Origin of the sequence: Cytobacillus stercorigallinarum (assembly GCF_014836495.1) — a bacterium.
In the GTDB taxonomy this organism is placed as follows: domain Bacteria; phylum Bacillota; class Bacilli; order Bacillales; family Cytobacillaceae; genus Cytobacillus; species Cytobacillus stercorigallinarum.
In genome coordinates this window covers 68214-183556 of sequence record NZ_JACSQT010000009.1, presented here as the reverse complement: position 1 = coordinate 183556, position 115343 = coordinate 68214, and the positions used below count along the sequence as shown (strand labels likewise).

Annotated in this window: 111 protein-coding genes; 94 read left to right on the top strand and 17 right to left on the bottom strand. The window is 38.6% G+C overall.

Annotated elements, in window-relative coordinates:
• Positions 1-159 precede the first annotated feature (159 nt).
• From H9655_RS17280 to H9655_RS17245, 8 genes are all read left to right on the top strand, one after another.
• On the top strand, positions 160-555 hold the full coding sequence (locus H9655_RS17280; protein WP_191816345.1) for a DUF3969 family protein: 396 nt from the start codon (positions 160-162) through the stop codon (positions 553-555).
• Between the two features lie 547 nt (positions 556-1102).
• Positions 1103-2071: a TAXI family TRAP transporter solute-binding subunit gene (locus H9655_RS17275; RefSeq protein ID WP_191816343.1), complete on the top strand. Its 969-nt coding sequence runs from the start codon at positions 1103-1105 to the stop codon at positions 2069-2071.
• A 1-nt stretch (position 2072) separates the two neighbouring features.
• Positions 2073-3173 (top strand): ABC transporter substrate-binding protein, encoded by a 1101-nt coding sequence (locus tag H9655_RS17270; protein ID WP_191816340.1) that lies wholly within the window; start codon positions 2073-2075, stop codon positions 3171-3173.
• A gap of 21 nt (positions 3174-3194) precedes the next feature.
• Complete coding sequence (locus tag H9655_RS17265) at positions 3195-4295, top strand: ABC transporter ATP-binding protein (RefSeq protein WP_191816339.1); 1101 nt, start codon at positions 3195-3197, stop codon at positions 4293-4295.
• Positions 4256-5197 carry an ABC transporter permease gene (locus H9655_RS17260; protein ID WP_191816336.1) on the top strand — a complete coding sequence of 314 codons (942 nt, stop codon included), beginning with the start codon at positions 4256-4258 and terminating at the stop codon, positions 5195-5197. The genes H9655_RS17265 and H9655_RS17260 overlap by 40 nt, the downstream gene beginning before the upstream one ends.
• Entirely contained in the window at positions 5197-5994 is a 798-nt protein-coding gene (locus tag H9655_RS17255) for an ABC transporter permease (RefSeq protein ID WP_095371498.1), read from the top strand. Before H9655_RS17260 ends, H9655_RS17255 begins: the two co-directional genes overlap by 1 nt.
• 131 nt (positions 5995-6125) lie before the next feature.
• Entirely contained in the window at positions 6126-6446 is a 321-nt protein-coding gene (locus H9655_RS17250; protein WP_191816334.1) for a hypothetical protein, read from the top strand.
• Positions 6447-6744: 298 nt separating this feature from the next.
• Complete coding sequence (locus H9655_RS17245) at positions 6745-8604, top strand: peptidase G2 autoproteolytic cleavage domain-containing protein (RefSeq protein WP_191816331.1); 1860 nt, start codon at positions 6745-6747, stop codon at positions 8602-8604.
• Between the two features lie 403 nt (positions 8605-9007).
• Here the strand turns inward: H9655_RS17245 and H9655_RS17240 are convergent, their stop codons facing one another.
• Entirely contained in the window at positions 9008-9448 is a 441-nt protein-coding gene (locus tag H9655_RS17240) for a DUF2798 domain-containing protein (protein ID WP_225230720.1), read from the bottom strand.
• Between the two features lie 1321 nt (positions 9449-10769).
• Positions 10770-11405: an aspartate/glutamate racemase family protein gene (locus tag H9655_RS17235; protein WP_191816327.1), complete on the bottom strand. Its 636-nt coding sequence runs from the start codon at positions 11403-11405 to the stop codon at positions 10770-10772.
• 121 nt (positions 11406-11526) lie between these two features.
• Between H9655_RS17235 and H9655_RS17230 the strand changes: the two genes are divergently transcribed.
• From H9655_RS17230 to H9655_RS17215, 4 genes are all read left to right on the top strand, one after another.
• Positions 11527-12192, top strand: coding sequence for a uracil-DNA glycosylase (locus tag H9655_RS17230; RefSeq protein WP_191816325.1), 666 nt, complete (start codon positions 11527-11529; stop codon positions 12190-12192).
• 45 nt (positions 12193-12237) lie between these two features.
• Entirely contained in the window at positions 12238-12408 is a 171-nt protein-coding gene (locus H9655_RS17225) for a uracil-DNA glycosylase (protein ID WP_191816323.1), read from the top strand.
• 44 nt (positions 12409-12452) lie between these two features.
• The gene (locus H9655_RS17220; protein WP_191816321.1) at positions 12453-12734 is read left to right on the top strand and encodes a YwdI family protein; all 282 of its coding nucleotides are present in this window, start codon (positions 12453-12455) and stop codon (positions 12732-12734) included.
• A gap of 63 nt (positions 12735-12797) precedes the next feature.
• Positions 12798-13169 (top strand): DUF423 domain-containing protein, encoded by a 372-nt coding sequence (locus tag H9655_RS17215; protein ID WP_191816319.1) that lies wholly within the window; start codon positions 12798-12800, stop codon positions 13167-13169.
• 46 nt (positions 13170-13215) lie between these two features.
• Here the strand turns inward: H9655_RS17215 and gerQ are convergent, their stop codons facing one another.
• The 3 genes from gerQ to hemQ form a co-directional block, all read right to left on the bottom strand.
• Positions 13216-13656, bottom strand: a complete 441-nt coding sequence (gene gerQ / locus H9655_RS17210) for a spore coat protein GerQ (RefSeq protein WP_191816316.1) — start codon at positions 13654-13656, stop codon at positions 13216-13218.
• A gap of 20 nt (positions 13657-13676) precedes the next feature.
• Positions 13677-14099: a cell wall hydrolase gene (locus tag H9655_RS17205; RefSeq protein WP_191816315.1), complete on the bottom strand. Its 423-nt coding sequence runs from the start codon at positions 14097-14099 to the stop codon at positions 13677-13679.
• 135 nt (positions 14100-14234) lie between these two features.
• On the bottom strand, positions 14235-14987 hold the full coding sequence (gene hemQ / locus H9655_RS17200; RefSeq protein ID WP_191816314.1) for a hydrogen peroxide-dependent heme synthase: 753 nt from the start codon (positions 14985-14987) through the stop codon (positions 14235-14237).
• 288 nt (positions 14988-15275) lie between these two features.
• Between hemQ and pta the strand changes: the two genes are divergently transcribed.
• Together pta and H9655_RS17190 are read left to right on the top strand one after the other, a co-directional pair.
• A complete protein-coding gene (gene pta, locus H9655_RS17195) occupies positions 15276-16253 on the top strand; it encodes a phosphate acetyltransferase (protein WP_191816313.1) in 978 nt (325 codons plus the stop codon).
• A gap of 16 nt (positions 16254-16269) precedes the next feature.
• Positions 16270-17112: a lipoate--protein ligase family protein gene (locus tag H9655_RS17190; RefSeq protein WP_191816311.1), complete on the top strand. Its 843-nt coding sequence runs from the start codon at positions 16270-16272 to the stop codon at positions 17110-17112.
• A gap of 133 nt (positions 17113-17245) precedes the next feature.
• Here H9655_RS17190 and H9655_RS17185 read toward each other — a convergent pair whose 3' ends face one another.
• Positions 17246-17977 carry an RsfA family transcriptional regulator gene (locus H9655_RS17185; protein WP_225230713.1) on the bottom strand — a complete coding sequence of 244 codons (732 nt, stop codon included), beginning with the start codon at positions 17975-17977 and terminating at the stop codon, positions 17246-17248.
• Between the two features lie 352 nt (positions 17978-18329).
• Here H9655_RS17185 and H9655_RS17180 point away from each other — a divergent pair, with 352 nt between their 5' ends.
• The 3 genes from H9655_RS17180 (at position 18330) to H9655_RS17170 (ending at position 20643) form a co-directional block, all read left to right on the top strand.
• Complete coding sequence (locus H9655_RS17180) at positions 18330-19631, top strand: HD domain-containing protein (protein WP_191816309.1); 1302 nt, start codon at positions 18330-18332, stop codon at positions 19629-19631.
• A 45-nt stretch (positions 19632-19676) separates the two neighbouring features.
• The gene (locus H9655_RS17175; RefSeq protein ID WP_191816307.1) at positions 19677-20189 is read left to right on the top strand and encodes a YwgA family protein; all 513 of its coding nucleotides are present in this window, start codon (positions 19677-19679) and stop codon (positions 20187-20189) included.
• A gap of 199 nt (positions 20190-20388) precedes the next feature.
• Positions 20389-20643, top strand: a complete 255-nt coding sequence (locus H9655_RS17170) for a hypothetical protein (protein ID WP_225230712.1) — start codon at positions 20389-20391, stop codon at positions 20641-20643.
• Between the two features lie 97 nt (positions 20644-20740).
• Here H9655_RS17170 and H9655_RS17165 read toward each other — a convergent pair whose 3' ends face one another.
• Positions 20741-20926, bottom strand: a complete 186-nt coding sequence (locus H9655_RS17165; RefSeq protein ID WP_191816303.1) for a 2-hydroxymuconate tautomerase — start codon at positions 20924-20926, stop codon at positions 20741-20743.
• A gap of 223 nt (positions 20927-21149) precedes the next feature.
• On the opposite strand from H9655_RS17165, the gene H9655_RS17160 reads away from it, so the two are divergent.
• Together H9655_RS17160 and H9655_RS17155 are read left to right on the top strand one after the other, a co-directional pair.
• The gene (locus H9655_RS17160) at positions 21150-21806 is read left to right on the top strand and encodes a site-2 protease family protein (protein ID WP_191816301.1); all 657 of its coding nucleotides are present in this window, start codon (positions 21150-21152) and stop codon (positions 21804-21806) included.
• Between the two features lie 18 nt (positions 21807-21824).
• A complete protein-coding gene (locus H9655_RS17155) occupies positions 21825-22331 on the top strand; it encodes a YwhD family protein (protein ID WP_191816299.1) in 507 nt (168 codons plus the stop codon).
• 195 nt (positions 22332-22526) lie between these two features.
• On the opposite strand, the gene H9655_RS17150 is transcribed toward H9655_RS17155, so the two are convergent.
• A complete protein-coding gene (locus H9655_RS17150; protein WP_191816297.1) occupies positions 22527-24605 on the bottom strand; it encodes a transglycosylase domain-containing protein in 2079 nt (692 codons plus the stop codon).
• A gap of 419 nt (positions 24606-25024) precedes the next feature.
• On the opposite strand from H9655_RS17150, the gene speE reads away from it, so the two are divergent.
• From speE to argS, 4 genes are all read left to right on the top strand, one after another.
• The gene (gene speE, locus H9655_RS17145; RefSeq protein ID WP_191816295.1) at positions 25025-25852 is read left to right on the top strand and encodes a spermidine synthase; all 828 of its coding nucleotides are present in this window, start codon (positions 25025-25027) and stop codon (positions 25850-25852) included.
• Positions 25853-25864: 12 nt separating this feature from the next.
• A complete protein-coding gene (speB, locus tag H9655_RS17140; protein WP_191816292.1) occupies positions 25865-26737 on the top strand; it encodes an agmatinase in 873 nt (290 codons plus the stop codon).
• A 249-nt stretch (positions 26738-26986) separates the two neighbouring features.
• Positions 26987-27427, top strand: coding sequence for a DUF1934 domain-containing protein (locus H9655_RS17135; protein WP_225230711.1), 441 nt, complete (start codon positions 26987-26989; stop codon positions 27425-27427).
• Positions 27428-29098 (top strand): arginine--tRNA ligase, encoded by a 1671-nt coding sequence (gene argS / locus H9655_RS17130; RefSeq protein ID WP_191816290.1) that lies wholly within the window; start codon positions 27428-27430, stop codon positions 29096-29098.
• Positions 29099-29327: 229 nt separating this feature from the next.
• Here the strand turns inward: argS and uvsE are convergent, their stop codons facing one another.
• Positions 29328-30284: a UV DNA damage repair endonuclease UvsE gene (gene uvsE / locus H9655_RS17125; RefSeq protein ID WP_191816417.1), complete on the bottom strand. Its 957-nt coding sequence runs from the start codon at positions 30282-30284 to the stop codon at positions 29328-29330.
• A gap of 17 nt (positions 30285-30301) precedes the next feature.
• Complete coding sequence (cls, locus tag H9655_RS17120; RefSeq protein ID WP_225230709.1) at positions 30302-31519, bottom strand: cardiolipin synthase; 1218 nt, start codon at positions 31517-31519, stop codon at positions 30302-30304.
• 241 nt (positions 31520-31760) lie between these two features.
• Between cls and H9655_RS17115 the strand changes: the two genes are divergently transcribed.
• From H9655_RS17115 to H9655_RS17075, 9 genes are all read left to right on the top strand, one after another.
• Positions 31761-33869 (top strand): heterodisulfide reductase-related iron-sulfur binding cluster, encoded by a 2109-nt coding sequence (locus tag H9655_RS17115; RefSeq protein WP_191816286.1) that lies wholly within the window; start codon positions 31761-31763, stop codon positions 33867-33869.
• Positions 33870-34112: 243 nt separating this feature from the next.
• Entirely contained in the window at positions 34113-35300 is a 1188-nt protein-coding gene (locus tag H9655_RS17110; RefSeq protein WP_191816284.1) for an acetyl-CoA C-acetyltransferase, read from the top strand.
• Positions 35301-35321: 21 nt separating this feature from the next.
• Positions 35322-36173, top strand: coding sequence for a 3-hydroxybutyryl-CoA dehydrogenase (locus H9655_RS17105; RefSeq protein WP_191816282.1), 852 nt, complete (start codon positions 35322-35324; stop codon positions 36171-36173).
• A gap of 97 nt (positions 36174-36270) precedes the next feature.
• Positions 36271-37401, top strand: a complete 1131-nt coding sequence (locus H9655_RS17100) for an acyl-CoA dehydrogenase (protein WP_191816280.1) — start codon at positions 36271-36273, stop codon at positions 37399-37401.
• 23 nt (positions 37402-37424) lie between these two features.
• Positions 37425-38564: an acyl-CoA dehydrogenase gene (locus tag H9655_RS17095; RefSeq protein ID WP_191816278.1), complete on the top strand. Its 1140-nt coding sequence runs from the start codon at positions 37425-37427 to the stop codon at positions 38562-38564.
• Positions 38565-38715: 151 nt separating this feature from the next.
• The gene (locus H9655_RS17090) at positions 38716-39345 is read left to right on the top strand and encodes a TetR/AcrR family transcriptional regulator (RefSeq protein WP_191816276.1); all 630 of its coding nucleotides are present in this window, start codon (positions 38716-38718) and stop codon (positions 39343-39345) included.
• 110 nt (positions 39346-39455) lie between these two features.
• Complete coding sequence (icmF, locus tag H9655_RS17085) at positions 39456-42719, top strand: fused isobutyryl-CoA mutase/GTPase IcmF (RefSeq protein WP_191816274.1); 3264 nt, start codon at positions 39456-39458, stop codon at positions 42717-42719.
• A 636-nt stretch (positions 42720-43355) separates the two neighbouring features.
• On the top strand, positions 43356-43892 hold the full coding sequence (rpoE, locus tag H9655_RS17080) for a DNA-directed RNA polymerase subunit delta (RefSeq protein ID WP_191816272.1): 537 nt from the start codon (positions 43356-43358) through the stop codon (positions 43890-43892).
• A gap of 284 nt (positions 43893-44176) precedes the next feature.
• On the top strand, positions 44177-45778 hold the full coding sequence (locus tag H9655_RS17075) for a CTP synthase (protein ID WP_191816270.1): 1602 nt from the start codon (positions 44177-44179) through the stop codon (positions 45776-45778).
• A gap of 445 nt (positions 45779-46223) precedes the next feature.
• On the opposite strand, the gene H9655_RS17070 is transcribed toward H9655_RS17075, so the two are convergent.
• On the bottom strand, positions 46224-46751 hold the full coding sequence (locus H9655_RS17070; protein ID WP_191816268.1) for a DUF2529 domain-containing protein: 528 nt from the start codon (positions 46749-46751) through the stop codon (positions 46224-46226).
• Positions 46752-47008: 257 nt separating this feature from the next.
• Here H9655_RS17070 and H9655_RS17065 point away from each other — a divergent pair, with 257 nt between their 5' ends.
• The 8 genes from H9655_RS17065 to H9655_RS17030 all read left to right on the top strand — a co-directional run bounded on the left by H9655_RS17065 (position 47009) and on the right by H9655_RS17030 (position 54604).
• Positions 47009-47377, top strand: coding sequence for a response regulator (locus H9655_RS17065; protein WP_095371562.1), 369 nt, complete (start codon positions 47009-47011; stop codon positions 47375-47377).
• 228 nt (positions 47378-47605) lie between these two features.
• Complete coding sequence (locus H9655_RS17060) at positions 47606-48463, top strand: class II fructose-bisphosphate aldolase (protein WP_191816266.1); 858 nt, start codon at positions 47606-47608, stop codon at positions 48461-48463.
• Between the two features lie 462 nt (positions 48464-48925).
• Positions 48926-50212 carry a UDP-N-acetylglucosamine 1-carboxyvinyltransferase gene (locus tag H9655_RS17055; RefSeq protein WP_095371564.1) on the top strand — a complete coding sequence of 429 codons (1287 nt, stop codon included), beginning with the start codon at positions 48926-48928 and terminating at the stop codon, positions 50210-50212.
• A gap of 92 nt (positions 50213-50304) precedes the next feature.
• Positions 50305-51267 carry a class II fructose-bisphosphatase gene (glpX, locus tag H9655_RS17050; protein WP_191816264.1) on the top strand — a complete coding sequence of 321 codons (963 nt, stop codon included), beginning with the start codon at positions 50305-50307 and terminating at the stop codon, positions 51265-51267.
• 310 nt (positions 51268-51577) lie between these two features.
• Complete coding sequence (gene rho / locus H9655_RS17045; RefSeq protein ID WP_095371566.1) at positions 51578-52846, top strand: transcription termination factor Rho; 1269 nt, start codon at positions 51578-51580, stop codon at positions 52844-52846.
• Between the two features lie 155 nt (positions 52847-53001).
• A complete protein-coding gene (rpmE, locus tag H9655_RS17040; protein WP_095371567.1) occupies positions 53002-53208 on the top strand; it encodes a 50S ribosomal protein L31 in 207 nt (68 codons plus the stop codon).
• A gap of 189 nt (positions 53209-53397) precedes the next feature.
• Positions 53398-54012 (top strand): thymidine kinase, encoded by a 615-nt coding sequence (locus tag H9655_RS17035; RefSeq protein ID WP_191816262.1) that lies wholly within the window; start codon positions 53398-53400, stop codon positions 54010-54012.
• Positions 54013-54157: 145 nt separating this feature from the next.
• Entirely contained in the window at positions 54158-54604 is a 447-nt protein-coding gene (locus H9655_RS17030; protein ID WP_191816260.1) for a hypothetical protein, read from the top strand.
• An 11-nt stretch (positions 54605-54615) separates the two neighbouring features.
• Here the strand turns inward: H9655_RS17030 and H9655_RS17025 are convergent, their stop codons facing one another.
• Entirely contained in the window at positions 54616-55593 is a 978-nt protein-coding gene (locus H9655_RS17025) for a DMT family transporter (RefSeq protein WP_191816258.1), read from the bottom strand.
• 215 nt (positions 55594-55808) lie between these two features.
• On the opposite strand from H9655_RS17025, the gene prfA reads away from it, so the two are divergent.
• The 40 genes from prfA to H9655_RS16825 all read left to right on the top strand — a co-directional run bounded on the left by prfA (position 55809) and on the right by H9655_RS16825 (position 94718).
• Positions 55809-56882: a peptide chain release factor 1 gene (gene prfA / locus H9655_RS17020; protein WP_191816256.1), complete on the top strand. Its 1074-nt coding sequence runs from the start codon at positions 55809-55811 to the stop codon at positions 56880-56882.
• Complete coding sequence (gene prmC, locus H9655_RS17015; RefSeq protein ID WP_191816253.1) at positions 56875-57741, top strand: peptide chain release factor N(5)-glutamine methyltransferase; 867 nt, start codon at positions 56875-56877, stop codon at positions 57739-57741. The genes prfA and prmC overlap by 8 nt, the downstream gene beginning before the upstream one ends.
• 304 nt (positions 57742-58045) lie before the next feature.
• Positions 58046-58729, top strand: a complete 684-nt coding sequence (spoIIR, locus tag H9655_RS17010; protein WP_191816252.1) for a stage II sporulation protein R — start codon at positions 58046-58048, stop codon at positions 58727-58729.
• An 86-nt stretch (positions 58730-58815) separates the two neighbouring features.
• Positions 58816-59268, top strand: coding sequence for a GNAT family N-acetyltransferase (locus tag H9655_RS17005; RefSeq protein ID WP_191816250.1), 453 nt, complete (start codon positions 58816-58818; stop codon positions 59266-59268).
• Between the two features lie 165 nt (positions 59269-59433).
• Entirely contained in the window at positions 59434-60477 is a 1044-nt protein-coding gene (locus tag H9655_RS17000; RefSeq protein WP_191816248.1) for an L-threonylcarbamoyladenylate synthase, read from the top strand.
• Between the two features lie 1132 nt (positions 60478-61609).
• Complete coding sequence (locus tag H9655_RS16995) at positions 61610-62161, top strand: manganese efflux pump MntP (RefSeq protein ID WP_191816246.1); 552 nt, start codon at positions 61610-61612, stop codon at positions 62159-62161.
• A 163-nt stretch (positions 62162-62324) separates the two neighbouring features.
• Positions 62325-62777: a low molecular weight protein arginine phosphatase gene (locus H9655_RS16990; RefSeq protein WP_191816244.1), complete on the top strand. Its 453-nt coding sequence runs from the start codon at positions 62325-62327 to the stop codon at positions 62775-62777.
• Positions 62778-62800: 23 nt separating this feature from the next.
• Positions 62801-64090: a methyl-accepting chemotaxis protein gene (locus H9655_RS16985; protein WP_191816242.1), complete on the top strand. Its 1290-nt coding sequence runs from the start codon at positions 62801-62803 to the stop codon at positions 64088-64090.
• A gap of 99 nt (positions 64091-64189) precedes the next feature.
• Complete coding sequence (rpiB, locus tag H9655_RS16980) at positions 64190-64636, top strand: ribose 5-phosphate isomerase B (protein WP_191816240.1); 447 nt, start codon at positions 64190-64192, stop codon at positions 64634-64636.
• Between the two features lie 109 nt (positions 64637-64745).
• On the top strand, positions 64746-65282 hold the full coding sequence (locus H9655_RS16975) for a TIGR01440 family protein (RefSeq protein WP_191816238.1): 537 nt from the start codon (positions 64746-64748) through the stop codon (positions 65280-65282).
• 286 nt (positions 65283-65568) lie between these two features.
• On the top strand, positions 65569-66810 hold the full coding sequence (glyA, locus tag H9655_RS16970; protein ID WP_191816236.1) for a serine hydroxymethyltransferase: 1242 nt from the start codon (positions 65569-65571) through the stop codon (positions 66808-66810).
• Between the two features lie 211 nt (positions 66811-67021).
• Positions 67022-67651: a uracil phosphoribosyltransferase gene (gene upp / locus H9655_RS16965; RefSeq protein ID WP_191816234.1), complete on the top strand. Its 630-nt coding sequence runs from the start codon at positions 67022-67024 to the stop codon at positions 67649-67651.
• A gap of 144 nt (positions 67652-67795) precedes the next feature.
• Positions 67796-68941: a non-hydrolyzing UDP-N-acetylglucosamine 2-epimerase gene (wecB, locus tag H9655_RS16960; RefSeq protein WP_191816232.1), complete on the top strand. Its 1146-nt coding sequence runs from the start codon at positions 67796-67798 to the stop codon at positions 68939-68941.
• A 212-nt stretch (positions 68942-69153) separates the two neighbouring features.
• Positions 69154-71400 (top strand): S8 family serine peptidase, encoded by a 2247-nt coding sequence (locus H9655_RS16955; protein WP_191816230.1) that lies wholly within the window; start codon positions 69154-69156, stop codon positions 71398-71400.
• A gap of 311 nt (positions 71401-71711) precedes the next feature.
• Complete coding sequence (locus H9655_RS16950; RefSeq protein ID WP_191816228.1) at positions 71712-71933, top strand: AtpZ/AtpI family protein; 222 nt, start codon at positions 71712-71714, stop codon at positions 71931-71933.
• A 6-nt stretch (positions 71934-71939) separates the two neighbouring features.
• Positions 71940-72329 (top strand): ATP synthase subunit I, encoded by a 390-nt coding sequence (locus tag H9655_RS16945; protein WP_191816226.1) that lies wholly within the window; start codon positions 71940-71942, stop codon positions 72327-72329.
• 7 nt (positions 72330-72336) lie between these two features.
• On the top strand, positions 72337-73047 hold the full coding sequence (gene atpB, locus H9655_RS16940) for a F0F1 ATP synthase subunit A (RefSeq protein WP_191816224.1): 711 nt from the start codon (positions 72337-72339) through the stop codon (positions 73045-73047).
• A gap of 79 nt (positions 73048-73126) precedes the next feature.
• Complete coding sequence (atpE, locus tag H9655_RS16935) at positions 73127-73339, top strand: F0F1 ATP synthase subunit C (RefSeq protein WP_095371589.1); 213 nt, start codon at positions 73127-73129, stop codon at positions 73337-73339.
• Positions 73340-73470: 131 nt separating this feature from the next.
• Positions 73471-73989: a F0F1 ATP synthase subunit B gene (locus H9655_RS16930; protein ID WP_191816222.1), complete on the top strand. Its 519-nt coding sequence runs from the start codon at positions 73471-73473 to the stop codon at positions 73987-73989.
• The gene (locus tag H9655_RS16925; protein WP_191816220.1) at positions 73986-74522 is read left to right on the top strand and encodes a F0F1 ATP synthase subunit delta; all 537 of its coding nucleotides are present in this window, start codon (positions 73986-73988) and stop codon (positions 74520-74522) included. The genes H9655_RS16930 and H9655_RS16925 overlap by 4 nt, the downstream gene beginning before the upstream one ends.
• 24 nt (positions 74523-74546) lie before the next feature.
• On the top strand, positions 74547-76055 hold the full coding sequence (gene atpA / locus H9655_RS16920; protein ID WP_191816218.1) for a F0F1 ATP synthase subunit alpha: 1509 nt from the start codon (positions 74547-74549) through the stop codon (positions 76053-76055).
• A 146-nt stretch (positions 76056-76201) separates the two neighbouring features.
• On the top strand, positions 76202-77062 hold the full coding sequence (locus tag H9655_RS16915; RefSeq protein ID WP_191816216.1) for a F0F1 ATP synthase subunit gamma: 861 nt from the start codon (positions 76202-76204) through the stop codon (positions 77060-77062).
• 33 nt (positions 77063-77095) lie between these two features.
• Positions 77096-78517, top strand: coding sequence for a F0F1 ATP synthase subunit beta (gene atpD / locus H9655_RS16910; RefSeq protein WP_191816214.1), 1422 nt, complete (start codon positions 77096-77098; stop codon positions 78515-78517).
• A 22-nt stretch (positions 78518-78539) separates the two neighbouring features.
• Complete coding sequence (locus tag H9655_RS16905; protein ID WP_191816212.1) at positions 78540-78947, top strand: F0F1 ATP synthase subunit epsilon; 408 nt, start codon at positions 78540-78542, stop codon at positions 78945-78947.
• 478 nt (positions 78948-79425) lie between these two features.
• The gene (locus tag H9655_RS16900) at positions 79426-79800 is read left to right on the top strand and encodes an NADH-quinone oxidoreductase subunit A (RefSeq protein WP_318245510.1); all 375 of its coding nucleotides are present in this window, start codon (positions 79426-79428) and stop codon (positions 79798-79800) included.
• Positions 79791-80303, top strand: coding sequence for a NuoB/complex I 20 kDa subunit family protein (locus tag H9655_RS16895; RefSeq protein WP_191816208.1), 513 nt, complete (start codon positions 79791-79793; stop codon positions 80301-80303). The genes H9655_RS16900 and H9655_RS16895 overlap by 10 nt, the downstream gene beginning before the upstream one ends.
• Position 80304: 1 nt before the next feature.
• Positions 80305-81261, top strand: coding sequence for an NADH-quinone oxidoreductase subunit C (locus H9655_RS16890; RefSeq protein ID WP_191816206.1), 957 nt, complete (start codon positions 80305-80307; stop codon positions 81259-81261).
• Positions 81262-81267: 6 nt separating this feature from the next.
• A complete protein-coding gene (locus H9655_RS16885; RefSeq protein ID WP_191816204.1) occupies positions 81268-82368 on the top strand; it encodes an NADH-quinone oxidoreductase subunit D in 1101 nt (366 codons plus the stop codon).
• Positions 82368-83375, top strand: a complete 1008-nt coding sequence (gene nuoH, locus H9655_RS16880) for an NADH-quinone oxidoreductase subunit NuoH (RefSeq protein WP_191816202.1) — start codon at positions 82368-82370, stop codon at positions 83373-83375. The genes H9655_RS16885 and nuoH overlap by 1 nt, the downstream gene beginning before the upstream one ends.
• A gap of 15 nt (positions 83376-83390) precedes the next feature.
• Positions 83391-83810 carry an NADH-quinone oxidoreductase subunit NuoI gene (gene nuoI / locus H9655_RS16875; protein WP_191816200.1) on the top strand — a complete coding sequence of 140 codons (420 nt, stop codon included), beginning with the start codon at positions 83391-83393 and terminating at the stop codon, positions 83808-83810.
• Positions 83807-84322 carry an NADH-quinone oxidoreductase subunit J gene (locus H9655_RS16870; protein ID WP_191816198.1) on the top strand — a complete coding sequence of 172 codons (516 nt, stop codon included), beginning with the start codon at positions 83807-83809 and terminating at the stop codon, positions 84320-84322. The genes nuoI and H9655_RS16870 overlap by 4 nt, the downstream gene beginning before the upstream one ends.
• On the top strand, positions 84315-84629 hold the full coding sequence (nuoK, locus tag H9655_RS16865) for an NADH-quinone oxidoreductase subunit NuoK (protein ID WP_095371603.1): 315 nt from the start codon (positions 84315-84317) through the stop codon (positions 84627-84629). Before H9655_RS16870 ends, nuoK begins: the two co-directional genes overlap by 8 nt.
• Positions 84630-84677: 48 nt before the next feature.
• Positions 84678-86543: an NADH-quinone oxidoreductase subunit L gene (nuoL, locus tag H9655_RS16860; protein ID WP_191816196.1), complete on the top strand. Its 1866-nt coding sequence runs from the start codon at positions 84678-84680 to the stop codon at positions 86541-86543.
• Positions 86543-88036 carry a complex I subunit 4 family protein gene (locus tag H9655_RS16855; protein WP_191816194.1) on the top strand — a complete coding sequence of 498 codons (1494 nt, stop codon included), beginning with the start codon at positions 86543-86545 and terminating at the stop codon, positions 88034-88036. The genes nuoL and H9655_RS16855 overlap by 1 nt, the downstream gene beginning before the upstream one ends.
• Positions 88037-88043: 7 nt before the next feature.
• The gene (nuoN, locus tag H9655_RS16850) at positions 88044-89543 is read left to right on the top strand and encodes an NADH-quinone oxidoreductase subunit NuoN (protein ID WP_191816192.1); all 1500 of its coding nucleotides are present in this window, start codon (positions 88044-88046) and stop codon (positions 89541-89543) included.
• A gap of 207 nt (positions 89544-89750) precedes the next feature.
• On the top strand, positions 89751-89987 hold the full coding sequence (locus H9655_RS16845) for a DUF1146 family protein (RefSeq protein ID WP_191816415.1): 237 nt from the start codon (positions 89751-89753) through the stop codon (positions 89985-89987).
• Between the two features lie 220 nt (positions 89988-90207).
• A complete protein-coding gene (locus tag H9655_RS16840; RefSeq protein ID WP_191816190.1) occupies positions 90208-90957 on the top strand; it encodes a YwmB family TATA-box binding protein in 750 nt (249 codons plus the stop codon).
• 33 nt (positions 90958-90990) lie between these two features.
• The gene (murA, locus tag H9655_RS16835; protein ID WP_191816188.1) at positions 90991-92307 is read left to right on the top strand and encodes a UDP-N-acetylglucosamine 1-carboxyvinyltransferase; all 1317 of its coding nucleotides are present in this window, start codon (positions 90991-90993) and stop codon (positions 92305-92307) included.
• 282 nt (positions 92308-92589) lie between these two features.
• Complete coding sequence (gene spoIID, locus H9655_RS16830; protein ID WP_191816186.1) at positions 92590-93621, top strand: stage II sporulation protein D; 1032 nt, start codon at positions 92590-92592, stop codon at positions 93619-93621.
• A gap of 197 nt (positions 93622-93818) precedes the next feature.
• Positions 93819-94718, top strand: coding sequence for a M23 family metallopeptidase (locus tag H9655_RS16825; RefSeq protein ID WP_191816184.1), 900 nt, complete (start codon positions 93819-93821; stop codon positions 94716-94718).
• 78 nt (positions 94719-94796) lie between these two features.
• Here H9655_RS16825 and H9655_RS16820 read toward each other — a convergent pair whose 3' ends face one another.
• Positions 94797-95453 carry a LysM peptidoglycan-binding domain-containing protein gene (locus H9655_RS16820; protein ID WP_191816181.1) on the bottom strand — a complete coding sequence of 219 codons (657 nt, stop codon included), beginning with the start codon at positions 95451-95453 and terminating at the stop codon, positions 94797-94799.
• Positions 95454-95825: 372 nt separating this feature from the next.
• Complete coding sequence (locus H9655_RS22535; RefSeq protein ID WP_225230707.1) at positions 95826-96023, bottom strand: hypothetical protein; 198 nt, start codon at positions 96021-96023, stop codon at positions 95826-95828.
• A gap of 68 nt (positions 96024-96091) precedes the next feature.
• Between H9655_RS22535 and spoIIID the strand changes: the two genes are divergently transcribed.
• The 7 genes from spoIIID (at position 96092) to H9655_RS16785 (ending at position 100916) form a co-directional block, all read left to right on the top strand.
• Entirely contained in the window at positions 96092-96364 is a 273-nt protein-coding gene (gene spoIIID, locus H9655_RS16815; protein ID WP_095371613.1) for a sporulation transcriptional regulator SpoIIID, read from the top strand.
• A gap of 436 nt (positions 96365-96800) precedes the next feature.
• A complete protein-coding gene (mreB, locus tag H9655_RS16810) occupies positions 96801-97802 on the top strand; it encodes a rod shape-determining protein (protein WP_191816179.1) in 1002 nt (333 codons plus the stop codon).
• A 147-nt stretch (positions 97803-97949) separates the two neighbouring features.
• A complete protein-coding gene (locus H9655_RS16805) occupies positions 97950-98765 on the top strand; it encodes a flagellar hook-basal body protein (protein ID WP_191816177.1) in 816 nt (271 codons plus the stop codon).
• 29 nt (positions 98766-98794) lie between these two features.
• Positions 98795-99631 carry a flagellar hook-basal body protein gene (locus H9655_RS16800; RefSeq protein ID WP_191816175.1) on the top strand — a complete coding sequence of 279 codons (837 nt, stop codon included), beginning with the start codon at positions 98795-98797 and terminating at the stop codon, positions 99629-99631.
• Between the two features lie 14 nt (positions 99632-99645).
• Entirely contained in the window at positions 99646-99927 is a 282-nt protein-coding gene (locus H9655_RS16795) for a DNA-directed RNA polymerase subunit beta (protein WP_191816173.1), read from the top strand.
• A gap of 112 nt (positions 99928-100039) precedes the next feature.
• Complete coding sequence (gene fabZ / locus H9655_RS16790; protein ID WP_095371618.1) at positions 100040-100462, top strand: 3-hydroxyacyl-ACP dehydratase FabZ; 423 nt, start codon at positions 100040-100042, stop codon at positions 100460-100462.
• Between the two features lie 181 nt (positions 100463-100643).
• Entirely contained in the window at positions 100644-100916 is a 273-nt protein-coding gene (locus tag H9655_RS16785; protein WP_191816171.1) for a hypothetical protein, read from the top strand.
• A 90-nt stretch (positions 100917-101006) separates the two neighbouring features.
• On the opposite strand, the gene H9655_RS16780 is transcribed toward H9655_RS16785, so the two are convergent.
• Positions 101007-101438 carry a YwpF-like family protein gene (locus tag H9655_RS16780; protein ID WP_191816169.1) on the bottom strand — a complete coding sequence of 144 codons (432 nt, stop codon included), beginning with the start codon at positions 101436-101438 and terminating at the stop codon, positions 101007-101009.
• Between the two features lie 181 nt (positions 101439-101619).
• On the opposite strand from H9655_RS16780, the gene H9655_RS16775 reads away from it, so the two are divergent.
• The 4 genes from H9655_RS16775 (at position 101620) to H9655_RS16760 (ending at position 108048) form a co-directional block, all read left to right on the top strand.
• Entirely contained in the window at positions 101620-102090 is a 471-nt protein-coding gene (locus H9655_RS16775; RefSeq protein WP_191816167.1) for a DUF7878 domain-containing protein, read from the top strand.
• Between the two features lie 184 nt (positions 102091-102274).
• A complete protein-coding gene (locus H9655_RS16770; RefSeq protein WP_318245509.1) occupies positions 102275-102685 on the top strand; it encodes a single-stranded DNA-binding protein in 411 nt (136 codons plus the stop codon).
• A gap of 633 nt (positions 102686-103318) precedes the next feature.
• Entirely contained in the window at positions 103319-107245 is a 3927-nt protein-coding gene (locus H9655_RS16765) for a S8 family serine peptidase (protein WP_191816165.1), read from the top strand.
• A 557-nt stretch (positions 107246-107802) separates the two neighbouring features.
• Positions 107803-108048, top strand: coding sequence for a hypothetical protein (locus tag H9655_RS16760; protein ID WP_191816163.1), 246 nt, complete (start codon positions 107803-107805; stop codon positions 108046-108048).
• A 40-nt stretch (positions 108049-108088) separates the two neighbouring features.
• On the opposite strand, the gene H9655_RS16755 is transcribed toward H9655_RS16760, so the two are convergent.
• Positions 108089-110917: a DEAD/DEAH box helicase gene (locus H9655_RS16755; protein ID WP_191816161.1), complete on the bottom strand. Its 2829-nt coding sequence runs from the start codon at positions 110915-110917 to the stop codon at positions 108089-108091.
• Positions 110910-112541 (bottom strand): SWIM zinc finger family protein, encoded by a 1632-nt coding sequence (locus tag H9655_RS16750; protein WP_191816158.1) that lies wholly within the window; start codon positions 112539-112541, stop codon positions 110910-110912. Before H9655_RS16750 ends, H9655_RS16755 begins: the two co-directional genes overlap by 8 nt.
• Positions 112542-112859: 318 nt before the next feature.
• Here H9655_RS16750 and H9655_RS16745 point away from each other — a divergent pair, with 318 nt between their 5' ends.
• From H9655_RS16745 to H9655_RS22530, 3 genes are all read left to right on the top strand, one after another.
• Entirely contained in the window at positions 112860-113522 is a 663-nt protein-coding gene (locus H9655_RS16745; RefSeq protein WP_191816156.1) for a hypothetical protein, read from the top strand.
• A 14-nt stretch (positions 113523-113536) separates the two neighbouring features.
• The gene (locus H9655_RS16740; RefSeq protein WP_191816154.1) at positions 113537-114811 is read left to right on the top strand and encodes an efflux RND transporter periplasmic adaptor subunit; all 1275 of its coding nucleotides are present in this window, start codon (positions 113537-113539) and stop codon (positions 114809-114811) included.
• 163 nt (positions 114812-114974) lie between these two features.
• A partial coding sequence (locus H9655_RS22530) for a hypothetical protein (protein ID WP_225230706.1) occupies positions 114975-115343 on the top strand: 369 nt, incomplete at its 3' end.

Sequence of the window (115343 nt, the reverse complement as noted above, 5' to 3'; positions counted from 1 at the left end):
TAGTTCCATTTGGAAAAGCACATTATATGACCACGATAGACAGTCTCTTTTATATGAGACAATTAATAAATTCTTATTAGATGTTAAGATAAATTGAAAGTGGAACATGGAAAAAGGTTTCTATTCATTATTTTCAAAGTAAATCAGGTTTAGTATATGATGTTAAAGTCAAAAGTGGTTGGAGTGTTAAATAGTAATATGAATCAATTGTTATTAAATACTACAAGTAAAGAAGAATTAGAAAAAATAATACTTTTAAATGTTATAGGGTTGATTGAAGGTATAAATGAAAATTTGATAACAATAGAAGAGTCAGAAAACATTTTATTTAGTCCGTATATAATGGAATTAGTAGACTCTATAGGAATTTCAAAAGAAGTATTAGAAGTTATACATTTAGGAACAGAATTAGAAGATGTAGAGAGTTTAATACCAGAAAATTTATCTCAAAGTTTAATAGAAATTAAAGAAAAAAGTATGACTTTATTACAAAAAAGAAAAGAACATAAATTTCAAGATAAAGTAATAAAAAAAAATATTAAAATAACCTCATAAAATAAGGGGTTTTTTGTAAAGAATAACAGTTATTTAACTGTGTAATTTCGGACTAAATAAGTAGCCAAGATCTTTTAAATATACTAGTAAATTATGTGAATGATTTAAGAGAAAAAAATTGTCTTTAAAGAAGCAACATTTTGGATTGAGTGTTGTTTCTTTAGATTTTGGGCATTAATTTTAAAGGAAACTACTTTAACATTGCTTAGAAGGAAGTTTTCGGTTTCTGTCAACGGTAAGCGGACCGAAGGGAGCATTAAGGAGTCGATAGACTAACTTCACCAAAGCCCTCTTAGTGTGTCAAAAGGCATTACTGAAAATGAAGAAAAAATTTAGAAATTTATTTTTTATGTGTTAATGGATAACTCTTATAAAATTTATTTTATTTAGCAATAACTAAAAGTTAAAACCGGCAATTTTTTCCGCAACATACGGCAAAAGTTGCCGGTTTTCTTTTTCTGAACTTTGTAAGCGCATACATAAATCAATATTATGAATTTTGGCACAACAATTGCATTAATAAAAATAAGGGAGGATGTTAGTAGGGATGAAGTCATTATTATGGGTAGCCATTATTTTTCTTTTAAGCGGTTGTACGAATGCACATTCCGAAATCCGATCTTCTTATGATCTAAGTAGGGCCCCATCAGAAGAGTTAGCGGTTGGGAAAAAGTCAATCGTGCTGGCAACAGGTGATGTATCAGGTGTGTACTATCCGCTAGGTGCGGGGTTAATGACGATTTTAGAGGAGTATAATGAGGCTGCTTTTGGTACGAGAGTGACAAATGCCTCGATTCAAAATGCGAAGCTCGTAAGTAGTAACGAGGTTGAACTTGGGATATCGATGGCGGATGTTTTGTATTCTGATGAATTATCACAAAAACATTTAAAGGTATTAACCAATCTTTATCGCAACTATATGCAAATCGTAACGTCAGATCCATCCATTGAATCCTTATCTGACTTAAAAGGGAAGCGAGTCAGTTTAGGTGCAGAAGGAAGTGGCACAAGATTTACGGCAGAAAGGCTGTTAGATACAGCAGGACTTAGTCAAGAGAAAATGGATATTTCGTATTTATCCTTTACCCAATCAGCTGCGGGTATTAACAATGGCACCATTGACGTTGCCTTTCTCTCATCCGGATTACCTAATCCAGTGATTGAACGATTGCTAGAGGAGGAGAACCTTACGTTAGTTAAGGTAGATGAGGAAGCAAGTAAGCGCTTAAATCAGCAGTACGAGGGCTATGATTGGCAAGAAATCCCGAGTCATACATATGAGGGGATAACGGAGCCTACACCGACAGTTACAGTGCAAAACGTGCTGTATGCGAATGAAGAATTATCTAATGAGCTGGCCTATCACATTGTAGAAGGTATTTATGAGCACTTAGATGAATGGGCCGCCTATCATCCGGCTGTTGCAAATATGACGGTTGATGAAGCAGCAACTGATATAGCGATACCACTTCATCCAGGTGCCAAACAATATATAAACGAAGTAGGGGGAAAGTAAAATGAAAAAAGTCATTACGGCATTATCTATTTTTATGTTGCTATGTCTAGCTGCTTGTGGGGCACCAACACCACAAAAATCCGGAGAACAAGCAAGTTCGGAAGGTGGAAACTCAGATAATAAGTCAATTACGGTAGCAGGTAATGGTGGCGTGATTGAACAAACGATAAGAGATGTGATCGCACCGAAATTTGAAGAAGAAACCGGTATTAAAGTGAATTATATCCCAGGATTATCTGGAGAGATCCTTTCTAAAGTAGAGCTACAAAAGAATGCGCCCCATATTGATATCGCTTTTTTTGTACCAACTGATGTTTATCGGGCGAATGAAAAAGATTTAACTGAGATATTAAGTGAAGAGAATGTACCAAACTTCACCAATGTTATTGATGATTTCGTATCTGTTGAGGGTGCGGGGGCGCCTGTTTTTGGCTTAGCCATTGCCCCAGCGTATAATACAGAATCATTCGAAAAGAATGGTTGGGGACCAATTGAATCTTGGAATGACCTTGTATCCGGAGATTATGAAGGGAAAACTGCATTTGTTGATATCACAAATGACTGGGGATTTAATACATTAAACGCTTTAGCAATGGCAAATGGAGGCAGTACAGATAACATTGATCCAGGTATAGAAAAAGCGAAGGAATTGGCAGGTTATTCAACTACTTTCTATAAAAACTCCACACAAGTGATGCCAGCGATTCAACAAGGTGCTGCTGACCTATCTGTCTTAGGTTCTTATGTTATTAGTGATTTAGCTGAATCAGGCATACCGATTAAAATGGCCATTCCAAAAGAAGGAGTTCCACTACAAGCCTTTAGTGCAACTTTAGTGAAGAACACACCGAAAGAAGAGCAAGCTCTCCAATTTATTGATTATCTTGTGAGTGAAGAAGCCCAATCGTTAATTGCAGAGGAAGGATTCTATCCAGTTGTTGAAGGAGTAGATCTACCAGAAAAATATCAAGAATCTATTGGGATAGCAGAGGATGACCCGACATTTAAGCCAGATGTACCTAAATTCGCAGAAATTAGAGCGGAATGGTCAGATCGTTGGAATAAAGAAGTCGTTCCTGAAATTGGCAAACTACTAGAATAATAGAAGAGGAGGCATAATGAGATGACGACAGCGATAAGCGACGTAGAAATTAAGGGAGCTATAAAGAAATTCGGATCAAATATTGTTCTTAATTCCATCGATTTAGAAGTAAAGCAGGGTGAGCTTCTCACCTTGCTTGGCCCTTCTGGGTGCGGGAAATCGACCACTTTAAATTTAATTGCGGGTTTTCTTGAGGCTGACCAAGGAGATGTGTTTATTAAAGGAAAAAAGGTGACAAAGGTGCCTCCATATAAAAGAGATTTGGGCATGGTTTTTCAAACGTATTCTCTTTTTCCACATATGACGGTTTATGACAACTTAAACTTTGGCTTAAAATTAAGAAAAATTGCCAAATCAGAACAAAAAAAGAAAATCGATCGCGTCCTTGAACTTGTGAAGTTATCAGGGTTAGAACAACGCTATCCGCGGGAACTCTCAGGTGGACAAAGACAGCGAGTAGCCATCGCTAGAGCGTTGGTTGTCGAACCGGAATTATTATTATTAGATGAGCCATTATCGAACCTTGATGCGAAATTAAGGCATGAGCTTCGCTTAGAAATCAAAAGGTTACAAAAAGAAATCGGTGTAACGACTATCTTTGTTACCCATGATCAGGAAGAAGCCCTATCGCTTTCCGATCGTGTCGTAGTCATGAATGCAGGTAAGATTGAACAAATTAGTACGCCGACATCCATCTATAAACATCCAAAAACCGAATTTGTTTTTCAATTTATCGGTAAATCTAACTCTTTTGAAGGTATGGTTACATCAACAGATCAAGAGCGGATTATGGTTCAAGCCGGTCAAGAAGTCACATCAGTAAGTTGGGATAATGTGATCGGAGAGAATCGCACCTTCCAAAATGGGGATGAAGTGAAGTTATACATTCGCCCAGAGAACATTCATATTTCTGAGTCACAAGAGGCTGTCGATGGGTATGAACTACATCCGGCGAAAATCACACAACTGAATTACTTAGGGACTTCATGGGAAATAGATGTCGCATTTATGGGGAAATCACTGCAAATATTAACAAATGAGTACCGTTCATCATGGAAAGAGGGAAGCGAGGTGTTTGTTGGATGGAAGCCGCAAGAGCTCAAAATCATCAGAAAAGAGTAGCACCTAAGGAACAACCACCGCAACAAGAGAAGCGCGCGAAAAAACGGAAGCCATGGGCACCTGGCTTATTATTGTTAACATCAATCCTCTTGTTCTTATTTGGATTTTTTGTTGTACCGATGCTATATATTTTGTACTTAAGCTTTATTTCAACTGATAACTTAAGTGGTGAAGGAGCTAGTTACAGTTTATCAAACTATATCACGCTTTTTACCGATAGCTATTATTTAAACTCTTTATGGGTTACGGTTAAGATTAGCTTATTATCTAGTCTAGTTGCGCTCGTATTGGGTTATCCAATCGCCTTGACGATGGCAAAGGCTTCAGCAAAAATACGAGCACTTATTACACTACTCATTGCTTCACCGCTTTTGGTTAGTATTGTTGTTCGTAATTTTGGCTGGTATTTATTACTTCTACCGAATGGGACCGTTAATACACTATTAATGGATCTGGGTCTAATTAGCAAGCCTATGAATTTATTGTTTTCAGAGGTTGGAGTCATTATAGGTCTTTCAAACGCCTATTTACCATTTATGGTACTAGCTATAGTCACAAGCTTATACAATATTGACCCATCATTAGAGAAGGCATCAGCCATATTAGGTGCAAGTCCATTAAGGAACTTCCTATCGATTACATTACCACTGAGCTTACCAGGTATTGTCTCTGGTTGCGTTTTAGTCTTTAGCTTATCGATGAGTGCCTACGTAACACCGGCGCTTATGGGCGGAGCGAATGTGCCTGTGATGCCAGTTGTTGTATACGACCAAATTAATAACCTCTTGCAATGGACATTTGGATCGGCATTATCATACGTTTTGCTTGGGACAACGCTTCTATCAGTCTTTTTATTTACTCGAGGGTTTGAGAAGAGTAAATTCAAGGAGGTGTTCCGTTAATGAATGCAATCGGGAAATTACGCGGAGCATTAGCTGTTATTGGGATTATCTATATCTTAATCCCACTAATCGCTGTCATCCCTGCATCATTTACAAAAGCAAGCTATCCAAGCTTTCCGCCAGAAGGATTTTCGTTTCAATGGTATACGAAAATCTTAGAAAGACCTGAATTCATTGACGCCTTCATGAATAGTTTGCAATTTGCCGTGCTTGCTGCCCTATTTGCTGTTATATTCGGCACACTAGGTGCACTAGCAATTGCCAAGTATGATATTCCCGGAAAGTCAGCGATTACATCCTTTTTAACGGCGCCACTTAGTGTACCTCAGCTTGTATTAGGGATAGCATTATTAATTTACTTTACACCATTAATGCTCGCGGGTACGTCAATAGGATTCCTGATTTCACATATTATCATTTGCATTCCATACGTCATTCGTTTAGTGTTAACCGGCTTAAGTGGTTTTGATTATAATTTAGAAAAAGCCGGAGCAATCTTAGGCGCCAACCCATGGACGGTCTTCTGGAAAATCACGCTTCCATTAATCCGACCAGCAATTATCTCAGGTGGCCTTTTCGCTTTCTTAACATCCTTTGATAATGTAACGGTTTCACTCTTTATGATCTCACCTGAAACACGTACTTTACCAATTGAAATATTCTCTACCATGCAAGATGCTTACAATCCAATTGTTGCCTCTGTATCCAGTGTTGTTATATTCATCTCCGTGATTCTCATCGTCATATTAGAGAAAATCCACGGTGTCGGAAAAGTTTTTGGTGGAGGTCATCATTAATCATTTCTTTTATTTGGCTAAACGCGCACATTTTTTTTGTGCGTGTTTTTCCTCGTTAATGACAACAATAGCAGGGAAAAACAAAGAAGGTCTTGAAAGTTAGACTAATAAATGTATAAGGGTGGACGTAAATGAGAAAATTGAAAGAAATTTATCGGTATCTGTTATTCCGGATGTTTGGAAGAAAGTCTAGAAATACAGGATGGACATTATTTGCTCCATTAAAGATCGTTCCTGAATATATAATTGATATAGAAAATGGCCAAGTGACTGGGCTAGTAAAGTATGATGAGAAAGTTTACTTGACCGTTGTTGTAGATGTTCTGAACGAAAAAACTTTAGTAAAAGGAAGTCTAAGAAGGATTCATAAACATACTAAACCTTTTAAACAACACAACTATATAGAAATGATTGAAGCAGAAGCTAAATATTTGATTGAACCAAATGAGTAATTTTTTCATACAAACCTGAATGTAACAAAAAATTGAATTCTGAACCTATCAGGTCTCACAAAAGTTACTACTTTTAGGAAAAAAATCAAAATTCCTTATCATTTATTGAAGAAGTACAGGTTGGAAACATCAAGTGACCTTAACAGCTATAAAAAGAACAGGGATTTCCTACAATTGGTCACAAAATAGGAATATTGTATCAGAAAAAATTTGAAAAATAGTAAGTTTGTCCAAGCGCAACTGTGATTATTACATATAATGACCTATGAATTATATTAATTTAGGGGGTAATAACATCATGGTTGAATGTAACAGAAATGCCTCAGGCAACTGTTCGGAGGCAGAAGGGGCGAATACAATTGCAAGTGGTGCTACTTCTCATGCGGAAGGTATTGATACTGTAGCAAGCGGCGTTTCTTCTCATGCAGAGGGAAGTACTACAACGGCAGCAGGTGAGGCTTCTCATGCGCAAGGATATGGTAGTCAATCCTTTGGTGGATCTTCCCATGCAGAAGGCTCCTCTACTCAATCAATTGGCGTAGCCTCTCACAGTGAAGGATTTAACACGTTTGCTATCGGTGAGGCTTCGCATGCGGAGGGAAACAATACAGTATCTGAAGGAGATGCGTCGCATGCAGAAGGAGTAAATACCGTTGTTTCTGGAAATTCTGCTCATGCAGAAGGAAGCGGCTCGCGGGCGCTTGGCACAGCCTCTCATGCAGAAGGATTTCAAACTGAAGCAAGCGGTACTGTCTCACATGCAGAGGGATCTGCGTCACTGGCTTTCGGTGAAGCTTCCCATGCAGAAGGGATTCAGTCTACCACAATCGGAGTAGCCGCTCATGCAGAAGGCATTAATACGCAAGCGACGGGGGCATATTCCCATGCCGAAGGAAGTAACACGCAAGCAACGGCTGAAGCTTCCCATGCCGAAGGAAGGGCGAGTATTGCAATCGGGCCCGGTGCCCATGCAGAAGGAATCCTGACGACTGCAGAAGGTTTAGCTGCTCATGCAGAGGGTGAAGAGACGTTGGCAAGTGGGGAGAACTCTCATGCAGAAGGATTTTCAACCGAGGCAAGTGGAGCATTTTCCCATGCAGAAGGTTTTTTTTCTAATGCGACAGGGCCAAACTCTCATGCAGAAGGAAGTCGAACAATAGCCAGTGGCCCTAATTCCCATGCCGAAGGAAGTCTGACAATAGCGACAGGAGATCATTCCCACGCTGAAGGACAAGAAACAACAGCGAGTGGAGCTATGTCTCATGCAGAAGGGATATTCACCATTGCAAGTGGCCAAATGTCCCACGCAGAAGGAATAAATACTAATGCAGCAGGTTTTACAGCTACACATATTATGGGTCGTTATGGAGATGTAGAGGAAGATTATTCATGGTTTATTGGTAATGGAACGAGTAGTATTAGTAGAGGTTTAGGTGCAAAATGGCTAGCCAGTAACGGAGAAATGTACATTGATGGGGCTTCGTATAATACTGGTGGAGCTGACTTCGCAGAAATGTTTGAAACTGTAGATGGTAAAGAAATAGAAGTGGGGTACTTTGTGACACTTGTAGGAAATAAAATCAAAAAAGCAACCTCAGATGATTATATATTAGGAATTACGAGCGCGACTCCTAGTATTATAGGTAATAGTGCAGGATTAAGCTGGCAGGGGCGTTATCAATTAGACGAATGGGGGAGAAGACAATATCAGGAAGTAGAAATCCCAGAAATTAAGGATAAAGAAGGAAATATCCTTATTCCAGCGAGCAAAGAAACCCAACCTGTCATAAATCCATTGTGGGATGCACAAAAAAAATATATTCCACGTGAGAAACGTGCAGAGTGGGTACCGGTTGGTCTAGTGGGGCAAATTCTTTTGAGAGATGATGGCAGTTGTGAAGTGAATAGTTATTGTCGCCCTAATGATGAAGGGATAGCAACACAATCAGAGGAAGGTTTCCGTGTGATTAAAAGGACAGGTCCCAATCAGATACTTGTTTTGTTGAAGCCTAATGATGGTGAAAGTAGACAGTTCATTAATAAGATACAGGACTTGGAGCAACAAAATAAATCAAATCAAACTGAAATTTTACAACTCAAAGAACAACTATCAAAGCAAAATCAGATGTTACAACAGTTATTGGATAATAAATCATGACCATCCTTTAACACATGGTTTGCCCCAACCTATTAATCTTGGTAAATATGTTTCGTATCTGCATCTTCTTTATACCATTTAGCAACGTTTCTCATTTGTTAATTCTTCTGTCTCCGTGCTAAGCAACGGTTAATAGGCGGGGCTTATGCTGTTTTTGCTTCGCCTAAATACCGCCTATGTCTTGAAGGGTATCCGTGTGAAGAATTGAATAAGATGGAAACGATCCAGCACATGAATGGCAGAAGGACCTCATTTATAAGTTATGTAGCTTACTACTTCTTTTATAATAAATCTATTTTAACTTTTTGATAGAGTATACTTTGTAGTAAAGAAAGCCAAGAAGAAAGTATTTAACATGCTACTAATGAAACAAGCAAGCGGCCCTTAGGCGGCTTGCTTGTTATTATCCGTTAAGTTCTGTGTTTTGTATCGCTGGTTTAATATATTTACATAATAATTTCCTCGAGATAGGACCGACGATTAATAACTGTGATGGAAGGGCTACAATGATATTTAAGGCTACTGTTTTTAAATAAGCGGTTAAAATAGAACCTTCAATCCCGACCGTTATCATTGTCAAGATTGTTCCGTATGCTGACATGATGACAACCATCATAGGAACCATACAAAAAGCAAAAACAATAATAAAGTTTAATTCTTTTGTTTGGTCATAAGGTAGAGATCTTGCCAGTTTGTGTGCGATTGGCTCAACGAAAGACTCTGCAATAAAAGCAACAATAAATGTTATAACAAATTGAATCAATGCTTTTTCTACGCTATACGATGAAAACCCGTGTAAAGCAGAGTTGTAAACAGACATGATTAAAACCATCCCAAAACACATGAACAGGCCAAAAATAATGCCTTCTTTTTTATTACTAGGCAAATGAAAAACAACCTTTCTTTTTAGAGAATAAATGTAATTATATCCGTTCCACTTTTTCTTCATAAGTGACATTTCTGTGAATTTTACTAAGAGATTTAATTTCCTTAATATAGCTTTTTGAGTTTTTAACTTAATAAAATCTAGTTTTTTGCTCGTTTAAAATTTATAAAGGTAGAAGTTTAATCAATAGGTACCATTTTCTAGAATCTCCAATGGTGTGCGGAATTTGGAGGGGGTAAGTAGAATATAAATTTGACAAAGATTTAAAGGAAGCAGAGCAGAAGATTGAAGAAACATTAAACTAAAAGAAGATGCCTAGACATCAAAGGTTGCGTGACTTATTTTTAATAATTTGCCGATTTTAGGGTATTCGTTTTAACTCAGGGTAGTAACATTTCAGAAGTAAGTGACCAAGTGAAAATGAGATAAAGCTAGCTTTTGAAGAATTCAAGGAATCTTTAGCTTAGGTACATTTATTCACAATCTGTACAGGAAGCTACCCCTCTTATGGAATAAGAAAAGCCGCCTGGTTTTGGCAGCTCAACCTGAACAAGAGCCCACCATTAATAAAAGGGCGATGTATAATTATTTGTATAGAAAAACTCTTATTCATGTAGAATCAAATGCTATGTAAAATGTAATAAAATATAATTGATAAACATAATAAAATTATAAGGATAAATTGAATGCAAACTCCGATTATACTCAGGATTCTACCTCTTGCTGCCCATTTAGTTTCTCCAATGTATTCCCTGTCTTTAATTACCTTAGAAGAAGTCAAAACCCCGAATACTCCAAATATAATCCCGATATATGGTAATAATATAGACGTTACTCCTAATATCATGGGAAAACGACTTTGTTTAAATGTAGAATCCAAAAATAGTTCCTCCTATATAGAATAATATTATTCATTTTATTCCACTCTAATTGGATTAATACGAGTTTATTATAAAAAAACCATCCAATTAAGATTACTAGAGGAGAACAAATCATATGATTTGGATTTTAGAAACCGTAGCAACAATATTGGATGGTCTTTTATCAATAAGGGATTTTTTGAAAAATAAAAAAAGTAGAAACTTAATCAAGCTAGAAATGTTTAACGTGCAAATGTCTACTAAGTTTTACAACTATTATATGAATGTATCATTACCTTGTTTAAAGTTGAAGCAAAGGGGAGATAGGCTTAGATGGTATGAGAAATTGGTCAAAATGGAAATCATAACCCATTTCGTGCAATAAAAGAAACAAGCAATGATGATGCTTGTTTCTTAAATCATTTTTGCAGTATATATTGAAAACACCGTTTCGCAGTTGCTTCCGGTGCAACGAGAATAGGGGTGTTTGTTGTTACTTGGTTAGCTACATGTGCCATGCTGTATTGCGAGAGGACGATGACGTCTACTTTCCCATCCATTTCCGCCACCATTCCCCGGACTCTTTCGTCATGTTCTTCTTTTTTCCCTTGGAAGAGTAAATGAATGATGCCAGGATCAACAACAGATTCAATGGCACAGTTTGGTTGGCGTGCTTGTAAGTAATTAATTAGCGCTTCAGGTGTTTCCCTGACGGTAGAGATTAATCCGATTCGATTATACTCTAAAGCCTCATCTAGCATCGCTTCGTCTGAACGGAACATTTTCACCCGACAAAGTGGTTGAAGGATTGTGGTTAAAGGGTTGAATGCCGAACATGTTAGCTGAATGCAATCAGGGCGAGCTTCCGCCGCTAAGGAGACAGATTTTGAGAAGCGGCGAGCAATTTCCGGTGTCAATGAGCCGCTTTCTTCAATCATCGTCAGTAAGTGAGTATCCATAAAATGTAATAATTCAACTTCAGGCGCCACTTTTCTGAACGCTTCTTCTATAGGCTTTAAGGCAGTCGTTGTTGCGTGTATTAAGGCAACCTTCATTTTATCTATCACCTCATCCTTTCCGCTTCGTGCTTTCCTTTCCGAGCAGTTAATTGTATTCTCTATAGTATATCTAATAAACAATGAAAATAGTATAAAAACTAATGAAGGAGAGAAAGAGATGAATTGGGATTGGCAGAAAAGACTTTCTCCGGAGAAAGGAAAACCTTACTTTCAACAGTTGATGAGCTTTTTAGAACAGGAATATCGGCATCATACGATTTATCCTGTAAAGAAAAATATCTTTAATGCGTTGGAATACACGAGCTTTGAAGAGACGAAGGTAGTGATACTTGGTCAAGACCCCTATCATGGTGCCAATCAGGCGCATGGCTTAAGCTTTTCGGTCCAACCTGGTGTAAAAATTCCTCCGTCTCTACGAAATATATATAAAGAATTAGCAACAGATATTGGTTGTCCCATACCTAACCATGGTTGCCTCATTTCTTGGGCGAAGCAGGGGGTATTATTATTAAATACGGTATTAACAGTAAGAGAAGGAGAGGCCAATGCTCATCGCGGGAAAGGATGGGAAGAGTTTACGAATCATATTATTACTTCTTTCAATCATAGAGAGAAGCCTGTTATTTTTGTGTTGTGGGGAAAACCAGCGCAAGCGAAGTTAAAGTTAATTAATACAGAAAAACATGCCACTATCCTCGCTCCCCATCCGAGTCCGTTATCAGCCCATAGAGGCTTCTTTGGTAGCAAGCCATTCTCAAAAATCAATCAAAAATTGCTAGAATGGGGAGAAACACCGATAGATTGGAAAATAGACAATATATAAGACTTTTCGTCATGTTTCACGTGAAACGGAAGGGAGGTTGTCGAATTGCCAGAGCAAAAGCTAAGCTGTGTGAAATGTAAATATTTTTATGTTACATGGGATCAAAGATTTCCAAGAGGTTGCAAGGCATTTGGTTTTAAAACAAAAAAGTGGCCATCGGTGGAGGTTCTTGCTGCATCAGGGCAATCGTGTTTGCGTTTTGAAAAGAAGAACTGATACACTGTAGGAAGAAAAAGATGGTAGATGAAGTAGGTGAATACATGAGTATTTCAATCGAGAAAATGCTAAGTAAAATGGAAGCTGAGATTAATGAGGCGAAAGGTTTAAACGAGTCGGCAGTAAGAGAAAGAGTCCATGCTATTAAAACGCTGTGTGAAGTGATTCTTGATCAATCAACGGGAGCAGTAAGGGCGGCGCAAACGCAGCAACAACCGATGATAACTCCCCAGACGAATAATCCCGCGCCTCAACAGGTGAGCCTGAATGAAAAGCCAATGAAAATGGGTGATGAGGCAAACGGTGAGTCGATTTTTGATTTTTAAGGAGTTGTGCTTGTTTTACCTGTTATACTAAATACATACTTAAAAGAAAGAGGCTGAAAATAAATGAAGCTATTCATTATTATTGGAGCGATTTTTGCCTTTCTAGCCGTTGCATTTGGTGCGTTTGGAGCCCATGCATTAGAAGGTAAAGTAGTAGGCAAGTATATGGATAATTGGCAAACAGCTGTACAATATCAAATGTTCCATGCTATTGGGATTTTTATTGTTGCTTTATTATTATCAAAAATGCCGGACTCTTCCTTATTAACTTGGTCTGGCTGGTTAATGGCATTTGGTATCTTATTTTTCTCTGGAAGTTTATATATTTTAGCATTAACGAAAATCTCCATATTAGGCGCCATTACACCTATTGGTGGTGTAGCATTCCTTATAGGTTGGGTACTTATTCTCGTGTTTGCTGTAAAACACCTATAATCATAAGGAAGGGCTGAACATTTATGATGTTCAGCCCTTTTTTTCATTATCTTGGGTTGTATTGAGTTAATTGCGCCGGATAATAGTATTCAATCTCCTCAGGAAAAACAACATAATCTAAATAAATCATTGGGATTAAGTAGCGCTCACCTGTTTCGGGATCACTAATAATGACATGATCACGTCCAGCTGCTTCAATGATGCCTTTAAACACTTTGGCATTCCACTGTGAGTTGTTTTCAAATGTTGTATAGATAGATGCAAGCTTGCCGCGGTTTAATCTGAGAATATTTTCAATATAGGATTGTTCCATTGGCAGTTGACCTGTTGATTGACCTTGAACGTTCGTTGGCATCCCTTGTGTTGGTATGTTTACTTGAGGTGGTTGAGTGTTGTAATTATTCTGTTGAGGCTGCTGCTGATATTGGTTAAGTTGCTGTTGTTGTTGGGGATACCCTCCATAATAAGGATAACCTTGTTGAGTCATTGCACTTCCCTCCAAATAAATTAATAAACAGATGGGCAATCTGATTCGGTAGGGATGTAAAAACAGTGTGATTTAAACCTACCTGAATTCCATTGGTTATACCATTGTGCTGGACAATCGCCACCTGGTCTAAAAAACCATAAAGCATTACTAGCAGGGTGTTGCCTTTCGCCTTTTAAAGCTCTTCTTGCTAAGTTCAATTCATTCGATCGTGCCGCTTGATAAAAATAGCCTTTCTGGGTTGCTTCAAACCCGCCAGGATTTTGAAAAACCATCTGTCTAATGGATGTAATGTCTTTAAAATCCAAGCAATTACCAAGGACGCGATTGACGCCGACATTGCCAACCATTAGCATACCAAGATTACCATCACCTTCTGCTTCTGCACGCAAAAGTCTTGCAAGTAACTTTACATCTGCTTCTGTGTAGGCTATCACACCCATACAATCACCTCTTAACAAGTTTGCCATGTTGCTAGATAGAGGCTTATTCATAAACTCACTATTTATAACTATGTATAAGCCTTTTCTTTTATGACAAAAAAACTCCCGCCAATAAATTGACGGGAACCATTTCGTTTAATTAACATGTAAAAACTTATTTACACCATTTTCTGGTAAAAGATTACCAACATAGAAGGCACCGAACTCTCCGTAACGAGCACTTACTTCATCAAAACGCATTTCGTATACGAGCTTTTTGAACTGTAGTACATCATCGGAAAATAAAGTGACGCCCCACTCATAATCATCAAATCCGACTGAACCAGTGATGATTTGTTTGACTTTACCAGCGTAAGAGCGTCCGATGAGGCCGTGGCTACGCATTAATTCACGACGTTGATCCATCGGAAGCATATACCAGTTGTCTTCACCTTGTCTGCGCTTATCCATTGGGTAGAAACAAACATATTTCGCTTGCGGAAGAGTTGGATATAATCGACTTCTCACATGAGGATTCTGATAAGGATCTTCATTAGAATCTCCTGCCATATAGTTACTTAATTCAACGACAGATACATAAGAGAAAGTCGGAACCGTATATTCTGCTAATTTTGTTTTATTAAATTCATTTTCTAGCTCATTTAGTTCTTCCATTGTTGGGCGTAAAAGCATCATCATAAAGTCTGCTTTTTGACCGACAATCGTATATAGTGCATGGCTACCTTGCTCGGCAGCTTGCGTTGTGTTCCATTTATCAACCAGTGATAGAAATTCGTGAATAGCGGCTTCACGTTCATCGCTAGAAATCATTTTCCATGTAGTCCAATCGATGGCACGGAAGTCATGGAGACAATACCAGCCGTCAAGAGTTTTTGCTGCTTCGTTCATTGTCATCGCTCCTCATATATGTACTATTTACTTCATGTTTACTATAACATAGTTTAGCCAGCAAACCACACGATTAAAACTAGCTCGTGTTGATTAGTTATTTTGCTTAATGGATAGGTTATAAGTATGATATGAAAGAAGCGTATCATTGCACTGTTTGATTTAAAGGATTTCATTTTTTAGAATTAACCGACATTTGTCTTTTCTATTGCTATTTAACGAGCGGTCTATTGTAATGGAGGAAGAGAAAAATAATTCATTTAAATGATTAATTGGAGGGGCTTATAGATGAGCAACTTATTTGAAATAATGAAAGCAAAAATAACTGGGAAGAGCTTGAAAATCGTTTTTCCTGAAGGTACAGATGCTAGAATTCTTGTTGCTGCCAGTCGCTTAGCTGAGGAAGGCATTCTTGCACCTATTTTACTTGGAGATCAAGAGACAATTACTAATCAGGCCGCTAAACTAGGGGCTTCTTTAGTGAATTGTACAATCATTGACCCGAAAAAAAGTGAGTTTATGGATGAATTGATTCCTGCATTCGTTGACAGGAGAAAAGGGAAAGTAACAGAGGAAGAAGCAAAGGGAATTCTTTTGGATGAAAATTATTTTGGGACGATGCTTGTTTATGTAAACAAAGCAGACGGCTTGGTAAGTGGGGCGGCACACTCAACAGCTGACACTGTCAGACCGGCATTACAAATCATTAAAACAAAAGCAGGGGTGAAACGGACCTCTGGCGTATTTATTATGGTTCGCGGGGAAGAACAATACGTATTTGCTGACTGTGCGATCAATATTTCCCCTGATGCAGAAGGATTAGCAGAAATCGCTGTAGAGAGTGCAAAAACAGCAAAAATGGTAGATATTGATCCTCGTGTGGCCATGTTGAGCTTTTCGACAAAAGGATCTGCCATTTCTCCAGAAACGGATAAGGTCATTGAGGCAGTAACTATGGCAAAAGAAAAAAATCCAGAGCTTGTCATTGATGGAGAGCTTCAGTTTGACGCAGCGTTCGTTCCGTCTGTCGCAGAAAAGAAAGCGCCGGGTTCACCCATCGAGGGACAAGCAAATGTCTTTGTATTCCCAAGCCTGGAAGCAGGGAATATTGGCTATAAGCTAGCGCAAAGATTAGGTGGATTTGAAGCGGTAGGACCAATTTTACAAGGTTTGAATCAACCGGTTAATGATCTTTCTCGCGGTTGTAATGAGGAAGATGTCTATAAGCTTGCGATTATTACGGCTAGCCAAGCTTTAGCTGAATAGTAAAGGAGCAGAGGGAATGGAAGAGGCTTTAAATTTATTGGAACAGAAAGAATGGCGTATCATTGATCAGTCCCAATCAGGGCGATTTGTCAGTGCCCTTCACTCTTTCGGTATGGATGATACTTTATGCGCTTCGGTTGGGTCGGGACTCTCTCCTGCTACTGCAAGAAGCTGGGTGCATGACCGCACAATCGTACTTGGTATTCAAGATACAAAACTGCCTTTTATTAACGAAGGGGTTCAATTTTTACAACAACAAGGCTATGACTGTATTGTGCGAAATTCAGGTGGGCTTGCAGTTGTCCTCGACGAAGGTGTCTTGAATATTACGTTAGTATTGCAGGAAACGGAAAAAGGCATTGATATTAACCGTGGATATGACGCGATGTGGTTTTTGGTGAAAGAAATGTTCGCTGATTTTCCCGTAGAGATTGAAGCGAAGGAAATCACCAAGTCCTACTGCCCGGGGAGTTATGATCTGAGCATAGGCGACCAGAAATTTGCAGGTATTTCACAACGTAGGTTGCGAAAAGGTGTCGCTGTGCAAATCTACCTTTGTGTAAATGGTAGTGGTAGTGAACGAGCGCAACTCATTCAAGAATTTTATCGTATTAGTAAAAAGGATGAAAAGACTAAGTTTGTTTATCCTGATATTGATCCAACAGTAATGGCTTCGCTAGCAGAATTGCTACAAACGGAATTCACCATAGAAGATGTGATGCTCCGCTTTCTACAGACATTAAAAAAACATAGTGGCACGCTTCACTCAGGTCAGTTAACCGTCACTGAAGCGCCAATGTTTGAAAACTATTTCGACCGTGTAGTCGATAGAAACGAAAAAATCATGAACAAGAAATAATATGGGGCTGGGCAACTTCGATATAAATCTTAATCTAGTAAGTAACGCTCAATTAAAAAATAACTGAGTAGCTGGTTCAGCCTTTTACTCAGTTATTTTTATAAGTGTTTGTGACAAAGCACATTCATATCATTTATTCTGCTAGTTTTTCTAAATTGCCATTACGATCCATTTTGAATTTAGTAGCAGTTCTTTCTTCATCATCTAAAATCGCTAATTTTCGAGCACGGTTCATAATATTCATTAATGTCTCGTAATCTTCTTGGATAGTGACACTATTCTGCTCTAGCTTACTTACTCTTGCTTCTAATTCTTGGTTTCTAGCCTTTAAGGAAGCATTCTCGCGCTTAAGTCTTTCATTCTCATTTTTTAAGATCTCCAGTTTCATACTTGAGTGACTTAATGATTCAAGGTATTGAATGACACTGGCCATCGTCATATTAGATGATGAAGTTTCCTCCGTTTTGAATATAGGTGTTTGCACTTCTTCAGTAGGAGTCACATTAGGTGTTGTCACTTCAGGTTCTTCAAATAGTAAATCATTCATTGGCTCCATCGCTGCTTCTACGTCATCTAATGTAGGCACGGGTGGTGAATATAATAGTTTCTTCTTTCCACCTTGATCTTTGCCGAGCATTCTTTGTCGTTGTTTTCTTTGTTTCTTTGCTAGTTGAAGGGCTTTTTCATATTGATGCCTTACAACTGCATTCCAGCGAAAACCACAAGCTGCTGATGTGCGATTCAACTTATCGCCAACCTCTTCAAATGCATTTAATTGCGTACTACCTTCACGTACATGCCTTAAAACCGTTTCTGCTAATAATAAATCATTTTCCTCTGACCATGCATCTTGACGTACTTTCATGATCTCAACTCCCTAAATTTTTATAATAGTTAAGCTTTAGCAATAGGATTGTCAAGAATACAAGGTTTTATACATTCTATGTTTGAAAGGATAGTAGAAGATGATTTCTAATAGATACGTATGGTAAATGATGTTAAAAATGTCGAAAAAAATTCTCATTTCGCCAAAAAACAACTAGGACAGGGGTTCGATTGCGCAAGAGAGGTTGGTCTATTACATTCGGGGGGTGAAACAAAAGAAAGAGAAAGATATAATAGGGGAAGAAAAAACTGATGAAGAGCAGTCAAATGTTTAAATATAAAAAAAGAAGTTAATATATTGTTTAGGTCTATGTGAAAAGGGAGGTGTCATTATGTCATATGCGACAGAAAAATTAACTGAGGAAAAGGTATTCAAAGATCCTGTTCATCGTTATATTCACGTGAAAGATCGTCTTATCTGGGATTTGATCGGTACAAAAGAATTCCAACGTCTACGCAGGATTAAACAGTTAGGAACAACCTTTCTTACCTTTCACGGAGCGGAACATAGCCGGTTTAATCATTCGCTTGGTGTCTATGAAATTGTTAGGCGAATTGTCGATGATGTCTTCAAAGGGCGTCCAGAGTGGAATGACGACGATCGTTTATTAACCCTTTGTGCAGCATTGTTACATGATTTAGGTCATGGGCCATTCTCTCATTCCTTTGAAAAGGTATTTGGCTTAGATCATGAAAATTTCACAAAGAAAATTATCCTCAGTAATACAGAAGTTAACCAAGTGTTAAGGCGAGTGAGTGATAATTTCCCTAAAAGAGTAGAAGAAGTAATTGCGAAAACGTCTAAAAATAAATTAGTTGTCAGTTTAATCTCTAGTCAAATTGATGCTGACCGGATGGATTACTTACAAAGAGATGCCTATTTTACAGGCGTGAGTTATGGTCATTTTGATATGGAGCGTATTTTACGTGTGATGAGGCCAAGGGAAGACCAGGTTGTGATTAAACAAAGTGGCATGCATGCTGTTGAGGATTACATAATGAGTCGATACCAAATGTATTGGCAAGTGTATTTTCATCCTGTAACGAGAAGTGCAGAAGTGATATTAACAAAAATTCTCCATAGGGCAAAGGCTTTGTATGAAGAAGCTTATCAGTTTAAACAAGCCCCTGCGCATTTTTATTCTTTATTTAAAGGGGAAATAACAGTGGATGATTACATTCATCTCGATGAATCAATTGTTCTATACTATTTCCAAATGTGGCAGTGGGAAGAAGACGAGATTTTAAGTGATTTAGCGCAACGTTTCTTAGATCGCCATCTCTTTAAGTATGTTGAATTTGACCCGGCCAAGGAATATAAGAAGCTGTCAGAGCTGTCTATATTATTTTTAAAAGCGGGAATTGACCCTGAATATTACTTAGTTGTCGATTCTTCCTCTGATCTACCCTATGATTTTTATCGACCGGGTGAAGAAGAAGAGCGTTTACCAATTCATTTATTATCGAAAAATGGAGAGGTAAGGGAATTATCGCGGGAATCATCGATTGTGGATGCCATCTCAGGTAAAAGGCGGACAGACCATAAATTATACTATCCTGCCAATCTTCTCCACGATGAAGGGCAACATAAAGAGATTAAGAAACAAATACGAAAATTACTAGATATAGAGTAAAAAAGTTCGAATGAAACGTAAAAAATAATTAGGAGATGAATCAATGTGCTGAAAGACCATGCAAAAATCATTCATGCCATTGCTGCCTCGGATGAAATTGTTGGCCGTAAAAAGCTACAAAAAATGATTTACATTGCAAAAAAAATCAATTATCCATTTCATGAGAAATTTGCCTTTCACTTTTATGGACCCTATTCAGAAGAACTCACTCTTCGGATTGAAGAACTGTGCAATATGGGATTTTTGAATGAAATCAAAGAAAAAAAAGGTGGATACTATCAATATCGTTATACATTAACTGAATCGGGAACAGAATTTCTAGAATTAAATAAAGTAAATATGCCTCATTTAAAAGACTGTCTCGTAGATATGAATGGACAATCAGCAAGATTTCTAGAGCTAGTATCCACTGTCTTATATTTCGAGGACCTACCTAAAGAAGAAGTAAAGGAAAAGATTTTCACACTCAAAAGCAAACAACGCTATACAGAAGAAGAGATTAACCAAGCTTATTATTATATCGATACCTTAAATACAAAAGCCGCTATCCTTTCATAGGAGCGGTCTTTTTAATATTGTGATGCTCGTGTGAAAAGGAGCGACTTCTATGTAATAAAAATCGGGTGTTTCCGTTATTTAAATGAGGAAATAGAGATGCAAGATAGTTTGCGCGTCACTCAGAAGGAAAAACGAGGATGACACATAGCTTATGTTTGTACGCTTTTTTAAGTAATCGAAATGTAATCGCTCTTTATATTTGCAGATTGTGGTACAACATTTAACTAATTTCGGTTTCTCTTCAAGACTAGTGCAACGTCTGATAGAAATCGGAGCTTTTCTCTCTATGGCTGATTGGATTCATGCGGAAATGCGTCAAAAAAGGCAATGGAAGAAAAAATTGATTGGATATAGACAGAGAAAAGGGTATCCACAATCATACGCAAAGATAGCTGCAGAACAAAAATGTCAAAGCTTTCCTAACCTGAGGGAAGGGCGATTAAAATATGTGTAAATCCAACAATACATTATTGTAGTAAACAGATACAAAAAAATAACCGGCACCAACGTATAACTAAGATCATCGGTACCGATAGATTTCAATCTTGTATTTATTGGTCGCTCAAACGCTTGCCACCAACAGCGTAATGGTTCTTGCTCATTTCTTCGATAAATACAGTGATGTTTTCATTTGGAGCACCTGTTGTTTCGCTCACGGCTACTGTGACTTTTTCTACGAGTGCTTTCTTTTGATCTTCTGTGCGTCCTTCAAGCATTTTAACAGTTACGTATGGCATAAGTTCTTCCTCCTAAATGAAATTCGCGCTGTTTCTGAACAACGATTATTTTAAGTTTTCCATATTTTCTTCATTTAGACAAGCAAATTTATAGTAGCGCATGATTTCCTTATTGCAGGAATAATGCGTTATACTTTAATATGTATGACAAAGATAGGGTCTACATATGGTTAAAGAAAAGGTATAAAACACTCATTTTTGAGTTGAAAAAGGGGATTAAAGTGTGGAACAATTTTTAGCCTATCCACTTAGGGATATTCCCTATGTAGCTATCACGTTAATTATTGCCTTCACTCTTCATGAGCTTGCCCATGCGTGGGTCGCCTATAAATTTGGTGATCCAACGGCAAAAAATCAAGGCAGATTGACGTTGAATCCCATTAGTCATTTAGACCCGATTGGGACACTCTTAATTTTTATAGCGGGTTTTGGGTGGGCGAGACCAGTCCCTGTAAACCGCTTCTTTTTTAAAAGGCCAAGGCTTGCTGGTGTGTGCGTTTCCTTAGCTGGTCCATTGAGTAATTTTGTTTTGGCTACATTTGCTTTAGGGTTATGGTATTGGTTAATTGGAAATGGTTATACAGTGCCTGAGTCGTTGCTCGCGTTTCTCAATATTTTTATTGGTCTAAATATGCTTCTTTTCATATTTAATTTAATCCCTTTGCCACCTTTAGATGGCTATCGGGTGATAGCGGATTTAGTACCAAATGATTGGCGAGCGAAGATGACGTCAATTGAGAATTATGGAGGTCTTATTTTTCTCATCCTTGTGATTACACCGCTCAGTCAATATACGATTAGCCCTATCCTGAATACATTACTTCCAGCGATTATGGAAAACCTAAGCGCATTCTTTTATACATTATTTGTGAGATCATAGATGAAGGAGGAGTTTCAAATGGCAGAAAATAAGAAAAAAATGGAGTTTAATATTATTAAAAGTGACCCAACCGAAGGGCATGGTGGATTCGGGGCCGGTGCGTTTAGTTTAGATAATGTTTCGCCGGTTATTATTGATGTTAATGAAAAAGAGGCTTCAATCGAGGTTGGGGCAATGCATGCCCGCAGCCCACAAGAAAGAGGAATTAAGTTTTTAAAAACAAAAGAGGAAGTCCCTAATGGAAAGCCGTATTGGTTAATTTGGGTAACGGTAGAACGCGGAGAAAAAGGTACGTATTATGCAGGAGTTACCGCTTGTGAATTTACAGTTGATCGTTCAATTAGAAGAGGGTATAAGTCCCTTCCTGAACATGTGAATCGAATGGATAAATCAATCAAAGGTCAAGTCATTGTTGATCATATGGATGATTCTTCTAAAGAAGTATTAACAAAATTCTTACAAGATTATGATGCAGGTATGTGGGAAAGATCTTCAGAACAGCTAAAAACAGATTTGCAAGTATAAGAGACAAATTCAGCCATAATTGTGGCGTATTTGTGACAGTTTATTGAAGGGATTTACAAAGTATTGCTTCATGTGGATAAAAAAAGTAAACTTAATACTAGTGCAAAGCACTGTATAGAACTAGGACACGAAAAACCTCGGCAGCTACTGTCGAGGTTTTTCATTATTTCTACTATTGCCATGTTTGTGAGCGAATTATGAAGTCCATGGTAATATCTTCTTGTACCAAGGCTTTTTTTCCTTAGGAGTTGGCTCTTTCTCTATTTGTTTTTCCTCTGCACCATATTCAGGAAGGTGAAGCGAACAGTATTCTGTTGGTTCGGTTCCCTTTATAAAGTAGGTAAGGCGTTTGTCAGGGCAATTTTCCGTTGCTAGTTTGCCAGTGGAAGGTTCAACATAAACGCCCACCGTGTTTTTTGTTGGTGTAAACTGGCGGACGGGTAAGCCCTGGTGCGCATCTTCCATATAATTCCCCCAAATTGTCTTTGCAAACGCCTTTTCCTTCACAAGGTCGATCGTTTGATTATCATCGTAACCTGTCCATACAGCGGTAACGAGCTGGGGAGAGAATCCAGCCATCCAGCTATCAGTCTCTGTCGAACCAGACTTTGCTGCGTAAGGTCTTGTGAGTTGATCGCTAATAGTGGATCCAGTCACACTAGCATAACCATTCAATGTCTGATCAAAAATGCCTGTCATCATCTCTGTTACGACAAAAGCGGTATCCTTATCTAATATTTGCTCATTTGATCCCTTAGCCTCGTAAAGGACGTCTCCTTTATAATCCTCAACTCTTGTTATAAATACAGGATCAGTACGCTTACCACCATTCGCTAACATGCTGTATGCATTGGCGAGCTCTGTTACTCTTAATCCGGATGTACCGAGTGCAAGTGAAGGAACTTTGGCCATTTTAGACTGAATACCAAAATCTTTAGCGGTCTTAACGAGTGTTTCTTCACCTAAAAATAAGTGGGTTTTCACAGCATAGATATTATCCGAAAGCGCTAGTGCCTGCGCCATTGTAATCTCTCCATCTGCATACTTATTATTAAAATTGTGAGGTGCATAGGTTGATTGTCCATCGTCAAACCGAAAAGTTGTAGGTTTGCTCATTACTGTTGATGCTGGTGTAAACCCTTGTTTAATGGCCGCATAATATAAAAGGGGCTTCATTGTAGATCCAGGCTGTCTGATCGCTTGTAAAGCTCTATTAAATGAGCTCTCTTCGTAATCCGTTCCGCCAACCATTGCTTCCACATGTCCATTTTTAGGATTCATTGATACGAACCCAACTTGCATGGAAGTATCTTCTGTCATCACTTCTTCAATTGTTTTCTCTGCTATCTCTTGTTTTTGGCGATCTAGGGTTGTGTAAACGCGTAAACCACCAAGTTCAATCATTCTTTCATCAAGATCCAATTGAGATTTTAGAACAGCTTTGACTGCATCTTGAAAGTAGGGGGCAACAGTGTTCACATAATATTGATGCTCACCAACGAAAGTAAGCTCTTCATTGAAAGCATTGGCCATTTCCTCTTTCGTAATATATTGATTTTCTACCATAGAAGTTAAGATTAACTTCTGCCGTTGTTTTGCTTTCTCAAATGAGGCAAGAGGTGAATAGACACTTGGTCCTTTTGGAATACCTGCGAGCATAGCGGATTCAGCCAAAGTTAAATCAGCTGCATCTTTTCCAAAATAAAACTGACTAGCTGCTTGTGCACCGTAAGCCCTGTTACCGTAATAGATTGTATTTAAATAGCCTTCTAGTATTTGCTCTTTTGTGTAACTCATTTCTATTCTTAGGGTATAGAACGCTTCTTTTATTTTCCTAGTCCACGTTTTATCTTGATCGAGAAAGAGGTTTTTAGCGTATTGCTGACTAATTGTACTCGCACCTTGTACCTTTGCCATTGCTTTTAAGTCTGCTAGCAAGGCGCCAGCAATTCTTTTATAATCAAAGCCATGATGTTCATAAAAACTCTGGTCTTCAATCGCGATCGTTGCATGGATTAAGTCTGGAGAAATATCAGTAATATCCGCCCAATACCTTTTCTCACCTGTGTGACTTTCACCAATAATAGACTCGTCACTTGCCATATACAAAGTGGATTGTGGTACGGCAAGTGGAGGAGGACCTAAAATTTTGGCATAAATGAAAATACCGATGAGCAGGCAGACTACTAACCCTAAACCTACTAAGCTACAAATGACGAGTGCTCGCAAATATTTACCTGCATTTCTAAAGCGTTGATTTGTCATGATTTCCACATATACCACCCCCATTTTAATGTGTCTCGTATACATATAGTATTGAAAATTATAGGGTATTTTAAACATGCATATTTTTGATCACACGAATATCAAAACTTTGTATTGAAAACCCCCGAATGGGTCAAATAGGGAGAGAAAAGTCAAAGACAGGAAAAGAAAAGAGAAGTCAGGATAGCAAACATCGAAATCGGTTCAAACCTAGAGCCAAAAAGCCAAAGACTGGTTCAATTTCATAATAATCAGTGTGAAGATTCTATTTAGCCTATTCCACTCTTTAACTGGTATCTGCTTTTTAACAAAATTTTCACTTGCAATTTTGCTAGAATCCTCTATACTTTTCTCATGTTTGTCATTTTGCTTTTCGGGAACGATAAGGTTAAATGAGGCACTTTTTATTTAGAAAGGATTGAAGAATAATGAGCATTTGGTTTACTGAAAAACAAACAGAAAACTTCGGTATCACGATGAAGGTGAATCGAACTTTACATACGGAACAGACAGATTTTCAAAAGCTAGACATGGTAGAAACAGAAGAGTGGGGCAATATGCTTCTTCTAGATGATATGGTTATGACTTCTGTGAAGGATGAGTTTGTTTATCATGAAATGGTCGCTCATGTGCCTTTATTTACTCACCCAAACCCTGAGAATATCCTTGTTGTCGGTGGTGGAGACGGAGGCGTTATTCGTGAAGTGTTAAAGCACCCTAGCGTGAAAAAAGCGACACTTGTAGATATTGATGGGAAGGTTATTGAATTCTCGAAAAAATACTTACCAGAAATTGCAGGAAAGCTTGAAGACCCGCGTGTAGAAGTAAAAGTGGGCGACGGTTTCATGCATATTGCTGAAAGTGAAAACGAATATGACGTCATTATGGTCGATTCAACAGAACCAGTAGGTCCAGCTGTTAACTTATTTACAAAAGGTTTTTATGCAGGAATTGCTAAAGCATTGAAGGAAGATGGATTATTCGTAGCGCAGTCAGATAATCCGTGGTTTAAAGCAGACTTAATCCGCAATGTTCAAAAGGATGTCAAAGAAATTTTCCCAATTACACGTCTATATGTGGCGAATATCCCTACTTATCCTAGTGGATTATGGGCATTCACTATCGGTTCGAAAAAGCACGATCCTCTAAAAGTGGAAGAAGAGCGTTTCCATGAAATAGAGACGAAATATTATACAAAAGAACTACATCAGGCTTCATTTGTACTACCAAAATTTGTTCAAGATTTAGTGGAATAAGGAGGTCTCTCTATGCGCTTTGATGAAGCTTATTCAGGAAATGTGTTTATTAAAAGTCATCCGCATTATGAAGACAGCCGTGCTGTTATTTATGGGATGCCAATGGACTGGACAGTCAGCTATCGTCCTGGTTCAAGATTCGGCCCAACAAGAATAAGAGAAGTGTCCATCGGTCTTGAAGAGTATAGTCCTTATTTAGATCGCGAACTAGAAGAAGTGAAATTTTTTGATGCGGGAGATATTCCATTACCATTTGGAAATCCGCAAAAAAGTATCGATATGATAGAGGAATACATTGATGGCCTACTGGCAGATAACAAATTCCCTATTGGTATGGGTGGGGAGCATTTAGTTAGTTGGCCTGTCATAAAGGCGATGTATAAGAAATACCCTGACTTAGCAATTATCCATATGGATGCACATACAGATTTACGAGATGATTACGAAGGAGAACCGCTTTCTCATAGTACACCAATCAAGAAGGCGGCTAACCTCATTGGTCCAACAAACGTCTATTCATTTGGCATTCGTTCTGGTATGAAAGAAGAGTTTCAATGGGCTAAAGAAGTCGGCATGCATATTTCTAAATTTGAAGTGTTAGCACCTTTGAAGGAAGTACTACCAAAATTGGCGGGACGTCCTGTTTATGTGACGATTGATATCGATGTCCTTGACCCTGCACATGCGCCGGGTACAGGTACGGTTGATGCTGGGGGTATCACATCTAAGGAGCTTTTAGCCTCTATTCATGAGATTGCTCATGCTGATGTGAATGTTGTTGGTTGTGACCTAGTCGAAGTAGCCCCTATTTATGACCCGTCAGAACAAACTGCGAATACAGCTAGTAAGCTTATTCGGGAAATGATTTTAGGTTGGGTGAAATAAATTTTATAATGCGAACAAATTCCCGGATTAAGAGAATTTGTTCGTTTTTTATTTGATTTTGTGTTTATGCATGATGTAAAAAGTTCCATAATGTCTTTTTCATCAGAAAAGACTCTGGTCGTTGGGGGTATACTAGTGGTCAAAGTTGTTCTTGTATAATTATTCACGACTGGCAGATAACTTTAATTTGTTTTATACTAATAAGGTTATAGAATTTTCGTTTGAAACGGTATAAAGGATGTGGAGGGATTGTCGAAAGTTTTAGATGATCAAATTCCTGTAAAAATAAATGTGAAAACGACCATCCATGATGGGAATAGTAAGGATACTTTTGAATTAACGGCGGTTGGTCGATACTATAAAAAAGGGAATGCTAGATATCTTCAATATGAGGAAGAGATGGATGTAGGCATGGTGAAAACCATTGTAAAAATGACTGAGGATGACGGTTTAATCTTACGAAGTGGTTCAATAAAAATGCGCTTGCCATTTAAAATGCATCAATCTTTAAGAGGCAATTATACGACCCCATATGGTGTGTTTAATTTGAAAACTTTAACGAAAAGAATGGTGCATGAGTTTAAAGAAGAGACAAGCAATGGCTCCATTGATTTGATGTATGATTTACACATGCAAGGAGCTAAAGCAGGGACCTATCATCTAACCATTGCATTTGAGGAGGAAAACTGAGTGAATATCGTTGAACAAGTGCAACACAATTTGAAACAGGAAATTAAACAAGCGGTCATTAAAGCTGGCTTGGCAGAAGAAGGACAAATTCCTGATGTGATTCTAGAAATACCAAAAGACAAAACGCATGGTGATTATTCAACAAATATGGCGATGCAACTTGCGAGAGTTGCAAAAAAAGCGCCAAAAATGATTGCTGAAGATATTATTACTCACTTTGATCAATCAAAAGCTTCAATTGAAAAGATGGAAATCGCTGGGCCGGGATTTCTGAATTTTTATATGGATAATCGTTATTTAACGAACTTAATTCCTACCGTGTTAGAAGCAGGTGAAGCGTACGGTCAAACAAATGTAGGTAATGGCACAAAAGTTCAAGTAGAGTTCGTTTCTGCTAATCCAACAGGTGATTTACACCTCGGCCATGCGCGCGGGGCAGCGGTTGGTGATTCATTATCCAACATTCTTGCGAAGGCAGGCTATGATGTTACACGTGAATACTATATTAACGATGCCGGCAACCAAATTAATAATCTCGCTTACTCTGTAGAAGCCCGTTATTTCCAAGCGTTAGGTATGGAAAAAGAGATGCCTCAAGACGGTTATCATGGGGAGGATATTATTAATATCGGTAAAACACTTGCTAAAGAACATGGTACTGAGTATGTCGATTACGATGCCCAAGAGCGTTTTGACACTTTCCGTGAGTATGGCCTGAAATATGAAATGGAAAAATTAAAAAATGACTTGGAAGATTTTCGTGTTCCTTATGATGTATGGTATTCAGAGACTTCACTTTATCATAATGGTAAAATCGATCGTGCATTGGAAGCGTTAAAAGAGAATGGTCATATATACGAAGAAGATGGTGCGACATGGTTCCGCTCTACTACTTTTGGTGATGACAAAGACCGTGTTTTGATTAAAAATGACGGATCTTATACGTACTTAACACCAGATATTGCTTATCACAAAGATAAATTAGAGCGTGGATTTGAAAAAGTTATTAACGTTTGGGGTGCAGACCACCACGGTTATATCCCGCGTATGAAAGCAGCCATCCAAGCGCTTGGTTATAGTAAAGAAGCCCTTGAAGTTGAAATTATTCAGCTCGTTCATTTATATAAAAATGGCGAGAAAATGAAAATGAGTAAACGTACAGGTAAAGCAGTAACAATGCGTGATCTCGTAGAAGAAGTCGGTTTAGATGCGACTCGTTATTTCTTCGCGATGAGAAGTGCGGACACTCATTTAGATTTTGATTTAGATTTAGCTGTATCTCAGTCTAACGAGAACCCTGTATATTATGCACAGTATGCACATGCACGTATTTCAAGCATCTTAAGACAAGGGGAAGAACAAGGATTAGTACTCGACGATCAAGCTGACTTTTCATTAATCGGAGCAGAGAAAGAGCTAGATGTATTGAAGAAAATTGGCGAATTCCCACAAGCAGTAGGTGAAGCAGCTGAGAAGCGTATGCCTCACCGAATTACCAATTATATCTTTGACTTAGCATCTACTTTCCATAGCTTCTATAATGCTGAAAAAGTCTTAGATAGCGAGCAGCTTGAAAAATCAAAAGCAAGACTAGCACTAATTAAAGCGGTGCAAACAACATTGAAAAATGCATTAGCATTAATCGGTGTATCTGCACCTGAAAAAATGTAAGAGACAAAAAGCGTCCACTCAATGTAGTGGCGCTTTTTTCTTGATTTGGACAATAAGAAAGGGGAGTGAATTTGCTGCAATCAGGAATTGCTAGGCATTTCCATGGAGATTCTTTCACTAGGATAGAACCTAAAACAGACTAATGGATCATTAGTCTGCTTCAGGTTTATTTTATTTCTATAACATATTTATTCATAGACTTGGATAACAGCAAACAGTTTCTCGTCCACTATTTCCATTCAACCGTTCCACCACTTACACGCTTCACGCCGCGGATAGAAGCTACATCTTTAACAAGTTGTAAACATGCTAAGTTTTTTGCCTTCGCTTCAATCATTAAATCAACATCTTGACCTACTTCGCGAATGATCGTTAGCAATGGTTTTACAAACTGGAAATCCACATAGTCAGCATGGGATCGATAGGCTTTATCTGATTTAGGAGAAGATAGATGGATTTTAGGTCGCATACCCATAGGGCTCCATGTTTGAAACACGCGTGGTAATAATTCTATTAAAGGACTGTCCACGAGATTTGCCATATGGTGATGATAATCAAAAATCATTGGCACCTTTTCTTCTTCACATACAGCTAGTGTTTCCTCGGCATTATAGGTTTTATCATCGTTTTCTAACGTCATTCTCGCTTTAATATGTGCAGGCAAAGTTTTAAGATTTTTCTCGAAACGTTTTAATGAGGTTATCTTATCACCATAAGCACCGCCTATATGTATATTGATAATAGCAGTTTCACTTAAACCCATCGCTTCAAGCATGTCATAATGATATTGCATGTCAATAACGGCATTTTCGGTGACTTCCTGCCTAGGAGAAGTGAATAAAGTAAACTGATTAGGGTGGAAGCTTACGCGTAAATGATGGTCTTTCATCAGTTTACCTAATGCATACCATTCATCCTTAAAGGGCGATTGGAAGTCCCATTTCACGTCAGGATGAGTAGCAAGTGGCACGATGGAACTTGATAAGCGATATAATGGGATTTCATGAGCAATATTATAATGAACCATTCGTTTTGTGTGAGCAAGATTAAGGGCAGTAATTTCTTTAAGCTTATCTAATCTTTCATTTGCCTTTAATTGTTGATAGCGAGCGTAAGTAAGTGTTTTTGCAGGGGAGGCATCCCAAAGTGTAATCGCATGAGATACATACCCGAAACGTATTGAAATCAATAGTTATTGGCTCCTTATAAAAAGAGATCTACACAGCGTGCTAATAATTCTTTTCCTTGCCTCATCAGGTTGAAACCGGAAATATCTTGATATTGCAGCTTTTTTGCATTCCCTAAGTCCTTATGAAATACCTCACGTACTTCTTTATGAAAATGAGGCTCCTCGCTATAAAAATTTATTTCATCATTAAGAAAGAAGCTTCTTTTATCAAAATTAGCTGTTCCGACGACAGCAACTTCATCGACGATCATTGCTTTTGCATGATAAAAACCTTTTTTATACTCATACACTTCTGCTCCAGCCTTAAGTAATGGACGTAAGTAACGATGGGACGCTTCTTTGACAAGAAAGTGGTCACTCGTAGACGGGACCATAATTGTTACTTTTACTCCTCTTGTTAAGGCAGATAATAAATGCTGCATCACTTCTACATCGGGGATAAAATAGGGTGTACCAATTTCAATGTATTGTTCAGCATTTTCAATCAGTGTGACATATTCCTCTTTTAAAAATGCGCCATCAGTCACTTTAAACTGATGTTGTACATTGCCTTTTGCCATATCTTCTGGGAAATACTTTGCAGTTTTACTTACTAATTGATTGCTAGCATCTGCCCAGTCTTGTAGGAAAACATTTTGTAAAGTATGTGTACCTTCTCCAGTTATTTTTAAATGATAATCGCGCCATGGTGTCAGTTTACGGTCAAGGTTTATATACTCAGGGCCTACATTAAATCCACCTAAATATCCTACTTTTCCATCAATTACAGAAATTTTCCTATGATTTCTTGCTTGTACGTTGTAAAATAGAAAGGGAAACGTAGGTGTATGGGCAAAGGATAGTTGAATGCCATGAGAACGTAACTCTTTTTTGAGTTTAAAATTCAGAATAATCGGTAAACTACCAACCCAATCTAATAGGAGGCGCACCTCGACACCTTCATTCGCTTTTTGTTTTAAGATAGTTAAAAAGTCCTGTCCTATTCCTTCGTCTTTAACAATATAAAAGAGAATATGGATATGATGTTTTGCTTTTTTTAATTCCGTAAAATAATCATCAAATAATGAAGGTCCGTCCGCAAAAAGGACAAAGTCAGCGTAAGCGGGGGAGGGATTCATTCGGTTGACTGTTTTTAAATGTTTTTTACGACCAAGGGCATAATCGACCCAAAGAAGAAAAATAAATACGATAGCAATCAGCACGATGACCGCAACAGAAAGAAGGATTGTCAAGTTGATCATCTCCCAAAACAGTATGTTTAAATAGTATCTCCATAGAGACCTATTCTATTATCGCTTTTATTGCCTGAAGAAAAAAGGATAAAATAAATAAAAAATAGTTGACTGAATGCTCATTCATTATATAATGGAACTATGATTTAAATTCAGAAAATTTTAATACGATAAAATTTTCTCTTTACATTGAATAATCTTCCTATACACATGGATTAGATGAGAAAGGAGTAGAGCAAACGTGAATGCATTATTATGGGTTAATCTTATTGCGACCATTCTTGTAATCGCTTACGCACTTAGTTTGTTTGCTTATTTACTCAAGACCAGATATGAGTACATTAAGCTTGGAAAGAAGACAGCATTTGACAACAATGTCAAAGAGCGTATGAACAAAATTTGGGTCAATGTATTTGGACAAAAGAAGCTTTTAAAGGATAAAAAAAGTGGCGCCATCCACGTCATGTTCTTCTATGGCTTTATTTTAGTCCAGTTTGGTGCAATCGATTTTATTATCAAAGGCATTTCGCCTGGATCACATCTTCCATTAGGTCCGTTGTATCCAGGATTCACTTTTTTCCAAGAAATCGTTACTTTAATGATTTTGGTTGCCGTCATCTGGGCATTTCACAGAAGATATGTTGAAAAGCTCGTACGTCTAAAAAGAGGCTTTAAATCAGGGATTGTCTTAATTTTTATTGGCGGCTTGATGTTATCTGTTTTATTAGGAAATGGCATGTCGATGATTTGGCATGGGCATGATCCTGTATGGACCGAGCCGGTCGCTTCGCTTTTCGCCATCGCCTTATCATGGATTGGTGAAACAGCTTCTATAGTCGTCTTTTATGTTTCTTGGTGGATTCACTTATTATTCCTACTCGCTTTCCTAGTCTATATTCCACAATCGAAGCATGCTCATTTGATTGCTGGACCAGTAAACGTATATTTCAATAGATTAGATAACCCAGGAAAGTTAAAGCCAATCGATTTTGAAGATGAATCACAAGAGACATTTGGTGTTGGACATATTGAGGAGTTTTCGCAATTACAAATGATCGACTTTTATGCTTGTGTGGAGTGTGGTCGTTGTACAAATATGTGTCCGGCAACAGGAACAGGTAAAATGTTGTCTCCGATGGATCTCATCATTAAGTTGCGTGATCATTTAACATTCCATGGGGCTGCTGTGACTAGAAAACAACCATGGGTACCGACATTTGCCTTTTCTAATACGAAGGGGAATCAAATTGCTTTAGCGGCTGGGGCAGAAGGTGCTGAAGAGGCGGCAGCGAGCCTCGCTTATAGTCCGAGTTTGATTGGAGAAGTCATTACAGAAGAAGAAATTTGGGCATGTACAACTTGCCGTAATTGTGAAGACCAATGCCCAGTTATGAACGAACATGTAGATAAAATCATTGACTTACGCCGATATCTTGTTCTAACAGAAGGTAAAATGGATGCCGATGCACAACGTGCGATGACGAATATTGAACGTCAAGGAAATCCATGGGGGCTAAACAGGAAAGAGCGCGAAGATTGGAGAAGCCTTCGTGAAGATGTACATGTGCCTACAGTGAAAGAAATGAAAAAAGCAGATGAATCTTATGAGTATCTGTTCTGGGTAGGAGCAATGGGTTCTTATGATAACCGTAGTCAGAAAATTGCCCTTTCCTTTGCTCGTCTTTTGAATGAGGCAGGAGTTAAATTCGCCATCCTTGGCAATAAAGAAAAGAACTCTGGTGATACACCAAGACGTCTAGGGAATGAGTTTTTATTCCAAGAGTTAGCAACAAAGAATATCGAAGAGTTTGAGAAAAATGAAGTGAAGAAAATCGTAACAATCGATCCACATGCTTATAATATCTTTAAAAATGAATATCCAGACTTTGGGCTTAAGGCCGAGGTTTACCACCATACGGAAGTATTAGCGAAATTGGTGAAGGACGGTGTGTTAAAACCACAATATGCCGTAGAAGAAACGATTACTTTCCATGATTCCTGCTATCTAGGACGCTATAACGAAGTATATGATCCGCCTCGTGAAATTTTAAAATCGATTTCAGGTGTGAAACTGATTGAGATGGAAAGAAACCGAGAAAAGGGAATGTGCTGTGGCGCTGGCGGTGGATTAATGTGGATGGAAGAAGAAACAGGCAACCGTGTGAATGTTTCACGTACAGAACAAGCATTAGCAGTCAATCCAACAGTAATTAGTTCAGGGTGCCCATATTGCTTAACAATGTTATCAGATGGAACAAAAGCAAAAGAAGTAGAAGAAAATGTACAAACATATGATGTAGCTGAGCTGTTAGAAAAAGCCGTTATCGGTGAACAAACACTCGCTTCATAAAATAAGGAGAGAGGAATTAGAACGTATAAAAATTCAGTAAAAATAAATTTTATGAATTTTTAGGATATTGTTTTAATTCTTCTCTCTTTTCGTGTAAAATAAAGTAAATAAAGCGCTTTCATGATATTCTTAGAAATTCTTCTTTTTTCTATGGACAGTCTTTGAGCGAGCGTTCAGTCAATATCGTTTGAGTTGAAAGAAAATTACGTGAATAAGAGATAAATAGGAATGGAGTGAAAAATTTTGAGTAAAACAGTCATTATTGCAGGGGCAAGAACCCCTTTTGGTAAGTTTGCTGGTGGACTTAGTTCTCTCACTGCTTCAGATCTAGGTGGCATCGTTGTAAAAGAAGCGCTAAAACGAGCGAATGTTGCAGGGGAAGATGTGGGCGAAGTGATCTTAGGCTCAGTTTTACAAGGAGGGCAAGGACAACTCCCGTCAAGACAAGCAGCGCGAAAAGCTGATTTACCTTGGGAAGTGAAAACGGAGACAATCAATAAGGTTTGTGCATCAGGAATGAGAAGTGTGACCTTAGCAGATCAAATTTTGCGACTAGGTGAAGAAGAAATCATTGTTGCCGGTGGGATGGAGTCGATGAGTAATGCTCCTTATCTTCTGCCAAAAGCTAGATGGGGATTAAGAATGGGCGATGGCAAAGTACAGGATTTAATGACATATGACGGTTTAACTTGTAGCTTCTCTGGTGTGCATATGGGCACTTACGGGAATGAAACAGCTGAAGCCTTCGATATTAGTAGAGAAGAACAGGATAGATGGGCATTGAGGAGTCACCAACGTGCAACAGAAGCGATTAAATCAGGCAAATTGGCTGAAGAAATTGTACCTGTAGAAATCCCGCAAAGAAAAGGTGATAGCATTGTCGTTTCTGAAGATGAAGCGCCTAGAAAAGATACTTCTTTAGAAAAATTAGCTAAACTTGGATCTGCGTTTGGTCCAGGTGGAAGTATTACTGCAGGAAATGCCCCTGGTGTAAATGACGGTGCAGCTGCCCTTGTACTAATGAGCGCAGAAAAGGCAGAGCGTGAAGGAAAAGAGATAGGGGCTGTTATTCTCGGCCATACAGCCATTGCAGTAGAAGCAAAGGACTTCCCGCAAACGCCTGGCTTAGTCATTAATGAGTTATTAAAAAAGACAGGTAAAAACTTGGATGATATTGATTTATTTGAAATAAATGAAGCCTTTGCCGCAGTTGCCTTAACGAGTGGCAGAATTGCCAAATTAGATGAAGAGAAGGTAAATGTGAATGGCGGTGCGGTTGCCCTCGGTCACCCGATTGGTGCAAGTGGTGCAAGGATTATTTTAACACTCATGCATGAATTACAGCGTAGAGGTGGCGGTATTGGTATAGCTGCGATTTGTTCAGGTGGGGGTCAAGGTGACGCAGTAATGATAGAAGTGGCAAAACAATAATTTCCTGGAGGGAGTAAATAAATGAGTATCAATACAGTAATGGTGATCGGTGCAGGACAAATGGGTTCCGGAATCGCGCAAGTTTGTGCGCAAGCGGGATTCACTGTTTATTTAAATGATTTAAAGCAGGAATTTTTAGACCGTGGGCTAAGTGTGATTAAAAAGAATTTAACTAGACAAGTTGATAAAGGGAGAATGCAAGCAGAAGAAATGGAGAATGTCCTTGCTAATCTCACCCCTTCAACGTCATTAGAAGATGCGAAACAGGTTGATTTAGTGATAGAAGCAGCTGTTGAAAACATGGAAGTGAAGACAAAGATATTTAACCAACTAGATGAAATCACGCCAGCACATACGATATTAGCATCCAATACATCCTCTTTACCAATTACGGAAATTGCCGCAGCGACTAAACGTCCCGAGAAAGTGATTGGTATGCATTTTATGAACCCTGTACCTGTCATGAAACTAGTCGAAATTATCCGTGGTTTAGCCACAACAGACGAAGTGTATCAAGCAATTGAGGACATGACGAAACAATTAAATAAGGTGCCAGTGGAAGTAGAAGACTTTCCAGGGTTTGTTTCTAACCGCATTCTCATGCCGATGATTAACGAGGCAGTCTATACGTTATATGAAGGGGTTGCAACGAAAGAAGCAATTGATGATGTCATGAAGCTCGGTATGAACCATCCAATGGGACCGTTGACCTTAGCAGATTTTATCGGTTTAGATACTTGTCTCTATATTATGGAAATTTTACACGAAGGCTTCGGTGATGATAAATATCGCCCATGTCCTTTACTTAGAAAGTATGTAAAGGCTGGATGGCTAGGTAAGAAAACGGGTAAAGGGTTTTACGAATACGCTTAATGGTTTAGTAAGTTAAATAATTAGTGGAAGTGTATGGAAAATTCGTTTTGAACCTTGCTTAGACACTTACAATTGACGACATCGGGGGTTAATTATTATGCATTTAAAGTTTACTGAAGAGCAAGAAATGATGAGAAAAATGGTGAGGGATTTTGCTCAAGCCAAGATAGCTCCATTTGTGGAAAGGATGGAAGCTGGCGAGTTTCCGCGGGAAGTCTTGAGGAAAATGGGGGAACTTGGATTAATGGGGATTCCCATTCCAGAAAAATACGGCGGCTCTGGGATGGATTTTATGTCCTATATTATTGCGATTAATGAAATCTCTAAAGTAAGTGCAACAGTTGGCGTGATTTTATCTGTCCATACATCTGTAGGTACGAATCCAATTGTTTATTTCGGTACAGAAACACAAAAACAAAAGTATGTTCCTAAGTTAGCTAGTGGAGAATATTTGGGTGCGTTTTGTTTAACTGAACCAAGCGCGGGTTCTGATGCAGGAAGCTTAAAGTCAAAAGCGGTGAAAAAAGGTGATCAATACATCATCAACGGCTCTAAAGTATTTATTACAAACGGAGGAGAAGCGGATGTCTATATTGTCTTTGCTTCCACAGATCCAGCTTTAGGGACAAAAGGAATATCGGCTTTTATTGTTGACAAAGATACACCTGGTCTCGTCATCGGGAAAGATGAACATAAAATGGGACTTCATGGTTCGAGAACTTTACAGCTTAGCTTTGAAGATATGGCGGTACCTGCGGAAAACCTTTTAGGTGAAGAAGGTGAAGGCTTTAAGATTGCCATGTCAAATTTAGATGTGGGGAGAATTGGCATTGCCGCCCAAGCCCTGGGAATTTCAGAAGCGGCCCTTGAGGCAGCCACTCGTTATGCTAAGGAAAGAGTCCAATTCGGTAAGCCGATTGCAACTCAGCAAGGTATTGGCTTTAAGTTAGCAGATATGGCAACGGCAGTTGAAGGTGCAAGACTACTAATCTATCGTGCTGCTTATATGAGGCAAAACGGTCAAAAATGTGGAAAAGAAGCTTCAATGGCTAAATTATTCGCTTCTAAAACAGCGGTTGAAGTCACAACGGATGCGATTCAAGTATTTGGTGGATATGGTTATACAGAAGATTATCCTGTAGAAAGGTATTTCCGTGATGCAAAGATAACGGAAATCTACGAAGGAACAAGTGAAATTCAAAAGCTAGTAATCAGTAAACAACTTTAACAACTTATCTTGGAGGAATAATCATGAATTTTCAATTAAGTGAAGAACATGAAATGATTAGAAAAATGGTAAGAGATTTTGCTGAAAACGAAGTGGCGCCGACTGCTGCTAGTCGTGATGAAGAGGAACGCTTTGACCGCAATATTTTTAATAAAATGGCTGAACTTGGATTAACAGGCATTCCTTGGCCAGAGGAATACGGTGGTATTGGGAGTGACTACTTAGCATACTGTATAGCGGTGGAAGAACTGTCACGCGTCTGTGCATCTACTGGAGTGACTATCTCAGCACATACTTCTCTAGCAGGGTGGCCTATTTATAAATTTGGTTCAGAGGAACAAAAACAAAAATATTTAAAGCCGATGGCACAAGGTGAAAAAATAGGTGCTTATGGTCTAACGGAACCAGGTAGTGGATCTGATGCTGGTGGTATGAAAACAACGGCGAGATTAGAGGGCAACCATTACATTCTTAATGGCTCAAAAATTTTCATCACAAATGGTGGAGAAGCAGAAATCTATGTTGTATTTGCTTTAACTGACCCTTCAAATAAACATAAAGGAACAACGGCCTTTATTGTCGAGTCTAATTATGAAGGATTCTCTGTCGGCAAAAAAGAGAAAAAGTTAGGTATTCGTTCTTCTCCTACAACTGAAATCATTTTCGAAGAGTGCAAAGTACCAGTTGAAAATGTGCTCGGTGAAGTCGGTGAGGGCTTTAAGATTGCTATGATGACATTAGATGGGGGTCGTAATGGTATTGCTGCCCAAGCTGTCGGAATTGCTCAAGGTGCGTTAGATGCGGCAACTGCTTATGCGAAAGAGCGTGTCCAATTCGGCAAACCGATTGCGACACAGCAAGGAATTGGTTTTAAGTTAGCAGATATGGCAACAAGTGTAGAAGCAGCTAGACTATTAACCTATCAAGCAGCATGGTTGGAATCTGCTGGATTACCTTATGGAAAAGAATCAGCTATGTCTAAACTATTTGCTGGCGATGCAGCGATGAGGGTGACAACGGAAGCTGTGCAGGTATTTGGGGGTTATGGTTATACAAAGGATTATCCTGTCGAGCGTTATATGAGAGACGCAAAGATCACTCAAATTTATGAGGGTACTCAAGAAATTCAAAGATTAGTCATTTCAAGAATGATTACGAAATAACAGATCAAGCAATGGGGCTGTGATGATGTTTTTGACACGTATTCAGATCGCTGCCCCGCTTTAAATGATTCTTCTCTTAGATCCATTAAGTAAAGAGAGGTGTATACAGTCATCAACATGGATGGAGGGTATAAAAGGACGGTAGATAATAATGTCAAAAAGAGAAGTGCAGGCCTCTGTCAAAGATGAAAAGCTTGTAAAAAAAAGAAGAGATCAAATGATCAAAGGCGCGGTGAACCTATTCATTGAAAAAGGGTTCCACCGAACGACAACAAGAGAGATTGCGAAAGCTTCTGGATTTAGTATTGGTACATTATATGAATATATCGGTACAAAAGAAGACGTACTATACCTTGTCTGTGACAGTATTTATGATAAGGTTCGAGAGCATCTACAAAAGGGACTAGACACAAAAAAAGGAACGATTGATAGCCTGAGACAAGGGATAGCAGACTATTTCCGAGTCGTTGATGGCATGCAGGATGAAGTGCTAGTGATGTATCAGGAAGTAAAGTCTTTATCGAAAGACGCGCTACCTTATGTCTTAGAAAAGGAAATTGAAATGGTGGCAATGTTTGAGAAAGTAATAGATCTTTGCATAGAAAATGGAGAGCTTTCATTACCTGCGACAAAGGTTAAAATGATCGCTCATAATATTTTTGTCCAAGGACAAATGTGGGCGTTTAGACGTTGGTCATTACAAAGAATGTTTACGATAGAGGAATATATTGAGCTACAAACAGATTTGCTTTTTCAAGCAATACATGCAGAGAAACGATGATAGGTCACGCATAAAGATAACTGAAAATAAAATATTTTCTCAACTAAGATCACCTTCATCTAAAGAAAGAACAGCGAAGGTTAATGCTGTATGAAGAGGAGGATTTATCCATGAGTACGATAGAGGTTTATAAACCAAAGAATCATGTCCGATTTGTAACCGCTTCAAGTTTGTTTGATGGTCATGATGCATCTATTAATATCATGAGGCGTATTATTCAAGCGAGCGGGGCAGAGGTCATTCATCTTGGCCATAATCGGTCAGTTGAAGAGGTTGTGAATGCTGCCATACAAGAGGATGTCCAAGGGATTGCGATGTCATCCTATCAAGGAGGCCATGTTGAATATTTCAAGTATATGTATGACCTCTTACAAGAAAAGGGAGCCCCTCATATTCGGATCTATGGTGGTGGCGGAGGCGTTATTATCCCACGTGAAATCAGAGAGTTGCACGAATATGGCATAGCGAGAATTTTTTCACCGGAAGACGGCAGAAAGAATGGCTTGCAAGGGATGATCAATCAGATGCTAGAAGAGTGTGATTTTTCTACGTTTACCCAACAAGATGATCACTTAGTTAAGAAGCTTCCAGAAGGAAATGTGAATGCGATAGCAAGATTAATTACAATCGCTGAACATCACATTAGTTTAGAGAAAGAACTTGCAGTAACACTGGACCCTGTAATGGATAAAGTAAAGAAACTAGAGAAACAAGTTCCGGTCGTTGGTATCACTGGAACAGGGGGAGCGGGCAAAAGTTCATTAACGGATGAACTAATTAGAAGGTTTATCCATGATATCCCGGATAAGAAAGTGGCTATTCTTTCTGTTGATCCGACCAAACAAAAAACAGGTGGGGCATTACTCGGTGATCGGATAAGAATGAATGCGATTTTCCATCCGAGAGTCTATATGAGAAGCCTCGCAACAAGAAAAGCGAGAAGTGAATTATCACTGGCTATTAAGGATGCGATTTCAGTAGTAAAAGCTGCTGGTTTTGATTTAGTCATTGTCGAAACAAGTGGTATCGGTCAAGGGGATGCAGGTATCACGGATATTTGTGATGTCTCTATGTATGTGATGACTAGTGAATTTGGCGCTCCTTCACAGTTAGAAAAGATTGATATGATTGATTATGCGAATCTAATTGTGATCAATAAATTTGAACGTAAAGGGTCGGAGGATGCGAAAAGACAAGTACAAAAGCAATATCAGCGCAGTCACATGTTATTTGAAAAAGAACTTGATGACATGCCTGTATACGGTACGATTGCTAGTCAATTTAATGACCCGGGCACGAATGCTGTTTTTGCTAATCTAATTGAAATCATCAATAAGCAAGCGGGTCTAGATTGGATCACCACTTACGAGAAAACGGCTGATGTAGAAAAACAAAATGTCATCATTCCAAACGATCAACGTTACTATTTAAGGGAAGTTTCTGATACGGTACGCACCTATCATAAAAAAGCCGAAGAGCAAGCGGATTTAGCGAGAAAGCTTTTTCAATTAGAGGGTGCAATGACCATGTTATCTCAAGAAAAAGATTCAAGTGCGCTTGATGCCCTGCAAATGTTAAAAGATAAGACATATGAACAATTAACGAAGGAATCTAAGAAAATATTAGATGGTTGGGAACAGTTAAAAGAGCAATACAAAGGCGATAAGTTTGTCACAAAAATAAGGGATAAAGAAATCGTTACAATCTTGCGAACGAAAAGCTTATCTGGCTTAGATATCCCGAAAGTGGCTCTACCGAGTTATAAAGATTACGGAGAAATTATTAAGTGGGTTTATAAAGAAAATGTACCAGGTTCCTTCCCTTATACAGCTGGTGTCTTCCCTTTTAAACGAGAAGGAGAAGATCCGAAGAGACAATTTGCAGGTGAAGGTACACCGGAAAGAACGAACCGTCGTTTTCATTACTTATCAAAAGATGACGATGCGAAACGATTAAGTACGGCTTTTGATTCCGTTACTTTATACGGAGAAGATCCTGATTATCGCCCAGATATATATGGAAAAGTAGGAGAGAGTGGCGTAAGTATTTGCACGCTTGATGATATGAAGAAGCTTTATGCAGGCTTTGATCTTTGTCATCCAACCACTTCTGTTTCTATGACAATAAATGGTCCGGCACCTATCATCCTAGCGATGTTTATGAACACAGCCATTTCTCAGCAAGTTGAAAAGAAAGAAAAAGAACTAGGTAGAGGGCTCACAGTTGAAGAGTTTGAAGAAGTAAAAGCTTTCACTTTACAAACCGTACGTGGAACTGTTCAGGCTGATATTTTAAAAGAAGACCAAGGCCAGAATACTTGTATATTCTCCACTGAGTTTGCCTTAAGAATGATGGGAGATATTCAACAATATTTTATAGATCAAAAAGTCCGAAATTATTATTCTGTTTCCATCTCTGGCTATCATATTGCCGAGGCGGGAGCAAACCCTATCTCTCAATTGGCGTTTACTTTAGCCAATGGCTTTACTTATGTAGAATATTATTTAAGTAGAGGAATGAATATCAATGACTTTGCCCCAAACCTGTCATTTTTCTTTTCGAACGGTTTAGACCCAGAATATACGGTTCTCGGTCGTGTTGCACGACGTATATGGGCGACAGTAATGCGGGATAAATATGGTGCAAATGAAAGAAGTCAAAAATTAAAATACCATATTCAAACATCTGGTCGTTCTTTACATGCACAAGAAATAGATTTTAATGATATTCGTACAACGCTGCAAGCATTAATGGCACTCCAAGATAATTGTAATTCTCTTCATACCAATGCATATGATGAAGCGATCACAACACCGACAGAAGAATCAGTTAGACGAGCGATGGCGATTCAAATGATTATTACAAAAGAACATGGTTTGTCTAAAAATGAAAATCCTTTACAAGGTGCTTTCATTATTGATGAATTAACGGATTTAGTCGAAGAGCAAGTATTGGTTGAATTTGAGCGAATGAATGATCGCGGTGGCGTACTAGGTGCGATGGAGACTCAATATCAGCGCGGTAAAATTCAAGATGAATCAATGTATTATGAAATGAGAAAACATACCGGAGAGCTACCGATTATTGGTGTCAATACGTATATCAATCCGAATCCACCAGCAGATGATGCAGTTGACAGTATGGAAATTGCCAGGGCATCTAAAGAAGAAAAAGAAACACAAATACGTAATCTGCAACAGTTCCAAGAAAGAAATCAAGCAGTTGCTACAGAAGCACTGCAACGGTTAAAAAAGGTTGCAGTAAGCGGTGGCAATATTTTTGCCGAACTAATGGAAACAGTTAACGTAGCAAGTTTAGGACAGATAACAAATGCATTATATGAAGTGGGCGGACAATACAGGCGGAATATGTAGAGTAGCCATAACTGAATAATAACCCGGACCATCTACAATTTTACAAGGTGCGTTCGGGTTTTTAACCGTCTTTAGAAAGGCTTTTTTATTCGTTGACTTTTCCGGATTGATAAAATTGGGTACAATGGAGTAAAGTGGTCGTGCAATCAAACAAAATTTCTTGAGTAAATAAGATATACAATTGCTAACCATCATCATATAATAGTATCGGTATGGATTTTGTTTTTTAAGGTGGGTGCGAGTGTGAAGCAAATTATGATTGTTTTTGCATTCATAGTGTTTATCATATGTGCACGATATCTTTATTCAATACAACTAGGGGCCATCCCCTTCTTTTTGTTGTCTGTCTTTTTTACTTTTTTAGCGATAAGATTGTATCAAAAGGAGAGACAACTCGAAGGTCAATGTAAAAAGTAGGAAAACTTATCGTTAAAGGTAGCATAAACACTAGTAATTTGTTTATAATGAAGAATATGCGTTTTTTTCTTTTAAGAAGGCACCGCTGCTTGTAACCTAGAGATTGGACGAGTATGTTTAGGTTGTCTTTTTTATTTTTAGCGTTATACTATTAGGCACGAAATATTTGATTACATGATGCTAATACATAGCTTGATATAGGGAAAGGAAGTGCTGGTCTTGAGTTTAAAAGGATACTCAAAAGAGCAATTAAAAGAAATGGCATTAATCGAAGTGGCTCAAGAATTACTAAATGAAAGAAAAGAGCCGATGGCGTTTGCTGACATTGTGAGTGAATTAAAAAACCTTTTGGATCTTAGTGAAAAAGAATTCCAAGAGAAGATTGCCCAGTTCTATACAGATTTAAATATCGAAGGACATTTTATTGGTCTTGGTGACAATCGTTGGGGACTGCGTGCATGGTACCCTGTAGAACAGTATGAAGAGGAAGTTGTTACAGTTATTAAGCCGAAGAAGAAAAAGGCGAAAAAAGCTGTAATAGATGATGAAGAGGAAGATTTTGAAGAAGAAGACATCGATTACGATGACTTAGAGGATTATGATGATCTAGATGAAGACGATGATGTGGATGATCTTCTTGATGATGATGATGACGATGAAGATATCGAAGAAGATTTTGATGAAGACGATGATCTAATTGATGATTTAGAAGATGATGATTTAGATGAAGAGGAAGAAGATGACGACAGAAAATAATAGCCTTGACTTTTTTCCTGTAGCCTTGTAGAATCATTTTTGGGCTCCTTTAAAAAGGAACGATCATAAATTGATACGCTAAAAGCGCTCCCTTACTTAATTAAAGTAAGCGGGGCGCTTTTTATTTTTTTGAGTAAGGCTTGATAGTTGAGCATGTACTTTCTTCTACCAAGTTTTTCAAATAAAAGGTCGTGCATGGGACAATTTTTTTACGAAAGATAAGATTCATCTTTTTAAACAAAGGATAAATGCACAAGCTATGAATAGTTAAGGGGGAATCATTCATGACAAAATATATTTTTGTTACAGGCGGCGTTGTTTCGTCATTAGGTAAAGGAATCGTTGCAGCATCTTTAGGACGATTGTTAAAAAATAGAGGACTTAGCGTAACGATACAAAAGTTTGACCCGTATATCAATGTGGACCCAGGTACAATGAGTCCTTATCAACACGGTGAAGTTTATGTAACGGGAGATGGCGCAGAAACGGATTTAGACTTAGGTCACTATGAGCGTTTCGTAGACATAAACTTAACTAAATACAGCAGTGTAACAACTGGGAAAATTTACTCAACTGTTCTACGTAAAGAGCGTCGTGGAGATTATAATGGAGGTACAGTTCAAGTAATCCCTCATGTTACAAATGAAATTAAAGATAAAGTTTTCCGCGCGGGACATGAAACGAATGCAGATGTCGTTATTACTGAAATCGGCGGGACTGTTGGTGATATCGAATCATTACCATTCCTAGAAGCGATTCGCCAAATTAAGAGTGATATCGGCCGAGACAATGTTATGTATATTCATTGTACATTGGTACCATATATTAAAGCGGCTGGAGAAATGAAAACAAAGCCGACACAACATAGTGTAAAAGAATTAAGAAGCTTAGGTATTCAACCAAATGTTGTCGTTGTCCGTACAGAAATGCCTATCTCTCAAGAAATGAAAGACAAGCTGGCACTATTCTGTGATATTGATAAAGAAGCAGTTATTGAATGTAGAGACGCTGATACACTTTACACGATTCCATTAGCTTTACAAGAACAAGGCTTAGACAAACGTGTATGCAAAGAAATGAAATTAGATTGTGCAGAAGCAGATATGACTGAGTGGAAACAACTTGTAGATAAAGTGCTTCACTTAACGAAGAAAACAAAAATTGCTCTAGTAGGTAAATACGTTGCTCTTCAAGATGCTTATATTTCTGTTGTTGAAGCATTAAAACATGCAGGTTATGCACATGATGCGGATATCGATGTAAAATGGATTAATGCAGAGCATGTCACGAAAGAAAATGTTGCTGAACTCTTAGCAGATGTTGACGGTGTTCTTGTACCAGGTGGCTTTGGGGATCGTGGGATTGAAGGAAAAATTTTAGCAACCCAATATGCTCGTGAAAACAATAAGCCATTTTTAGGTATTTGCCTAGGTATGCAACTGGCTACTGTTGAATTTGCTCGTAACGTTCTAGGATTAGATGGTGCGCACTCAGCAGAGATCAACCCTGAAACGAACCACCCAATCATTGACCTTTTACCTGAACAAAAAGATGTTGAAGATTTAGGTGGTACACTACGTTTAGGCTTACAAGCATGTAAACTAGAAGAAGGAACAACTGCTTATGAAGCATACCAAGATGAAGTCGTTTACGAACGTCATCGTCACCGTTATGAATTTAATAATCACTACCGTCAAGAAATGGAAGAAAAGGGTCTTGTTTTCTCTGGTACAAGCCCAGATGGTCGACTAGTAGAAATCATTGAATTGAAAGATCACCCATGGTTCGTGGCATCTCAATTCCATCCAGAATTCACATCTAGACCAACACGTCCACAACCACTTTTCCGTGACTTTGTTGGTGCTACAATCAATATTAATGAATAAACCATTGTTAGGAGGAGATTTCCGGATCTCTTCCTTTTTTTGTGGGTCAGTAGGCGCGTCATTTAAACGAAAAACTGGAAATGAAAGCTGTAAAAGGGATTTGCGCGTGCATTAGGAGAAAAATCGTGAGAGATGAATGAGCAAAGAGAGTTTGCGCATGCATCATGAATAAACCAGTCAAAATTGACCAAGCAAAAACAATTTGCACGTCCATTCAAAAGAGAACCGAAATGAAAACACAGCATGAGCGTTGGTAAGTTATTTGGACAAAGAGAAGAAACACATACACTCCATGAATCATTCATACAAACTAATACCACCAGCTTGTCAAAATCCCTTTGCAAACCTTATCCCGCACTAAAATCCCACGACTACTTCATTTACATATAAAAAAAGCAAGGAACCCCGTCAAAACGGAACTCCTTACCTCAGATAAATACACATATTAATAATCTGCTAATATTTCATCTAACGTAAACTTAATTCCCTGATAGATAAATAATGCCCCTATTGCAGATGGATAACCCACTCGTTCTCCAGTTTCATTTGGAACTAACCCTTGCTTGAGTTGTAAGTCGAAATGTACATCGGAATAGGATGCTAGTTGTTCCGTTTGATCAGATGGAAGGGCGCTTATTGTGGCAAATGGAATGAATTGATTACTCAAATGTTGTGCTAATAAGAGTGCTTCCTTGTCATCACTCTCTCTAGTGATAATGAGAAAACGGTCACTAGCTGAGATATCGTCAAATGGTGTAGAAGAATCCCAAACCTTTGCATTTGCCAATTTGTCTACTCCTTCAGTCGCTTCGATACCGACAGCTTGCATCTCCTGTTTTCCGTATATATATATGTGGCCATCACCTACACTCGCTTGAGCCAAAATACGAGCGGCATCTTCTATTGATTCTTCATGACTGTCTTGCCACTTTTTAAATAAACCGAATAATTGTGTAGAAAAAATCTTTAACATTAATAATTCCTCCTGTACTTCTCCCAATATTATCATTATATTGAAATAAGACGAAATCACAAAATAATCAGGCCTCTTACTTCTGTGTTTTAGGTTCTATAGTATTTGAAGAGAGAGCGATCAACTTGTCGAAATATAGCAATAAACACACGAAGACTCATCATTAGTTATTTTCCTAGTAAATGCAGGAAAAAAACACTTAGGGTCGAATTTAGAAACATTAAGTATTCCTGATTAAACGGAAATGAGGTGTATGTATGAAAGGAAAAATATTGATTGTTGATGATCAGTTTGGTATAAGAATTCTATTAAATGAAGTTTTACAGAAAGAGGGCTATGAAACATACCAAGCTGCAAACGGTATTCAAGCCCTTGATATTGTAGCGAAGCATGACCCAGACTTAGTTTTATTAGATATGAAAATTCCAGGTATGGATGGGATTGAAATTCTAAAGAGAATGAGAGAAGGGCATCATGATATAAGAGTCATTATTATGACTGCTTATGGAGAATTAGATATGATTCAAGAAGCAAAAGATTTAGGTGCTTTAACGCATTTTGCTAAACCATTCGACATAGATGACATTCGGGCGGCTGTTAAGAAATATTTACCTGTACCTAAATAAGGTTATACCATTATGCCTTTTTTAATTAATAGTACATCTTATTTGCGAAAAGTTGTAACCTAATCATAGATTTTCTCTGCACATTTTGGTATGATACAATTGGAATTTATATGTTCATTTCATTTTTTCCGTTTGATGGAGAGCTATTAGGGTACATAAACATGTAGCGGGAAGGAAATCCTTTAAAAGGAATGACTGAAGTGAATAAGACAAGGAGGATTTTTACATATGCCTTTAGTTTCTATGACTGAAATGTTGAAAAAAGCAAATGCAGAGGGCTATGCAGTTGGTCAATTCAACTTAAATAATTTAGAGTTTACACAAGCTATTTTACAAGCAGCTGAGGAAGAAAAATCACCAGTAATTCTTGGTGTTTCTGAAGGTGCAGGTCGTTATATGGGTGGATTTAAAACAGTTGTTAAAATGGTAGAAGGTCTGATGGAAGACTATAATATCACTGTTCCAGTAGCCATTCACCTTGATCATGGTTCAAGTTATGATAAATGTAAAGAAGCAATCGATGCAGGATTTACTTCTGTTATGATTGACGCTTCTCACGATCCATTTGAACAAAATATCGAAATCACTTCTAAAGTAGTAGAGTATGCGCACGCAAAAGGCGTATCTGTTGAGGCTGAGCTTGGCACTGTTGGTGGTCAAGAAGATGATGTCGTTGCAGATGGCGTTATTTATGCAGATGCAAAAGAATGTGAAGAATTAGTTCAGAGAACAGGAATTGATTGCTTAGCACCTGCTCTGGGGTCTGTTCATGGACCATACAAAGGCGAACCTAACTTAGGTTTTACAGAAATGGAAGAAATCCGTGGCTTAACAGGTGTACCACTTGTTCTGCATGGTGGAACAGGTATCCCAACGAAAGATATCCAAAGAGCGATTTCTTTAGGAACAGCAAAAATTAACGTAAATACAGAAAACCAAATTGCATCTGCAAAAAAGGTACGTGAAGTTCTTGCTGCAGATGAAAAAATGTACGATCCACGTAAATATTTAGGACCTGCTCGTGAAGCAATTAAAGCAACAGTAGTTGGCAAAATTCGCGAATTTGGTTCTGCTCACAAGGCATAAAATAGAAAAGAAGCCGTTGTTCATTCAACGGTTTCTTAAACTTATATAAAGCTACTTCTCAATTCGATTCCTCTTGACTCTCGGAAAACTCATTAGTCAACAATTTCCATCGGTGTATGATTCAATGATGCGAATGTTTCCTTAAAAGTTTACATATTCATAACAATTCGAAACAACAACTACTTTTCCAATTGTTTTGGTGTAAAATAGGAGAAGAAGATGCATCTAAATGCCTATCATATGTGAGCTTTTTAAAAATTGTTAGACATGTTAACATAAAGATGCTTATTTTTTCAATAGATAGACAACAATGGTAATGTAGATAACACCTGTGTTTTTTTAAAAAATGCGGGTTTGTTTTATGACTGATAGAGCAAAAATGATTCCACATAGGACAAGCTTATTCTTATAGAGCAACCTCTAAAAAGGGGTTTGCGTTAACGGCTTAGAAGGGAGTTCAAAATGGAAAAGCTTATGATTGCAGGCGGATACCCATTAAAAGGAACAGTGAGAATTAGCGGCGCGAAGAATAGTGCTGTTGCCTTAATTCCAGCAACAATACTAGCAGATTCGCCTGTAACAATAGAAGGTTTACCAGATATTTCGGATGTGCAAATTTTAAAAGGGTTACTAGAGGAAATCGGTGGTGAAGTGACATTTGCTGATGGAGATATGCAGGTCGATCCTTCGGCAATGATCTCGATGCCTATGCCTAACGGAAAGGTCAAAAAGCTTCGTGCTTCTTATTATTTAATGGGGGCAATGCTTGGACGTTTTAATAAAGCAGTTATTGGACTTCCGGGTGGTTGTCATTTAGGGCCGAGGCCGATTGATCAGCATATTAAGGGGTTTGAGGCACTCGGCGCAAGTGTAACAAATGAACAAGGCGCGATTTATTTACGTGCAGACGAACTAAGAGGTGCACGTATTTATCTAGATGTCGTCAGCGTTGGTGCAACCATTAATATTATGCTCGCTGCTGTGAAGGCAAAGGGTCGTACGGTTATTGAAAATGCCGCTAAAGAACCTGAAATTATTGATGTTGCTACATTGCTTAATAATATGGGCGCAAAAATAAAAGGTGCGGGTACTGATGTCATCCGTATTGATGGTGTAGACCAGCTCCATGGATGCCAGCATACAATTATTCCTGATCGTATTGAAGCGGGGACTTATATGGTGCTTGCTGCTGCTTCTGGAGAGGGCGTTTTAATTGATAATGTGATTCCCCATCATCTTGAATCATTAACGGCTAAGCTAAGAGAGATGGGCGTACAAATTGAAGCGGGTGATGATCAAATATTTGTCGGTCCCGCTGAAAAAATGAAGGCAGTAGATATTAAGACACTTGTATATCCTGGCTTCCCAACTGATCTCCAGCAACCATTAACGGCATTGTTAACGAATGCAGAAGGAACAAGCATGGTAACGGATACGATATATGGTGCTAGATTTAAGCATATTGATGAATTGAGAAGAATGAATGCCAATATTAAAGTAGAAGGTCGTTCGGCTATTATTAACGGTCCTATGAAGCTGCAAGGTGCCAAAGTAAAGGCAAGTGATTTACGTGCAGGAGCGGCGTTAGTCATCGCAGGTCTTATGGCTGAAGGTGTAACAGAGGTTACTGGCGTTGATCATATTGATAGAGGTTATAGCCATTTAGTTGAAAAACTTAATGGTTTAGGAGCAACGATTTGGAGAGAAAAGCTAACTGATCAAGAAATTGAACAAATGAATAATGCTTAATGATGAATGAACAATGGTATAAATGTACATCTAGATTCCGCATCGATTTCAGTACATACTGAGACGAAGTGAATATTGGGGAGGAAGTAAAAATGGAAAGAAGTTTATCAATGGAGTTGGTTCGTGTTACTGAAGGTGCAGCACTAGCATCTGCTCGTTGGATGGGCCGTGGATTAAAAGATGAAGCAGATGGTGCAGCAACTGAAGCAATGAGAGATATCTTTAATACAGTTCCTATGCAGGGCAGAGTAGTGATTGGTGAAGGTGAAATGGATGAAGCACCAATGCTATATATTGGCGAAGAGCTTGGCACAGGTTCTGGCCCTCAAGTTGATATTGCAGTCGATCCTGTAGAAGGTACAAGTATTGTTGCCTCTGGTGGTTGGAATGCGCTTGCGGTTCTAGCAGTGGCAGATAGAGGGAACTTACTAAATGCACCAGATATGTATATGGATAAAATTGCTGTTGGACCTGAAGCGGTTGGAAAAATCGACATCAATGCCCCAGTGATTGATAACTTGAGAGCTGTTGCGAAAGCAAAAAACAAGGATATTGAAGACGTTGTTGCAACTGTACTTAATCGTGAACGCCATCAACATATTATTGAGCAATTGCGTGATGCTGGTGCTAGAATTAAGCTAATCAATGAAGGTGATGTAGCAGGAGCCATTAATACGGCATTCGATCATACTGGTGTTGATATTTTATTCGGAGCAGGTGGTGCTCCTGAAGGTGTTGTAGCAGCTGTAGCATTGAAATGCCTTGGTGGTGAATTGCAAGGAAAACTACTTCCTCAAAACGATGCGGAACTAGAAAGATGTATTAAAATGGGGTTAGATGTTAACAAAGTATTATTGATGGAAGACCTTGTAAAAGGTGATGACGCAATCTTTGCTGCGACAGGTATTACCGATGGAGAACTTTTAAAAGGTGTTCAATTTAAAGGATCTTACGGTTCGACTTCTTCTGTCGTTATGCGTGCTAAATCAGGTACAGTAAGGTTTATTGATGGTCGTCATAGCTTGAAGAAAAAACCTAATCTTGTAATTAAATAATTGATGATAGACCTAAGAAGTGCATACTTGCACTTCTTAGGTTAAATAAAAAATAGAAAGAATCCTTCCAAATAACCTACTATAAAATATAGTTGCCTAACATAGAGGTTAGGGGTAAAATAAAAGATATTTTCAAAGGAAGACCAATCATTCCTCTATTACGAAAGTTGAGTTGCCTAATTCAAACTCTTCGTTTACTTCAGGAAGCCTCAAACATACTTTCCTTTCCAACCATATTCGAATATATAATGAATCTTTTTTTAAAAGCATATGGGGGAAATAATCGAAAAATCTAAAGAGTGGTGTAGAAATGGGACTAAATATTTCAAGTCTAGAGAATATGAAATTGAAAGAACTTTATGAACATGCAAGAGAGTATAAAGTTTCTTATTATAGTAAATTATCAAAGAAAGAACTTATTTTTGCGATATTAAAAGCGAGAGCGGAACAAGAAGGATACTTCTTTATGGAAGGTGTTCTAGAAATCATTCAATCAGAAGGTTTCGGTTTCTTAAGACCGATTAACTATTCGCCGAGTTCAGAGGATATTTATATTTCTGCATCGCAAATTCGTCGCTTTGATTTAAGAAATGGTGACAAAGTTTCTGGTAAAGTTCGTCCGCCGAAAGAAAATGAACGTTATTTTGGTTTGCTTCAAGTGGAAGCGGTTAACGGAGATGATCCAGAGACATCAAAGGAACGTGTTCATTTTCCAGGTTTAACGCCGCTATATCCTGATCGTCATATGAATTTAGAGACAAAAACAAGACATATTTCCACCAGAATTATGGACTTAATTTCCCCAGTTGGTTTTGGACAACGTGGCTTAATTGTCGCTCCCCCAAAAGCAGGGAAAACCATGTTGTTAAAAGAGATTGCCAACAGTATTACAACGAATCATCCTGAAGCAGAGCTTATCGTGTTACTTATTGATGAAAGACCGGAAGAAGTAACGGATATTGAACGTTCTGTTGCTGGTGATGTTGTTAGTTCAACATTTGACGAAGTACCGGAAAATCATATTAAAGTGGCAGAGCTTGTGTTAGAACGAGCGATGCGCCTAGTTGAGCATAAGCGCGATGTTGTCATCTTAATGGATAGTATTACACGATTAGCGAGAGCTTATAACTTGGTCATTCCTCCAAGTGGACGTACGTTATCAGGTGGTATTGATCCAGCTGCATTCCACCGTCCGAAAAGATTTTTCGGTGCCGCAAGAAATATCGAGGAAGGTGGAAGCTTAACCATCTTAGCTACTGCCCTTGTTGATACGGGATCACGTATGGATGATGTGATTTATGAAGAGTTTAAAGGTACAGGGAATATGGAATTACATCTTGACCGTTCGCTTGCAGAAAGACGAATTTTCCCTGCGATTGATATTAGAAGATCGGGTACTCGTAAGGAAGAATTGTTGATTCCTAAGGATCATCTTGATAAACTATGGGCAATCCGTAAATCAATGACTGATTCTCCTGATTTTGCGGAAAAACTAATGAGGAAATTAAAGCAAACGAAATCAAATGAGGATTTCTTTGCCTTATTGAGTGAAGAGATGAAAGCGAAGCGCTCTCATTAGGATTGGAATCAAATGGTAAAGTTCATTTGTAATCGATCATTGCAAATTAAGCTCGACCTTGTTATAATGATTCCAGTGCGTTTTTAAGATTACGGTGAATCCGTAACTATATAACTCTGTTTCAGAATGATTCAGGGCGGAAGGAGATGAAAAGAATGAAAGCAGGTATTCATCCTAACTATAAAACAGCAATGGTGAAATGTGCATGCGGTAACGAATTCGAAACGGGTTCTGTACAAGAAGAAATCCGTGTAGAAACTTGCTCAGAGTGCCACCCATTCTATACTGGACGTCAAAAATTCGCTGAAGCTGGCGGACGTGTTGACCGTTTCAATAAAAAATATGGCATCAAACAGAAGTAATTTAAATAACAATCAAAGCAGGCAAGTCATGATACTTGCCTGTTTTTTCATGAATGTCGAAAAATAGTGGTGCACTCCACCACTATTTTTCGGCATTTAACATAAGAATGTTTCTTTTGAGAGACCTTAACAGTAATGACTGTAATAGGTGTATATAGATAGATTAGATTGCGGAAGGAGAGACCTTTCATGTATGTTATCAATCATCATGGATGGGTTGAGGTGATTTGCGGGAGCATGTTCTCTGGAAAATCAGAGGAACTTATTCGCAGAGTAAGGAGAGCGCAATTTGCAAAACAGCAAATTGCTGTATTCAAGCCTCAAATCGATAAACGATATAGTGAAGAATCAGTTGTTTCTCATAATGGGGCATCGTTTATCGCTCAACCTGTAGCCTGTTCTGAGGATATTTTGTCATTTGTTACGCCAGATACAGAAGTCGTAGCTATTGATGAAGTGCAGTTTTTTGATAATCAAATCATTGAAGTTGTGGAGACACTTGCGGGGAACGGTCATCGTGTTATTGTTGCTGGATTAGACGTTGATTTTCGTGGTGAGCCTTTTGGTCCGATGCCAGATTTAATGGCTACTGCTGAGTTAGTGACGAAACTACAAGCTGTTTGTGCTGTTTGTGGCTCACCTGCTAGTCGTACGCAACGTTTAATTGATGGTAAACCGGCATCATATACAGATCCCACAATTCTTGTTGGGGCATCTGAATCGTATGAACCACGATGCCGCGAACATCATAAAGTGATTGGGAAACCAAAAAGTATTAAAAATCACACCGAAATGATGAAATAACACATTTTTAATGGGAGACGCTAACTTTAGCGTCTTTTTTGGAACAAAAAAATCCCTGACATACAATTTTTTTACATAGGAAAAATTGCTTGCAGAAATTCTCGAATGAATGGGCATTTTATTTATTAGGGGGTGCCATTTATTCATGAAAAAAACCATTATAGGTGTTTTGTTAATCAGTCTACTAACTGGTTGTTCTTATCAAAACGGTGCAAATGCTGATAAAACTTATGATATTAACAAACATACCGATACAGTAAGAATAAGCAGCCCTTCTGGTCATCGTTCAGAAGATGTTCAGGAATGGTCGATGTATGAACAAAATCCCAACTTATTAAATACCAATGGTGATAAAAAATCCGACCGTAGCGATATTAATCAAGCAAGAACAACGATTAATAAGCTTACTGATTATGAGCCAGGTGGTATATGGATTGATGGGGAATATATGCATGTAACTGTGTATACGAATAAAGACTTTTCGTCAAATGCGGAACGTGAAAAAGCAGAGGAAAGTTTGCAAAAAAAATTAGTTGGTGCGGTTCCGACCTATTATATAAATGTGAATATTAGAGAAGATCATACAGACTAAGAGACGGTGAATTAAACCGTCTCTTCTAGCTTTTTCTTTTTGAATCCATTTTGAGGTAAATTGGATACATAACTATGAAGTGCCATTCCGAGTATCACTAAACTAATCCCAACCGTAGCAGTAGCAGAAGGAAGAGGAGCAGATAATATTAGTACTTCACCAATCATTGCGAAAAGCACTTCAAAAGACTGTGTCGCCTCCACAGCGCCAAGTTTTTGCATGTTGCCTTGAACAAGATCGGTGGCAGCAAAGAATAGTACTGTTGCAAAAACACCAGAAAATAAGGCTACTAGCCCTGATTGATAAACTTGACTCATCGATGGCAAGCCAGCTGTTTGTAAGCCAATCAATGCAAGTAAGAGCCAAAAGGGAAAGCTAGCTATTGTCATGCCAAGCACTCTTTGATAAGGATCTAAGCGTTTGTTTGTTAAGGCCATCATTTTGCGATTCCCAAGAGGGTAAGCAAATGAAGCAATAAGAATGGCTAGGGTACAAATAACAGTATCTTTCACAGATACAACAGAGGCATGGTCCCATTGGATAACAAATACGCCAACTAAAATAATGAAACTCATGAGTAGTCCTCTAAAAGGAATTTGACCTTTTATGCGAATGACACCTTGAGGAGTCTTTCGCATTTCATAAAATAAAGGGGCAAGTAAACTGCCAGAGATAATCGTGATTTGCCAAGTGGCAGCAATGAGCCATCCGGGACCATAGGCGGCAGCAAAACATATAGGTGCATAAAATAGCCCGAATCCAATTGTACTCCAAAGTATCCATTTTCCAGGCGCTTTTTTCATTTCAATGATAAGTGCATGTAAGTTTTTACGGTATAAAACAATGATAAGTAAAAGTGGAATCATAAAGAAGTAGCGGAGCGACGCACTCCAATACCAGCTTCCGCCATTCATTTCCATAGCTGCATTTAAAACAAATGTAAAAGCAAAAAAGAATGCGGAGAGTATTCCAATCATAATGGCTTTCATATGCTGCACCTCATTTTTATTAGATAAGTTTACTATAGTAAACGAAGAAAGATTCATCAATCGAATAACAGAAATTTCTAAAATAATGTAAAGTAGTTTTGACTGAACAATGCCGCTATACTATAATTAGAATGTTATACGTTGGAAATGAGACTGCATTTTGATAGCAGTGAAAGAATAGATGCATGTTAATAATGAATTAGAGGTGAATAACCGTGTTTGATCGTCTTCAATCAGTAGAGGAACGCTATGAACGTCTTAATGAATTGCTTAGTGATCCAGAAATAGTAAATGATCCAAAAAAATTACGTGAGTATTCAAAGGAACAATCTGATATCCAAGAAACAGTGGATACATATCGTGAATATAAAGAAATACATGAACAATATACAGACGCAAAAGCTATGTTGGAAGAGAAACTAGATGCTGAAATGCGTGATATGGTGAAAGAAGAGATTTCAGAGTTAGAGGAAAAAGTTGAGCAATTAGAAGAAAAATTAAAAATCCTTCTTATTCCAAAGGACCCTAATGATGACAAAAACGTTATCGTAGAAGTCCGTGGTGCGGCTGGTGGAGATGAAGCCGCTCTGTTTGCTGGGGATCTTTACCGTATGTACAGTCGCTATGCCGAAGTCCAAGGTTGGAAAATTGACGTCATTGAAGCAAGTAGTACCGGGGTCGGTGGCTATAAAGAAATTATCTTCATGGTAAACGGTAACGGCGCTTATTCTAAATTAAAATATGAGAATGGTGCGCATCGTGTGCAACGTGTACCGGAAACTGAATCAGGCGGTCGTATTCATACGTCTACGGCGACAGTCGCGGTCTTACCTGAAGCAGAAGAAGTGGAAATTGAACTTCATGATAAAGATATTCGTGTAGATACTTTTGCTTCTAGTGGACCGGGTGGACAAAGTGTAAATACGACTATGTCCGCAGTAAGACTTACCCACCTTCCTACGGGTACAGTTGTTTCTTGTCAAGATGAAAAGTCGCAAATTAAGAATAAAGAAAAAGCGATGAAAGTTTTGCGTGCACGTGTATACGATAAATTCCAACGCGAAGCACAGGCTGAATACGATCAGCAGCGTAAATCAGCTGTAGGGACAGGGGATCGTTCTGAACGTATCCGTACGTATAACTTCCCACAAAACCGTGTAACGGATCACCGTATTGGTTTAACTATCCAAAAGTTAGACCAGATTTTACACGGTAAGATTGATGAAATTATTGATGCCCTTATTTTAGAAGAGCAATCGGCTAAATTAGAAAGTGCGACTAATGAGTAATCGCAAAGTATTTGAAGCCCTAAACTGGGCTTCTTCTTTTTTAGAAGAAAATCAACGGGAAGCATATGCTGCTGAAATTTTACTGAGACATTATATGAAGATGAGTCGGGCTGAATTCTTAACAAGATTACGTGAAGAACTTCATGAGGAGATTGATCAACTTTTTTCTAAGGCGATACACACTCATGTTGCTGGTGAACCGATTCAATATATTATGGGCTATGAGGAGTTTTATGGTAGAAGATTTAAGGTGAATAAGGAAGTATTAATTCCTAGACCAGAAACAGAAGAATTAGTCCTCACGACGCTTGAGCGTATTCGTGCATGTTGGCAAGACGATACAGGGTTAAAAGTTGCCGATGTTGGAACTGGAAGCGGTGCAATTGCCATCACATTAAAACAGGAAAACCCAAAACTTGTTTGTTTCGGAACGGATCTATATCCTGCAAGTTTAGAAGTAGCTAAGGATAATGGGGCTCATTTAAATGCAGACATCAATTGGATAGAAGGGGACTTGCTGCAACCTTTTATCATTGCTGGAGAAAAATTAGATGTAGTTATCTCTAATCCCCCCTATATTCCAACTGCAGATCGTTCGTGGATGTCAGAGGTTGTTACTGAATATGAGCCTAATCGTGCCTTGTTTGCTGGAGAGGATGGTTTAGACATGTATCGTCGTTTAGTAAATGAATTACCACTTGTACTAAACAAACAAGCGCTTGTTGGGTTTGAAGTAGGTGCAGGTCAAGGAGAATCGGTCGCAAACTTATTAAAAGGTGCCTTCCTGCAGGCACAGGTCGAAGTCGTCTTTGACATCAACGGGAAAGATCGAATGGTTTTTGCTGAAATAAGTGGCTAATGAGAGAAGGGTTTATCTCTCTGAGAATTAATTTATTGAAATCACCGTTCTCGGTAAGGCAATAGGAACCGAGAGCGGTGCAAAAAGAACCACCTTCCACGGTAAAACAAAAATTAAATTTCCCCAAAGATACTCTCTGTAAGTTTTCCCCTCCGTAAAAGAAAAAAGTTCCACAATGTGAAGTATCTGTTCACGTGTAATGAAAATCTATTTTTTCTCCTTACTTTATAACTTTTCAATTTTAGTAGTTTAAGATGTTCTCTTTCTGTCCACACTGTGGATAGTGAAGGGATGGTGCAGGAAGATGAAAACGAAATCGATTGTGAACTTATATATTTTAATTTTATCATTAGGTACTTTATTTAGTTTATATATTCCTCAAACAGAGGTAGTGGCTGATGAATCATTAGTCATTCCTAGCGAAGCAATCCGTTTGAGAATTCTAGCGAATAGCGATATGGAGAAAGACCAGAAGATTAAACGTGCGGTGAGAGACGAAGTAAATGCAAATATAACAGAGTGGGTATCTGACTTAACTTCTTTAGAAGAAGCAAGAGCGTTGATTCAATCAAAATTACCAGAAATCCAAAAAATAGCTGAGCAAGTCGTAGCGGAGGCAGGTTCTAAACAAACAGTTAAGACGGAGTTTGATAAAGTAGAATTTCCAACGAAACTTTACGGTCAATTCTTATACCCTGCTGGTGAGTATGAAGCAATTCTAATCACGCTTGGTGATGGAGACGGTGCAAACTGGTGGTGCGTTTTATTTCCACCATTATGCTTTCTTGATTTTTCAAATGGTGTGGCTGTGAGTGAAGGGTTTAGTGATGAAGAACAGCAAGAAGAAGAGGTTATAGCGGAAGAAGAGAAAGTAGAAGAAGAAATGACTGAAAAAGAGGAAGATCCTGTTTATGCAGGTGAGCAAGATGAAGAAGAAGTGGAAGTAAAATTCTTTTTAGTGGAGATATGGGATAAGTTATTCGGATAATCTTTTAACTCTAGCAAATTTTTAGTTCTATCAATTTCAATTGACTCATATTCATAGACTATAAAATGAGGTAGAGGGTGAAGAGGATGAAAACAAGTATTGTAAGAGTTGCACAGAAAAAAGATGAAAACGAGCTTATGAAATTTTTAACCGAAGCATCAGTCCGATCGGAAGGGTTGGCTGACTTAATTGATTACTTTTTAATTATGGAAGACGAAGAGGGAGAAATCAAAGCGACTATTGGTATTGAGCCTTATGAAACGGTTGGTCTGTTGCGCTCCCTTGTTATGAAGTCAGAAACGACCGCGCAAACAGATTTATTGTATTTATTGCAACAAATTTTTCTATTAGCCAAAGAAAAGGGGTTATCCACAGTCTATTTAGGATCAAACCGCAAAAGTACACTACAATTATTTTTATTGATGGGTTTTCAACAAGTGGATAAAACGGAATTGCCAACATTTTTAGTAGAAAAAGAACATATAAAAAATATTCAATCTGTGGATAACTCATTCTTTTTGAAATATTCACTCGAATAATGTGGATATATCCACAAAGTTATACACAAAAACGGTTTGTTTATTCACAATTTGTGGATAATACCTTGAGTTATCACCTCTCTTCTTTTATACTGACTTAGGTGATAGACTGAAAATAGGGGGATTTCTCCTATTTAGAATGAAAGATATTGAAGGTGGATAACAATGAAAACAATTAGATGGTCAGTGGATAATAATGTGGATAAATTGAATAGTTACCCACAAATTGCCCAAGCCTCTGATTTACTTAAAGAAAATGAGGTTGTTGCTTTTCCAACTGAAACAGTATATGGGTTAGGTGGGAATGCAAAGAGTGACGTTGCCGTAGAGAAAATCTTTGCTGCCAAAGGAAGACCAGCAGATAATCCTTTAATTATTCATATAGCAAAGCGAATGCAACTGCAGGAACTGGCAGAAGAGATTCCATTAAAGGCAGAACAATTAATGGATGCTTTTTGGCCTGGCCCATTAACGATTATTCTTAAGAAAAAAAGGGGTAGCCTTTCAGAATTAGCAACAGCAGGATTACCAACTGTTGGCTTCCGTATGCCTGATCATCCTGTAGCGTTAGCTATTCTTGCCCAAACGGAATTACCAATAGCAGCTCCAAGTGCAAATAGCTCAGGAAGACCGAGTCCAACAACAGCGAATCACGTATGGGAAGATTTAGAAGGGAAAATTGCTGGTGTGGTAGACGGAGGAGCCACGGGTGTCGGTGTCGAGTCAACGGTTATTGACTGCACAGAAGAGATTCCCGTCATCCTACGACCGGGTGGTGTGACTAGGGAACAAATCATTGAAGTGATAGGTGAGGTGCAATTAGATCCTTCACTCCATAATCAACAAGCCAAACCAAAATCCCCTGGTATGAAATATACACATTATGCACCAGATGCACCATTAACATTAGTCGATTCAAATCCTTTAAAGTTGCAAAGATTGATCAATGAAAAGAGAGCAGAAGGATTACGAGTAGGTGTTCTGACCACAGACGAAAACAAAGATGTCTATGAAGCGGATGTTATTCTTTCCATGGGTAAGCGAGAAATGCTAGATACGGTAGCTGCAGGCTTATACCATGCCTTGAGAGCATTCAATCATGAGAATGTTGATATCATCTTAGGTGAGGTTTTCCCTTATGAAGGTGTTGGTGTCGCTATTATGAACCGGTTAGAGAAAGCTGCTGGACATCGGCGCATACAATTATAATTTTCTGGACTAAGAAAGGTTCCAGCAAAATAAAAGCCTGAACTAACTTGTTCTGGTTTTTATTTTGCTCTACTAAAAAACAGTGGATCGTGTATGTAGTTGTCTATGAGGGGTGAAAAGTCCGATGGTGTTGTTGGAAAAAGCACTTTTTCATGTATAGGTGTTGGAAAATCCCGAAACGAAGCAAATAAAAGCCAGTGTTCTCCTGTAAGCGTAGAAAAGCCCGGTTACAAAGCAAATAAGAAACTCTCTTCATCCATAAGCGTTGGAAAATCCCGAAACGAAGCAAATAAAGCCTTTGTATCCCAGTAAGCGTAGAAAAGCCCGGTTACAAAGCAAATAAGAAACTCTCTTTATCTATAAGCGTTGGAAAATCTCGAAACGAAGCAAATAAAAACCTTTGTTCTCCCGTAAGCGCCGAAAAGTCCAATTACAAAGCAAACAAATCCTTCTCAACATCTATAAGCAATGGAAAAGCCAAAAACGCAGCAAATAAAAATCTTCGTTCTCCCGTAAGCGCCGAAAAGTCCAATTACAAAGCAAACAAATCCTTCTCTTCATCTATAAGCAGTGGAAAAGCCCAAAACGCAGCAAATAAAAATCTTTGTTCTCCCGTAAGCGTAGAAAAACCCAATTACAAAGCAAATAAATCCTTCTCTTCATCTATAAGCAGTGGAAAATCCCAAAACAAAGCAAATAAAAGCCATTGTTCTCCCGTAAGCGCCGAAAAGTCCAATTACAAAGCAAACAAATCCTTCTCTACATCTATAAGCAGTGAAAAATCCCAAAACAAAGCAAATAAAAATCTTTGTTCTCCCGTAAGCGTTGAAAAGTCCAATTACAAAGCAAAAAAAAGCCATTGTTCTCCCGTAAGCGTAGAAAAACCCAATTACAAAGCAAACAAACCCTAATTCGCGCATCTTTCAACCTTGATGAGCACCGTCAAGCAAACTACCTTCTCTACTACAGACCAATCCTATAACACATGAGGTACTAAGGACAAAAGGGGTACCCAACAACAACTCCCATTCAATACGTTCTCACCTTAGTTTGATTTTCGCTTAAATAATCATTCTAAATCTCCTTGGACATGCATAAATTCAAAAGAGCAAGTCCCGAGGAGGCTAAAGAGATGACATTGTTAGTAGGTGAAGTCTTAACTTTAAGTTTAATGGCGTTTGCCTTAGGAATGGATGCATTTTCAGTTGGATTAGGGATGGGGATGTACAAATTAAGGTATCGGCAAATATTATATATAGGCTTTACTATAGGATTATTTCATGTCATCATGCCATTGTTGGGAATGATGGCAGGGAAGTTTTTATCAGTTTATTTTAGTGAGATTGCTGCCTATATTGGAGCTGGTTTGTTGATGCTTTTAGGTCTGCAAATGTTTTGGTCAAGCTTAAAGGCTGAAAAAGAAAGTTTAATAACCCCTGTAGGTTTTGGCTTATTTATTTTTGCTTTAAGTGTGAGTTTAGACAGCTTTTCAGTCGGGCTTACTTTAGGTGTGTTGGGGGCAAAAACCGCTCTAGTTCTTACATTATTTGGCGTCATTGCAATGATTCTTACTTGGGCAGGATTAATGATAGGAAGAAGAATGCAAGGGTGGTTTGGTAAATATAGTGAGACGCTTGGAGGGGCAATTCTCTTTGCTTTTGGCGTCAAAATGTTATTGATGTAATATGGTTAAAATTTCCTAATAAAACCAAGTTAAGGTGCGTATTATTGATGTTTTCCGACAAAAGATTCTTAAAATTGTCGAAATATGTCGGTGATAGACACCTTATTTTGTCTATATCAAATAGGAGTTTTGGATTATAATGTAAGAGAAGGAGGCGAGCTTTATGGCTCACGTTTTATTTATTTGTACAGGTAACACGTGTCGAAGCCCCATGGCTGAAGCGATATTACGTCATATAAACATTCCCGATGTAAAGGTGAAATCTGCGGGGATTTATGCAAGTCAAGGTGGCCCTGCATCTGCTTATACATCGCAAGTTTTAGAAGAAGAAGGCATAAGCATTAATCATCAATCAGCTCAATTGAATGAAGAGCTTATTCAATGGGCGACACATATATTAGTGATGACAAATGGACATAAACAAGCGATTTTATCACATTTTCCTTATGCTAAGGGAAAAGTTTTTCTAATAAAAGAGTTTGCTTTTGATGGTAAACAAGAAGATATCATCGATCCATTCGGTGGTACGTTGCAACAATATAAAGCAACCTATAATGAACTACATGGAAGCATAAAAAAAATAGCAGATGTTTTAAAAGAAGATAAACAAAGATGAACAGGTTGAAGTAGGGGGCAATCATGGAGACGCGTAAGATGAAATTTAGTTTAAGAAAAAAATTGGTTCTTCTCATCTCAGTATTAGCCGTTATTACATATTCAATAAGTGCGATATGTATTCAGTTCGTATATCCTCTAATGGAAAATGTACCGATGAGTAAAGAATTTTTTACGATTATTGTACTTTTGCTTGGAGCGATATGGTCTGCGATTTTAGCGTTTATTGTAGCGGGGTTTATTACAAAACCACTTAAAGACTTGGAGCATTCTGCCATAAAAGCAGCGAATGGTGATTTACAAGAAAAGGTGCAGGTGTCTCGTTCGGATGATGAAATACGTTCTTTAGGATTAGCCTTTAATCAAATGCTAAAGAGTTTAAGAGAAATGATTGAACGGATAGATGAGAACTTTGCGATGACAAATAAAAAAGTGCATGACATTTCTTCGGAGTCTTCGGTTGCTACTGAGCAAGCTGAAGCAATCGCTACAACAATCTCAGAAATATCTCAAGGAACAGAAAACTCGGCGGTCGCAACTCAATCTGTTGCCGAACTTGTTGATGAAGTCATCCGGATTGCTGAAGAAGTTCAGCTGAAGGCAAAACAATCCGAGCAAGTATCTGAAGAGCTTGTCGGTGATCTAAATAAATCTAAACTTGCCATGCATTCACTGATTTCTGGAATTGAAAAACTAGCAGTAGGTAATCAGAAATCATTAGAGACTGTAAAAAAATTAGAAGAAAATGCAGTCAAAGTAGAACACATTATCCAGCTTGTTGGGGATATTGCCACGCAAACAAACTTATTAGCATTAAATGCTTCTATTGAAGCGGCGAGAGCAGGAGAGCATGGTAAGGGCTTTGCTGTAGTAGCTGAAGAAGTGCGCAAGTTAGCTGATGAAAGTGCGAAAGCTGTGCAGGGGATATCAGAATTAATTAAAAATATTCAAGAAGAAGTGCGTAATGTGGTCAGTCAAATTTCCAATCAAGTCGAGTCTGCCAATCAAGAAGCACAAAAAGGGACCGAGACGCATGCCGTCATTGAAGAGATGACGCAAACTGTAGATCAAATGAATGCTGCAGTGACTATGATTAAAGATTTAGTAGATAAACAAATGCATGCCATGCAGGAAACGTCAGCGCAATCGCAACAAGTAGCAGCGATTGCCGAAGAAACGTCTGCTGGTGCACAACAAGTTGCTGCTTCAACGGAAGCCCAAACATCTGTGATCGATACAGTCGACATATTAGTAAAAGAATTACAAGAGCAAGCAAACCAACTAAAAACAGATATGAATAAATTTAAAGTGTAGTCTACCTAACTGAAAAGTAATTGCTTCTTTATAATTTTTAAATTTTGTGTCAGAATAAAGTGATAATCATACAATCAAGTTTGATTGGAGGCATAAAAAATGAAAGTGGCAATTGCATCAGATCACGGTGGATTAATCATTCGTGCGGAAATAAAATCATTATTAGAAGAACTCAATATTGAATATGAAGATTTTGGTTGTGAGTGTAGTACTTCTGTAGATTACCCCGATTATGCTTTGCCGGTTGCTGAAAAGGTAGCGAACGGTGAATTTGATAAAGGTATTCTCATTTGTGGTACAGGAATTGGTATGTCTATAGCAGCCAATAAAGTGAAAGGCATTCGCTGTGCGCTTGTTCATGATACTTTCAGTGCGAAAGCAACAAGACAGCATAATGATAGCAATGTGTTAGCGATGGGAGAAAGAGTCATTGGCCCGGGGCTTGCAAGAGAGATTGCTCAAGTATGGCTTGGCACAGATTATGAAGGCGGTCGTCATCAAAACCGGATTGGGAAGATAACTCAATACGAAAAAGAAAATGTATAAAACTTGGTTGCATATGTTGCCTTCATGAAAAGAAGGAAGACATATGCATCTTTTTTATATTTTAGCTTAAGGATATCAATAAATCTAAAAAGAGAAGGAGCGAGTAAGGATGGAAGAGTTAAAACAACAATGGCGGAATATTTTAACAGAGTTTACACAACAAGTCTCACTACATGGGGACAAATTAATCGTCATTGGCTGTAGTACAAGTGAAGTGATGAGTAATCGGATCGGTACAGCTGGATCAGTGGATGTGGCTGAAATCATATTTTCAGAACTAATGAACTTACAAAAACAAACAAATGTTCAAATCGCTTTTCAATGCTGTGAGCATTTAAATCGGGCCATTGTTCTTGAACGGGCATCCGCTAGGAAGGATAACTTAGAAGAAGTGAGTGTTGTGCCAATCCGAAAAGCGGGTGGTGCGATGGCGACGTATGCCTTTCAACATTTGAATGACCCTGTTGTCGTAGAGCATATAAAAGCTGATGCAGGGATAGATATCGGTGACACCTTTATTGGCATGCACTTAAAGCATGTAGTTGTACCGATTCGCATTTCATTAAATGAGCTAGGTGGTGCACACGTCACATTGGCAACGACTAGGCCGAAGTTGATTGGGGGAGAAAGGGCGGTCTACCAATAGAAAAAAGTCCTCTGGTAGTCTGATAATGCGCCGCTAGCTTATAGGCAGATGAATGACGAATATTACTAGTTATTTCTGTACATCTTTTATACAAAAATACCAACATTACCCTGAATTTCATAATCATTTACATGTAACCGTTTTCCGTTAAGATAGATAATTTTTTTCTCTTAATAAACAATAAGCTTGCCTGTATCCTCCCGAAAAAACATGATAGAATAAAGGAGAATTTTCATAATAGCTATTCATTTTGATAGTGTGGTAGAGATAAGGGAGGATTATAAGTATGAAGCATTTAGCGCAGCAGGACGAGCAAGTTTTCAAATCAATTCAAGATGAATTAGGACGTCAAAGAAGTAAGATTGAATTAATCGCTTCAGAGAACTTTGTGTCAGAGGCGGTAATGGAGGCACAAGGATCTGTTCTAACGAATAAATATGCTGAAGGGTATCCTGGTCGTCGTTACTATGGTGGCTGTGAGCATGTTGATGTAGTGGAAGATTTAGCTAGAGAACGCGCGAAGCAAATCTTTGGAGCCGAGCATGCGAATGTTCAGCCTCATTCAGGTGCGCAAGCAAACATGGCGGTGTACTTCACAATTTTAGAACAAGGTGATACTGTCCTTGGTATGAATCTATCCCACGGTGGCCACTTAACACACGGAAGTCCTGTTAACTTTAGTGGTATCCAATATAATTTCGTTGAATATGGTGTTGACGAAACATCTCATACCATCAATTACGATGATGTATTAGCAAAGGCGAAAGAGCATAAACCGAAGTTAATTGTAGCAGGTGCAAGTGCGTACCCTCGTGTAATAGACTTCAAGCGTTTCCGTGAAATTGCAGATGAGGTGGGCGCTTATTTAATGGTCGATATGGCTCATATTGCAGGCTTAGTGGCAGCTGGCCTTCACCCTAATCCGGTACCATATGCTGATTTCGTCACAACAACAACTCATAAAACATTAAGAGGTCCACGTGGTGGAATGATTCTTTGCAAAGAAGAATTTGCGAAAAAAATCGATAAATCGATTTTCCCAGGTATTCAAGGTGGTCCATTAATGCATGTTATTGCCGCTAAAGCTGTAGCTTTTGGAGAGGCATTAGAAGCTAGTTTTAAAGAGTATGCGGAAAACATTATCACAAATGCTAAGCATTTAGCAGAGTCACTAAAAAATGAAGGCATCGACATAGTATCTGGTGGAACAGATAATCATCTATTACTTGTAGATGTACGTTCTTTAGGTTTAACAGGTAAAGTAGCAGAAAAAGTCCTTGATGAAGTAGGTATTACTGTTAATAAAAATACAATTCCATTTGATCCAGAAAGCCCATTTGTGACAAGCGGCATCCGTATCGGTACAGCTGCAGTTACTTCTCGTGGATTTGCGAAGAAAGATATGGAAGAGATTGCTTCTATAATCGCGTTCACATTGAAAAATGCGGAAGATGAAGAAAAGTTAGCTGAAGCTTCACAACGAGTGGAAGCATTAACAAGCAAATTTATTTTATATCCAGAAAGATAATCATCTAGTTTATCCAGCCTTCGCTTGAGGGCTGGATTTTTGTTAAGTTATGACATCTATAACGAATGATCTAAAAGCATCTGCAACATTTTCTTTTTTTTTCATTGGCAATAAATGTTTTTGTGGCAAGAATCGTAGTTGCCCCACAAACGATTTTTCTGTAAAATAGTACGAAGTGTGATTTGTACAATCAGTAAAAGGAGAGATAGTTATGGCAAAAGTATATGTTTTCGATCATCCATTAATCCAACATAAGCTTACATACATTCGTGAAAAAAATACAGGTACGAAAGAATTCCGTGAACTCGTAGATGAAGTATCGACTTTGATGGCTTTTGAAATCACGAGAGATATGCCTTTAGAAGAAATTGAAATTGATACACCTGTTCAAAAAACCCATTCAAAAGTGCTTTCTGGTAAGAAAATAGGGATTGTGCCAATTTTACGAGCGGGTATTGGGATGGTAGACGGTATTTTGAAATTAATCCCTGCAGCTAAAGTAGGACATGTGGGCTTATATCGTGATCCAGAGACATTAAAGCCGGTTGAATACTACGCAAAATTCCCTGGTGATATTGAAGAACGTGATTTCATTGTAGTCGATCCAATGCTTGCAACAGGCGGATCTGCTATTGAAGCAATCAATTCTTTGAAAAAACGCGGTGGAAAAAGCATCAAGTTCATGTGTTTAATTGCTGCACCTGAAGGGGTAGAAGCATTAAAAGAAGCACATCCAGATGTGGATATATATATTGCTGCATTAGATGAAATGTTAAACGAAAAAGGCTACATCGTTCCCGGTCTTGGAGATGCGGGAGATCGTTTATTCGGTACGAAATAAAAAAGAAGCTAATTGATAAAAAAGAGCCCGTCCTTGGACGGGCTTTTTTACAAGAGCGCTTCCTAAGAAGATTTGCTCGACAGTTGTTTGTCAGATGGTGAGTGCGACTTAGCACTTCTTTTTAGAAAGGTGGACGAGTGTTTTATGGAAAGACCGATTAAGGTGATGAGTATATTTGGAACAAGGCCTGAAGCTATAAAGATGGCGCCGCTTATTCTTGAGCTCAACAAGTACCCACAAGACTTTCATTCTATCGTAACAGTGACTGCTCAACATCGGGAAATGCTCGATCAGGTGCTTAGAATTTTTCAAATAGAGCCGGATTTTGATTTAAATATTATGAAGGCAAGACAAACGTTAGTAGAAGTGACCAACCGTGTATTGGCTGGTTTAGATGAAGTAATGAAAGAGGTTGAACCTGACATTGTTCTTGTCCATGGAGATACAACAACATCATTTGCGGCAAGTTTAGCAGCATTTTATAACGGGATTACTGTCGGTCACGTGGAGGCAGGCTTACGCACTTGGAACAAATTTTCTCCGTACCCGGAAGAAATGAATCGTCAGCTGACAGGGGTAATCAGTGATCTTCATTTTTCGCCAACCGAGAAATCGGCGGATAATCTATTACGGGAAAATAAATCTGCAGAGCAAATATTCATTACGGGTAATACGGCTATTGATGCGTTAAAAACAACAGTGCGACCGCAATATCAGCATGAGATCTTAGAGAAAATTGGTGACGATCGTTTAATCTTGATGACAGCCCATCGCAGGGAAAATCTTGGCGAGCCGATGAGACAGATGTTTAAAGCGATCAAAAGAATTGTCGAAACTCATGAAGATGTGCAATTAGTATATCCTGTTCACCTAAACCCTGCTGTTAGAGAAGTGGCGAATGAAATTTTACAAGGGCATCCACGGATTCATTTAATTGAACCGCTAGGGATGATTGACTTTCATAATTTTTCCTCGCGTGCTCACTTAATTTTAACTGATTCCGGCGGTGTACAAGAAGAAGCACCATCGCTAGGGGTGCCTGTGTTAGTGTTGCGTGATACAACAGAACGTCCTGAGGGTATTCAAGCGGGCACATTGAAACTGGTAGGTACAGATGAAGAAGTGATATACGCAAATGCTCATGAACTGTTAACAAGTAAACAGGCGTATGAGGCGATGTCGAAAGCTTCTAATCCATATGGTGATGGTCACGCTTCTGAAAGAATTGCAGAGGCCATTAAGTATTATTTTCGTGAAGGGCTAAAGAGGCCAGCTCCATTTAAGCCTTAATATATTTTCTTAATGATTGTAGCGTTTGTTTGCAAAGGCTATTTTGCTCGCAGGAGTCGAATGCTGGTTTTAAAACAGCCTACAATAAAGAAAGGTGATTGCCTAAATTAAAATAAGGGTAATCACCTTTTTTATTTGCGCTTCCCATTAAATTCCGTAGTATAGGGAGGAACAAAATCGAAGACGCTAACATAAAAAAGGAGGCGTCGTAAATGAAGAGAAATCTATTTATACTTGTTATTATTCTTTTTCTTTTTCCTTGTACGTTAGGGATGAGTGCATCTTCATCTCAATTAATCGTGCCTTCCTTGGATGAAATGCAACAAGAAGAACAAGTGGCTATTATCGTTTATAGTGATGACGCCGACTTACAAGTAGAAAAGGAGAAGCTCAAAGCACAAGGTGTCGCTATAAGATACATATATAACTATGCCCTTAAAGGGTTTTCTGTTGAAGCAACAAGTGAAAAATTAGCACAAATAGAAGGGAATCAAACAATTAATCACCTGACAACTGTACAAAATTATACTGTGCAAGGGGAGAATGACAATATTCAGCTTATTGGCGGAGAGGCCATCAGAGGTTATTTTGATGATGCTAATCATCGCCTTACTGGAGAAGGGGTGAAGGTTGGCGTCATTGATACGGGCATTGATTATCGTCATCCAGATTTACGCATTAGTTATAGTGGTGGGAAAGACCTTGTGGACCAAGATGACGATCCGATGGAAACAGTGAATATGGGGCGTTTGGACACATTGCACGGTACTCATGTGGCAGGTATCATTGCAGCCAACGGAAAAGTAAAAGGCGTGGCACCAAAAGCAGAGATTATTGCTTATCGTGCCTTAGGACCAGGCGGAAGCGGGACGACAGAGCAAGTGTTACAAGCAATAGAACAAGCGATAAAAGACAAAGTGGATGTCATTAATCTTTCCTTGGGCAATAATGTGAACGGACCGGATCTCCCCATTAGTCTTGCTTTAAATAAGGCAGTCGATAGTGGAATCGTTGCTGTTACATCATCAGGTAATTCAGGGCCTGGCATATGGAGCGTTGGCTCACCTGGTACGGCTGCCAAAGCCATTTCTGTAGGAGCTTCTACCCCTACATTAAAAGTACCTTATTTACATATTGGTAAAAAAGAAATGAAACTGTACCCAATGCAAGGAACGATACCATGGGATTTGAACAAATCATTTGAATTATATAACGGTGGCATTGGGAAAAAGGAGCAATTAAAAGGGGCTAATGGAAAAGTAGTGATTGTTGAGAGAGGGGAATTAACTTTTACGGAAAAAAGTAAGAATGCCAAGGAAGCGGGCGCAATGGCTTTGCTTATTTACAATAATACATCAGGCACCTTCATGGGTAATTTAGAAGAGATGTTAGATATTCCAGTTGTATCATTAACAAAAGCAGATGGGGAAGCGATCAATCAAGAGCTTTCACAAGCTAAAAGATTATATGGACAAACAGTCATAAAAGAAGAAAAAGACATATTAGCTGAATTTAGTTCAAGAGGTCCGGTGACATCTACTTGGGAAATAAAGCCTGATGTGGTGGCACCAGGAGTAGCCATTAATAGTACGATTCCTGGTGGGTATACACCATTACAAGGAACAAGTATGGCAGCGCCTCATGTGGCAGGGGCGGCTGCTTTGTTAATACAGGCTCATCCTGATTGGCGCCCTGAGCAAGTAAAAGCAGCACTCATGAATACGGCCTTACCTATAGTAAATGAAAATGGCACCCCCTACCGTACCTTTGAACAAGGTGCGGGCCGAATTCAATTGAAGGAAGCATTAAAGACATCCACACTTATCTATCCATCGTCCTTACAGTTTGGCAAGTTTAAGTTATCAGAACAACATCATGACCATGTAGCTAAAATTACTGTTGAAAATACAACCGATGAAAAACAGTCCTATGCTTTTGAAATTCCGAAAAAACAAAAAGGGATTGAATGGCGTCTGCCATTATCTTTTATGCTTGAGCCTAAAGAGAAGAAAACGATTCGTTTACATATGATTGTTAATCCAAAGGAACTCTCTGAAAAATTGGCAGACGGTACAATCCAGTTGAACAGTAATAAGCAAACGATTCACATCCCTTACTTATACGTATTAGAAGAACCGGATTATCCGCGTGTCATGGGATTTAGTTTTGGGAAAGGCGATAGTATGGAAACGTATCGTTATGAAGTATATTTACCTGGCGGAGCTGAAGAATTTGGGATTGCTTTGTTCGATTCAACTTCATTAACTTTTACAGGAATGCTCGATTGGAAGAAAAATGTAAAGAAGGGTCAGGTGAAAGAGGATTTATTCATAAGCGATTTACCACAGCCTGGATTGTATATTGCAAAAGTATTTGCTCGTAAATCTGGACAAGAAGATTGGATAGAGACCCGTTTGTTTATTGGTACAAATGGGGAATTAGAAATGAAAGGTAATTAAATTGTATAAAAAAATTATAATTGAAAAATAATAGCCAAAAGGAACGCATAATTAGTCTTTTTTTGCAAGAATAATCTAATGAAAATTTTATGAAAAAAGTGTGAACATCCATATTTTGCCCAAAAGAGAACTGGTGAATTTCCCATTAAACGCATTGACATTGACATGCCCCTATTGTATGCTTACAAAGGGTATTATTGATAGGGTTTTCATGAGCAGATTTATAGTTTTATATCATATGAAATAGACGATTTTCATACTGCTTTCCTCAGAAAACCTCTTACCATTCTCGACTGAGAGGATGCGTTTTAATGCGTGATAATGACCTTCGCCCTTTTAAAGCGATGGCACTCATGTCCGCCATTCTTTCCCAATTAGTAGGCGCCATTCTTCTAGGTGTATTTGCTGGGAGATGGTTCGATCGGTTACTAGAGACCGAACCACTGTTTCTAATAATCGGTTTATTACTAGGTTTGACAGTGGGCATTTATGCCATGCTTCGTTTAATCCAACATTTTTTTTCAGGAGAATAAACAAATATGCCGGAAATACAAGAACGATTTAGTAGACAACGTAAATATATGCTTTTCTTGTTGTCATTCTTTGTACTCGGCTGGGGCTTTACGTCTTATCAATCTATCTTTCTTGGCCTGATTTTGGGAACGGTTCTTAGCTTCTTTAATCTTTGGTTAATCGTAAGGAAGATGATTCAGTTCCGAGAAGCAGTAGAGAAAGAGCAAAAGGTGCGTTCACTAGGAACGATGTCGCGAATGGCATCTGCCGCATTGGCAGTTATCATTGCGCTTGAGTATCCAGAGTATTTTCACCTTATAAGTGTAGTGTTGGGATTAATGACGTCCTATTTAGTCATTATGATAGATTTTTTTCTTCAATCTTTTCATTTACGTAAAAAGCGGGAAGAGAGGTGAATAATTTATGGATCATGGAGCTCCATTGATAAAATTTATGGGGTTAACCTTCAACTTATCTAATATTTTGATGATAACAGTCGCAAGTGTGATAGTTTTCTTAATTGCTGTCATTTCAACTCGTCGTTTAGCAATGAAGCCGACAGGTATGCAAAACTTTTTTGAATGGGTGATGGACTTCGTTAAGAACATCATCAACAGCAACATGGCATGGAAAGATGGTGGTAGATTCCACGTGCTTGGAATCACGCTCATCATGTACGTTTTTGTATCTAACATGCTAGGACTTCCATTTGCAGTCACCTATAACCACGAGCTATGGTGGAAATCACCAACAGCTGATCCGGTCGTAACGCTTACACTAGCAGCGATGGTGGTAGGTCTTTCACATTATTATGGTGTGAGAGTGAAGGGTTTGAAAGGATATGGGAAAGATTTCTTCAAGCCAATGTGGTTTATGTTCCCATTGAAAATCATTGAAGAGTTTGCCAACACATTAACACTTGGTTTGCGTCTTTACGGTAATATCTATGCAGGGGAAATCCTACTGACATTACTTGCAGGATCACTTGCAACAGGATTCTTAGGACATGCTGTAGCAGTATTACCAACATTGTTATGGATGGGATTCTCCGTATTTATCGGTGCTATCCAAGCATTTATTTTCTGTATGTTAACAATGGTTTATATGTCTCACAAAGTGAGTCACGACCATTAATATATACCTGTTCATTACATGAACAAAACATGTTTGTTAAAAATAATTTTATTCCAAAATTTTAAGGAGGAAACAAATAATGGGTCTTATAGCAGCAGCAATCGCAATTGGTTTAGCAGCACTTGGTGCAGGTATTGGTAACGGATTAATCGTTTCAAAAACAGTTGAAGGTATGGCACGTCAACCAGAAGCTCGTGGTATGCTTCAAACTACTATGTTCATCGGGGTAGCGTTAGTTGAGGCGATTCCGATCATCGGCGTAGTTATCGCATTCATGGTTATCGGTGGCTAATTTTTTGTATTTGTAAAATGGCGAAGATCATCACAAGTGGACCTTCGCCTTTCCTTTATGTGAAAATCAATTGAATGACTTTAAAATAGTTTGACCTTAAGTGAACGTCTCTTGAAGGGAGTGAATCGAGGGTGTTATTAGATAGTTATGTATTAGGTGCATCTGGCGGCTTTAATGGTGGCGACATCGTATTCCAATTGGCTATGTTCATCATTTTGTTAGCTTTAATTAAAAAGTTCGCATGGGGCCCACTTATGGGAATCATGAACCAACGTGAAGAACATATCGCTGGTGAAATTGAAGCAGCAGAAGCAAGTCGTGTAGAGGCGAAGAAATTACTAGAAGAGCAAAAACTTCTATTAAAAGAAGCGCGTACAGAAGCGCAAACGTTAATTGAAAGCGCGAAGAAGCAAGGTGAAGCACAACGCGAAGAAATTATTGTTGCAGCACGTGCTGAAGGCGATCGTTTGAAAAATTCTGCAAAACTTGAAATCGAGCAGCAAAAAGAACAAGCTGTATCCGCTATTCGTGAACAAGTTGCTTCATTATCTGTCCTAGTTGCTTCGAAAGTCATTGAGAAGGAATTAAGTGCAGCCGATCAAGAAAAACTAATTAACGAATATATTCAAGAGGCAGGCGAGAAGCAATGACGAGCTCAATAGTGGCAAAACGTTACGCGTTAGCTCTATTCCAGCTTGCGAATGAACATCAGCTTCTTGACCAAATGGAAGATGAGCTTCGTGCAGTGAAAGACGTAGTGAATCATGACTCTGAATTTAAAGCAGTGTTAAAGACTCCTAAGCTCTCTATTCAAAAAAAGAAAGAGATCGTAAAGGAAGCTTTTGCATCTGTTAACACATATGTGATAAACACTTTACTCATCATGGTGGAGCGTCATCGTGAAGATGAAATCACAGGTATGGTCGAGCATTTCTTAGACCTATCAGATGAGCAAAAAGGAATAGCTGAAGCGAAAGTTTACTCTGTTCGTCCTTTAACTGATGAAGAGAGCAAAGCTTTATCTGCAACATTTGCAGCTAAAGTGGGCAAGCAATCACTTCGTATAGAAAATATCGTTGACTCAAATTTATTGGGCGGTGTCAAGCTTCGCATAGGAAACAAGATTTTCGATGGTAGCTTACGTGGCAAGCTAGATAGACTTGAGCGACAATTGTTAGGCTAAGATTCGTAGATAGGGGTGAAACTCATGAGCATCAAAGCTGAAGAAATCAGTGCGCTGATAAAAAAGCAAATTGAAGGTTATCAGTCGGAAATTCAAGTGAGTGATGTCGGTACAGTTATCTCAGTAGGTGATGGTATCGCGCGTGTTCATGGTTTAGATAACGCCATGGCTGGCGAACTTGTTGAATTTTCGAATGGCGTTATGGGTATGGCGCAAAACCTTGAAGAAAGTAACGTCGGTATTGTTATTTTAGGACCATTCACAGAAATCAAAGAAGGCGATGAAGTTCGCCGCACAGGACGCATCATGGAGGTACCAGTAGGTGAAGAACTTATTGGCCGTGTTGTAAATCCTCTTGGACATCCTGTTGATGGAATGGGACCAATCAATACAACTAAAACTCGTCCGATTGAAGGACCGGCTCCAGGTGTTATGGATCGTAAATCTGTACATGAGCCATTACAAACAGGTATTAAAGCGATTGATGCATTAGTGCCAATCGGTCGTGGTCAACGTGAGTTAATCATCGGTGACCGTCAAACAGGTAAAACATCTGTTGCAATCGATACAATTTTGAACCAAGCTGACCAAGATATGATCTGTATCTATGTTGCAATTGGTCAAAAAGAATCGACTGTACGTAATGCAGTTGAAACTTTACGTAAAACAGGTGCGCTAGATTACACGATTGTTGTAACTGCATCTGCATCTCAACCAGCTCCATTACTATACTTAGCACCATATGCTGGGGTAGCAATGGGTGAAGAGTTCATGTATAACGGTAAACATGTATTAGTTGTTTATGATGACTTAACAAAACAAGCATCTGCTTATCGTGAACTTTCATTATTATTACGTCGTCCTCCAGGTCGTGAAGCATATCCAGGGGATGTATTCTACTTGCACAGCCGTCTTCTAGAGCGTGCAGCTAAATTAAGTGACGCAAAAGGTGGCGGTTCAATCACTGCTCTACCTTTCATTGAAACACAAGCAGGTGACGTTTCTGCTTATATTCCAACAAACGTTATTTCGATCACTGACGGACAAATCTTCCTTCAGTCTGACCTATTCTTCTCTGGTGTTCGTCCAGCGATTAACGCAGGTCTTTCTGTATCACGTGTTGGTGGTTCTGCACAAATCAAGGCAATGAAAAAAGTAGCTGGTACATTACGTCTAGACCTTGCTTCATTCCGTGAACTTGAATCATTCTCTCAATTTGGTTCAGATTTAGATGCAGCAACACAAGCGAAGTTAAACCGTGGTACTCGTACAGTTGAGGTTCTTAAACAAGACCTTAATAAACCACTTAAAGTAGAAAAGCAAGTTGCGATTCTTTATGCATTAACTCGTGGTTTCCTTGATGATATTCCAGTTGAAGACATCCGTCGTTTTGAAGAAGAATATCTTACTTGGTTAGATCAAAATCATAAAGAGTTGCTTGACCATATCGCTACAACTCAAGGCCTTCCGGCTGATGAAGATATGGCAGCTGCAATTAACGAATTCAAGAAAACGTTTGTGGTTTCTGAATAATCATTGCAGAGTTAGACAGGATGGGATTGTTGTCCCTTCCTGCCTTTTCATGCATTGTTTTTACAGGATCTAATGATATATAAGGGTTGAGAAGGCCTACGTGCCAACCAATCAAACACACTTAAGTATAAGGGTGGTGAGAACCTGTGGCATCATTACGTGATATAAAGAACCGAATCAATTCTACGAAGAAAACAAGCCAAATTACAAAAGCTATGCAAATGGTATCAGCTTCTAAAATGACTCGTGCGGAAATAAATGCAAAAGCATTTGTCCCTTATATGGAAAAAATCCAAGAGGTAACAGCGTCTATCGCAATTGGTAGTGCAGATGCATCACATCCAATGTTAGTGAGTCGTCCAGTTAAGAAAACGGGTTATGTCGTCATTACATCTGACCGTGGACTAGCTGGCGCATTTAACAGTAGAGTATTAAAAGCGGTTAACCAAACGATTCAACAAAGACATAAGTCTAATGATGAGTTTGTCATTATAGCGATTGGTAGAATGGCTGTTGATTTCTTCAAAGGAAAAGGGATGAATGTGATCGTCGATATCGTCGGCGTAGCAGACCAGCCATCATTTGCTGAAATCAAAGACTTAACAACTAAAACGGTTGGTATGTTCTCTGATGAAACATATGATGAGGTATACATTTATTACAATCACTATGTCAGCGCAATTACGCAAGAAGTAACATCGAAAAAAATCTTACCACTAACAGACATTTCTAGTGGATCAGACCAGTTAACTTCGTATGAATTTGAGCCTTCCGCTGAAGAAATTTTGAAAGTATTGCTACCTCAGTATGCTGAAAGTTTAATTTATGGTGCATTATTAGATAGTAAAGCCAGTGAGCATGCTGCGCGTATGACAGCGATGAAGAATGCAACGGATAATGCGAAAGATCTAATCAATGCATTAGACTTAAGCTATAACCGTGCACGTCAGGCTGCAATTACTCAAGAAATTACTGAAATTGTCGGTGGAGCAGCGGCTCTAGAATAATTAATATAGCATTTCTTATTAGGAGGGAAAAAGATGAACAAAGGACGCGTTCTTCAAGTTATGGGTCCAGTTGTTGACGTAAAGTTCGAAAACGGTCAACTACCTGCAATCTATAACGCATTGCAAATTGATAACACTTCGCGTAACGAATCTGAAGTTGGAATCAACTTAACCCTTGAAGTTGCCCTTCATTTAGGTGATGACACTGTACGTACAATTGCTATGTCTTCAACAGATGGTTTACAACGTGGAACGGAAGTAATAGATACAGGTGCAGCCATCTCTGTACCAGTAGGTGATATCACTCTTGGCCGTGTATTTAACGTACTAGGTAATACAATTGACTTGGATCCAGCAATTAGCGGTGATGCTCGTCGTGACTCTATTCATAGAGAAGCACCTACATTCGAAAAACTTTCTACAGAAGTAGAAATTCTTGAAACAGGAATTAAAGTAGTAGACTTACTTGCTCCTTACATCAAAGGTGGTAAAATCGGTCTATTCGGTGGTGCCGGTGTTGGTAAAACCGTTTTAATTCAAGAGTTAATCAATAACATCGCTCAAGAGCACGGTGGTATCTCTGTATTCGCTGGTGTTGGTGAGCGTACACGTGAAGGTAATGACCTTTACTATGAAATGACTGACTCAGGCGTTATTAAGAAAACAGCGATGGTATTCGGACAAATGAATGAGCCACCTGGAGCACGTATGCGTGTTGCCCTAACTGGTTTAACAATGGCTGAATATTTCCGTGATGAGCAAGGACAAGACGTTCTTTTCTTCATGGATAACATCTTCCGTTTCACGCAAGCAGGTTCTGAGGTATCTGCCCTACTTGGTCGTATGCCATCTGCCGTTGGTTACCAACCAACACTTGCTACTGAAATGGGTAAATTACAAGAGCGTATCACTTCAACGAATGTTGGATCTGTTACATCAATCCAAGCGATTTATGTACCTGCCGATGACTATACTGACCCGGCTCCAGCAACAACATTCGCTCACTTAGATGCGACAACAAACTTAGAGCGTAAATTATCTGAAATGGGTATTTACCCTGCCGTGGATCCATTAGCATCTACATCACGTGCACTTTCACCTGAAACAGTTGGTGAAGAGCATTATGAAGTAGCTCGTACTGTACAACAAACATTACAACGTTACAGAGAGCTTCAAGATATTATCGCAATCCTAGGTATGGACGAGCTTGGAGACGAAGATAAACTTATCGTTGAACGTGCGCGTCGTATCCAATTCTTCTTATCACAAAACTTCCACGTAGCAGAGCAATTTACAGGACAACCAGGTTCTTATGTTCCTGTAAAAGAAACTGTTAAAGGATTTAAAGAAATCCTTGAAGGTAAATATGACCACCTACCAGAAGACGCTTTCCGTCTAGTTGGTCGTATTGAAGAAGTAATTGAAGCTGCTAAAAAAATGGGCGTAGAGGTATAATTTAGGACCAGGAGGGTAAAAAATGAAGACGATTAAAGTCAGTGTTGTTACTCCCGATGGCCCGGTGTATGAATCCGATGTGGAAATGGTAAGTACAAAAGCTGAAAGTGGAGAGCTTGGTATTTTAGCAGGCCACGTCCCTATGGTTGCACCGTTACAAATTGGAGCTGTCCGTCTAAAGAAAGAAAATCAATCTGATTTGGTTGCTGTTAGCGGTGGTTTCCTCGAAGTACGTCCGGACCAAGTAACGATTTTAGCGCAATCTGCGGAACAAGCGACTGATATCGATCTTGATCGTGCCAAACGTGCAAAAGATCGTGCAGAACAACATTTGAATGAAACAAAGCGTGAAAACGTCGACTTCAAACGTGCAGAACTTGCATTAAAACGTGCGATGAATCGTATCAATGTTTCGGAGAGAAATATATAATCATCACGAAAACGAGCCAAAATGCTGCGACTCAAGCAGCATTTTGCTCGTTTTTTTGTATGTGTAACGTCAATGATGGCAAAGCGCATCCGATTAGTTCGAGACTGCCCATAAGGAAATACCTTTGGTGTGGTCTTTTTCAATGAGTCAAAAAATTGTCCCCAAGTTGAATTCTCGTTTGAATTCCGTTAATCCGTATACCCAGAGATTCGAATGATATTCTCTTAACACTTTAAACATTTATCTTCTCATTTCAAGATTAGTGATAATCTTTTCATGCTTTATTTAGCAGTCATTGATCATTTTTTCAAATAAGATTAAGTAAAAAAGATATATCCTAAACAACTTGTCATATAAATGAGTAAGGGACAGATGGAAATGGTCGGTGGATTATCGACAGAATATGGCAGGGATGTTATAATGTATCCGATTACATTTTAAAAATTATGAATAGTTTCATTATTATGGGGGGATGATATTGGAATTATGGCATCTGTATCAAAATAATTATTTGATAGTCCTTTCTTTTATACTTATCGGTGTGCTCTTACCATTAGTTGCTTTATTTTTCGGGAAATTATTGCGACCGTATCAACCAAATGAAAATAAGTATACGACTTATGAAAGTGGAATTGATCCCTTTCAAGACTCAAGGGTACAATTCACCGTGCGTTATTACATGTTTGCTCTTCTTTTCGTCATTTTTGATGTAGAGACAGTATTTTTATATCCATGGGCCGTAGCATATGAAAAATTAGGCATATTTGCTTTAATAGAGATGCTGATTTTCGTGTTTATGTTAGTGATTGGTTTAATTTATGCTTGGAAAAAGAAGGTGCTGAAATGGATTTAAAATTTGATCAAATGAGTGAAAAAGAAATGGCTGAAATTCAGCGGAATGTATTCATGTCTACATTAGAGCAACTAAAAGGCTGGGCTAGAAGCAATTCATTATGGCCGATGACATTTGGTCTCGCCTGTTGTGCCATTGAAATGATGGGTGTGGGTTCTTCTCACTATGATCTCGATCGTTTTGGCTCTTTTTTTCGTACTTCGCCACGACAATCTGATGTCATGATTGTATCAGGAACCGTTACGAAAAAAATGGCTCCAGTAATCAGACGTCTTTATGATCAAATGCCAGAACCGAAGTGGGTAATTGCAATGGGCTCTTGTGCTACAGCGGGTGGACCATATGTTTATTCTTATTCGGTTGTGAAAGGGGTCGATCAAGTGGTCCCAGTTGATGTATACATACCTGGCTGTCCACCCAACCCTGCTGCACTCATATACGGAGTTAATAAGCTAAAAGCTAAAATCCGTTATGAGGCGAAAACGGGAAAGAGGGTGATTTAATTTGAGTGAAAAGGACAAAGAGCAGTTAAAGAAAGAAGCAGCAGAAAAAGCAAGAGCAGCTGCACAAAGAAAGCGGGAAGAGAGGGAAAAGAAAAAAGAAAAATCGAATGACTCAGCATCCGAAATGCCCCAAACAACAGAAGATGTTACATCTAATCAAGATTTAGAAAAACAAAAAGCAGCAGCCGCCGCCAAGGCAAAAGCCGCCGCATTAGCAAAGAAAAAGGCAAAAGAAGCAGAAGGAACAGAAACAGAGCCAACAGCTAATCAAGACTTAGAAAAACAAAAAGCAATCGCTATCGCCAAAGCAAAAGCCGCCGCAGCAGCGAAACGAAAGGCAAAGAACGCGAATGAAAACGGCGATTCAGAGAAGGCTAAAGCGATCGCAGCCGCCAAAGCGAAGGCAGCTGCAGCAGCAAAGGCAAAAGGGAAAATAACTCAAGCAAAAGAAACAGAAGTTTCAGAACCTATCACACCATCACCTCAACAACCAATCTTAGATCGTTACCTCAACATTGTAAAAGAACACTACAAAGATGATATTTTAGAAGATTCCTATATTAATCGTATGAGCAAGCATGTGCCAACTATTGTGGTTAAGCTAGAACATTATTATTCACTAGCCTTATTATTCAAACAACATAGCGGGCTTCATTTTGAATTTTTATCAGAACTACATGGAACTGATTTTGAAACATATATGGAGATTTATGTTCATTTATACTCCTTTAAAAATAAGCAGTCTGTCGCTTTGAAAGTGAAAATGGATCGTGAAAATCCAAGAGTTGATTCTATTGCTTCTATATGGCCAGGAGCGAACTGGCCGGAGTGTGAAGCATATGACCTTCTTGGCATTCAATTTACCAACCACCCTGACCTACATCGTATTATGCTTGGGGAAGATTGGGTTGGTCATCCTCTCCGCAAGGATTATGAACCTTATGATGTGGAGGTGTAAAAGGCAATGATTAGAACAGAAGAGATGCTATTGAATGTGGGACCACAACATCCCAGTACACATGGTGTTTTTCGCCTTGTTATTAAAATAGATGGAGAAATGATTATTGATGCGAAACCAGTCATCGGTTATCTCCATAGAGGAACAGAAAAAATAGCTGAAAACCTGCAATATACACAAATTATTCCCTATACAGACCGCTTAGATTACTTGGCCGCAATGACAAATAATTATGTGCTTTGCCATGCAGTTGAAACGATGATGGAGCTAGAAATTCCCGAACGAGCGGAGTATCTCCGCATCATCACGATGGAACTAGGTAGAATTGCCAGTCATCTTGTTTGGTGGGGTACATATTTGCTTGATTTAGGAGCGACAAGTCCATTTTTGTACGCTTTTAGAGAAAGAGAAATGATTATCAATTTATTAAATGAAATCTCTGGTGGCCGTCTGACATTTAATTATATGAGAGTAGGCGGAGTGAAGTGGGATGCGCCAGACGGATGGATTGAAAAAGTGAAGGCATTTATCCCTTACATGAGAGAGCAGTTAGCGGGTTACGGAGATCTCGTAACCGGCAATGAAATCTTCCTTAATCGTGTAAAAGGTATTGGGCAATACACCAAAGAAGAGGCAATGGACTATTCCTTAAGTGGAGCAAATTTACGTTGTACTGGGCTCGCATGGGATTTGCGGAAAAATGAACCTTATTCCATTTACGACCGTTTTTCTTTTGAAATATGTACAGCAGATACAGGTGATGCATGGGGCAGGTACCAAGTGCGTATCCAAGAAATAGAACAAAGTTTACGGATACTCGAGCAAGCGGTGGAGCAATTTCCCGAAACAGGTGAGGTCATGGGTAAGGTTCCTAAAGTGATTAAACCGCCTAAAGGAGAAACATTTGTACGCATTGAGTCTCCACGAGGGGAAATCGGTTGTTATATTGCCAGTGAAGGTAAGAAAGAGCCATATCGTCTGAAATTCAGGCGGCCGTCTTTTTATAACCTGCAAATCTTACCGAAGCTACTAGTTGGTCAGAATATGGCTAATTTAATCGCGATCCTTGGCGCAATTGATATCGTGCTTGGGGAGGTGGATGGGTAATGATCGAGGGATTATTAACTTCTGAAGCGACATGGCTTCATTTCTTCATTTATTTTGCATTAACACTGCTGCTGTTACTTATTGTTCTAGGATTTGTCACCTATGCCATTTTAGCAGAAAGAAAGGTTATGGGCTTTATGCAACTGCGGCATGGTCCTAACCAAGTAGGAGGAAGATGGGGGCTATTACAAACAGTTGCAGATGTCTTGAAGCTGCTGATTAAGGAAGATGCCATCCCGCGGGCAGCTGATAAACCATTATTTATTCTTGCGCCGGTAATTGCATTTACACCTGCTTTTATGGTCTTAGCAATTATTCCATTCACTGATCGATTTCAATTCGCTGATATCGGTGTGGGTTTGCTTTATTATATTGCTGTCTCTGGTATTACGACTGTTGGAATTGTGACCGCAGGGTGGGCTTCAAATAATAAATATGCCTTAATGGGGGCAATGAGGGCAGCCGCACAGATGATATCTTATGAGATTCCACTAGTGATGTCGGTGATTGGTGTCATTCTCCTGACAGGAAGTATGAATTTAAATGATATTGTGTTAGCACAAGAAAGCGGCTGGTATATTCTTTGGCAACCGATTGCCTTTATCGTCTTCTTTATTGCAGCGGTAGCTGAATTGAATCGCGTGCCGTTTGATTTGGCTGAAGCGGAGTCGGAACTTGTTGCAGGTTATTTTGTTGAGTATACCGGTTTCCGTTGGGCGTTCTTTATGTTAGCTGAGTATGTGTATATGTTCGCAATGTCAGCGTTAATAACTGTCGTCTTCTTAGGTGGTTGGCTACCATTACCTTATTTAGGGTTTATACCGGGAGCCGTTTGGTTTGCGCTTAAATTTATGGTTGTTATCTTTCTGCTCATTTGGTTCCGTGTTACTTTCCCAAGAATACGTGCCGACCAACTAATGGAGTTCGGCTGGAAGGTATTATTACCAGTGGCGATTGCGAATATCTTCCTCACTGCATTATTAAAAGAATGGATCAATCTATTTTAAAGGGGTGACAAAGGTATGTTTGGATTAGCAAAAGGATTGAAATACACATTGAAAAATATGACGCGCAAGAAACTAACCTATGATTATCCTAATGAACCCTTACCACTTCCCGATCGCTTTAGGGGAATTCAAAAATTTTACCCAGAAAAATGCATCGTCTGTAATCAATGTGCCAATATTTGTCCGACAGATTGCATTACACTCACGGGGAAAAAGCATCCAGATTCTAGTAAGCGGGGAAAAATTATTGATACGTATGATATAAATTTTGAAATTTGTATCCTATGTGATTTATGTACGGAAGTTTGTCCTACAGAGGCAATCATTATGACAAATCAATTTGAACTCGCAGAATATAGTCGTGATGAATTATTTAAAGATCTTGTGTGGCTGGATGAAAATGATACCCAATTACGAAGGGAGAATAAGGCATGAGCGGCGAGTTTTTCATATTTATTGTTTTATCACTCATCGCTATAGGCGGTGGGATCATGATGATTAACTTAACGAAGGTTGTTCATATGGTCGTCGCTCTCGTCTTTACTTTCATTAGTATTGCTGGCATTTACGTCATGCTTTCTGCAGAGTTTATTGCTGTTGTTCAAATCCTCATCTATTCAGGTGCGATCACCATTATGATGCTTTTTGGCATTATGTTAACGCGTCATAATGACCAGAGCGAGACGAGTGGAGGAGGCTTGAGAAAATTTCTTATCTTTCTAGCCATCCTTGGGTTCGGGCTCGTCTTTTACTTAGGTATATACCAGCTTGAACTAGGGGAACCATCCACTTCATTGCATGAAAATAATACAGAGCAAATAGGGATTGCCCTTTATTCGAAATATATTATTCCTTTTGAATTAACCTCGGTTATTTTACTCGTCGCTCTTATTGGTGCGATAGTGTTAGCGAAACGGGATGATGAGGAGGGGGAAGAACGTGAGTAGTGTGCCGTTATCTGCCTATTTAACACTAGCCATTATCCTCTTTTGTATCGGGTTATACGGGGCATTAACGAAGAAAAATACCGTTATTGTTCTTATTGCCATTGAATTAATGTTAAATGCGGTTAATATTAACCTCGTTGCTTTTAGTAAGTATGGCATGATGCCTTCAATAGATGGTCAAATATTTGCCCTTTTTGCCATTGCCGTTGCTGCGGCTGAGGCGGCAGTAGGACTCGCTATCCTCATAGCTATCTATCGAAATCGTAAATCTGTCAATGTAGATGATTACAACTCTTTGAAAAATTAGCTTGAATGAACATACGTCATTCGTATGAATAAAAGGGGACATGAAGAAATGATGGAGATTGCATGGATCATACCGCTTTTTCCGCTTTTCTCCTTCTTAGTGCTTCTTATTTTTGGAAGGAAGTGGCGGAGAGGGCAAATTGATTTCGCAGTAATTCTTTCCTTGGTTAGTTTTATATGTGCTTTGCTGGTTTTATTTGCGCGTTTCACGCAGGAAAATGTAAAGGTAGAGTTCACATGGCTAACCATAGGGGAAACGCAATTAACGGCAGGTTTTGAGGTCAATCAATTAAATGCACTTATGCTTGTCATTGTCTCGCTCGTTAGCTTCCTCGTACATATGTATTCAAAGGCATATATGGAGGGAGATGAGCGCATAACAGTATTTTTCGCCTACTTAGGTCTGTTCACCTTTGCGATGCTTGGACTTGTTCTTTCTCCGAATCTATTACAAACATATATATTCTGGGAGCTCGTGGGTGTCGGCTCATTTCTATTGATCGGTTTTTATTTTTATAAAGAAGAGGCAAAGGCAGCTGCCAAGAAAGCATTTATCATGACGCGAATTGGTGATGTCGGCCTTCTCATTGGCATGATTCTGCTCTTTTGGCAAGTAGGGAGCTTTGAATATGATGAGATTTTTGCTGTTATCTCAGCGGGGGATCTATCAGAAACGATGGCTACCTTAACAGCTATTCTGATCTTTATCGGAGCCGTTGGGAAGTCTGGTCAGTTCCCGTTGCATTCGTGGTTACCTGATGCGATGGAAGGACCCACGCCTGTATCCGCATTAATTCATGCGGCCACAATGGTAGCAGCTGGTGTTTACCTTGTCGCAGCGCTTTATCCGTTATTCGCCTTTAGTGAGGTGGCCATGCTTACCATTGCCATTGTTGGTGGTTTTACCGCCATTTTTGCTGCAACGATTGGGATGACGCAAAGAGATATTAAAAGAGCTTTAGCGTATTCTACTGTAAGTCAGCTAGGTTATATGATGCTTGCATTAGGTGTGGGAGGTTACGTGGCAGGTGTATTCCATTTAACAACACACGCCTTTTTTAAAGCACTATTGTTTTTAGCTGCTGGTAGTGTTATCCATGCTGTTCATACGCAGGATATTGAGAAAATGGGTGGCTTATGGAAGAAGATGAAGTGGACTGCACCGCTCTTTCTAATTGGGACAATGGCGATTAGTGGAGTGCCTTTATTATCAGGTTTTTTTAGTAAAGAAGAAATCTTAGTGTCTGCCTGGGTGAGTGGTCACTATTTATTATTCACACTTGCAATCATCGCTGCTTTCTTTACAGCATTTTATATGTTTCGCTTATTCTTCTTAGTATTCGGTGGAGAAGAAAAGAAAGAGCAATCAGCGGTAAAAGAATCATCCAATTGGATGACCGTTCCCATGCTTGTCCTTGCTTTGTTAGCGATTGTTGCTGGCTATATCCAAACCCCTTGGTTCGGAACATTTTTAGGAGATTGGTTAACAACGGGGATCGCTGCAAATGTGCATGGTCATCTCGATGGTCCGCTTTGGGTGATGGTTGTAGCGACGGTGGTAACATTCTTAGGTATCTTGCTTGCTTGGTTGATGTATAGTAAGAAAGTTCTTTCCCGGGATTGGTTTACATCAAGAGCTCCTTATACGTATCAGCTTGTAATAAATAAATATTATATCGATGAAGTTTACCAGTATATCTTTGTTAAAGGTAGCCGCTTCGTTAGTCAAATACTACATTTCGTGGAGGTTTATTTGATTGAAGGACTCATTTCTCTCGTAACCATCACAATGAGACGGTTAAGCATAATCGGTTCAAAGTTTCAAAATGGGCAGACTCAATTATATGGGACGGTTGCTTTTGTTGGGTTAGCCATTCTGATCGTCGTGTTTGCATTGACAGGAGGTGGCTTCTAGTGGGATTCCCGTTTATATTGACCATTATTGTATTTGCGCCCCTTCTTGGTGTCTTATTATTAACACTTGTTGCAAAAACGAAGGAAAAACTGATTAAAACAGTCGCGATCCTTAGTACCCTTCCTTCTCTTTTTCTATCAATCTACTTAATTATCTCTTCTAAGATGGGTGTAGAGTTAGTGAGTTACTCTGGGAAATTAAGTTGGATGCAATTTGGTAATCCCGAAGTCTTTGGCAAATTATACAGTATTGATTACGAATTAGGAGTAGATGGTTTTTCTCTTATCCTTTTGTTATTAACTGCCTTACTCTCAACGTTAGCCGCGTTTGCTTCCTTTCAGATCAAAGCAGGGTGGAAAGGGTATTACATGCTGTTTCTATTATTAGAAGTCGGCATGCTCGGGGTGTTTGCTGCTGAGAACTTAATTTTATTCTTTATCTTTTTTGAAGTGACATTAGTGGCAACCTTCTTTTTAATAGGTAAATGGGGGTTATATGAAAAAGAACGTACAGCCTTCTCATTGCTCATTTATAACGGGATGGGATCAGCGATTCTTTTAGTTGTCATCATGGTATTGTTTGCCAAAACAGGTACAGCAAATATCGATGCCTTAATGTCCATTTTAAGTGCGGATGACGGAACGGTTTTTTCGTCAAAAGTGAAAACAGGTTTGCTAATTGCCTTATTCATTGCCTTTGGTATTAAGCTTCCTATTTGGCCGTTTCACAGCTGGATGGTTAAAGTTCATTCTGAAGCGCCAGCAGCCATTGTTATGCTTCATGCGGGTGTACTGTTGAAAATTGGCGCCTATGGTCTCATCCATTTTGGTTTAGGCTTCTTCCCTAAGCAGTTTGAGTCGCTCACATTATGGCTGGCGATACTCGGTGTAATCAACTTGCTTTATGGGGCATTCTTAGCATTATCCCAACAAGAACTGAGAAAGATTTTAGCTTACTCATCGATTTCGCATATGGGTATTGTGCTGATCGGTTTGGCTGCCTTAAATGAAGCGGGGATACAAGGAGCGATGTTTCAAGTGGTCTCGCATGGTTTAATTGCCGCCTTGTTCTTCTATCTTATCGGCATCTTTTACGAGAGATATCAATCTACTTCCATGGCTGATTTAAATGGCTTAGCGAAAACGATGCCAATCGCGTCAGGCTTTTTGTTAGTAGCAGGTCTCGCTTCATTAGGTTTACCCGGTATGTCAGGGTTTGTCGCAGAGTTTCTCGCTTTTCTAGGTCTATTTCAAGAATGGCCAGTGATTGCCGTAATCGCCTGTTTAGGCATTATCTTGACGGCGGTATATATATTACGAGCAGTGCTTGGGATAACTTTTGGCCAACAAGAGAAGGCAAAAATGGTAAGAGATATGACGGCATTCGAAATTTGGCCAGCGATTATTTTGCTTTTATGTATTGTTGGTATTGGTGTTTATCCGGATATTCTCAGTTCAACTTTAAAATCAATCATCATTGGATTAGGGGGGTGAAGTAAGAATGGATCTTGATACGTTATTATCATTTAGTTGGCATGCGATGGGTCCAGAATTCATTATTCTTGGTACCGCTACGCTATTATCTCTTTTAGATTTATTCCTACCGAGGTCTTTTCATCGGAAATGGCTTGGTTGGCTTAGTGTAGCGAGTATCGTTGCAGCTATAGTCTTTTTACTTACACTCATAGGGGACACACCTTTTGCAATCCTCTATGACACCTTCCGTTTAGATTCTTTTGCGATTGCTTTTAAGTTGGTGTTACTAGTTGCAGCCGGCTTTGTATTGTTGTTAGCTATCTCATATGAACCGAAAGAAAAATTAACGGAGTTCAGGGGAGAGTTTTTCTATTTATTTTTAGTGGCATTACTTGGCGCGATGATTATGTCATCCAGTGGTGATTTAATTACTCTTTTTGTAGGTTTAGAGCTGATGACCTTATCATCCTATATATTAGTGGGGATAAGAAAGAAGCATCTCCCTTCAAACGAGTCAGCAATGAAATATGTTATTAATGGTGGAATTGCCACAGCTATTACCTTGTTCGGCATGAGTTATTTATATGGGGTTGCTGGGACCACCAATCTTTTAGAAATGGCTGAAAGGCTTCAAGAGTTAACGAATACTCAGCATCTATTTTTATTAGCACTTGCTTTTCTGATGATTTTAGTTGGGTTATCATTTAAAATCGCTGCGGCACCTTTTCATATGTGGACGCCAGATGTTTATGAAGGAGCCCCGATACCAGTTACCGCTTTCTTGAGTATTATTTCAAAAGCAGCAGGGTTTATTTTAATCATTCGAATGTTCATCACGGTTTTTTATCATATTCCTGATGTGAGTAACAATTCCTCTTTATTAATGGCGCTGCAAAGCTTTTTAGCTGTTCTTGCTGCAGTGACAATGATATGGGGAAATATAGTGGCACTAAGGCAAACGAAGATTAAGCGGATGCTTGCCTATTCAAGCGTTGCGCATGCTGGTTATTTATTAGTTGCGGTAACAGCCTTCTCTGCCTTTATGGTAGAGACGATTTGGTTTTATTTAACCGCCTATTTATTTATGACAATCGCTGTTTTTTCCTTATTACAATTAATGAATATTGAAGAGGTAAAGCAATTGTCTGGGCTTTCCAAACGTGCTCCTCTTTTAGCTGTTGCCCTCGCACTTACAATGCTAGGGTTAGCGGGGATACCAGGAACATCAGGGTTTATCGGCAAGCTGAATATTTTTCTCGGTGCATTAAGCACAGAACCGACACATTATCTATTAGCTGCCATATTAATCGCCACTACGGTGATATCTTATATATATTATTTTAAGTTGATTATTTACGCCTTTTTCCGAGAAGCGAATCGTACTTTTCAAATGAGTGGAAAGAAGATGAATGGTGTTATCATTAGTATTTGCGTGCTGATGACCGTATTACTTGGGGTTTTTCCACAATTAGCTTATGATTTCCTCCATCAAAATTTTTTATCATTTTATGATTTCTTACAGTAGAAACGGGTATAGAAGAAGGGAGATCCTTCTTCTTTTTTATTTTTGGAGAGCAAAGGGCTCATAGTAAAGTAAATTTTGGAAAAATAAATTTATGTGAAACGAAAAGTGAAACAAAAACGTCAATTGTTAAGAGGGTGTATGCTATCTTTCTGAAGGCGATTTGAGTTAAAATAAATGGTGTAGTTTTTGATTGAAGGAGTGGGTCATGTGATCTCTGGATTTGGCCAACAGGCATTGGTAAGTATTATTGTACATTTAATATTTATTGCCGTAGCTTGGTATGCTTTGCAAGCGATTAAAATTGATACGTGGATCAAGGCAAATCATGTTTTGCAAGCAAGGGTATTATATGTAATGTTGTCGATTGCACTAGGATCGATTGTCGGTAATTTTGTGCTTGATTATCTTCTTTGGTCTCAACAACTTCCATTTATTTTGCAATAATCATTTTGTCAAAAAATAGTCCTCAAATATAGGTCTTCGTACATGTTTTCATTTGTTTAAAGTTTGAGTACAATGCATGATGTTGCTATTAATTTTCCTACAACTATACATATGATTTGATTTAATCTTCACTCAATTAGTGGATGTCAAAATGTGACGATAATTCCCAAGTATGCCGTTCTCTCCTTTGGTAACAATGGTAATAAGGGAGGGAGTTTAAATGAAGAAGTATTCATTTATATTTTCTATAATGGGAATTGTCGGGTTAGTTTGGATTATTTTCGGCAATCATTCGGATGCAGCATCTATAGAAGAGCTTTCACTATTACAAATCGCTCAAACTGTACAGGACGAGAATATTTTGATTCAAGAATGGTCAGTTCATGCAAGGGAAAACTTGGAAAACTTACAAACCTTTGCTGAAGTAAAAGCATATACTGAAGACATGAAAAAGAGTTTTACAGACTGGAATTGGTCTGTGACAAAGGAATCTCAAGAAAGATATGAAGTCATCGGTACGCTTAAAAAAAATGATCTGACTGAAACGATAAAAATACTTTCAACCGACACAAAAGACAATGTACAAACGTATGTCATTTATGAGGCGAAAGGTGCTGGCTACAAAGGCAGTATCCAGGAAAGTATCGGGGAATATATGAAAAGTCAGATGTCTGACATTTTTACTAAAAAACCCAATATTTTCTCTTGTATCATTGGTCATTATGATGGTAATATGAGGGAGTCTATGCTTGAACAAATGAATGGATTATTGTCTACATTTAATGCGAAAGAAATAGAAGCGTTAGAAGAAGAACAATTTATCTCGACATCGGCATACTCACCCATGTTCAAAGAGTCTGTTACAACGGATGGCAAAGATATGAATTTACAAATTGGCTTAAGAAAAGAAGGGTTGGGCGCTAAGACAACTATTGTTATCGGCACACCCATCATAACGATTGAATATTAATATAGAGAAAATGGACGCGGAGGGGAATACACTTTGGAAAAAATCATCGTCCGCGGCGGAAATCGGTTAAGTGGCACAGTCAAAGTAGAAGGCGCAAAAAATGCTGTTTTGCCGGTAATCGCTGCAACATTGTTAGCAAGTGATGGAAAAAGCGTAATTCGTGATGTCCCAACTCTCTCCGATGTATATACAATTAATGAAGTATTACGTTTTTTAAACGCCGAAGTGGGGTTTGATAACAATACAGTAACTGTTGATGCATCTAGAGAGTTAAAAGTAGAAGCACCATTTGAATATGTTCGAAAAATGCGTGCATCTGTTTTAGTCATGGGTTCACTATTAGCGAGAAATGGAAGAGCAAGAGTAGCACTGCCAGGTGGCTGTGCGATTGGTTCACGCCCGATAGATCAACATTTAAAGGGTTTTGAAGCAATGGGTGCAACCGTTAAAGTCGGCAATGGATTTATTGAAGCAGAAGCACCAGAAGGAAGATTACATGGTGCGAAAATATATCTTGATTTTCCTAGCGTAGGCGCAACAGAAAATATTATGATGGCTGCAACATTAGCAAAGGGTACAACAATCCTTGAAAATGTCGCAAAAGAGCCAGAAATTGTGGACCTTGCGAACTTCCTGAATAAAATGGGTGCAAAAGTTCGTGGTGCTGGAACAGGTACGATTCGTATTGAAGGTGTGGATGTATTATTTGGTGCTGAGCATCATATCATCCCAGACCGAATTGAAGCAGGTACATTTATGGTTGCAGCAGCCATTACAGGCGGCGATGTCCTTGTCAAAGGTGCTGTACCAGAACATGCAACATCTTTAATTGCAAAAATGGAAGAAATGGGCGTTCAGTTTATCGAAGAGGAAGAAGGCGTTCGCGTCATCGGCCCGTCAGAGCTTAAAGCTGTAGATATCAAAACGATGCCTCACCCAGGTTTTCCAACAGATATGCAATCTCAAATGATGGCACTATTGCTTCATGCCAAGGGCACAAGTGTGATTACGGAGACTGTATTTGAAAATCGCTTCATGCATGTGGAAGAATTCCGTCGCATGAATGCAGATGTGAAAATCGAAGGACGCTCTGTTATTATGGAAGGACCATCCAACCTGCAAGGTGCAGAAGTTGCCGCAACGGATTTACGTGCTGCAGCTGCTCTCATCTTAACAGGACTTGTAGCAGATGGCATAACACGCGTAACAGAATTAAAACATCTTGATCGTGGCTATGTCGATTTCCATAAGAAACTAGCGAGCTTAGGTGCAGACATTGAACGTGTGACTGAAGCAGAAGAAGATATGTCTACAACTGAACAAACCATCATTACTGATTTAAATGCATAAAAATGGCTGAACCACTAATCTCTTTTGGAGATTGGTGGTTTTTTTGGTTTAGTTTGAAAATGTACAAAGCAATACATGGTGTGGGAAATAAGGACAAGGATTCACCCACCTAATTAATGTGAAATTCACCTTCGCTATAACACCCACTCCATATTTTCCTCGTTTCTCTATCTCTACCATTACACTCTTTACTAGAGAAAATTCAATATTGGGATTTTGTCATAATGGCTCTATTTCGACCATATGATTGAATGAGACGTGAATCTTGATGGAGGCTAGCATATGACAAAATTCAAACCATTCATCGTACTATCAGCACTACTCTTTACACTTGTATTAATTATCCCAGCCTTACTAGTAGTTCTTCCTTTTGGAAATGATGAAAAGCAAGAGAATCGAGAGTCTGTGACTGCGGAAAAGAAGAAGGAGGAGGCAACATCTTTCACCTCGATGGAACCTGCAGTTGATGTGGCGGTTTATCGAACCAATGCCAAAAAAGTGGAAACATTTGCCTTTGAAGACTATCTTATTGGGGTTGTTGCTTCTGAGATGCCTGCGGAGTTTGAGCTAGAAGCGTTGAAGGCCCAAGCACTTGCAGCGCGAACATATACAATGCAGCATCTAATGGCAGATAAGGGGTCGTTACCAGAAGGCGCAATGATTACAGATTCCACTGATGATCAAGTTTTTAAAAACAAAGAAGAGCTCAAAAAAATATGGAAGTCCGATTATGATTGGAAAATCGAGAAAATTACGCAAGCAGTTCAAGAAACAAGTGGGCAAATTCTTACCTATGACGGTAATCCTATAACGGCAGCGTTCTTCTCTACAAGTAATGGCTACACGGAAAATGCAGAAAACGTTTGGGCGAATGCCACTCCGTATTTAAAAAGTGTCAAAAGTCCCTGGGACATTGATACACCAAAATTCGATGATCAAATCTCTATGCCTGTATCTGAATTTGAAAAAAAGTTAAATGTGAAAGTACCTTCGGGTCAAACAGTTGCTAAAATTGTTGAAAAAACAGATGGTAATCGAATAGGGAAAGTGGATATTAATGGAACCATAATAAAAGGAACCGATATCAGAATGAAATTAGGGTTGCAATCAACTGACTTTACCCTGACGAGAAATGGTGATCAGATTAATATACAAACAAAAGGGTATGGGCATGGGGTTGGCATGAGTCAGTATGGTGCAAACGGGATGGCGAAGGAAGGCAAATCATATAAAGAAATCGTTTCTTATTATTATAAAGGAATCGAAATCAGTGAATCTGATACGATGGTGGCAAAATTAACTGCACAAAAGTAAGTTAAAACAAACAGCTTCATTCGGAGCTGTTTGTTTTCTATTTGTAGATAATAGCGCATCAAAGTATTCAGAATTTAATTATTTTGATAAAACATGTATATATAAACCCAGTTAGTAAAAAATAAATCCAAAAAATTTTTTAGATGATGTATATATCTTCTGGAATCTGTTCAAACTGATGCCAGAGGTGATGAAAAATGAGAGAGGAAGAAAAAAAGACTTCTCAAGATTCTAGTTTTAAAAAGTTTATGAAGAAACGTTGGGCTTATCCAGCAATTTACATCGCGAGTGCAGCACTCATACTTAGTGGCGTTCTATGGTTCCAAAACGGCAATGAAAATGCTTCAGACACAGATGGATTCGATTACGGTGAGACAGATCTTTCTGGCAAAGGTAATGAGGATGCAGTAGAAGTGAATAATGCAATGGAGAATTTTGTGTTACCTGTAGAAAATGCGGACGGAGCAGTGATCCAAACTAAATTCTATGATGTGCATGGTGAGGAAGCGGCTCAAGAAGAAGCATTAGTATTCTACAATAACACATATCAACCAAATGCAGGTATTGACATTGTTATGAAAGATGGAAAATCATTCGAAGTTCGTTCGGCATTAAGTGGAACAGTTACTAAGGTGGAAGAAGATGCAACTCTAGGAAATGTCATTGAAATTCAGCATGCTGAAGGGATTGTGACACGCTACCAATCCATTACTGATATGAAAGTAAAAGAAGGTAGTGTAGTGGAGCAAGGAGATACAATTGCTCAATCTGGACAAAGCCAAATTAACCAAGAAGCTGGAGAGCATGTACACTTTGAAATCCGTAAAGATGGTGTAGCTGTAAACCCAGAGGAGTTTGTTGGTAAAACGTTAAGTCAATTGGAAAAAGCAGAAATAGCTGAAGAAAAAGCACCTACTGAAGATGCAGCACAAGATGGTTCAACTGAAAGTTCTAATGATGAATCAGATGCTGCGCCAAGTGATGGAGACCAATCAGAAGATACTGCCCCAAGTGATGAAGATCAATCAGAAGATGATGGTGCAAGTAATGAAGGTGAAACAGACGCAGATACGTCTTCAGATTCACAAGAATCATAAATAATAGTTGAGACAAAAATAGAAAAGTTTCGACATTTCTCGGGAAATATTCATTCATGAATATTTCCCTTTTTATTGTTATGGGGTTTGCATAGAATGGATTGATAGTAATGAATTTCTTTTATAAGTAATAAATAAATCTTGTCCAGTAAATGCTTGAAGTCTAGAAGCAGACTGTAACGGTGCAAGTAAAGTGAAAAACTCATCATCATCTTGGAATTCGAGCACACGATCATCTGCAGCCCCAATTAGTTTAGCTTGTGATGTATACATTTCATCAATGATAGTTAATGGCTGAAAAGCGTAAATATGATTCTCTTTAAGGTTGTTGAGAGATTTTAATTCTTCAACACTTAAGCCGTATCTACTGGCAATGCTCCATAATGTTTCACTAGGAGCGACAATATGTATAAATGGTTCACCTGATAAACCTTGATAATCTGTAGGGTATGGAATGTCTAATGTTTGTCCTACAGTTATATAATTATCTACAAGTTGGTTATGTATTTTTAATTCTTCGACAGAAAGATTATGTTTTTTTGCAATACGATAGAGTGTGTCATTTTTTTCGACTTTATAAGTAGAGGCTTCTGATGATTGCTCATTTAAGCTGAAAATGACAGCAAGAATAATGACTGTAGCAGCCAAGATGCCTGTTAATTTCATTCTTCTTATTTTCATTCTTCTTTTTCTTGCTTCAAAAATTCTCTGTCTCCGTGGCTTTAACACTGTCAAAATAAATCACCCTTTAATTGGAATAACCATGTTTTATCTATTTGCTTGATTTTTAGTGTAAGTCAGAGAAGGATTAAACAACAATAGGAATAAAGAATCTCTTGTTCATTATATAGAATTAGGTCATTAGATTTATTTATAGACTTTTATCACTCTTAGTTGGTTATTGAAATACAGTTAATTGAGTGATTAGAACTAAAAAAATACTTTTTTGTATAAAACGGAGTATTGGAGTTTGCGGAATTTGTCGAAAAATAAGCAATTATAAATAGGTCTAATAACCCCTGTATAAGTCATTTGTCGCGGGTATTAAATAATAATCTTGTTATATAGAGAATTACTTGTTAAAAAAGAGAGCTGAAAATGAAAAAATCATACAGTTACTTGTCCTACTTGTGTTTTTTGTGCATATATTTTAATCCAAGCTAATAAACTGTTACAAACCTTACAAAGAGAATGTTTGAGGTGAGGGGTCGTTTGTTTAGTAACAGCTGTATAATCTCTAGGATATGTTAGCCACTGCTCGGCAGGTTTACCTGCTATTCTTTTAACAACTAGTAAAACACACACTATAAGACAAAGTTAAAAACGAGTCTCATTTCACACTTCTCACATCCAATTTAGGGAGGGCGAGTAGTGTGCACGATTACATCAAAGAGAGAACAATCAAGATTGGAAAGTATATCGTGGAGACGAGAAAAACGGTTCGCGTAATTGCGAAGGAGTTTGGCGTATCCAAAAGTACAGTCCATAAAGATCTGACAGAAAGATTGCCTGAAATAAATCCTGACCTTGCTAATGAAGTAAAAGAAATACTAGATTATCATAAGTCCATTCGTCATCTGCGAGGGGGAGAAGCAACAAAGTTAAAGTATAAGAAAGAAGAGCTTGAAGAAGAACCCATCAAATAATGTGTGAAGCGGGCAGAGGGAGGATAAGGTACAACATCTGCCCGTATAACCATCCCTTCTTTATTACTTCAAAGTGTAATCCCCAACTTTTATCCCAATAATCAACAAATTCGACAATTTCTCCTTAAAAAGTCACAATATATTTTGACAAATAGTTATTTATTCTGCGTGAGATGTGCTAAAATAATTAACTAGGATATAATGAACTTGGTATGTGCTTTTGTTAACGTAGAAGCCCTAGAATATACATAAACTTCTCTTTTCTCAGATTGCTTGAGAAAGGCTTTTGTATGGGGAAATATTCGTGCGGAAACGAAAAATCAATGATAGATTGCTTACATAAGCAAAAAACACAAAGGCATTTTATATGCCTATAGAGCCATTTGAACTGCAAAAATGAGAAGAAGATTTAGTTGCGAGGAGGAAGTTAGGAACAATGTTTGCAAGAGATATTGGAATTGACTTAGGTACGGCGAATGTACTGATACATGTAAAAGGAAGAGGGATCGTTTTAAATGAACCTTCTGTTGTAGCCATTGATAAAAACACGAATAGAGTACTTGCTGTTGGGGAAGAGGCTCGCCGTATGGTGGGGAGAACGCCTGGTAATATTATTGCTATTCGCCCGCTAAAAGATGGTGTGATTGCTGACTTTGATGTAACTGAAGCGATGCTTAAACACTTTATTAACAAGTTAAATGTGAAAGGCTTTTTATCTAAACCGCGTATTCTTATTTGTTGTCCTACCAATGTAACAAGCGTTGAGCAAAAGGCGATTAAAGAAGCAGCAGAAAAAAGTGGCGGTAAGAAGGTCTATTTAGAAGAAGAGCCGAAAGTGGCTGCTATTGGTGCGGGAATGGATATTTTCCAACCAAGCGGTAATATGGTCGTAGATATTGGTGGAGGAACAACGGATGTAGCTGTTTTATCTATGGGTGATATTGTTACGTCTTCTTCAATTAAAATGGCCGGAGATAAATTCGACAATGAAATTCTTCAATACATTAAAAAAGAGTATAAGCTTCTAATTGGTGAGCGTACGGCTGAAGATATTAAAACTTCTATTGCAACGGTATTCCCGGGCTCCAGAAATGAGAGCATGGAAATTCGCGGACGTGATATGGTTTCTGGACTGCCTCGCACAATTACTGTTCACTCTAAAGAAATCGAACAAGCTTTAAAAGAGCCTGTAGACGTGATTGTCCAAGCTGCAAAAAGCGTTTTAGAGAGAACACCGCCTGAACTTTCAGCAGATATCATTGATCGTGGCGTGATTCTTACTGGTGGGGGAGCATTGCTTCATGGTATCGATATGCTTCTTGCTGAAGAATTAAAAGTACCTGTTCTTATTGCTGAAAATCCGATGGACTGTGTTGCAATTGGAACTGGAATCATGCTTGATAACATTGATCGTTTACCACGAAAAAAATTAAGTTAACACAAGAGTAAGGCTGACCTAATGATTCTCCTATAGGCCAGCCTTTTCGTTGAAGAGCCATGCATTCTCCTCTAAGTAAATAATGCTAATTAATCGTACTCTCTTGCCGATATAAAAGGGAAACGATGATATACGGGAGTGACCGATATGTTTAGAGGGTTTTATACTGCAGCATCAGGTATGTTAACGCAGCAAAGAAGAACGGAAATGCTAGCTAACAATATGGCTAACGCAAATACACCTGGTTTTAAAGCAGACCAAACAGCAATTAGCAGTTTCAGTGATATGTTATTGCAAAGAATAGATAGTCAAAGCATTCCTACAGAAAATGGTTTTCGTTTACCAGTTAACGAAACAGTCGGAAGTATTAGTACGGGCGTGTATTTGCAAGAAGCAATTCCTTTATATACGCAGGGGGATTTAAATCAAACAGGTCTTGCTACAGACTTATCGCTTGAAAATGGTAATCTCCCGGACGGTAGTGCATTATTTTTTACAGTTGCCGGTGAAGATGGGAATACAAAATATACGCGCAATGGTAATTTTACATTAGATAGCCAAGGTTATTTGACTTCAGCAAGTGGCCTATACGTCTTAGATCAAAATGGGAATAGAATCCAACCGGGTAGTGAATCATTTACCGTCAATGATGAAGGGTATGTAACAGATACATCTGGAAATACAACACGAATCGGTGTAGCGTATGCGGAAACAACAGAAAATCTTCTAAAACAAGGAGATGGACTCTTTGCTACGGAAGATAATACTGCTTTGCAAAATGGTTACGGTAATGCAGCTTTTCGTATCCAACAAGGCTTCTTAGAACGTTCCAATGTTGATACCTCAAGAACGATGACAGATATGATGGCAAGCTATCGTACTTTTGAAGCCAACCAAAAAGTGTTACAAGCATACGACCGCAGTATGGAAAAGGCAGTAAACGAAGTTGGCCGTCTTGGATAACAACTAGGAAGTTATAAGGAGGCGATAAAATGAACCGTGTAATGATTACAGCAACAAACACCTTATCACAATTACAAAAGCAAATGGACATACACGCCAATAATATGGCGAATGTCGATACTACAGGTTTTAAAAGAAGAGAAGCGTCATTTGGTGAACTTCTCGTACAACAATTTAATAATCAACCCGCTGAAGAACTAATGGGCGTACAGAGAATGACTCCAGAAGGCGTTAGTCAAGGTGTAGGGGCTAAACTTGCCCAAGCTAAGCTAGTGAGCACACAAGGTAGCCTAAAATCAACTGATCGTGCTCTAGACTTCGCTTTAACAGGAGAAGGTCAATACTTTCGCATTCTGCAACAAACCGAAAACGGTGCTGAAATCCGTTATACAAGAGACGGCTCTTTTAATCTTACGCCGTCAGGGAATAATGAAGTGATGCTTGTCACCGGGAATGGTGATGCCGTTTTAGGACAGAATAATGAACCCATTACTTTTTCGTCAGACGTAAGCCAGTTTACATTATTGGAACAAGGCAGACTCCAAGGGCAAACTGCTAATGGAGGCACTGAAACGGTAAATCTAGGGATTACGGTCGTCCATAAACCACAATATTTAACACAAATCGGTGAAAATATGTTAAGCTTGCCTGCAGAGGCTGAAATGGATGGCATTGAAATTTATACTGATTTAGCTGGGCAGTTTAGTGGCGATATTTCACTGTCACAAGGTGTCTTGGAACAATCCAATGTCGACCTTTCAAAAGAAATGACCGACTTAATGAATACACAACGTTCATACCAATTTCAATCACGTTCAATAACGATGGCTGATCAAATGATGGGCCTCATTAATGGAATTCGTTAAAGGGGAAGAAAACGATGTCACTTAATAACGAGCAAGATTCGTCAACAAGAATAACTAAACAAAAAGCACAACATAATTCAACTACTACAGGTGAAGAAAAAACCACAGTGAACCGAATTAGAGTGCGACTTATACCGATCTGGCTACGAATTATTATTGTGCTAGTTTTACTTGTCATTTGTATCATCGCAGGTGCAACGTTCGGGTATAGTGTGCTTGGTGATGGCCAAGCAACCGATATCTTTAAAAAAGAAACGTGGATGCATATGATTGATTTGGTTAATAAAGAGAACTGAAGAACGAGGAGCGCATTTTTTATGCCTCCTTTTTGTTTTGTCTTTGCATTTAGCTTTTTTTCTAGTACAATAATAATTAATATTATACCTATTATTAGTAGGAGGTACTAAAATGCTTGATATTAATGAAATAAAAGAAATTATTCCTCATCGTTATCCTTTTTTATTAGTAGATAAAATTCTTGAAGTAGAAGAAGGTCAAAGGGCTATTGGGATTAAAAATGTGACGGCAAATGAAGAGTTTTTTAATGGTCATTTTCCTGATTACCCTGTTATGCCTGGTGTTTTAATTGTGGAAGCATTAGCACAAGTAGGCGGTGTGGCAATGCTGAAGAAAGAAGAAAATAAAGGAAAGCTCGCTTTCTTCACTGGAATTGATAAATGTCGATTTAAAAAGCAAGTGAAACCAGGCGATCAGCTACGATTAGAAGTCGAAATGACCCGTGTAAAAGGACCGATTGGTAAAGGAAAAGGCGTAGCAACCGTCGATGGTGAGCTTGTTTGCGAAACAGAAATGATGTTTGCATTGAAATAACATGAAAAGAAGTAATGCCCGCTTAATATAGGGCATTACTTTTTTTTATATGTATGACAAGTCACTTAAATCGAGGAAAATTTTACATCATCCAATTTGCAATTTTGTTCAGGTTTTCGGGAACGATAACAAAAGACCGCAATAGAGGTCAAATTTTTAAAATTGGAAGGGAGTAATACCCATGAATACAAAGCTGTTAAAATTATTGTCTGCATCTGCTTTAGCGGCGACAATGCTTGTTGGTTGTGGAGCAAACGATGAGCAAGATCCACCGCCAGAAGATAATGATAATATTGAAGAGCCAGCAGAATTAGAGGACGGAAATGACGTTAATAATAACGATCAAGACGATCTAAACAATGATGATGATGGTATGCTTGAAGATGACAATAATACAGATGAAAATTTAAATGAAGATGCCCCTGCGGACGAAGAAAACAAAGATAATATGTAAATAAAAAAGTGAGGTTCCGATTGCATCAATCGGAGCCTCATTGAAGTTTATCTCAAAAAATCGGATGGAGATCCGCTGAGAAAGCATTGCTTATTTTTTATTACTTGTTAATCTTTGGGCCCTTTTCATTTGCCCTTTAAATTCTGTAAGCAATTTTTCGCCACTTAACCCTTTAGAAACGAGATCACTAAGTAATATCTCTGCGAATTCATTTCTTTTGTGACGAATTCTCCCTAAGAAAAGGACACTCATATGTTCTTCAAATTCATTAATGGATGCAATTTTAGTTATGAAATGTGCTGGATCATTATCTTTTTTCGTAATTACTACTTGTAGCGGCACGTCGATTTCTTTTTTGCGGAGATTGGAAAAGAAGGAAAAGTACTTTTTATCAATAAAGGCTTCGAGTAGCCACCGACTATTCTCATCCTCTTTATTAATAATGAGTCCGTCCTCCAATTCGACATCTACTAACTCATCCTCATCCCAAACCTGCATGGAAACTAGCTTAAATGTCTTCATGCGAACCCTCCCTTTCTCAAAAGTTAACTGAGTTGTCTAAATTATATCATAGAAGATATACAAAACGAAAATATCTTACAAAAGGTAAGTTATAGAGAATTTGCCCCTTTTTTTGATCGAATTCACACAAATAAAAAGTAATATTATATGCTTAAGGAAAAAAGATCGAAGGCGATAAAAGTTGGAAAAATATCAGACCAATACCTTGCATTTTACATACCAATTCACTTGCTCTCCCAATGAAATAACAACAAGGCATAAACGTGATACGGCAAAAATTCTATCGATAGATATTTTTTTTACAATAAAGATTAACCATCAATTATATTTCCAAGCAGATTTACCAGCCTTTGAATTTTATAAAGCATTGGCGAGATGGCGAAAGAAATTGTTGAAAAATCAACAAGCGCCATTTCGATATTTTTCAATTGAGTATGATGAAGGAGCAATTTTGGAAATGATTCCTTTTCATCAGCTTGCACGATTGGTCACTATCTGGCCTGAAGCTGAAGTTTATAATGTTTTTGCCCATCAATATCTTGTAAACGAGCTAAGCTTATTAGAAAGAACTTTAAAAAACGATATAGAACGTTATTTTGATATTAAAATCAGTCCATTTATGCGTCATATTCCTTATAGAGAGCAATGTTGAAATTTGTCGAAATATATCTTCCCTATGTTGGAAAGGCGAATTTTTTGGCAGATTTTTATTGGAAAATTTAAATTCTGACCGGCTATCCGCAGTTTTGAAAGCCTAACGAAAATGAAAATGATCTTTCCGCTTTTTTACAAGTGATACGAGCTATATTAACCTAGTGTCAGAAAGGAGGATGATGATGAATCAAGTCGGCATTGTTGGCAGATTGACGAAAGAGCCAGATTTAAGACTTCTATCAGATGGAAGGTCAGTGGCAAATATTACGGTTGCTGTCAATCGGCAATTTCGCAATCAAAATGGAGAGATAGAAACTGATTTTATTCAATGTACACTTTGGCATAAATCTGCGGAAAATCTCGTTCAGTATTGTACGAAAGGGTCACTTATAAGTGTTGCTGGCAGATTACAATCAAGATCATATGAAAAGGATGGGAAAAGAAAATATGTGATGGAAGTGATCGTCGAGCAAGTGCGTTTCCTCGATAATCGCAAGAAAGAAAAACAACAAAGGGAGGAGATGAATTCAGTTGACTCAAGAACAAAAAGTGATGGAAACACTCATAGAGAATCTTATCAGAATGCTTGGTAATGCAAACCACCGAATGAGTGAGATGGAGAGTAGACTTGCACAATTAGAATGTCTATTAAAAGAATCCTATGATAGAGGAAGAAAAAGAGCTTAAAGGAACCTCAATTTACTTTTATCCCCTTATTACCTTCTATTAGAAAGAATCAACGAACATCCTCATATTATCCCCAAATTGAAGCAGTGCTTATCGCACTGTTTTTTTTGTAAGTAAGACTATTAGTAGGAAAGAAAATGGTGTCGTTTATAGGATATTCAAAAGTAAGTGTGGGAGTGCAAACAAAATAACAAAGCAAGAGCATAGAGAATCCCATTCTTTAAGCATCGTCGCAAAAGGAACAATAGGAGAAAAAAGAGTGCATTGCAAAAGACTTAGCAGAATAGAACTATGTCTGTAGACAATTCTTTGTTTCCTTATGCCTTGTTATGGCCCATTTTTTGATGTTGAGAGACGAGAAGAGTGGGTGCATGTGAAGGGTTCATTTATAAATAATATTTCGAATTATAAAATAATTATATTTTACTAGGCTAATTAGCATAAATCAGTACTTTAGTACTCTAAAACTAAATTTTTCCTTATGTTAATTTAATAGAGAAACAAAAAATTCTGAATTTTATTTACAGAGGGGGAGTTAAATGTTGAGAAAAAGCAGGATTCTTGTCGTATTAATGGCCTTTTTACTTATTTTCTCTGGATCAGTGTCAGCAGCAGTACCTGAGAAGAAGGTAGAAAATACTAAAGGGAAAGAAAATCAGCTCAATCTACAAAAAATAGAAAAAACGGATGCAGAGGAACAATATAAAAAATCTGATATTGTTCGTGTAATCGTCGAAATGGATAGTGAGCCGACCATTGCATACGCGCAGAAAACAAAAAAAACATTTAAAGAACTGCCCGCAGCAACTAAGAAGAAACTGACAAACGAGAGACTAGCAGAACAAAAAGCGGTGAAGCAAAAAGTTAAAGAGAACAAAGTGAAACTTGTTGAACATGAAAGTTTCACAACAGTTGTGAATGGATTTAGTGCAGATGTAATGTATGGGGATATTGAGAAAATTAAAGAAGTAAAAAATGTATCCTCTGTTGAAATAGTGAATGAATATGAACGCCCAGAAGAAAAACCTGACATGGTTTATAGTAAAGAATTGGTACAAGCTCAAGAGGCTTGGAGAGAATATGGTTACAAAGGCAATGGTATGGTTGTCGGTGTCATTGATACAGGTATCGACCCAGACCATCAAGATATGATTTTATCAGATGAGACGGAAGTCGATTTAACAGAATCTAAGGTTAATAGAATGAAAGCAGATAATGACCTACCGGGAAGCTATTATACTGAAAAGGTACCATATGCTTACAATTATATGGATGAAGACGAAATAATTGGTGATGTAGCTGAAGGTGCAAATATGCATGGTATGCATGTATCAGGGACAGTAGGCGCAAACGGAGATGAAGAAGATGGTGGAATTAAAGGAATTGCACCAGAAGCGCAAATTCTCGGTTTGAAAGTATTTGGTAACGATCCTGAATTCGGTTCTACATATGGAGATATTTATGTAAAAGCCATTGATGATGCGATTATTTTAGGAGCGGACGTATTAAATATGAGTCTTGGATCTACAGCAGGTTTTGTTTCGCCAGAATCTGCAGAATATAAAGCGATTGAGCGAGCGGTTGATAATGGCGTCCTTATGTCTATTTCAGCTGGTAACTCTGCTCATTTTGGTAATGGCTTTGCCAATCCATCGGCTGAAAATCCGGACTTTGGTGTAGTTGGTTCGCCAGGAGTATACACAGATTCATTACAAGTGGCATCTTCTGAGAATTCATTTATGGACCTTGATGCCATTAAGGTGAATATAAATGGCGAAGAGTTGGATGCCCCATTTCTTTCATCTGGTGACAAGCACCCTAATGATATCGACACAAAAACGTTTGATGTTGCGGATGGCGGACTTGGATACCCTGAGCAATTAACAGAAGTTGCAGGGAAATATGCAATGATTCAACGTGGTGAATTGTCATTCGTTGATAAGGCGATAAATGCACAAGCGGCAGGTGCTGTAGGTGTAATTATCTATAATAATACAGATGGTTTTGTCAATATGCAGTCAGATCCGTCTATTACCATTCCGCAATTATTTATGCCAAAAGTGAATGGAGACCCCATTGTCGAAGCGCTTCGTGCCGGGGAAGAAGTAACTTTTACGTTTACTGGTGAAAAAACAACAGCTCCAAACCCTGAAGCAGGTAAGATGAGTGCTTTCACTTCATGGGGAGTGACACCAAATTTAGACTTTAAGCCTGAAATAACGGCGCCAGGTGGGCAAATTTACTCGACATTAGAAAATGGCCAATACGGTATGATGAGTGGTACATCCATGGCAGCTCCACATGTGTCCGGTGGTGCAGCACTCGTTCTACAAAGAGTAGATGCTGACTTCGATTTAACAGGGTATGATCGTGTATATACAGCGAAAAATATCATGATGAACACATCTCAACCAATCGATGATCAAGGTCTTGTCAATGAGTCACTTGAGTGGGATGTTCCTTATTCACCTCGTAGACAAGGGTCGGGCATCATGCAATTGCACTCAGCTCTTTCTACACCAGTTGTTGTAACAGAAGTAGAAACGGATGAGGCGAAGGTGGCTTTAAAAGAAGTTGAGGATACTTTTGAGTTCACATTGCAAGCAGAAAACTTTAGTGATGAAGACGTCACTTATGACGCAGCTGCAAATATCCAAACGGACTTTGCTGCATACGGAGAATTAGGCTGGAATCCAAATGAACTTGAAGCACAAGAATTATTAAATGTTGAGGTTACTGTTGATGGTCAAGAATCGGCTGAAATTACTGTTCCTGCAGGAGAAACAGTGACGTTTACCGTTCAAGCAGATGTAAGTGATGCACAAGTAGTTGAACCGAGTCAAACGGGTAATTGGACAACACCAGTTGATATTGATGAAGTATTCCCGAACGGTTATTTTGTGGAGGGTTATGTGACATTAACTGATTCAGCAGATACTCATCCACAACTTTCTGTTCCATATGTAGGCTTCAAAGGTGAATGGGATCAATCCCCAATTTTAGATGGATTAAAGTATGATGAATCATCCTTCTATGGTATGGGTGGTGCTGTTTATGAATCTGGCGACAGTTACTATTATCTTGGCTATGATCCAATAGCTGACGCATATAAAGCGGACAAAGTAGCGATTTCTCCAAACGGAGATGGTGTGCAAGATGCCATCATTCCTGCCCTATCGTTTTTGAGAAATGCCCATCAAGTGGTATTTAATGTATTAGATGAAGATGGTAAGCAATTGCGCAAGCTGAGAACAGACAATGATCTTAGAAAAGACTACTATGATGGTGGTCAAGGTAGTTATTACAAAATTAACTCAGCATGGAAATGGGATGGAAAAGTCAAAAATAAACTTGCTGAAGATGGTAAGTATTATTATGAAATTAAATCTGTCATTGACTACCCTGATGCCGAATGGCAGTCAGTAAAAATTCCGGTTATCATTGATACAGTGGCACCAGAATTGGCATTCAAAGTGACTGAAGGAAATAAAAAGCTAACGATTCATGCATCAGATCATGAAAAAGGTTCTGGCGTATCTTATCTTGATATTTTAGTAGATGGTGAGTCTGTATTAGAAACACCACTTGCAGGAGATACAAAGGAATATACATTCTCAGAAGCATTAGAGGTTGGTTCGACTGTAACAGTACAAGCCTTTGACTATGCAGGCAATGTTACAACGAAGGAGTTAGAAGTGAAACCTGCCGATCAAAAGGCACCAACTGTTCGTTTAACGACTCCTGAAGCTTTAAGTACATTGAATACAAATGATATTCAATTTACTGGTACCATTACTGACGAATCTGAGATTAGTGAATTTACTATTGGAGATGAAGAAGTAGAACTAACTTACGACGAAGAGAAGAAACAATATACTTTTGATACAATCCTTCATTTTGAAGATGGCGTACCTTCTTTTGTCATTAAGGCAGTTGATGCAGCAGGAAATGTGGCCCAGTTTAAACGAACAATTATAGTAGATGCAACCGCACCAGAGGTTGAGGTACTTGGATTACCAGATAGTCAATATATTGAACATGATGCCGAAAACCCAGTTGTAGATGTAAGGGTAGCCGATAATTTTGATGAAATTCGTCTCTATTTAGATGGTGATGAGATTTATTTCAAAGAATTCCAAGGACCTTATGAAATGAGAAGCTTTGAACATGTTGTGGAAAATATTGAGCTTGAATTACAAAATGGAGCGAATGAATTCACGTTCGAGGCAACTGACATTGCAGGCAACAAAACGGTACAAACAGTTGAATTATACAAATTAGGTGAAGGGGAAGAAGCACCTGATGGAGACGAATCAGACAACCAATTCCCGATTTCTCCAGAAAAGCCTGGAAATGTGAAACCAACACTACCAGGTAGCGGAGGCGGCATTAAAGTACCGAATCCACTACCAACAAATCCAATCACACCGGGTAAACCTGTGATTGGTGGTAACATAGGGTTTTAAGAGCGTGAGAGGTTGAGATAGAAGTATTCTAGCTAATGATTTTTCCGAATGATTAGGAGTATCCATCTAATCATTCGGTTTTTTGTGTGATTTGAACTCTTATATGAAAAGAATAGTGAAATGGAGCGGAAGACACTCGACTCCTGCGGGAAATAGAGGGAAAGCTGAGACCCCACAGGCAATGCCTTAGAAGGCTCAGCCCCTCCCCGCGGAAAGCGAGTGTTCATGAGCGCAATGGAACGGACTTTTTTTGCAAATGATGTTTTATAGACATCATTTTTTATTGTTCTTTTTGAGGTTAGCTCAATTTTGTTATGTCCTGCCTCTTATTTTTTCACGTACGGTAAAGAATAGAAATGGAAATGAGAGGTTCGCAAATAGGGTTGTAAGTCACTTAGAAGCAAAAATAAAAATGGGAGTGTAACATAACTGACACCCCATCACATTTTGCGAACAGTCATCTGATTAAAAAAGTAAAAAAACAACCATTTTCCAAAAGGATATTCAGCAATTTTTGTCGAAATGGTCATAAATGCCTATAGGGAGGGGGTGAAGTCATGAATGAACCTCTTGTCTACCAAAGAAAAGAAGTACGATGTCCGGTTAGTTTTTACGATGCCTTACAATTAATCTCAAATCCAACCTCTGAGGATTTCCACCGTATTTCCTTCCAGCAACACACATCCGTCCAACGAACTACTCGCATCCATGATCCATTATTGAAGCACACGCTATTTATGTGTAACGAAGCAGTTATCTTCTTATGTAATCAAAAGAAAGATAAGCAGGAATTAAAGATTTAAAAAGAAGAAGCTGCCAGAATAAGGCAGCTTTTCCAACCGACTATGACAGTAAGATCAAATCACGCAATTCATCCGTAGATAATTCAGTTAACCAGGCTTCACTTTGAATAATTTGTTCATTAAGTGATTGCTTTTGATCAAGCATGAGGTCAATCTTCTCTTCTAATGTCCCAGTGCAGATTAATTTATGGACATGGACAAATCGTTTCTGTCCGATTCGATAAGCGCGGTCAGTCGCTTGATTTTCAACAGCAGGATTCCACCATCGGTCATAATGAATGACGTGGTTAGCAGCGGTAAGATTTAACCCTGTTCCACCAGCCTTTAAGGATAAAAGAAAGACCGGGAACTCCTTGTTTTGGAAACGTTCAATCATGATATCACGATTCCCTTTAGGCACACTGCCATTCAAAAAAGGGACTTCAAAGCCATATTTCTTCTCAAGCAGTTGCTGAATCATATGACCCATCTCGATGTATTGCGTAAACACTAAGCAGCTTTCTCCTTGCTCGTGAACAGCAGCAATTAATTCATCAAGTTTCTCTAATTTTGAGGAGCGGGAAATTAATGCATTACTTTCGACCTTTTCCTTTAAATAGAGAGCAGGATGATTACATAATTGCTTTAGACGACTAAGCAATTGTAAAATCAGTCCCTTTCTTTCAAAACCAGTTAGCTTTTCAATTTGCGCAAATGTGTCTTGCACCAATTGTTCATAAAGAGCAGCCTGTTCTGAAGTAAGTGGACAATATTCCTTCTGTTCGAGCTTATCAGGCAGATTTAACGCCACTTCCTCATCTTTTTTCGTTCTGCGTAAAAGGAAGGGACGAATATATGCTTGCAGTTGTTTGACTTTTTCCTCATCCCGGTCTTTTTCAATCGGAAGAACAAAGCGTTTATGAAAAGCACCTAGACTGCCAAGGTAACCATGGTTGGTAAAGTCAAAAATGGACCAAAGCTCAGAAAGGCGATTCTCCATTGGTGTTCCAGTCAAGGCAATATGATGTGTTCCTTGTAATTGCCTGACGGCTTGCGATTGCTTTGTTTGGGCATTTTTAATATTCTGTGCCTCATCAATACTAACAGAACTCCATTCGATTGCCTTTAGACTATCAATATCTAAATGAGTTAACCCATACGAAGTAAGCACAACATCTGCTTCCATCACTGCTTTTTCTAATACTTTTCCTTTGGCACGATAAGAACCGTAATGAAGATAAATATTCAAATCAGGGGCAAACTTTTCAAATTCCTTTTGCCAATTTCCTAAAACAGAAGTCGGACAGACAATAAGGGCAGGGTTTGTATGGTTCCCTTTCTCTTGCTCTTTTACAGCCAGTATATATGAAATTAATTGGATTGTTTTTCCAAGTCCCATATCATCAGCAAGGATGGCACCAAATTTAAAAGAACGTAAAAATAATAACCAGCTCATGCCGAGTTTTTGATAGGGCCGTAAGTCGCCTGCCAATCCAGCTGGAATAGGTTCAATGGGGATATCATGAATATTCCGTAGTTGATTAACCATTTTCCTCCACTGACGATTTAATTCTATTTGTACTTTGGCGAATGCCCGCTCACTTTGTGCTTGATCTTCATCATTTTCCCCACCAAGCAATTCTTGTTCGATTAAATCTCGCACATGAAGTCCTTCTTGCTCGGCCTTCTTCATTAAACTTTGAATATGTTTCACAAAATGGGGATCGAGCTTGATCCATCGGCCACGAATATATACAAGGCGGCGTTTTTCCTCAACCATTTGTCGAAATTCTTCTTCAGATAGTTCGACACCATTCATCGAGAAGCGCCAATCATAATCAAGCATAGCTTGTAATCCAACAAAGGATGGTCTGTGACTGCTTGATGCTTTTACCTTTGCCTTTACATTTATGCTTGCTTTTTTCATTGCTTGCCACCAAGAAGGAAGAAGGATTTCAACGTCAAGAGCAAGTAAGGTTTCACTCGCCTCAGTTAAGAATAACCATGCTTCTTCTTCTGTAAGTTGGGTGGCCAATTGTTGTTTCTTTCCTTCTAACCATGGAAACATCTGAAGAATACGGATGATTTCTTTGTCTACTTCACTCTCGTAGTCGAGCCAACCAGGAGGATAATTCCCTTCATCTTTGTAATCAACAAAGAGATCTGGATTTTCTCTTCCTCTTAAAAATACCGAAAGTGACCATGTTAGATCATCTTCTGCTGGCTCCTCCAGTTTAATTCCGAGTGAAAATGGTGTAGAAACTTCTTTGATCCCTATCCATTCCTGCCATTTTTCTTCATCAAAATACGCCGCTAATGCTTTTGCAGAGAGATGTTCGTTGCGTAAAGCGAGTAGCTTCTCTCCGAACGCCGCTTTCGCCTGCTTGTTTTTTTGTAAATAATGATCAAGGGCATGATGGAAAAGTTGTTGTATCATCGGTTTGATCGGTTCACCTAAAAGTGTCTGCTGCCAAAAATCAGGGTGAAATTCATTAATAACATCAGCTGGCAATGCCCAGCGAAAGTGGTCACTTTCCCAAGCATTGAAATCGGGCATCCATTGACGCTCATCGATGCAATCTTTGAGGATAGGAGCAGCAGCTAGTAAAATCTCTGCTGTTTCATCCCATTTCCAATGAATAAAACGATTAAACTGCTCGTTGGAAAATAATGTCACAATCTCCCAACTATCTAAAAGGAAGCCACTGATTCCATCGATGGTTTTTTCCTTTATCATCGTGCCAAAGAAGCTTTCACGATGAGAGTAAAAAAGCATGGGCTTCCAGTCAAGAGGAGGTATCGTTCTTTCCTTATCATCTTTAGCGAAGATGAAAAAGGCATCCGCTTTAAACCTATTTATTTGTATGGAGATCATCCTCGTTTTAAGCATGAATTAGTTTCCCTCTTTTACATTCTTCCTGAAAAGCGCGTAGTCGTTTTGTACTCTCTAACAGCTCCTCTAGGAATTGTTCCCATTCACTAGCCAATGATAACTCGTGATAAAGTGAACGGAGTTTTTGCATTTTCTTCACTGCTTGGCGGTATTGCTCACGACTTTTTAAATGGATATCGTGTTGGATTGCTTGATGGTATAAGGGGAGTAGCAATGTGGGTTCTGCTTTTTCAATACGCTCTAACCGCTCTGGTGAAATGTCAGTAAGGCGGACACTGAGCAGTGCTTGAAGATCAACCCATTTCTCCCATTGTTCATATTGATATAAGAAATCATCGTAATAATAAAAGCTATATGGTAAAGTTTCTGTTAAAACTTTTTCGTATAAGTCATTCCGTTTTGTCTGTTGGCAATAAGGTGTAATGACCTCTAAAACCATTTTTACGAGGTCTGAGCATTTATGAAAGTCATCTTCTTCCTCTAAGTATTTTTTTGCATAAGGAAGGAGTGTTTCGATATATTTTTCTGCCCGTTTCCATTCTTTTTGTGCATTTAGTTGATAAATCCAATAAAAGAAATAAGGAGTATAATCATAATCGCCTGAATCGATCAATTGAAACACATTTTGATCATCTTGTAGTAAAAAATGTAAATGGGCCATGCCGATCGTACATGATAGCGAGGCATCAGTATCATGTAGTGTACGTAATTTCTCTAACTCTTCTTCACGCCAACTCTTTTGTTTGAAAAATTGTGTCCAAAGTCTGCGATATAGTTGAATTCTTTCAAATTGAACAATCTCAGAACGGTGATCGATTAAGGCTGTTGCTTCATTTCTTAACCGTTCGATAAATGGATCAAAGGCAAATGGGACCGTTTGCTGAGAAAGTCTTTCCATCATGACAGAGGACTCTTCCATTAAGTCTTGGAAAAGGTGGAGATAATGGCGTTCTATCTCCTTTTCACTATGTTTACATTCAGTAGCAAATTGTTCGAGTAGCATAAATGTATGCATGCTACCAATTAATTGGTATAGCAATTTCCATTCTTTTTTTAAAGGGGCATAGGCATTTATTTTTCGTAAATAAATATAAAATAAATCAGAAACGACGTATGGCTTTGGATATTGTCCCGATTGATACATAATTTGCTGGAAATTCTCTGTAAAGGTACGAATCCAATTATCATAATCAGGTTGTTTTGTTGAATTCGTTGGAATAAGATCACGTGCACGCTTCAAGCCAAGGTCAGCTAAAGTCTTTCGTTCCTTAATCGGGGAACGCCAACTCTCTATCCAATTAGACACACTGTTATTTTTCGCTAGCAAATAAAAGAAAACCGCCATCATATGTCTACAAGTACCTTCCGCAGGACAAGAACAACGACTTCCATGATAATCTTCTATATGAAGGGACACTTGAACTCGGTTTACATCTAATACAGCTGCTGTGATGGAGTGTGACTCATAGCGAATCTGCTTCACGAGCCCTTGTCGGTATAGAATCAACCCTTTTTGCACAAGTGCTTGATCAACAGCTGCGTGTGCGTCTAGCTCTTCCTTCACTTTTCGCGCCATATCCTCTAACGGCTCTAAAAAACGCTCAGGAATCCCATTATCCATCGCCATCACTCCCATTCACATCAATTTTTTGTACCTTTTTAGCATTCCTCCATTATACCATTTTCTAGGCAAAGGTTGAAGTCGCGCACAGGGTGATGGAAAGAATGGCTTTCGTAAAAAAACAACCTTCATTGCAAATGAGAAAGTCTATTTCATAAACGGTATATTTGTGTAAAAAGAACGATAGATGACGAATCGTGTCGAACCTTGGCATAAAAGGGTTTTTCGTGCCTTAATGGTACCTTTAAACTATTCAAATATATGAATTTTCAGTTACAATATAGATAGACTAGAAATTTTTGGCTTGGGGGACATAGTATGAGTGAACGAGTACCTCTTTTCCGTGGATTGAAACAGCCGCAATTTGTCGCATATCAGTTGGGAAAAGAGGAGGAAGTTGTCGGTTTATGGAAACCGGTTGTTTGGCTTACTTTAGCGAGTATCATTATTGCAGGTATTTCAGCTTTTTTCGGTATAGGTAGTGAGTATGTTTCAAGGTCATTACCAGATTTAACGAGGAGTGGATATGAAGCCTATCAAACTCTTTTTGCTGCGGGACAGATAACATGGGGACTCATCTGGATATTATTAGCCATCTTTATCCCTTCACTCTTTTTTTGGACCATATTAGAAGTAGATTATCGCAAACTATTATTTGTGCAACTGATTATTTCAATGATATTTTTAATAGAAAAATTAGTTTTCATTCCTGTACATTTGTTTCTAGGAATCAGTGCTGAATCGAATATATTCTCACTAGGAATTATCGCCCAAACGTTTACTTCGATTGAGCTCATTATATTCTTACTAGCCAATATTACTTTATTCAAAGTATGGGCTATCATTCTTACATATAAGTATTACCGCCACTTATCTGAGCGGTCCCCACGTTTTATTATTTGGACTTTAATAGGTTTTTATTTATTTGTCGCAGTTATATCATCCTTACTTTCATACATTAAATTCGAAAATATTATTTAAGAAGGGGTTCTCTCATGAAGCTGAAATGGAAGCTTTTGATAGCAGCAGTGATTACATTGTTCATTGCTCTGAATATCACACTTATTTTTACAAGTGATAAAGAGATTAACCGCGTGAACTATATTTCAAAATGGACCGTTGCCAACGAACAGGATTTAATAGAAACGCTACCTGTTGCTGGTATGTTTATGCCAAAAGAAGAGCAGTTTTTCTACCATGATCAAGATAAAGGTAGTTTTCAAGGGTTTCTTGTGGAAAAAGGTCAGGCAGTAGAATCAGGGACAGCCGTACTTGAATATTCACCAGAAAATATTAATGAGACAAAGAGTGCGTTTCAAATGGAAATTGAACGTCTCAATCAGGAAGTGGCGAGTTTAGATCAGCATATTTCTCAGATGGAAAAGTTACTTGCCACATCAAACACAATGCCAGCTTCGTCAACAGGAAGAAGTCAGCAATTGCAGACCCCAAATGATGATTCAATTATTGTACAAGTAGAGCCATTTGATAGCACAGCTTACATACAACAATCAATTGCTCGCGATATAGAGAATAAAGAATTGGATAAAAGTAAGTTGGAAAGTGAAATCGAGAAATACGAAGAAATGTTAACTGCAGCTGACTCAAGCATGATAGAACTCACTGCTGAAAGCATGATTTCAGGAACGGTAAAGGAATTGAAGCATACGCTTGAGAATCCTATTCTCACAATCATTTCTAACGAGAAAAAAATCGAAGGTGAATTAACAGAGGATGAAGTGCAACAAATCTTACCGGGCATGAAGGTTCTGGTCACTTTTGAAAATAGTAATAAACAAATAGAAGGAACCATTGATACCGTATCTGTATATCCCGAGGAAACTCCAGAGGTAGGTAAGGAGAATAGCTACTTGTATACGGTGCAATTAAGCGAGCCAGAAGATGGAACGAGCGTTTTTGGCCAGCATGTCAACGTAAAAATCGTTACCAATGAAGTCCAGGGAGCAACAACTGTTCCTGTAAAAACGATTAAGCACACAGATAAAAAACAAGTGAGTTATATCCTGGGGGCAGGAGGTTATGTTGAACGAAGACAGTTGGATACAGGGATGAAACTCGACCATACAGTAGAGGTTCAGAAGGGAGTAGAAGCAGGGGAACTTGTTGTACTCGATCGCCCGCTGTTAATCAAATCCAACCACCCGTTCATTACACCACTCTCGCCAACCAAAAACACAAAGGCCAGCTACGGGGACATGTCTGGAATGGACATCTTTAAAACAATCTCTAAGGGATTTTTATCAAGATAAGTGGAGGCACGGGCAAATTGTTTGTTCGTGCTTTTTTTTGTGGTATTGGCGGGTGTTGGCAAGATAATAAATAAGTAGAGAAATCAATCAGTTAGGAAATAAGAAATAAAGCCAAGCGGGTAGGGATTGATTTAGGGGAATGGGAATGAGCACACACTATTAGTTGGAATTAGCAGGAAGTGTGGGCAAAGGGGTAATGCCCCCACAAGAGTGTACGAAGAGAGCAAGAAGTGTGGGCAAACAAGGAATACCCCCACAAGAGTGTACGAAGAGAGCAAGAAGTGTAGGCAAACAAGGAAATGCCCCCACAAGAGTGTACGAAGAGAGCAAGAAGTGTGAGCAAAGAAAGAATGCCCCCACAAGAGTGTACCAAGTGAGCAAGAAGTGTGGGCAAACAAAGAATACCTCCACAAGAGTGTACCAAGTGAGCAAGAAGTGTGAGCAAACAAGGAATACCCCCACAAGAGTGTACGAAGAGAGCAAGAAGTGTGGGCAAACAAGGAATACCCCCACAAGAGTGTACGAAGAGAGC

Excerpts from the sequence above, each read along its gene's own strand:
- H9655_RS17280 (WP_191816345.1), top strand. The coding sequence starts at position 160 with ATGTTAAAGTCAAAAGTGGTTGGAGTGTTAAATAGTAATATGAATCAA.
- H9655_RS17275 (WP_191816343.1), top strand. The coding sequence starts at position 1,103 with ATGAAGTCATTATTATGGGTAGCCATTATTTTTCTTTTAAGCGGTTGT.
- H9655_RS17270 (WP_191816340.1), top strand. The coding sequence starts at position 2,073 with ATGAAAAAAGTCATTACGGCATTATCTATTTTTATGTTGCTATGTCTA.
- H9655_RS17265 (WP_191816339.1), top strand. The coding sequence starts at position 3,195 with ATGACGACAGCGATAAGCGACGTAGAAATTAAGGGAGCTATAAAGAAA.
- H9655_RS17260 (WP_191816336.1), top strand. The coding sequence starts at position 4,256 with ATGGAAGCCGCAAGAGCTCAAAATCATCAGAAAAGAGTAGCACCTAAG.
- H9655_RS17255 (WP_095371498.1), top strand. The coding sequence starts at position 5,197 with ATGAATGCAATCGGGAAATTACGCGGAGCATTAGCTGTTATTGGGATT.
- H9655_RS17250 (WP_191816334.1), top strand. The coding sequence starts at position 6,126 with ATGAGAAAATTGAAAGAAATTTATCGGTATCTGTTATTCCGGATGTTT.
- H9655_RS17245 (WP_191816331.1), top strand. The coding sequence starts at position 6,745 with ATGGTTGAATGTAACAGAAATGCCTCAGGCAACTGTTCGGAGGCAGAA.
- H9655_RS17240 (WP_225230720.1), bottom strand. The coding sequence starts at position 9,448 with ATGTGTTTTGGGATGGTTTTAATCATGTCTGTTTACAACTCTGCTTTA.
- H9655_RS17235 (WP_191816327.1), bottom strand. The coding sequence starts at position 11,405 with ATGAAGGTTGCCTTAATACACGCAACAACGACTGCCTTAAAGCCTATA.
- H9655_RS17230 (WP_191816325.1), top strand. The coding sequence starts at position 11,527 with ATGAATTGGGATTGGCAGAAAAGACTTTCTCCGGAGAAAGGAAAACCT.
- H9655_RS17220 (WP_191816321.1), top strand. The coding sequence starts at position 12,453 with ATGAGTATTTCAATCGAGAAAATGCTAAGTAAAATGGAAGCTGAGATT.
- H9655_RS17215 (WP_191816319.1), top strand. The coding sequence starts at position 12,798 with ATGAAGCTATTCATTATTATTGGAGCGATTTTTGCCTTTCTAGCCGTT.
- gerQ (WP_191816316.1), bottom strand. The coding sequence starts at position 13,656 with ATGACTCAACAAGGTTATCCTTATTATGGAGGGTATCCCCAACAACAA.
- H9655_RS17205 (WP_191816315.1), bottom strand. The coding sequence starts at position 14,099 with ATGGGTGTGATAGCCTACACAGAAGCAGATGTAAAGTTACTTGCAAGA.
- hemQ (WP_191816314.1), bottom strand. The coding sequence starts at position 14,987 with ATGAACGAAGCAGCAAAAACTCTTGACGGCTGGTATTGTCTCCATGAC.
- pta (WP_191816313.1), top strand. The coding sequence starts at position 15,276 with ATGAGCAACTTATTTGAAATAATGAAAGCAAAAATAACTGGGAAGAGC.
- H9655_RS17190 (WP_191816311.1), top strand. The coding sequence starts at position 16,270 with ATGGAAGAGGCTTTAAATTTATTGGAACAGAAAGAATGGCGTATCATT.
- H9655_RS17185 (WP_225230713.1), bottom strand. The coding sequence starts at position 17,977 with ATGAAAGTACGTCAAGATGCATGGTCAGAGGAAAATGATTTATTATTA.
- H9655_RS17180 (WP_191816309.1), top strand. The coding sequence starts at position 18,330 with ATGTCATATGCGACAGAAAAATTAACTGAGGAAAAGGTATTCAAAGAT.
- H9655_RS17165 (WP_191816303.1), bottom strand. The coding sequence starts at position 20,926 with ATGCCATACGTAACTGTTAAAATGCTTGAAGGACGCACAGAAGATCAA.
- H9655_RS17155 (WP_191816299.1), top strand. The coding sequence starts at position 21,825 with ATGGCAGAAAATAAGAAAAAAATGGAGTTTAATATTATTAAAAGTGAC.
- speE (WP_191816295.1), top strand. The coding sequence starts at position 25,025 with ATGAGCATTTGGTTTACTGAAAAACAAACAGAAAACTTCGGTATCACG.
- speB (WP_191816292.1), top strand. The coding sequence starts at position 25,865 with ATGCGCTTTGATGAAGCTTATTCAGGAAATGTGTTTATTAAAAGTCAT.
- H9655_RS17105 (WP_191816282.1), top strand. The coding sequence starts at position 35,322 with ATGAGTATCAATACAGTAATGGTGATCGGTGCAGGACAAATGGGTTCC.
- H9655_RS17100 (WP_191816280.1), top strand. The coding sequence starts at position 36,271 with ATGCATTTAAAGTTTACTGAAGAGCAAGAAATGATGAGAAAAATGGTG.
- H9655_RS17095 (WP_191816278.1), top strand. The coding sequence starts at position 37,425 with ATGAATTTTCAATTAAGTGAAGAACATGAAATGATTAGAAAAATGGTA.
- H9655_RS17090 (WP_191816276.1), top strand. The coding sequence starts at position 38,716 with ATGTCAAAAAGAGAAGTGCAGGCCTCTGTCAAAGATGAAAAGCTTGTA.
- icmF (WP_191816274.1), top strand. The coding sequence starts at position 39,456 with ATGAGTACGATAGAGGTTTATAAACCAAAGAATCATGTCCGATTTGTA.
- H9655_RS17075 (WP_191816270.1), top strand. The coding sequence starts at position 44,177 with ATGACAAAATATATTTTTGTTACAGGCGGCGTTGTTTCGTCATTAGGT.
- H9655_RS17070 (WP_191816268.1), bottom strand. The coding sequence starts at position 46,751 with ATGTTAAAGATTTTTTCTACACAATTATTCGGTTTATTTAAAAAGTGG.
- H9655_RS17065 (WP_095371562.1), top strand. The coding sequence starts at position 47,009 with ATGAAAGGAAAAATATTGATTGTTGATGATCAGTTTGGTATAAGAATT.
- H9655_RS17060 (WP_191816266.1), top strand. The coding sequence starts at position 47,606 with ATGCCTTTAGTTTCTATGACTGAAATGTTGAAAAAAGCAAATGCAGAG.
- H9655_RS17055 (WP_095371564.1), top strand. The coding sequence starts at position 48,926 with ATGGAAAAGCTTATGATTGCAGGCGGATACCCATTAAAAGGAACAGTG.
- glpX (WP_191816264.1), top strand. The coding sequence starts at position 50,305 with ATGGAAAGAAGTTTATCAATGGAGTTGGTTCGTGTTACTGAAGGTGCA.
- rho (WP_095371566.1), top strand. The coding sequence starts at position 51,578 with ATGGGACTAAATATTTCAAGTCTAGAGAATATGAAATTGAAAGAACTT.
- rpmE (WP_095371567.1), top strand. The coding sequence starts at position 53,002 with ATGAAAGCAGGTATTCATCCTAACTATAAAACAGCAATGGTGAAATGT.
- H9655_RS17035 (WP_191816262.1), top strand. The coding sequence starts at position 53,398 with ATGTATGTTATCAATCATCATGGATGGGTTGAGGTGATTTGCGGGAGC.
- H9655_RS17030 (WP_191816260.1), top strand. The coding sequence starts at position 54,158 with ATGAAAAAAACCATTATAGGTGTTTTGTTAATCAGTCTACTAACTGGT.
- H9655_RS17025 (WP_191816258.1), bottom strand. The coding sequence starts at position 55,593 with ATGAAAGCCATTATGATTGGAATACTCTCCGCATTCTTTTTTGCTTTT.
- prmC (WP_191816253.1), top strand. The coding sequence starts at position 56,875 with ATGAGTAATCGCAAAGTATTTGAAGCCCTAAACTGGGCTTCTTCTTTT.
- spoIIR (WP_191816252.1), top strand. The coding sequence starts at position 58,046 with ATGAAAACGAAATCGATTGTGAACTTATATATTTTAATTTTATCATTA.
- H9655_RS17005 (WP_191816250.1), top strand. The coding sequence starts at position 58,816 with ATGAAAACAAGTATTGTAAGAGTTGCACAGAAAAAAGATGAAAACGAG.
- H9655_RS17000 (WP_191816248.1), top strand. The coding sequence starts at position 59,434 with ATGAAAACAATTAGATGGTCAGTGGATAATAATGTGGATAAATTGAAT.
- H9655_RS16995 (WP_191816246.1), top strand. The coding sequence starts at position 61,610 with ATGACATTGTTAGTAGGTGAAGTCTTAACTTTAAGTTTAATGGCGTTT.
- H9655_RS16990 (WP_191816244.1), top strand. The coding sequence starts at position 62,325 with ATGGCTCACGTTTTATTTATTTGTACAGGTAACACGTGTCGAAGCCCC.
- H9655_RS16985 (WP_191816242.1), top strand. The coding sequence starts at position 62,801 with ATGGAGACGCGTAAGATGAAATTTAGTTTAAGAAAAAAATTGGTTCTT.
- rpiB (WP_191816240.1), top strand. The coding sequence starts at position 64,190 with ATGAAAGTGGCAATTGCATCAGATCACGGTGGATTAATCATTCGTGCG.
- H9655_RS16975 (WP_191816238.1), top strand. The coding sequence starts at position 64,746 with ATGGAAGAGTTAAAACAACAATGGCGGAATATTTTAACAGAGTTTACA.
- glyA (WP_191816236.1), top strand. The coding sequence starts at position 65,569 with ATGAAGCATTTAGCGCAGCAGGACGAGCAAGTTTTCAAATCAATTCAA.
- upp (WP_191816234.1), top strand. The coding sequence starts at position 67,022 with ATGGCAAAAGTATATGTTTTCGATCATCCATTAATCCAACATAAGCTT.
- wecB (WP_191816232.1), top strand. The coding sequence starts at position 67,796 with ATGGAAAGACCGATTAAGGTGATGAGTATATTTGGAACAAGGCCTGAA.
- H9655_RS16955 (WP_191816230.1), top strand. The coding sequence starts at position 69,154 with ATGAAGAGAAATCTATTTATACTTGTTATTATTCTTTTTCTTTTTCCT.
- H9655_RS16950 (WP_191816228.1), top strand. The coding sequence starts at position 71,712 with ATGCGTGATAATGACCTTCGCCCTTTTAAAGCGATGGCACTCATGTCC.
- H9655_RS16945 (WP_191816226.1), top strand. The coding sequence starts at position 71,940 with ATGCCGGAAATACAAGAACGATTTAGTAGACAACGTAAATATATGCTT.
- atpB (WP_191816224.1), top strand. The coding sequence starts at position 72,337 with ATGGATCATGGAGCTCCATTGATAAAATTTATGGGGTTAACCTTCAAC.
- atpE (WP_095371589.1), top strand. The coding sequence starts at position 73,127 with ATGGGTCTTATAGCAGCAGCAATCGCAATTGGTTTAGCAGCACTTGGT.
- H9655_RS16925 (WP_191816220.1), top strand. The coding sequence starts at position 73,986 with ATGACGAGCTCAATAGTGGCAAAACGTTACGCGTTAGCTCTATTCCAG.
- atpA (WP_191816218.1), top strand. The coding sequence starts at position 74,547 with ATGAGCATCAAAGCTGAAGAAATCAGTGCGCTGATAAAAAAGCAAATT.
- atpD (WP_191816214.1), top strand. The coding sequence starts at position 77,096 with ATGAACAAAGGACGCGTTCTTCAAGTTATGGGTCCAGTTGTTGACGTA.
- H9655_RS16905 (WP_191816212.1), top strand. The coding sequence starts at position 78,540 with ATGAAGACGATTAAAGTCAGTGTTGTTACTCCCGATGGCCCGGTGTAT.
- H9655_RS16895 (WP_191816208.1), top strand. The coding sequence starts at position 79,791 with ATGGATTTAAAATTTGATCAAATGAGTGAAAAAGAAATGGCTGAAATT.
- H9655_RS16885 (WP_191816204.1), top strand. The coding sequence starts at position 81,268 with ATGATTAGAACAGAAGAGATGCTATTGAATGTGGGACCACAACATCCC.
- nuoH (WP_191816202.1), top strand. The coding sequence starts at position 82,368 with ATGATCGAGGGATTATTAACTTCTGAAGCGACATGGCTTCATTTCTTC.
- nuoI (WP_191816200.1), top strand. The coding sequence starts at position 83,391 with ATGTTTGGATTAGCAAAAGGATTGAAATACACATTGAAAAATATGACG.
- H9655_RS16870 (WP_191816198.1), top strand. The coding sequence starts at position 83,807 with ATGAGCGGCGAGTTTTTCATATTTATTGTTTTATCACTCATCGCTATA.
- nuoL (WP_191816196.1), top strand. The coding sequence starts at position 84,678 with ATGATGGAGATTGCATGGATCATACCGCTTTTTCCGCTTTTCTCCTTC.
- nuoN (WP_191816192.1), top strand. The coding sequence starts at position 88,044 with ATGGATCTTGATACGTTATTATCATTTAGTTGGCATGCGATGGGTCCA.
- H9655_RS16840 (WP_191816190.1), top strand. The coding sequence starts at position 90,208 with ATGAAGAAGTATTCATTTATATTTTCTATAATGGGAATTGTCGGGTTA.
- spoIID (WP_191816186.1), top strand. The coding sequence starts at position 92,590 with ATGACAAAATTCAAACCATTCATCGTACTATCAGCACTACTCTTTACA.
- H9655_RS16825 (WP_191816184.1), top strand. The coding sequence starts at position 93,819 with ATGAGAGAGGAAGAAAAAAAGACTTCTCAAGATTCTAGTTTTAAAAAG.
- mreB (WP_191816179.1), top strand. The coding sequence starts at position 96,801 with ATGTTTGCAAGAGATATTGGAATTGACTTAGGTACGGCGAATGTACTG.
- H9655_RS16805 (WP_191816177.1), top strand. The coding sequence starts at position 97,950 with ATGTTTAGAGGGTTTTATACTGCAGCATCAGGTATGTTAACGCAGCAA.
- H9655_RS16800 (WP_191816175.1), top strand. The coding sequence starts at position 98,795 with ATGAACCGTGTAATGATTACAGCAACAAACACCTTATCACAATTACAA.
- H9655_RS16795 (WP_191816173.1), top strand. The coding sequence starts at position 99,646 with ATGTCACTTAATAACGAGCAAGATTCGTCAACAAGAATAACTAAACAA.
- fabZ (WP_095371618.1), top strand. The coding sequence starts at position 100,040 with ATGCTTGATATTAATGAAATAAAAGAAATTATTCCTCATCGTTATCCT.
- H9655_RS16785 (WP_191816171.1), top strand. The coding sequence starts at position 100,644 with ATGAATACAAAGCTGTTAAAATTATTGTCTGCATCTGCTTTAGCGGCG.
- H9655_RS16780 (WP_191816169.1), bottom strand. The coding sequence starts at position 101,438 with ATGAAGACATTTAAGCTAGTTTCCATGCAGGTTTGGGATGAGGATGAG.
- H9655_RS16770 (WP_318245509.1), top strand. The coding sequence starts at position 102,275 with ATGAATCAAGTCGGCATTGTTGGCAGATTGACGAAAGAGCCAGATTTA.
- H9655_RS16765 (WP_191816165.1), top strand. The coding sequence starts at position 103,319 with ATGTTGAGAAAAAGCAGGATTCTTGTCGTATTAATGGCCTTTTTACTT.
- H9655_RS16760 (WP_191816163.1), top strand. The coding sequence starts at position 107,803 with ATGAATGAACCTCTTGTCTACCAAAGAAAAGAAGTACGATGTCCGGTT.
- H9655_RS16755 (WP_191816161.1), bottom strand. The coding sequence starts at position 110,917 with ATGCTTAAAACGAGGATGATCTCCATACAAATAAATAGGTTTAAAGCG.
- H9655_RS16750 (WP_191816158.1), bottom strand. The coding sequence starts at position 112,541 with ATGGATAATGGGATTCCTGAGCGTTTTTTAGAGCCGTTAGAGGATATG.
- H9655_RS16745 (WP_191816156.1), top strand. The coding sequence starts at position 112,860 with ATGAGTGAACGAGTACCTCTTTTCCGTGGATTGAAACAGCCGCAATTT.
- H9655_RS16740 (WP_191816154.1), top strand. The coding sequence starts at position 113,537 with ATGAAGCTGAAATGGAAGCTTTTGATAGCAGCAGTGATTACATTGTTC.